We start from the raw sequence: 112,732 nt of genomic DNA, 5'->3' as shown, positions 1-112,732 counted from the left end.
CCACCACCTGATCCTCGACCTGCCGGCCGAGGCGCGCGGGTGTGAGCTGAGTGCGGACGAGCTGGAACGCTTCGGGGCGCGGTTGGTGAGGTTTCACTGTGAGGCGGTTCGATCGGGGGATGCAGGATAACGGTGAAGTGTCCTGCCTCCTTCAGGCGAGCGTGTGAGGGTACGGCCAGCCCAACCCGCTGGCGCCGGTCAGCGGCGCCACTGGCGAGAACAGCACGGGCCGCTCCCCGATGGCACGCAAGTTCCGCATGCCCGGTTTCAAGTTGAGCGACCCGGCTGGGCCAGATCTTCAAGCAGAATGCTGGCAACGGCTTCCTCGGCGATTGCGAGGCCGTGGGCGATCATCGTCGCACGCAGTTCTCCGTCCCATAGTGCTTCTACCCCGACGGGATCCAGGTCGCACGGTCGCTCAGGCGCTGTTGCAACCGCCTCGAGGTAGTCGCCATGCCCGAATCGCCAAGGAGTCGCCTTCCAGGTGCGTATGACATGGTTGCCGATGGCGATTCCTGGCCAATCGTAGTCGCCGTGATAGTGCAGGCGTGCGCCGGCAGCGGTCAGTTGGTCGAGCAGAACTCGCTGGGCGGCTGCGGGCATGCCGTCGGTGCAGACCAGCGGGGCACTGTCGGCGCCCAAGCGGTCGGCGACTATGGCGACGACGTTCGGGTTCTCGCAAACATAGACATGGCGACCGGCGACCTGCCAGGTATACGGCTGGCGCAGCAGTTGACGCAGCGAGAGGTAGCCAGGCTCGCCAGGCAGCCAGGTGCGAGTGGCATCCGTTGTCGATGGCAGGTTGAGGAACAGCGCGGGGCGGGCCAGCTCGTTGACGAGAACGCCTGCGCTCGACCAGACCTCGCGCAGGCGCTCTTCGGCGCCGCCACTGGTTTCATCTGTCGCTGCGTCTGCAGAGGACGTCCCGGAGCGCTTATGCAGGCGCCACGCCGACAGTACCAGGGCCGCCACAGGGCGGCCGGCATCCAGCGCATGGGCATCGCCGAGGGTCTCGGCGGCCAGTTGCGAGCGAGGCACTCCCTGCGCAGGCAGGCGGCGGAGCACGCGGTCAGCCGCGGTTAGTAACTGTGTGGCGCGAGCAGGATGGCCTCCCAGACGCTTGAGCAGAGGGCTGGACGTAGTGGTGTCTTGCAGCCAGGCGCGTAGAAGAGGGCTGCCTTCGGCTGCAGCCGATGCCGTCAGCGCCGACCATTGCGTCGAAAGTGTCTTGCGCAGACTGGCTTTCGCGACGATGGTGCCGTCCAGTCGTTCCAGCGCGTCCTTCAGCGATCTGGCAAGCCCGGCGGCGCGCAGACGCCCATTGAGGTCGGCTATGTCCAGCGTCATCGAGCGCGCGATGCGCGAGGACCGGCCGGTCAGTTGGCACAGTGCCGAGTACTCTCCCGGCTCAAGGTTGCTCAAGTGAATCGCGGACGGCTCCGCCCCTGTCTCGGCCAGTTCGTAACGGCGCCGCAGGCGCTGACGCAAGGCCGCCAGTCCTGGCCCGCCGAGCAGCCGTTGCAGGCGTGGGTCGGCTGTGATCGTCATGCCAGGGGGAACCTGCGCTCAGGGTCTTCTCCAAGTCGCCTGGAGCGGCCATCCCAGGTCCAGCGTGAGACGAACACCGCGTCGATGCCTTCGCGGCGCTGCAGTTGGCAGATCGATACGCCAGGCAGCTCCGCGTAGCAGGCCCATTCCCGTTCGCTGGTGATGACGAAGTCCAGGTCGAACTCCCGAACCAGCCCCATGCAGTGGGCTCGGGCGGTATCGTCGATGCCGGCGAAGGCTTCGTCGAGTAACATCAGGCGTGGCGCCAGTGGGCTGCCACCGTGGCCGTAGAAACTGGCGATGGCGGCGAACAGTGGTACGGTAAGACCCAGTGCGCGTTCGCCACTGGAGGCCGGGCCGGACAGCTTGCGCCACTGGCCGTCCTGCTGGCGCTGGATGCGGAAGCGGTGCCAGTAGCGGTAGTCCAGCGCGTTGGCGAGCTGGTCGAGCAGGCTTCTGCCGGCGCTATCGGCATCGGCCTGGGCGCGTTCGGCGGCGATCTGCTGCTGCAGCATCATGCCTACCGTGCGCCGGTCCTCGGTCGACCACAGGTCGGCGCTGGTATTGAGCAGGCTCTGGCGAGCGGCCGCCAGGCCGGCCGGGGCGCCTTCCTCGGTGGATAGCGGCTCCCATAGCAGGCGGTAGCGGACACCCGTGGTGGTCGGGCGTTTGTGCAGTTCGTGGTTTATCGCCTTGACGCGGTCGTCGGCAGCCCGCATCAGGCGCTGGAGTTCGGCGGCGATTTCCGCCTGGAGGTGGTTTTCCAGCACTTCGCGCTCGCGCGCCGTCAGCAGTTCGCTGCGCTGGGCGATGTCCTCGGTCAGCAGCAGCGCAAGCGTATCGGGGCGCTCGGCGCGGTTCTGGTACTGGATGGTGACGGTGATGCCCCAATCGTTGGGTTCCGCGATGGCCTGATGGTTCAGGGCGCTCAGCCCGCGCTGCAGTTCGCTCAGGTCTTCGGCGATCTGTTTCTGGACCCGGCCCCAGGTGGTCTCGTCATCGCTGATGTGAGTCAGAGCCTGCTCGATGCGTCGGGCCAGGTTCAGTGCCGGGTCGATGCTCCAGTGTTCGGGCAGCTCCAGGTCGGGCAACGCCGCCGCCAGCAGGCCGCTGGCGCTAAAGTGGCGAAGTCGATCGACGGACGTGGCGCGCGCGTCGCTACGCTCGCCAAGGGCCTGCTCGGCCCGTTCGGCGTGCGCCTGGGCTACGGCCAGCCGGTTGTCTGCTTTGCCCAGCGCCTCGCGGCGCATCTCGACGTCCTGCTCGGCCTGCCTGCGTTCGGCGCGCGCGGCGGCCAGTTTGCCCTGCAATTCTTGCACCTGCTGGCCAACCGACTGGCGTAGCGTCTCGAAGCGGACCCGGGCCTGTTCGGCCTGCTCCTCGGCGAGCACCAGGGCTTCCTCGGCCTGCTCCAGCGCCAGGCGCGCCTCGTCTTCGCGTTGTTGCTGGAGGAGCTGATCGGGCCGGGCGCGCTGCCATTCGCGCGCCGCCTCCAGCAGGTGCGCCTGGGCCTTGTCGAAGAGATCCAGGGCCGCTTCGGTGGCCGGTAGCTGCTCGGCTTCGGACGGCAGACGCAGGTCGGCCGCGTCGCCCAGCAACTGCTCGTGCGCGGCTTGCAAGGCATCTTCGGCTTCCTGGCTGAGCCTCTTGGCCAGGAGCAGACGCTGTCGGGCCTGTTCGGCAGCACGGCCGGCCTGCAGGGCGGCGGCAATCGCCTCGTGCAACGGCCGCTCGGACGGTGCTGTCTGTCTTTCGCGTTCGGCCTGGTTGCGCTCGGCTGCCAGCGTCTCGTACTGCCGTGCGAGCTGTGCTTGGGTCACATCGAGCTCGGCCAGGAAGGTGGCGAGCGTCTCCAGCCGGCGCTGCCGGGCCAGCTCCCGTGCGCGGCGGCCGATGTAGTTCGCCTCGGGCTTTGTCCAGGCCCCGGCCAGCGGCCCCAGACGATAGCGGCCATCCGGCGATAGCCAGGCCTCGGCACCGGCTGGCTCCTCTGCACCATAAGCCACTGCCGCCAGCACTGCACTCAGGGTCGCATCCGTGATCGGGCAGGCCTCGGGCAGCGCGGGAACCAGCGCGTCGTTCAGGTTGGCAGCGTTCAACGGCCTGCGCTGGCACCAACTGGAATCCAGCAGGGGCGCGCCGTCCTTGTCGTTCAGTGCGCCATCCGGCGACAGCCAGGCATCGAGCAGGCCGCTGGCCTCCAGAGCGGCTTCCAGTCCGGCACGCTCTGCGCTGCTCAGCGACGGGTGAAAATCCACCAGGCGCCAGAGCGGTGCGCCCTGCCGCTGCAGGCGCACGGCGCCGGCCCGGGTGGGAGGCTCGGGAGGCAGCGCATCCTCGCCGGCGGTCAGGCGGGCGATCTCCTCCTCGATATCGCTGAGCTGTTGGAGCAAGGTCGCGGACCTGGCATCCAGCTCGGCCTGTCGTGCTGCGTATCGCCGCAGCGCCGTCTGCCAGGTGCTGTCCAGTGCCGTTTGTGCCGGGTTTTCGCCTTCCGGACGGGCCACCCACTCGGCCAGTCGGAGCAAGGGTTGCTCTGTCTCGAAGCGCAGTTGTGCGAGCTGAGCGCAGTGCGCGGACCAGGCCTCGAGCAATGCGCTGCCCTGCTGTTCGGCCTGTCGGTCGGCCTGCTCGCGTTGCGCCAGCGCGGCGTCCAGTTCGTCGCTGACGATCCGCAGGTTTTCCTGCTTGCTCGCCAGTACCGCTCGGCGCTGGCCGACCTCGGCATGGCGCCGCTGCAGATGGGCGATGTCCTGGCGTCGACGAGTCACCAGGCTGCGCAGAGCCTCCCCGGCTGCCCGATGCTCCTGCGGGTGGGCTGCCAGCGCCTCGACTTCAAGGTGGAGCAGAGGGTTGTTCGCAATGTCTGCGGCCAGGGCGATCGCCTCGGCGCTGTCCCGCGTGCGGGTACGCGCCCTTTCCAGCTCATCGCGAGCCTGGTTGGCCTGGGCGCTCCGTTGCCGTCCAAGTTCGGTTTCGTTGTTCAGCTTGCGCTGGGCTTCGTCGCGCTGGCGGGCCGCCGCGTGGGCCGCACGTAGCCGCTCGGTGGCATGTTCCTGTTCCTGGGCGAGACGGTTGGCGTCCTGGTTGGTGGGGTCGCTCTGCAGCGTATCCACCTTCTCATCCGCGGCCGAATACGCCAGCTTTGCAGCTTGATATGCCAGATTGGCGTCATGTTGATCGCCCTGCGCCTTGGTGAGCTCGTCCTGCGCCCGGTTGCGTGCCTCGCTGGCGTTGTCGAATGCGGTCTGGGCCTGGCGCAGTTCGCGTGCCTGGCGTCTTGCCAGCATGCCGGCGTAGGTGCGGTAGCGCTGTTCGAACTGGGTGACGGTCTGCTCCAGCCGGCGAGCCTCTTCGAGCTGGATGCGATCCTCTTCCAGCTGGTTGAGCGCCTCGGCCACATCGCCCAGCAGTTCGGCGGGCAGCGGAGGCAGTGACTCGCTCAATGCGTTGGACAGGCCGGTCTCGTCGGGTTTCTTCGACAGCTGCGGCTGGCGTAGCTGGATCAGCGTATCCATCAGTGCGTCATAACGCCGTGTGCCCAGCTGGAACAGGCGTTCGTCCACGGCGCGGCGATAGAGCTGATGGTTTTCGAACAGCTGCCCTCGCCCTGCAAGTGCATCGCGCAGGCGTTCGCGAGTGAGGACATGCCGTTCGGCGGTGGTCAGCCACAGGTCCTCGCCGATACGAGAGTCCGCCGTCGTGCCGTCGCCTTCGATGATGAAGAACCAGCCGTCCACCTGCGCTCGTCCATCGACTGCCGACAAGCCGACCCCCAGGGTCAGGTAGCGGGGGCGGCCATCACGGTCGCGCCGGCCGAACTCGATCCAGCTGTAGCCGATACGGCGGGGATAGGTGCCCAGCAGGAGGTTCCAGGCCATCTTCTTGCCGCTGTCGCCATCGGGCTCGACACGGGACGGACGCAGTTGCGCGTCCAGCAGCAGCGGCAAGGTCAGCGACAACACCTTGGACTTGCCGGTGCCGTTATTGCCGCGCAGCAGCAAATGGCCGTCGTGGAACCAGAATTCCTCACTGTCGTAGTGGAACAGTTCGACGAGTCCCAGCCGCAGGGGTTGCCAGCGTTCGCGCCGGGGCTCGGGCAGTGCGGGGCGGCAGGCGGTGCTGAAGAGATCGCTGGTCATGCATCAGGCTCGGCTAGAAACAGGGATTCGGCGCTCCGGGCGTTGCGCACCTCGGTCTGCCCGAGGGAAAAGCGGGCGATGGCGGGCAACGGGAGCACGCCGCGCTGGTCGCGCCGCATCAGGCCCAGACGGCACAGACGCGCGATGGCGATTGCCGCCAGCTCGTGTTCGGCACCGGATGCGCGCGCCGACTTGCGCCAGTAATGGCCATAACGTCCCGCGGCCCCGCGCAGGAACAGGGCGATGTCGCTTTCGGCCACATGCTGCGGGACGCGGGTTTCCCGCAGGCGCCGGGCCAGATGCTCGGCCACCAGCAAGGTCACATGGGCCTCGGTGCCTTCGGCGGGCATGGCCACGTCGGTCAGTTGTCCGCTCTCGTCGATCAGCGCCAGGCCTTCGGCGCGCTGTTCGGCGACCAGTCCGGTGGCTTCGCAGAGACGGCCGGCGAGAATGCCGCGCTGATTGACGAAATAGCTGCGCGCCTCCTCGTCCAGGGTGTCGGTGTAAAGCACCGGATCGTCGAGCAGTCGTCGCGCCAGATGGTGGCGTATGGCATCGCGCCGGCCTTGTTCGCTGTCCACCGTAAAGCCGGTCACCAGCGCATGCAGCCGTGCCTCGGTGCTTCCCGGTGCTTCCTCGCTGCTCCAGGTCGAAGGGCCGCGCACCGCCGCCAGCAGGCCGGCCAGCAGGCGGCGGTGAATGTCGTAGAGCGCGTCGGACTGCGGCCCGCTGCTGTCCTGGACGAAGCCTTCTTCCTCACCGGCGACCCGTTCGAGGATGCCTTGCTCCAGCAGTGTGCGGCACACCGCGACCAGCTCGCGCCGTTCGGCGGCACCGTGCAGGGTGAAGGCAAAGCCCAGGGCCTCCAGTATCGGGCCGGCGGCTTGCTGCACGATCCGCTCGCCGATCTGCCGGAGGGTGATCTGCGGATCGGCCCGTTCCAGCACCGCCGCTGCCAGGCACAGCAGTACGTAGCGGCGCCGGTCGTAGTCCGGCAGGCCGCGGGTCGGGTCGGACAGATCGGCCGGGCGCTTGAGCAGGCGTGCACCCTCGCGATCTACATGCAACGGCCAGCCGGTCTCGCGGGCGAACCACTCGCGCAGGCGTTCGGCCTGGCGCCGGACGGCAGGGAAGTCAGCGTGGTCCGCCGGCATGAGCGGGCGCATCAGCAGGCTGCGCAGCGCTCGGCGGAACTCGTCCTGTTGCTGGGCCTTCTGCGCTTCTCCGACATGTCGGGCGCCGCGGCGGGACGAGGGGCTGTTCATGACGTTTCCTCGCTGAGCCGGATCGTCAACAGATGATCCCGACCGGAGAACACTCCGGCCGGTGTGCAGATTCGGGCGCGACTGCCCTCGGCCAGGGGCTCCAGACGAATGTGCAGCAGACCGTCGCCGGTCTGGCGCTCGACCGGACTGTCCGGATCGTGCTGCTCGGCCAGTGCTTCGCCGAGCAGGCCCAGGAACAGGCCGAAGGCATGCGTGTCGAGTTCGCCCAGCTCCGACAGGCGAATCGGCCGACCGGTCGCCAGGCGGCGACGCGCGGCCTCGACCTGGCGCGACTCTTCCGCCAATTGCCGTGCCATCAGCGCACGATCCCGGCTGCGGTCCCGTACCTTCGCCAGCGTGCCGCGCGGTGCGGCTTCGCCGTACTCGCGCAGGCGGGGATTGATGACCAGCGGTGGTGCATCCAGCCAGGAGGCGCTCGCCGACACATCGTCCGCGTCAGCAACCTCCAGCGAGAAATGCCGCGCCGGCTGCAGCGCGAATGCCGCATGCGCGAGGCGGTGGGCATCGTCGTCGCTATCGCAGGCGGCGAACCACTGTGCCAGGACACGGAAATCGGCCGAGCGGTCGCTGCGCCCGCTGCGTCGCTCGTTGATCGCCGCGATGGCACCCAGCAGCTGCGGAATCGCCGAGCGCGCCCGGGCGCGCAGCAGCTCAGCCTGGGGCGGTTCGTTGCCGCTGGCCAGGAACCAGCCGCGTAATCCCCTCCAGCGCTCGCGCCAGACATCATGGCGACGCTGCGCTTCTTCCGTCGACTCGGCGCTGCCGTCGGGTGCGGCGTCACGCGCCTCACGTACGGCGACCTGGCGCAGGACCTGGTCGATAGAGGTGGACAATTCGTGCAGCGTGCGGGCGATGGCATCGGAGCGGCGGATCAGATCGCCCATGAAGCGCTCGAGATAGTCGATCAGCCGGCGCTTGTAGGCGACCAGCGTGGTCGCGTCGGCCTGTTGCAGTTCCAGGCTGCGTGCCACTCCAGCCATGAACGCCTGGGCATTGTCGGCAAGGCTCTCGAACACCCGTACCAGGTCGCGCAGGATCTCGTGTGCCTTGGCAGTATCCAGGTTGCCGCTGGATTTCGCCTCGCTCATCAGGCGCCGCAGGGCATGCAGACGGCTGTCGATATCCTCCAGCGCGACTGTCTGCAGTTCTGCGCGGTGGTGGAGGCTTTGCGCGAATGCCGCCAGGCCAGCCTCCACCGCTTCGCCACCGTGCGATAGCCGATAGAGGAAGCGTGCGCGGTAATAGTCGTTGAGCGTGGACACGCGCGTCATGTCCGGTTGCGATTCGAGATTGCCCCAGGCAGCCAGTTGCGCCAGCGCGGCGGCGACCTCCTCCTGCGCCGGCGGTGTTCGGCTCCCCCAGTTCGCTTCGGCCAATACTTCGTCGGGCCGCAGCTGCAGACGGTACTGGCGCTTGGCGGCGGCGAACACCGCCATGATGGTGCGATAGAAGGCCGCCTTGTCGGCAGTCGCGTGGCGGAACAGGTCAGCTGAGGCCGCCTGCCAGGACGAGTCGCACATCACCAAATCCTGCTCCAGTGACCTTCCCTGATCGATGGGGCATTCTCGAACTCTCTTCGGCATTTGCCAAGCGGTCATCCGGAATGGGACTGGCTGGATGGTGAATACCGCTTCCGCCCGCAGGGCAAGCTTGCCATGGGGCCGCCGCGATGGCGTTCCGGCCGGCCAACCGCACCAACCCGCTGGCCAGGCGGATGAACTGGAGCACCGTCCGCCTCAACCTGGCCGGTGGCGAGCCGCTGCTGCACGCCGACAAGCTGCCCGCCATCGTCAGCCAGGCCCGTGCCCTTGGCTTCGAGGTTTCGCTGATCAGCAATGGCAGTCACCTCGATCATGGGCTGCTGGACCGACTGGCTCCGCAGCTGAGCTGGCTGGGCATCAGCATCGACTCGGCCTGTCCGGCGACCAATCGCGCCATCGGCCGTGTCGACCGCCGCGACCGGCTGCTCGACTTGGCGACCGGCCTGGCCAATGCTCGCCAGACCAACCCCGGCCTGCGCCTCAAGCTCAACACCGTGGTCAACCGGCTCAACCATGGCGAGAACCTCGGTCCTCTGATCCGCCGCTTCGCACCAGACAAGTGGAAGGTCCTGCGCATGCTGCCGGTGGTGAGCCATGCAGAACTTCCGCCATGACCTGAACGGCGCTGCAAGGATGGCATCGCTGCTATGCGGCACCGATCAGGTCTATCAGGAAGCCAGACCTCCGATTGCCAGCAGGCCGCTCAGGCCTGGCTCAAGCGACGGGAGCCCGAACTGGCTCAGCCCAGGACCGGCCTGCCAGCGGAGGCCGGTCCGGTCAGTTCAGCTCATTTCTGTCTGAGCCTTCTCCACGGCAGGCGACGAAACGTCATCCCCATACATCTGCAGGCCAGCCACCAGTTGCTTCTGCAGCTCCTGGCGCAACCCCTGTGGTTCCTGTACGACGATCTTTCCGGTATGCGACAGCAGCCACCAGCGCAGTTGCCAGCTGTCCTGCAGGGTGGCGCTGAGCCGGTAGCCGTCGCCATCGGCTTCCAGATGCATGTCGTCGGTCAGCGGGGTTTCGCGCAGCTGGCGGGCGAGTTCCTCGCTGATCCAGGCGCGCAGCGCGATCATCCCCGCGCCCGGGCTGGTGAACTGCAGGGCGCCACCGGCGATGTACTCGTCCAGGTTGAAGCCGTCCGGTCGGCGGCAGGGGGCATCGAGCAGCTCGACCTGCTGGAAGCGATGCGCGGCGAACAGGCGCACGTCCTCGTAGGGGTCGACGATGGCGGCGAGGTAGGTGATGTTGCCGCGCTGGATCAGTGCCAGCGGGTTGAGCTGCAGTTCGCGGGTCTTGTTGCTGTGCGCGGCAAAGTAGCTGCAGCCCAGCCGGCGATCCTCGAGCAATCCTTGCTGGATGCGTTCGAGCAGTTCGCCGTTCATCTCGGGTGCCTGCAGCGCCAGCTCCGGCGGGACGCTGGCGATCTTGTCGATCCAGCGCGCAGCCGGCACCTGGTCGCCGAGCGCCTGCAGCTTGTGGTGGGCCTGGGCGAAGCGCGGTTCCAGGCTCTTCAGCAGGTAGGCGGGCAGCAGCGGGCGCAGGCTGTCCTCGACCAGGCGCAGGGTCAGCGCCTCGCTGAGGGTCAGGCCGGGCAGCTCGGCGGTGGCGCCCGGTGTCCAGTACCAGCCATAGGGCGTGCTCTTGTCGCTGCATTGCAGCGGGAACAGGCTGGACAGCTCGATCAGGTCGCGCTCGACGGTGCGCTTGCTGACCGTGAAACCGGCATCGTCGAGCAGGTCGACCAGTTCCTGCGCGGTGATGCCCGGCGGACGGGCCGGCAGGCTGCGCAGCAGCTCCCACTGGCGGCTGATGGTGTTGCGGGTGGCGGTGGCGGACATGGTTCTTCCTTGAGCTGAGGGTTCAGTTGCTGGTGCTGACCGGCAGATGCGGGCCGACGTAGGCGATCACCACCTGGCTGTCGATGATATCGAAATACACGCGCATGCCTTCAAGCCCGGTCTGGTTGCTGACCCGCAGATGGCGCACGAACAGCCGCTTCTCGCCCTGCCAGTTGAACTCGCGCAGGGCGCGCAGACGGGCGTCGCTGAGGGTGGTCTCCGACTCCTTGGCGCAGTAGGCCTTGCTGCCGAAGATGCCGCGCGCCTGGGTATCCGGGGTGCCGGCGTTGATCGCTTCCAGGTAGGGGAACAGCAGCTTGTCGAGCAGATCGAACAGCCGCTCGCTGGCCACGAACTGGCCCGGATACTCGGCTGCCGAGTCCCAGGCGCTGTCCAGCACCATCAGGCGCGAACCGGCGAGCTGGCTGAAATAGGCCAGTACCTCGCTGGGGCTGAGGCTGTCGCGGGCGCTGGCGACCCGGCGCAGCAGGGTGGTATCGACCGCAGGAGCCGCGACACGTGGGGGCAGGGCGCCGACCGCCTCGGCCATGCGCTGCAGACGGTGCTGTTCGCCGCGGGCATCCTTCAGTTCCACGCGCAGTTGTGCAGCCGCGTGGAGGGCGTCGTGCAGTTGCTGGCGCAGTTGCAGGATGACCGCGCTTTCGCTGCTGGCTGTCGGGGCCGGGAGGCTGGCCTGCGGCCCGGCACTCGGGCGCTCGCGCCGATCGCTGTTCCGCGCCCGCTGCAGCTTGTCGATGCCCTCGTAGAAGCCTTCCCAGAGCGCCACATAGGGGCGTGTCTCGGCCAGCGAGCGGGTGAACCAGTCGCGGTTGGCGAGGATTTCCTGGCGGGCGGCCTCGGCCAGCTCGGCGATCTTCAGCAGGCCGGAGACCGAGGGCGTCTGCCCCAGCGCCACGATCTGCGCGTGCATGGCCTGCAGACGGTCGAGACGCTGCTGGCTGGCGGCGAGCAGTCCGGGGATGTCGATGCACTCGGCTTCCTGCACGATCAGCGCACGCAGGCGCTGTTGCAGGGCCGCGTGGTCGGCGATGCGCTCGAACGGCAGTGGCCGGCCGATCAGCTGCGCCGGCAGCGCGCCGGCCTCCAGCTTGATCTCCAGGGCGGCGCTGTAGCGTACGAAGGCCTCGCGCAGCTGCGCGTAGCGCGGCCCGGCGTCCTCGTTGCAGAAGCGCTGGTAGAGGTTGGCGAAGGTGCGCGGCAGGCTGCCGTGCTGGACCAGACGGGCCTCCAGCTGGCGCACCTGATCCAGCGCCGTGCCCGGGTCCTCGCTCCGGTTGCTGGCGTCGGCGCACAGCAGGTAGGCCAGGGTGTCGCGGGCCACCTGCGCGTCCATCTGCTCCCAGGCCGGGCGTGCCGGGTCGAACGTCTCGCCGTTGAGGCCGAAGAAGTGGAAAGGCTGCGCACCGCACTCCCTGAACGGCGGGGCATGGATGGCCAGCAGGGCGGCCAGGCGCGGCGGCAGAGCATGCAGCAGCAAGCTGGCAGCGAGGAGGGCGCGCCCACGCTCGGCTCCCGACCAGGCGCCGGCCTGCAGACGCTCGCGCAGCAGCCCCAGCTGCAGCAGCGGCTCGACCAGATGGGGCAGATAGGCACCCTGCTCATGCAGCCAGGCCATGCACGGCCAGTGTGTCTCGATGCGCCCGGCCAGCCCGACAGCGGTGCCGTCGCGGCATTGGCGTGCCAGTTCCCCATGCGCCTCGCCGAGCAGGCTGCGCAACTGGCCGGCCAGACGGCGCGCCGGATCGGCCTGCTCCCGATCAGCGGGTGACAGCTGTCGCAGCAGACGCTCCCCCAGGCGGGGATTGCCGAGCAGCATCGACAGCACCACCGCCGGGCTGGAACGTTGGGCATTGCGGGCAAAGGCGGCGGTTTCCGGGGTGCGCACCTTGAGCAGCAGGTCCATCACCCGGGTGACCTGGCGCTGGCTGCCGTACCAGTGATTCCAGACGAGAGCCGCGCTGCCGGGATTGCGCAGGCACAGCGGCAGCTCCAGCAGGTCGCCGAAGCCGCAGCCGATGTTGCCGCTGGCGAGGTCGCTGGCGATCCACTGCGGCAGGGGCTTCCGGTTGGAGCCGGACATCGGTGGCGGACTGGTGCCATCCGGCAGCGCGGCGCTGTCCTGCAATGCCCCGGCAGGGGCGAGGTCGCTCAGGAACCTGTGCCAGCCGTGCGACTGCAGATCATCGTCCAGGGTGCTCGGGGGGAGTGCGGTCACTGCGTTGTTCATGGGGGACTCCTGTCTCAGGCCGTGGCAAAGGTGAGGACGCTGGCAGGGTATCGGGTGGCAGCGACAGCTTGTGTCGCGAGGCGTCGGGATGGGGCGGGCGCGACGCAGGCTGTCGCGTAGGGCGAGCATACTGATCATCCCCATCCTTCATGGAGAGATCAGTCATGCCCGGATCCGAAAGGACGCGCGCCTGCATGTCACCCCGCTCACCCGACGCCATCCTCGGCTGCCTGCTCGGCGGCGCAGTGGGCGATGCCCTCGGCGCCCCAGTCGAGTTCCTCGCCTGGGCGCAGATCCGCCAGCAGTTCGGCGAGTGCGGCATCGTCGATTTCGTGCCGGCCTACGGCCAGCTTGGCGCCATCACCGACGATACCCAGATGATGCTGTTCACCGCCGAGGGCCTGCTGCGTGCCCAAGTGCGTGGTGTGGCGCGAGGGATCTGCCATCCGCCGGGCGTGATCCACCACGCGCTGCTGCGCTGGCTGCTGACTCAGGGCGAGCGCGCCGCCACCGAGGTGGGACAGGATGGCTGGCTGTTTGCCGAGCGGCGCCTGTGGTCGCGTCGCGCGCCCGGCAATACCTGCCTGTCCGCTCTGCGCGCCAGCCGCCACTTCGGCGAACTGGCCGACAACGACAGCAAGGGCTGCGGCGGCGTGATGCGCGTGGCGCCCTGCGCCTTCTTCCCCGATGCCTTCGCCAATGCCGCCGAATCCGCGCACCTGACCCACGGCAACCCCACCGGCTACCAGGCCGCCGGTCTGTTCGCCGACATCCTGGCGCGGATCTGGGAGGAAGGCCTGCCCCTGACCGAAGCCACCCGCGCCAGCCTGACTGCCCACGGCGACCAGCCCGGTATGGAGGAAACCCGCCAGATCGTCGAGCAGGTGCTCAGGCTGCACGAAGAAGGCCTGCAGCCAACACCGCGGCGCATCGAACAGCTCGGTGGCGGTTGGGTGGCCGAGGAGGCCTTGGCCATCGGCCTGTGGTGCGCGCTGGCGGCGGGCAGTCTGGAGCAGGGCGTGGTCTGGGCGGTCAACCACAGCGGCGACAGCGACAGCACCGGTCTGATCGCCGGGCACTTCCTGGGACTGATTCATGGCCCCGACGCCGTACCCGTCCGCTGGCTGGACAAGCTGGAATTACGCGAGGTGATCGAGCAGGTGGCGCGGGATATCGGCGCGGTGCCCGAGCAGTATCAGGGCGGTGGGAGTGACCTGGAGCGGGCGATCTGGGGGCGTTATCCGGGATGGTAAGTCGCGCAGGTGGATAATAGGAGTCGGCTGGGGCTGTAGTGGTGCTGCTTATGAGCAAGTCTGAGATGTTCTGCAGTCAAGAGTCAGAAGCAGCATTCAGCACAGAAAGGCGTTCATTTTACAGGAGTCGGCGCTTTCACATGCATTCACCATTCTGATGTGGATTGTCAGTCTGGCGGCGGATGAGGATGGCTGGCTACTGACGCCAGTAGCCAGCCGGATAGGGCATCAGAAGCTCTTGCTGACGCTGGCCACGGCGGTGGCCTCGCAGAGGTCGTCGTAACCCAGGAAGTTGTCGCATTCGGCCTTGCTCATGTCCGTGTCGACATAGGCGATTCCCCAGGTCGCGCCGAGCAGGTCCTTGGTCAGTTTCACCTCCCATTCGTTGTAGGTCGAACGGGTATTGCCGGAGCTGGAAACCAGTACCTCATCCTTGTAGTCGACCAGGCCATAGCGCAGTGCCAGGCCGATGTCAGCCGGCAGGCTGGTTTCGTAGCCGAGGTATGACCAGCTGTAGGCCTGGTCGCCGGCATAGTCGCTGGCGTACTGGTGGCCGAGTTGCACGCCGTAGGCGCTGAGGATGGCGTAGCTCTCCGCGTAGTTGAGCTGTCCTTCCTTGGAGTAGGCGTACTTGACGTAGCCGAGATCGAGGCTGACCTCGTCGTGGATCTGCCAGAAGTAGCCGGCGTAGTAGTCGACTTCCAGGCGGGTCTTCAGGTCGTTGCCGAAGTCGACGTTGGAGGCCCAGGCGCCCAGGTAGAGGCCACTGTCGTGGGTGAGCGTGGCGGAGGCCTGCAGGGCTGGATCGCCGAGGGTCTGCGACTGGCCGCGCGAGCGGTAGTCGCTGACCGCTTCGGCGGTCAGGGTCAGCTCCAGGCTGTCGCTGAGCGGAATGGCCTGAGCGGGAATGCTGGTGGCGAGCAGGCTGGCCAGACCGGCCAATGCGAGTCTTTTCATCGATGCGATGCCTCGGGATGTCGAAGAAGGAGAGTCCGCGGCGCCGGCGAGGGCGCGCCGCAGGCGTGCGGGATCAGGCCGCGGAGGGTGCCGGGGAGGCGATGCTGGCCTGCTGGCGCACGGCAGCCAGCGGCACCAGCACGGTCAGCGCGGTCAGCAGCACCACGGCGGTGATGCCCCAACCGACCAGGGTGAAGCCGCCGCTCTCGGCGAGCAGGCCGGTGAAGGCCGGACCGACGGCGATGCCGAGGGTCAGGAAGGCGCCGGAGGCGGCGGCGATGCGACCCTCCTGATCCAGCGAGGCAGCCAGGGCGGTCAGGTAGGCCAGCGCATAGAAGTAGGTGGTGGAGATCATCATCACCGCGATGGTGTACATCTCCTTCGAGCTTTCGCCGAGCACGTAGCCGAGGCTGACTGCGCCGGTGCTGAATATGCCGAACAGTACCGGGGTGCTCATGCCGAAGCGCTTGCCGATCATCGCCGCGGCCAGCGGACCGAGCAAACCGATCACCGACTGCAGGGAGAACAGATTGCCGAGCTCCTCGCCGTTGTAGCCGACGCTGATGCCCACCTGTTCGACGAACGCCCAGCCCATGGTGTCGCGCATCGAGAAGAAGAACATCGCCGCCATCATGCACACCGCGGTCACCGAGAACAGGTTGCGGTGCTCGCGTCCGTGCTGGAAGCCGGGGGCATTGGCGTGGAGGATGGCGCGCTGCGGCATGAAGGCGATCAGCACCAGCATCAGTGCGTTGGTCCCGGCGATGGCGTAGTAGAGGCCGGCTAGACCGTGCTTAGCCATGGCGTCGGCGAACACGATCATCACGATGGCCATCAGCGCCACGAACAGGATGTTCATGTGCCCGGCAGCCTGGTCGGGGTCCTTGGCGCTCGCCACCGAGGCGTTGCCGCAGGCCAGGCACAGGCCGGCGCCGATGCCGGCCAGGCAGCGTACCGCGGCCAGCCAGTAGACGTCCTGGATCGAGGCCGAGACGATGTTGGCGCCGATCACCAGCACGGCGCCGCCCAGCGCCAAGGTGCGTCGCGGCGCACGGCCCATGGCCGGCGCGACCACCAGCGAGGCGAGCATGGTGAACACGAACTCGGCGGACATCAGGAAGCCGGACTGGGCGGCATCCAGCTTGAGGTCGTTCATGATCGCGCTGATCAGGAAGGGCAACGCCAGCAATGGCAGCAGACCGACACCATATGCCGCAGCAAAGGCCGAGAACACCAGCCCCCAGTTATCCGGAAGGAATTGACGCAGGTTCTTCATGTTGAGTGCTCCAGTTCTTGTCGGCAGTTTTCAAGCACAGTGAATGCCTGCGCGGTGGCCGCGCAGGTGGTCCGTCTCAGCGGCTCAGCGGTTTTTCCGGATGTGCGGCGTCGACCGGCAGGCCGTCGTCGTACTGCGCCAGCCAGGCCACGGCGGCATCGCGATAGCGGGTGAAGCCCTTGTAGTCGACCAGCTCCTGGTCGAGGGTCTTCAGCACGCGGTGCATGCGCTTGGCCCACTGCGGGGCGAAGGTGCCCAGCTCCTGCAGGCTGACCAGGTAGGTGCGCACCGGGAACAGCACGGCGTTGCTGCGCGGCAGGCGGTGCAGCGGCTGCAGCTCGATGCGCAGGTTGACCAGTTCGCCGGCGTTCTCGGCGGTGACTATGGTGCGGTCCGGCGCCCAGTCCGGCAGGGTCTCGGCCGAGGTTTCCATGCGCGGGTGCACGGTCAGCGACCAGTTGGTGCGGCGCACCGGATGGCCGGGGCGCAGGCGCAGGAGGAACTTCAGCGCGCGCTCGAGGATGCCCATCTCGTGCAGCTTGGGGACCGGGCCGTGGAACTCCATGAAGCTCATGCCGAGGTTGAAACGCAGCGAGTAGTCGGCCCGCTGGGTGGCCATGCCGGCGCCGATCACCAGGGTGTTGTCGCGCTCCTCCAGCAGGATGAACTCGCCCTGGGCCTGGCGGGTGATGTACTCCATCGGCTCCATCGGCAGGGTCGAGGTGTCGCCGAAGGTGAAGGTCTGGTCGATGCCCAGCGGGCGGTTGATCCAGTGCCACTGGCTGCCGTTCTTCGCGAGGCTGAAGTGCTCGGGGAAGTCGCGGGAGTACGACTCCATGATCAGCTCCAGCAAGTCCCACTGCGCCTCGAGCATGTGCGGCAGGCTGACGTAGTGCGCGCCCGGCTGGGCTTCCAGCGCCAGGGCCCGTTCCCGGCACTCGGTGACGTAGTGCTCGTCGATGTCCAGCGCCGCCTTGAGCGCGCCCTCGCCGAAGGGCACGTGCGGCTCCACGTTCATGGAGTACATGTACTGGTCTTCCGGGTAGGGGAAGGGCAGGCGCAGTACGCAGTCGCGGCTGTTGGCGTAGCTGTAGTCGTCGCGGTAGGTTTCGTGTTGCTTGAAGATGGCGTTCATTGACTTTCCCCGTTCAGAGGTCGATGACCAGGCGCTTGCCGCAGGCACGGGACACGCAGGGCATGATCTTGGTGTTGCTGCGCTTGTCGTCGTCGGACAGCCAGTCGTCCTTGTGCTGGATCTCGCCGTCGAGTTCGAGCACGGCGGTCTCGCAGTAGCCGCAGGCGCCGCCACGGCACAGGTAGGGCGGCGTGTAGCCGGCTTCCTCCATGGCTTCGAGCATCGACTGCTCGGCGGCGACCTCGATGGTCGCGCCCTGGCGGGCCAGGGTGACGCTGAACGGCTGGCCGCTGGAGCCCTGCTCGACGAAGCGTTCGTAGTGGATGTGGCTGTCGGTCCAGCCCAGGCGGCGGGCGCTGTCGATGGTGTCGTCGATCATGCTGCCGGGGCCGCAGACATAGACGTGGCTGCCCAGCGGCCGCTCGGCCAGCACCGCGGCGATGTTCAGCTGCGGGCCTGCGCCGTCGACGTACAGGTGGATGGCATCGCCGTAGCGGACCTGCAGCTCGCGGCCGAGTCCGGCATGTTCCGGGCCGCGCACGGCGTAGTGCACCTCGAAGGGCAGGTTCTTCAGGCGCAGCTCTTCCAGTTGCGAGAACACCGGGGTGATGCCCACGCCGCCGGCGATGAACAGCTGCAGGCGGGCATGCTTGGCGAGCGGGAAGAGATTGACCGGGGCGACGATCTGCAGCTTGTCACCTTCCTTGAGCTGCTCGTGGATCAGCTTCGAGCCGCCGCGACCGTTGTCGACCTTGCGCACGGCGATCTGGTAGGAGCTGGAGTCGTAGGGCGAGCCCATCAGCGAATAGGCGTTGCGGATGGTCTGCTCGCCATTGGGCAGCACGACGACGATGTTGCTGCCGCCGGAGAAGGGCGGCAGGTGTTGCCCGTCCGGGGAGACCAGGGTCAGGCGGCGGATGTCCGGGGTGACATCCTCGGTGCGCGCTATGCGTACGCGCAGGGTTCCGTGGTTGGACATCATGTGTCGAGTTCCTCTGCAGGGGGCAGTTCGCCGGGGACTTCGCCGTCGGCCTTGACGCCCTGGAAGGCGGCCAGGCGCCGCGAATAGTGGTCGCGCACGATCAGGTCCAGGCCGCAGCCGGGGCAGCGGAAGACGCGCTGGGTGACGTTCTCGGTGTAGGTGTCGCAGTGCACGCACCAGACGCGGCGCACCAGGGTGCCGCTGTGCTCGCGCAGCACCTCGTCGCGATTCATGTCGTAGGCGCCGGCGACCTGCATGGCCGTGCCGATGAAGCTTTCCGAGCCGGCCAGGTACAGGCGGGTGCCCATGTGGGCCTGGCCCAGCAGCTCGCGCAGGGCGTCGAGCAGGGCCTGGTTGCTGGAGAACTCGCGCAGATCGGCGAGGGCGCAGTCGCGCAGGGCGGCCAGGTGGTTGTGGCCGGAGAAGGTTTCGGTGGAGTAGAGCAGTGTGGTGGCCTGGCGCTGGGCCTCGCTCATTTCGCCGAGCAGGCGCAGCAGCGCGGCGCCTCCGCTGCCCTGTGCGGCCAATACGTGCCGCAGGCCACCGCTCATGGGTTTGAGCTGGTCGTAGACCGGCCGGCTCTTGATTCCTGTGATCAGCATTGCGCGAACCTCCGGTGTGTTCTGCTCGGCAGCAGGCTGGGGGTGACCGTCTGTGGTGCCGCGTTTCGTTCGGTTTTTGTCTTTTGATTTGTCATATGTTTTTAAATGTATTTAGACGGAAAGTCTACTCCCTTGATATGACCCGGGGACCGGCGGTGGCTGCACCCCGCCGGTGGCCCCGGCCGCTCCATGACGGAGCGGGGCCCCTTCAGTGCTTGACCATCACATGGCGGATGGCGGTGTAGTCCTCGAGGCCGTACATCGACATGTCCTTGCCGTAGCCGGAGAGCTTCATGCCGCCGTGCGGCATCTCGCTGACCAGCATGAAGTGGGTGTTCACCCAGGTGCAGCCGTACTGCAGGCGGGCGGCCATGCGGTGCGCGCGGCCGATGTCGGCGGTCCATACCGAGGAGGCCAGGCCGTAGTCGGAGTCGTTGGCGAAGGCCAGCGCCTGGGCCTCGTCGTCGAAGGCGGTGACCGAGACGACCGGGCCGAACACTTCGCGGCGGACGATCTCGTCGTCCTGGCGGGCGCCGGCGAGCACCGTGGGCTCGAAGAAGAAGCCGGGGCCTTCGACCTTGTTGCCGCCGGTGACCACGCGGATGTGCGGCTGGGCCTTGGCGCGCTCGACGAAGCCGGCGACGCGTTCGAGATGGGCCGCGGTGATCACCGGGCCGAGTTCGGTATCTTCCTCGTCCTGCAGGCCGTACCTGATGCTGCTGACCGCCTCGCCCAGGCGGGCGACGAACTTCTCGTAGATGCCCTGCTGGGCGTAGATGCGGCAGGCCGCGGTGCAGTCCTGGCCGGCGTTGTAGAAGCCGAAGGTGCGGATGCCCTCCACCGCGGCGTCGATGTCGGCATCGTCGAAGATGATCACCGGAGCCTTGCCGCCCAGCTCCATGTGCATGCGCTTCACGCTGTCGGCGGTGCTGGAGATGATGTTCACCCCGGTGGCGATCGAGCCGGTCAGCGACACCATGCGCACCTTCGGATGATTGGTCAGCGGCGCGCCGACGCTCGGGCCGCGGCCGAACACCAGGTTGACCACTCCGGCCGGGAAGATCCCGGCGATCAGCTCGGCCAGGCGCAGCGCGGTCAGCGGAGTCTGCTCGGATGGCTTGAGCACCACGCAGTTGCCGGCGGCCAGGGCCGGCGCGAGCTTCCAGGCGACCATCATCAGCGGGTAGTTCCACGGCGCGATGGAGGCGACCACGCCGACCGGGTCGCGGCGGATCATCGAGGTATGCCCCGGCAGGTACTCGCCGGCCGCCGAACCCTGCAGGCAGCGCACGGCACCAGCGAAGAAGCGGAACACGTCGGCGATGGCCGGCAGCTCGTCGTTGAGCGCGGCCGCGTAGGGCTTGCCGCAGTTGCGCGACTCCAGGCGGGCCAGTTCCTCGGCGTGGGCGTCGATGACCTCGGCGACCTGCAGCAGCGCTGCCGCGCGTTCCTTCGGCGGGGTCTGCGACCAGGCCGGGAAGGCCGCCTCGGCAGCGTTCACCGCGGCATCCACCTGCTCGGCGGTGGCTTCGGGGATCTCGGCGATCGGGCTGCCGAGCGCCGGGTCGAGGACGGTCTGGATGGGGCCGTGGCCGGCGACCAGTTGGCCGTTGATCAGCAGTTTGGTTTGCATCGTGGTCATCTCTCTCTGTGAGTCTTGCTTGCCCTGAGGCGTGGGTCCGTCGTGACTCAGGCCAGCTCGTCGAAGCACTCGGCGAGGATGGCCAGGCCCTGCTCCAGCTGGGCGTCCGGGATGGTGATCGGCATCAGAAAGCGGATCACGTTGTAGTAGGTGCCGCAGGACAGCAGGATCAGGCCCTTGTCGCGGGTGCGGGCGACGATCCTGCCGACCAGCTCGGCGGCTGGCTTGTGCACGTCGCCGTCCTCGAACAGCTCGATGGCGACCATCGAACCCAGGCCGCGCACGTCGCCGATGACCTTGTGCTTGGCCTGGATCTCGCGCAGGCCGGCCTTCAGGCGCTCGCCGACGGCCTGGGAGCGCTCCAGCAGGTTCTCCTCGTCGAACACCTCGAGCACGGCCAGGGCGGCAGCGCAGGCGATCGGGCTGCCGGCGTAGGTGCCGCCCAGGCCGCCGGGGGCGACGGCGTCCATGATTTCCGCCTTGCCGCACACACCGGCGATCGGGAAGCCACCGCCCACCGACTTGGCGAAGGTGGTCAGGTCCGGGACGATGCCCAGCTGCTCGGTGGCGAAGAAGGTGCCGGTGCGGCCGGCGCCGGTCTGTACCTCGTCGGCGATCAGCAGGATGCCGTGCTGGTCGCACAGGGCGCGCAGGCGCTGCATGAAGGCCTTGGAGTTGACGTAGAAGCCGCCCTCGCCCTGCACCGGCTCGATGATGATCGCGGCGATGTCCTGCGGCTGGGCGTCGTTCTTGAAGATGCGCTCGATGCTGGCGATGGCGTCATCCTCGCTGATGCCGTGCAGCTCGCAGGGCGCCAGGGCGCGGTAGACGCCGCCCGGCATCAGGCCCATGCCGGCCGAGTAGGGCACCACCTTGCCGGTCAGCGACAGGGTCATCATGGTGCGGCCGTGGTAGGCGCCGGTGAAGGCGATCACCCCGGCGCGGCCGGTGGCGGCGCGGGCGATCTTCACGGCGTTCTCGACGGCCTCGGAGCCGGAGGTGACCAGCAGGGTCTTCTTGGCGAAATCGCCCGGCACGCGCTTGGCGATTTCCTCGCACAGGGCGATGTAGGGCTCGTAGGCCAGCACCTGGAAGCAGGTGTGCGACAGCTTGGTCAGCTGCTCCTGGACGGCGGCCACCACCTTCGGATGCAGGTGGCCGGTGTTGAGCACGGCGATGCCGCCGGCGAAGTCGATGTACTCGCGGCCTTCGACGTCCCACACGGTGGCGTTCTCGGCGCGCTCGGCGACGATCGGGTGGATCTGGCTGACGCCGCGGGCGACGGCGGCCTGGCGGCGTTGCAGCAGGGAAGCGTTGGTCTGGCTCATGGTCTTTCTCGTTGCCGGTATTGAATGGAGGCGGACTGGCTCAGATGGCCAGGCACAGGTACTTGATCTCGAGGTAGTCCTCGATGCCGTACTTGGAGCCCTCGCGGCCGAGGCCGGAGGCCTTCATGCCGCCGAACGGCGCCACTTCGGTGGAGATGATTCCGGTGTTGATGCCGACGATGCCGTACTCCAGCGCCTCGGCGACGCGGAACACCCGGCCCAGGTCGCGGGCGTAGAAGTAGGCGGCCAGGCCGAATTCGGTGTCGTTGGACATGGCGATCACTTCGGCCTCGTCCTTGAAGCGGAACAGCGGCGCCAGGGGGCCGAAGGTTTCCTCGCGGGCCACCTTGGCCCCGGCGGGGACGTCGACCAGGATGGTCGGCTCAAAGAAGTTGCCGCCCAGGCTAGTGCCGCCGACGAGCAGGCGGGCGCCCTTGCCGAGGGCGTCGTCGATGTGCTCGCGGACCTTGGCCACCGCCTTGTCGTCGATCAGCGGGCCGGTGGTGACGCCTGCCTCCAGGCCGTTGCCGACCTTCAGGCGGGCCACGGCGGCGCGGAGCTTCTCGGCGAAGGCGTCGTAGACGCCGTCCTGCACGTACAGGCGGTTGGCGCACACGCAGGTCTGCCCGGCGTTGCGGTACTTGGAGGCCAGCGCCCCCTCGACGGCGGCGTCGAGGTCGCCATCGTCGAAGACGATGAAGGGCGCGTTGCCGCCCAGCTCCAGCGACACCTTCTTGATGTCCTTGGCGCACTCGGCCATCAGCTGGCGGCCGATCTCGGTCGAGCCGGTGAAGGTCAGCTTGCGCACCAGCGGGTTGCCGGTCAGCTCGGCGCCGACCTCTGCGGCCGAGCCGGTGACCACGCTGAACACCCCGGCGGGGATGCCGGCGCGGCTGGCCAGTTCGGCCAGGGCGAGAGCGGAGAAGGGCGTCTGCGAGGCCGGCTTGAGCACCATGGTGCAACCGGCGGCCAGCGCCGGGCCGGCCTTGCGGGTGATCATCGCGCTGGGGAAGTTCCACGGAGTGATCGCCGCGGTGACGCCGATCGGCTGCTTCAGTACCAGCAGGCGCTTGTCAGGCTGGTGACCAGGGATGCTGTCGCCGTAAACGCGCTTGGCTTCCTCGGCGAACCATTCGAGGAAAGACGCGGCATAGAGGATCTCGCCGCGCGCCTCGGCCAGCGGCTTGCCCTGTTCGAGGGTCATCAGCCGGGCCAGGTCCTCCTGGTTCTCGAGCATCAGTTCATACCAGCGACGCAGCTTGCCGGCGCGCTCCTTGGCGGTCAGGGCGCGCCAGGCGGGCAGAGCGCGGTCGGCAGCCTCGATGGCGCGCCGCGTTTCGCTGGCACCCATGCGCGGGACCTGGCCGAGACGTTCACCATCGGCCGGATTGTCGACCGCGATGGTGCGGCCGTCGTCCGCGTCCAGCCACTGGCCATCGATGAACGCCTGCTGGCGGAAGAGGACTGGGTCGTTCAGGTGCATGGCGGACTCCTGGCGGGATGAAGGCGGTGAGGAAAACGCTAAATGTTATGAAACCATATCTTATGTTTTTGTGGATGCCAATACCCATGGCGAAAGCGGCTGGATCGGCCCTTGTGGGGCTGCCCATGGCGTGATGCCGGCGGGCGATTCAGTCGGCGCCGGCAAATAAATTCGCTGCGCAGGGCAAAAAGGGCATTGAAAGATATGAAACCATATTTTAAATTCAAGCCGTCCCAACCCGATGCCACAGCGGCGAACCGCGCGGCCGGGCGCTGCGGGCGCTGCCAGGAGACGGCGACTCGTGACCGCAGCCAACTTCAATCCCCATCGGAGGTGCGCATGACTGCCAGCGTTAGCAACCTGTTCGAATCGGCTCCCTATCTCGACGTCACTGACCCGGCGTTCTCCATCCGCTCGCGGGCCGTCATGGAGGCGCGCGAGAAGAGCTGGTTCGCCCGCACCCCCTACGGCATCGCCATCCTGCGCTACGACGAGGTCAACAACCTGATCCGCGACCAGCGCCTGCGCCAGGGCAGCTACGCCTGGCCGGCGCACAACAAGGCCACCGGCAGCTTCGCCGAGTGGTGGGTGCGCATGCTGCTGAGCCGCGAGGGCGCCGATCATTCGCGCCTGCGCCGGCTGGCCAACCCGGCCTTCGCGCCCAAGCTGGTGCGCAAGCTGACCCCGGACTTCCAGAACATGGCCAGCGCGCTGATCGACGGCTTCATCAAAGACGGCCAATGCGATTTCGTCAGCCAGTTCGCCGAGCCCTACGCCACCCAGGTGATCTGCAGCCTGCTCGGCCTGCCGACCAGCGAGTGGCGCGCGCTGGCCGAGCTGGCCTCCGACATGGGCCTGGCCCTGGGCGTGACCTTCAAGCAGGACGAGGCGCGCATCAATGCGGCGACCGACAAGCTGGTCGCCTATGCGGTACAGGCGGTGGAGAAGGTCAAGCAGCAGGGGCTGGGCGACGACTTCCTCAGTGCACTGGTCAAGGCCAACGCCGAGGACAAGTCGGCGCTGAGCGACCAGGAGCTGTACGACATGATCGTGCTGGCGATCTTCGGCGGCATCGATACCACCCGCAACCAGATCTCCCTGGCGATGGACACTTTCCTGCAGCATCCGGAACAGTGGAAGCTGCTCGGCGAGCAACCGGAGCTGGCGCGCGCGGCGGTGGAGGAGGTGATGCGCGTGCGTCCGACCGTGACCTGGGTGACCCGCGAGGCGCTGGAGGACTTCACCTTCCAGGGGCTGGATATCGCCAGGGGCACCACCGTGCACCTGTTCAGCCAGGCCGCCGGCACCGACCCGCGGGTGTTCGACAACCCCGGGTTCGACATCACCGCCAAGCGCCAGCCGCACTTCGGCTTCGGTGCCGGCGCCCACCACTGCATCGGCCACTTCATCGCCCGCGGCGACATGACCGAGGCGCTGGCCCTGCTCGCCCAGCGGGTCAGGAATCCGGCCTACAACGGCGAGCCGAACTGGCTGCCGGACAGCGGCAACACCGGGCCGCTGAGCCTGCCGATCAAGTTCGATCCGGAGGCCTGAGCCATGGCCAGTCCTACCGTCGCGATAGTCGGCTCCGGCCCTTCGGGCTGCTACCTGGCGCAGGCGCTGCGCAAGGCCTGGCCGGATGCCGAGATCAGCGTCCTCGACCGCCTGCCGGTGCCCTACGGGCTGGTGCGCTACGGCGTGGCGCCCGACCATCCGGGCACCAAGGCGGTCACCCGGCAGTTCGACCGGCTGTTCGAGCGCGAGAACATCCGCTTCGTCGGCAACCTGGAGATCGGCCGTGATATCGCCCTCGATGAGCTGCGTGGCGCCTGCGATGTCGTGGTGCTGGCCACCGGCCTGTACGGGGACCGTCGTCTGGGCGTGCCCGGCGACGATCTCGAGCGCGTGCATGGCGCCGGGCGGCTGACCCGCTTCTTCAACGACCATCCCGACGAGGTCGGGCTGGCGCCGCGCTTCGGCCGGCGCACGGCGATAGTCGGCAACGGCAACGTGGCCATCGACCTGCTGCGCCTGCTGGCCAAGTCGGCGGACGAGTTCGCCGGCTCGGACATCTCCGAGACGGTGCTGGCCCATCTGGCCGGCGAGCGGCCGCAGACCATCCACATCGTCGGCCGCTCGCCGGCGATGCTGGCCAAGTTCGACACCGTGATGCTGCGCGAGCTGGGCAAGCTGCAGGACGTGACCTTCGCCCTGGGCGAGGGCTCACTGCTGCACGCGGAGGAGGGGGATGCCGCCAAGCTGGGCGCCCTGCAGGAGCTGCTCGAGCGCCCGGCAACCGGGGCGCGCCAGGTACTGTTCCACTTCGGCTGGGAGCCCGAACGGGTGCACGGCGCCAGCGGCGTCGAGGGCATCTCCTTCGTCCGGCAGGGCGGCGAGCGCCTGGAACTGGCGGTCGACAGCGTGCTGACCGCCATCGGCTTTGCCGAGGATGCTGGCGGCGCGCTGCGTCGCGACAGCCTGTCCGGCGCCGTCGCCGAACTCGACGCCGGCTGCCTCGACCACGGCCTGTACTGCGCCGGCTGGTATCGCCGCGGCCCGCGTGGAACCATCCCGGAGAACCGCGCCGATGCCCGCGGGGTGGCCGACGCCATCATCCAGGCGGTGAGCGACGGCAGCCTGACCCTGGGCAAGCCGGGCTTCGCCAGCCTGGGGGCGGCATTCGCCGGGCCGCGGGTGGCCTACGAAGGCTGGAAGCGCATCGACGCATTCGAGCTCGAACAGGCGCCGGCGGACCGCCAGCGCCGCAAGATCCGCACGATTTCCGACATGCTGCGCATCGCGCAGCCCTGAATGCAATGGAGTTCCCGAGATGAAAACCACCATCCTGTTCGGTACCGAGACCGGCAATGCGGAAATGGTCGCCGAGGACCTCGGCGAGGCGCTCCAGGGCGAGCTGGACGTGGTCGTGCGCGACATGTCCGGCTTCACCGTCGACGAGTTCGCGGCGGACACCTTCTATCTGGTGGTCTGCTCGACCTATGGCGACGGCGAGCTGCCCGGTTCGGCGCAGCCGCTGTTCGACGCCCTGGACGGCGAGCGCCCGGACCTGTCCGGCGTGCGTTTCGCCGCCTTCGGCCTGGGCGACAGCTTCTATGCCACCTTCAACAACGGCAGCCAGATCATCGCCGACAAGCTGATCGAGCTGGGCGCCAGCCAGGTCGGCGAGCGCGGCCAGCACGATGCCTCCAGCGGCGAGCTGCCCGGCGACGTGGCGCTGGCCTGGGTGAAGACGGTGCTGGCCCAGCTCTGAAACCATGGCTCCGACCCGGCGTCGCCGCCAGCGACGCCTGCCCCACGAACAAGGAACCCTTCCATGACCGACCAGCCCCTGAATCTGTGCATCATCGAGAACGGCCTCACGCCGCCCGATCTGCAAGAGACCTTCGGCAGCTATCCGCAGATGATCGAGCGCTGGCTGGCGCCGCAGCTGCCCGGCGCCCGTTTCACCTATGTCTCGCCGGTGAGCGGCGGGCCGCTGCCCGCCCCGGAGGCGTTCGACGGCTATCTGTTGTCCGGCTCCAAGCACAGCTGCTACGAGGGCCTGCCCTGGATGCAGGCGCTGATCGGTTTCCTCGGCCAGCTGCGCGAGCTGGAGCGACCGGTATTCGGTATCTGCTTCGGCCACCAGATCATGGCCGATGCCTTCGGCGGGCGCACCGTGCGTGCCGAGAACGGCTGGGGCGTGGGCGCGCAGCTGTACCGCTACGCAGCGGAGCAGGCTCCCTCGGCGGGCGCCGCGCTGATCTTCCATCAGGACCAGGTTCGCGAGCTGCCGCCCGAGGCGCGCTGCATCGGCGGCTCCGAGCACTGCCCGCACGGTGTGCTGGCCTACCGTTTCCCGGCATTGTCGGTGCAGTTCCATCCGGAGTTCACCCCGGCCTACATCCGCGCCCTGACCGAGAAGTACCGCGGCAGCCTGCTGCCCGAGGCGATCGCCAGCCAGGCGCTGGCCAGCCTGCAACAGCACGAGGTCGACAGCGTGCGCATCGCCCGCTGGGTCGCCGAGTTCTTCCGCGCCAACGTGCGCACCGCCGTGCCGGCCTGATTTCCGGTCGTCCCTTTGGCGCGCGATCCCTTGCGGGTTGCGCGCCTTTTTTCGTCTGCAGGTGGGGTGGGGCAGGTGGGAGCCGGGCAAGCAGGCGCCCCCGCAACCAGGCGGGGGCGCCGGGGATCACAGCCTGATCCAGGTGGCCTTGATCTCGGTGTACTTGTCGAAGGCGTGCAGCGACTTGTCGCGGCCGTTGCCGGACTGCTTGAAGCCGCCGAACGGCGCGGTCATGTCGCCGCCGTTGTACTGGTTGATCCACACGCTGCCGGCGCGCAGCGCCCGCGCGGCCTGGTGCGCCCTGGACAGGCTGGCGGTCCAGATCGCCGCGGCCAGGCCATAGGGGCTGTCGTTGGCGATGCGGATGGCCTCGTCGAGATCGTCGAAGGCGATCACCGACAGCACCGGGCCGAAGATCTCCTCGCGGGCGATGCGCATGGCGTTGCTCACCCCGTCGAACAGGGTCGGCTCGACGTAGGTGCCGCCGGTTTCCTCCAGCACCTGGCGGCCGCCGCAGCGCAACTGTGCGCCCTCGGCGCTGCCGGCGGCGATGTAGCCAAGCACGGTGTCGAGCTGCTGGCGGTCGACCACGGCGCCGACGCGGGTGTCCGGGTCCAGCGGATGGCCGGGGCGCCAGGCGGCGAGCGCCTCGACCACCATGGGCACGAAGCGCTCCTGGATCGAGCGCTCGACCAGCAGGCGCGAGCCGGCGACGCACACCTCGCCCTGGTTGAAGGCGATGGCCGCGGCGGCAGCCTCGGCGGCGGCACGCAGGTCGGGGGCGTCGGCGCAGACGATGTTCGGGCTCTTGCCGCCGGCCTCCAGCCAGACGCGCTTCATGTTCGACTCGCCGGCATACACCATCAGTTGCTTGGCGATGCGGGTGGAGCCGGTGAACACCAGGCAGTCGACGTCCATGTGCAGGGCCAGCGCCTTGCCGACGGTGTGGCCGTAGCCGGGCAGCACGTTGAGCACTCCGGCGGGAATGCCGGCGTCGACCGCCAGCTGGGCGATGCGGATGGCGGAGAGCGGCGACTTCTCCGAAGGCTTGAGGATCACCGAGTTGCCGGTGGCCAGCGCCGGCCCCAGCTTCCAGCAGGCCATCATCAGCGGGAAGTTCCACGGCACGATGGCGGCGACCACGCCGATCGGCTCGCGGGTGACCAGGCCGAGTTCGTCGTGCCCGGTGGGCGCCACCTCGTCGTACACCTTGTCGATGGCCTCGCCGCTCCAGCGGATGGCGCGTGCCGCGCCGGGCACGTCGACCGCCAGGGCATCGCCGATCGGCTTGCCCATGTCGAGCGTCTCGAGCAGGGCCAGTTCCTCGGCATGTGCTTCGAGCAGATCGGCGAAACGCAGCATCGCGGTCTTGCGGCGGGTCGGCGCCAGGCGGGACCAGACGCCTGCCTCGAAGACGGCACGGGCGGCCTGTACGGCGAGGTCGGCATCGGCGGCGTCGCAGCTGGCCACCTCGGCCAGCTGTCGGCCGTCGATGGGGCTGAGGCAGGCGAAGGTGCGGCCGTCGGCGGCGGGCTGGTAGCGGCCGGCGATGTAGGCGCGCGACTCGATGGCGAGCCGGCTGGCGCGCTGTTCCCAGTCGGCGCGGGTGAGCTTGGTCATGGGGTGTCCTCGGTGTGGGCGGGTAGGGGGAGTCAGAGACTGTCGAGGTATTCACGCAGCAGCAGGCTGCAGCGCGCGCGGTTGGCCGGTTCGCGCTCGGCGATCTCGGCGCGCATGCGCTCGGGCAGGTCGCCGGCGGTGGCGAGGAAGCGCTGGCCTTCCTCGCTGCACTGCCAGTAGTCGATCCAGGTGTCGAACATTTCCGGGGTGATTTCCGGGTGGAACTGCACCCCCATGGCCTTGCCCTGGCGATAGGCCTGCGCCGCCAGGTCGGTGCGGCCGAGCAGGGTGGCGCCCGGCGGCGGGGTGAAGGCGTCGAAGTGGAAGTTCAGCCAGGGTCCTTCGTGGGCGCCGCTACGCTCCACGGCCTGCACCGGCGTCCAGCCGATCTCTGGCTGGCTGTTGCGGTACACCTCGCCACCGAGGGCGCGGGCCAGCAACTGGCTGCCGAAGCAGATGCCGAGTGTCGGGCAGCCGCGCTGCTGGACTGCCCTCAGCCAGGCCAGCTCTTCTGGCAGCCAGGGCAGGCGGTGGTCGTAGGCGGACTCCGGGCTGCCCATTACCACCAGCAGGTCGAGTTGCTGCGGATCGGGCAGGCCGCGGGTGATGGGAACGACCTCCAGGTTAAGGCCATGGCTGGCGAACAGCTCCGGCAGGCTGCCGGCCGAGTCGGTCTCGGCATGGATGATGGCGACGGCACGGGTGGACTGCATGGGGATGCTACCTCTGGGTCAGACATTAAACATGTGAAACCATATCTCATATTTATTTTTCTGCCAATCGGAGTGCCTGCCTGGGCCGGACAAGGCTGTTGCTGATCCTCCAAGGCATCAGCGTTTGCCTGAAATGGCAGGCTTGCGGGACGCAGAGAGATTTTTCGTTGTCCTCTTGAAAGATATGAAACCATATCTTAAATTGATTTCGACGCTGCGGCATGACCAGTCGCCGCAGCCCAGCCAGTCCCCTCTTTGCTTCGCCGGCACGCAGAGTGCCTCGGGAGAGCCAGATGACAGCGTTAGACCTGCACCGCGAACTGAACACCAGCTCCAGCGCCGCCGCGGACCTTGCCGCGAAAATCCGTGAGTCGGGTGTCGAGTACATCTATTACCAGGTGGTCACCCTGTCCGGCCGCGTGCTGGCCAAGGTGGTGCCGGCCAAGCACCTGCTGCGCAACCTGGAGAAGGGCGTGCAGTTCCACCGCACCGCACTCACGGACCTGCAGACCACTCGCTCTGGCGTGCTGCTCGGTGGCGGCGCCCAGGCTGCCGAGTTCACCGCGATCCCGGATATCGCCAGCTTCAACGTGCTGCCGTGGGATCGCTCGATCGGCGCCTTCTTCTGCCGCCTGTACGAGCCGGACCACCGTCCCGAGATCGGCGGCATGCCGCTGGCTAGCGACGCCCGGGGCAATCTGTATCGCGCCCACGACGAGTTCACCCGCGATACCGGCCTGCGCCTGAAGTCCGGTTGCGAGCCGGAGATGTCCTGGCTCGGCGAGAAGCTGGAAGTGCAGGTGCGCACCGGCGCCAGCCCCGCCTATCACCTGGGCAACCTCGAGCTGATGCGGCCGATCTTCAAGAAGGTCATGGAGTACTCCATCGCCATGGGCCTGGACATGATCGAGGGCGACTACGAGGATCCGGGCCAGCTCGAGCTGAACTGGATGTTCGACTCCTGCGAACTGACCGCCGACCGCCTGCTCACCTACCGCATGATCTGCCGCCAGGTCGCCCGCGAGTTCGGGGTGATCGCCAGCTTCATGCCCAAGCCGAGCACCGGTTCGATGGGCAACGGCTGCCACCACAACGTCAGCCTGTGGCGCGGCGAGCAGAACGTCTTCGCCGAGCCCGGCCGCCGCGAGCTGCACCTCACCGACATCGGCCTGCACGCCCTGGGCGGCATGCTCCACCACGCGCCGGCCTCGATGATGGTGATGGCTTCCACCGTCAACTCCTACAAGCGCTTCTGGGACACCGGGCTGTTCGCGCCGACCCGCATCAACTGGGGCATGGACAACAAGACCTGCACCGTACGCCTGTCGGCCAACGGTCGCCTGGAGTACAAGCTGCCCGATGCCAGCGTGAACCCCTACCTGTCCCACGCCCTGCTGCTTGCCGCCATGCGCGACGGTCTGCAGAACCGCATCGATCCGGGGCCCTCCGAGAGCCAGGACAGCTATGCCGGTGGTGGGGCGGCGGTGCGCCTGCCGCTGACCCTCGGCGAGGCGGTGAACGCCTTCGACCAGAGCGAGGTGATGCGCGCGGCCCTGCCGGAGGAGATGAGCCAGCTGTACCGCGACCTGAAGGCCGATGAATGGGCCCGTGCCTGCGGTGCGGTCACCGACTGGGAACGCAAGATGTATCTGGAGTACCTGCCGTGAGCGACGCAATGAACGAACTGAGGGTGATCTGCGCCGACCTGCCGGCACCGCCGTTGTTCTGGCGCGACGGGCTGGGCGAGCGGCACGGTTACGAGGCCGACGTGGCGCGCCTGCTGGCGCAGGTCATGGGGCTGCGGGTGCGCTGGGAATATCGCAACTGGGGGGACTTCTATCCCGTCCTGCAGGCCGGGGAAGGCGACATAGTCCTCTGCGGTCAGGGAATTTCCGAGTACCGCAAGACCCTGGCCGACTTCAGCGCGCCCTATGCGGTGTTCGACGAGTCGATCATGGTGCTGCGCGGCAGCCCGGTGCGTTCGCCCGCCGACCTGCGCGGCAAGCGGGTCGGCGCCATCGCCAACAGCCTCAACATGGCCCTGGCGGAAACCTTCGAAGGGGCGATCTGCGTGCCGTTCGGCGGCGACAGCGACGACGTGATGGGCGACATGGTCAAGGCGCTGCGCGCCGGCAGCATCGACGCGATGGTCGACGACGACGTGGCGCTGGTGCCGCTGGCCGAGGAGGAGGATCTGGCCATTGCTTTCACCGTGGCGACGCGCAATCGCTGGGGCATCGCCGTGGCCAAGGAGCGGCCGGAGTTCCGTGCCCGGGTCGACGCTGCGCTCGCCGAGGTGATCGCCGACGGCAGGCTCGAACAGGTATGGCGCAAGTGGATGCCCACCCTGGCGTACCCCTTCGCCTGAGCATCGTCGACAACGAGACCATGACAGCACCGCCCCGGCCTTGCCGGGGCGGTGCTGTCATTGATGAAAAAATCTGATGTTACAGGTATGAATGCCCGGCAAGCTGCCAACTTTGGTAAATTAGCGCCATTGCGTATGGAGCGCCCGCTGTCCGTCCGGTCAGCGGGAGTTCCTGCGACGTCTTGGAACAGGTGATCTATGAGTGCAGTCAGCAAGGCCCATGCTGCTGGTTTCATCCGTCTGCGTCAGGAAGGGCGCACCGAGGAAGTGGTACGCCGGCTGATCGAAGTGATCGATCTGGGCTTGCTTGCCGAAGGCGAGCAGCTCCCCAGCGAGAGTGAGCTGGCCATGCAGCTTGGCGTGGCCACCGTGACCCTGCGCGAAGCGCTGGCGGTGCTGCGTCAGCGCGGCCTGATCGAGACCCGCCGCGGACGCAATGGCGGCAGCTTCATCTGTGCACCGGTCGAGATGCCAGAGGACTTCCTGCTGCAGCGCCTGGAGGAGATGAGTGCGCTGGAGTTGCGCGATCTCGGCGACGAGATGATGGCCATCTCCGGCATGGCGGCACGCCTGGCGGCGCAGCGCTCCGCTGCGGAGCACCATGAGCGGCTGCTGCACTATGTAGAGGCGCTGGGTGTCGCGAGCAGCCGTCTCGAGCGTCGGCGCGCCGACGCCCGCTTCCATATCGAGATCGCGGTGGCAGCCCAGTCGGTCCGTCTCACCCATGCGGAAATGCAGCTGCAGGCCGAACTGGGCGAGTTGCTTTGGATCCAGGCGGACGGCGTCGCCGATACCGCGGCCATCCAGCAGGAGCACCGTACCATCCTCGACGCCCTGGTGGCAGGCGATGCCAATCTGGCTGGGGCGCTGGCCGAGGCGCACGTCGCCCGCGGTATCAAGCGGCTCGCCAACCTGCGGCTGGCATTGCTGGCTGCTGGCGACGAGAACGAGTGATGGCATGCGACTTGCGTAAACTCCGGAAAGGCTGCCTGCCGTGTAGGTGTGAGTAGAAATTTCACGCTATCCCCGCCGGCGGCACTCTTCGGAATAACAACAAGAAGAAACAAAGACCTTAGTGTGAGGTGCATCGTGTCGATCCAGCCCAATCTCCATCCTCTGCAGGCCTGTGCGCAGCGGATCAATGCTTCGATTGGTAACGTTTTTGCTCAGCTGAACCAGCTCATCGATGAGGTCCGTGCGTTGTGGGAAGCTGCCGAGGCGGCGGGGCGACAGCCATGCTCTCGCGACCTCGAGGTTCTGCGCCCGAAGATCGATGCCCACCTCCTGGAGTCCCGTTCCTGCGCCTATGGTGCCGGAGTTGTGCTCGAGCCCGGGGTACTGGCCGACCAGGAAATGTATCTCGAGTGGCGCCGCCTCGTCGGCCAGCAGAAAACTGTGCCGTTGCGCCTCAACTTCAACCAGCGCAGCGAGAACTTCTACAACTATCTGGGCATGCCCTGGTTCCGCGTGCCGCGCGAGACCGGCCGTAGCACGGTCGCCAGTCCCTACGTGGATCTTTACGGCTCCGACATGTACGTGATGACCTTCACCACGCCGATCATGGTCGGTGATCGCTTCATCGGCGTGGCGGGCGCCGACGTTCCGCTGCACAGCTTCGAGCGGGTGCTGGCGCGCAGTCTGGTGCGTCTCGAGCAGGATGCGCTGGTGCTCTCCGCAGATGGGCGAGTGATAGCCTCCAGTACCGCCGACTGGAGTGTCGGCGAGCTGGCCAGCCATTTCCTGGCCAACGCAAATGACGGTTGCTCGGTGCTGAAGCTGAGCGAGATGGCCACCTGGTCACTGGTCTGCCTGCCGAGCTGCCGACGCATGGCAGCAGCCTGAGTCACCGCCCTTCATGCCGGCGCCCCGTGGGGCGCCGGTTGCCTCGTCTTCAGCTGCTGCAGGCATGCCATCGCTGGAGGGGAGCTGCAGCCCAGGTGCAGGCTCTCATCCAAATGACGGCCGGACGCCCATCATCAACTATCGATGCGAGACCTGATGCGCCCGATGAACCGGAGCGCTTGAGGTGGTGTTTGCCGGGGCGTGGTGCGTCCCGGCGCTGGAGGGATCAGTGGCTCGTACCAAAGTCTGCGAGCAGTTGCAGTATCCACTGCGGAGCTAGACGGTAAAAGCTGGGGCAGGTGCTCGGCAGAATGATTGTCATGGCAACCTCCACTCGGTAAGGGGCTGGAATGCGCGTCGAGTGCGCAGTCCCAGGCTTTATGGATATAAAATATGAAAGTATATTTTATGTCAAGCAAGCCTATATCCCGCATGTTGCCGAAGAGCTGTCCAGCGAAGGCGTGTCGCTGTGCCACTTGTTCGCCCCTTCAGCCGCTGGGGGCTGGCCGCTGCGACAGGGCGGTCAGTACTTCGCGCACAAGCCGGAAGCCCAGCTGGCGGAGCTGGACATCGTCGAGTGTATGGACGTCCGATGGCGTGACGTTGAATGCGCGCATCGGTTGCGCCTCGCAACGGAAGGCGACCTGACTCCACCGAGGCATCGCTGGCTTGAGGCAGCCGGCTGCCTGAGCCCGCCTCGGCAACGATCTACGCCCAGGCAAGCCCAGCGGCAGCGGGCGAGCCGATTCCCAGGTTCGAGGCGGTCATGTGCTCGGTGTCGTTCGCCATGGCCTCGGTCCTGAAGTTGGCGACCAGTTGCCTCATCTGGCTCGCCTGGTCTTCCAGGGTGGCGACGGCGGCCCGGGATTGTTCGGTCAGGGTGGCGTTCTGCTGGGTGGTGCTGTCCAGCTGGTTGATCGCGGTATTGATCTGGCCGATGCCGGCGCTCTGTTCGCGGGTGGCGCTGGCGATCTCCTGCATCAGCGTCGAGAGCTGGCCGATCGAGACGACGGTTTCACGGATGGTCTGGCCGCTGTGCTCGGCCTGGTGCACGCCATGGCCGATCTTGGTGGAGATCGTCTCGATCAGCTGGCGAATCTCGCTGGCCGAGGCGGCGCTGCGGCTGGCCAGGCTGCGTACCTCGGCGGCCACCACGGCGAAGCCGCGGCCCTGTTCGCCGGCCCGGGCGGCCTCGACCGAGGCGTTGAGGGCGAGGATGTTGGTCTGGAAGGCGATGGAGTCGATGACCTGGATGATGTCGTTGATCTTCTGCGAGCTGGAGGCCAGTTCCTGCATGAGACGGATGCTCTGCTCGACGTCCCGGCCGCCGCTTTGTGCCGTGGCGGCGGCCGCCGCGGCCAGGCGGCTGGCCTGCTCGGTGGACTCGCTGTTCTGCTGCACCAGGGCGGTGATCTGCTCCATGCTCGAGGCCGTCTGCTGCAGGGCGGCCACCTGCTCGTCGGTGCGCGCGGCCAACTCCTGGCTGCCGAGGAGGACCTCGTGGGCGCTGGCGAACACCTGGTCGCTGTTGTCATGCAGCGAGGCGACCAGATCCGAGAGTTTGCGGTTGGTTTCGCCCATGGCTTCGAGCAGCTGGCCGGTCTCGTCGTGGGTGTTGCCGTGGATGGCCTGGGTCAGGTCGCCCTCGGCGACCCGGCGGGTGGCCTCCAGGGCGCTGCGCAGCGGGGCGATGATGCCGTGGCTGATGCGCACGGCCATGATCCCGGCGATCAGCACGGCGAGGGCGGCAAACGCCAGCAGGCCGGCCAGGGCATTGCGGTGCTGCTGTTCGATCCTGTCGTCGGCGCTGGCCGCCAGCCGTTGCGCGGCCTGGGCGATGGCGATGGCCTGCTGGTCCAGCTGCTGGATCTCGTCGTTGAACTGGCCGAAGACCATGTCGGCGATGGCCGGATCGCTGATCTCACCGGCGGCGATCCGCTCATAGACGCCGCTGAAGCCGAAGTGATAGGCGTCCAGCAGGGTGGCCGACTGGCTGTACAACTTGCCCAGACTGCTGTCGGGCGCCAGGCCGACGCCCTGCTGCAAGGTCGCGGTCAGCTCCTGGTGGGTGGCGTCCCACTGCTGCTTGTAGTTCTGCACCGCCTGCGGGTTGCTGACGTTGAGGAACAGGCTCTTCTCGATGCGGCGTCCCTCGAGGGTCAGCCGGCGCACTTCGGCGGCGTTCTGCAGGAGCGCCATGTCGACATGCAGCAGTTCGTTGGCGGTGCGCTTCTGGGTGGCCAGCCCCTGTACGCCAACGACGGTGGCGGCGACCAGCAGGAGGACGATGCCGCCGAATGCCAGGTGCAGGCGGGCGGCGATGTTGAGACGGGAGAGCATGCAAGTTACCGGATCACAAGTGATGCCGGATTGATATCACTTGAATGTTGCGCTTCTGTGACTGCGCTGGTCCGGAATCTGCTGGGGGTGGCGCGGTGGTGTGATTCAGGCGCGGGAGGCGAGGGCGCCGTGCCGCCCATGGCGGGACTGGCCGTCCGGGCCGTAGAGTCCGCTGCCGCCAGCCTCGCGAAGGAAGTTGAGCATGCGCTGGTTCTGCTCCAGGCGCGCGCGGATGCCGTCGCCATTGCGACGGTTGAGCTGCTGTGCCCGGCTGGCCTGGACGAGCAGCTGCTGCCAGCTGTCGAGGCAGCCGGCGTCGGCGGCGGCACGTGCCGCTCCCTGGCGATCGTCGCCATAGCCGAGGCGGAGCTGGGCGTGCCGGCGTTGCGCCTCCAGCTGTTCGAGCGTGTCCAGCAGCGCCTGTTTGCTGGCGGCCAGTTCGCTCAGGCGCTGGCCGTCCACCTGGCCCTGGGCCAGGGCGCGCTGCTCGTCTTCGAGCAGGAGGATGAACTGCGCCAGGGTGGCGGATTGGCGGGCGAGATGCTTGGCCAGGCTCATGCGGGCTCCGGAATACGGGTCAGTTCTGCTCGAGCTGTTCGCGCACGCTGGCGATCAGGCCATCGGCGATGCGCTCGGCATCGATTTCCAGGCGACCCTCGCGGATGGCCTGGCGCAGTTCGGCGACGCGCGCCAGGTCGATATCCTCGCTGCCCGAGCGGTTGTCGGACGTGCTGAGGTGGGTCACCGTGGACGGTGACTGGTCCGCTGACGCCGCCTGGGCGCGCTGGGCGTGGGTTGCCGGCTCCTTGCCCGAGGTGGCAAGCGGGCGAGCCGGTGGCTGTGAGCTGTCGATCTTCACGGGAAACCTCCCTTGCGTGGTGCCTGTCTTCACTATCGGCCCGCGGCGGGCCGACTTGAGTGCCCGGTTCGCGGGAAAGTGCGCTCCGTGTCGCAGATTATGCGCCTGGAGCAAGCGGGTTAGAAATCGACCGTCAGCAGATTGCGGCTGTGCACGCGGGCGCGCAGGACGGCGCCGGTCTCGGTGCGGATGCGGATCTCGTCGCCCTGGCCGCCGCTGTCCAGGGCGGTGCCCTCGCGGCTGGCCACGAAACCGCCGGCGCGCGCCTCGACCCGGACGCGGGCGCCGCGCTCGACCAGCGGCACGCTGCGCAGGGCGTTGACCGGCAGCGGGCTGCCCTTGCCCAGCGCCCGGGTCAGCTCGCGGCCGATGACCTGCTCGGCGTCCAGCGCGGCATGCCGCGGCAGGCGGCCGAGGTCGCCCTGCTGCAGTTCGAGCAGCTCGGCGGTGACCACTTCGCCGGCCGCCAGCGCCCGGCGGGCGACGGGGTAGGCGGCGTGGATCGTGATCGTCGCCTGCCGGTAGCGGGTGGCGCCGTCGCCGCAGCGTACGCCGACGGCGACGCGGCCCAGCAGGCGCTGGGTGGGCTGGGGCAGGAAGGGTTGCGGCTGGGCGCAGGGCGGCAGGTGCGCGGCGACGGACGCCACCGCCACGGTCACCTGGCGATCCGGACGGGCGGCTTCGCGGCGGAGGAAGTCATGGATCGCGACAGCCACCGGGTCGCTTTCCGCGGCTGACGGCGCACCGGCCAGCAGCAGGGCGAGCAGCCCGGCGAGGCCGGTCAGGCCGCGCGAAAGGTGGAAGGGACGCGGCATGGCGGCGCCTCGAGGCAAGCGGGAGGGCCAGATTCTAGGCAGGCCGGCCGGCAGCCAAGACGGAAATTGAACGGTAAATACCGGCCTGTTCGCACCTTTGCGCTGACGGCCGCCCCCCTATTCTGTGTCCTGAACAACTTTCCCTTGTGCGCCGAGTGGCGCGGAGGACGTCCGCATGATCGACAAGCTCGACGGTGCGCTGCGCATGCACCAGCTGGCGCTGGGCTTGCGTGCCGAGCGTCAGCAGGTGCTGGCCAACAACATCGCCAATGCCGATACGCCCAACTTCAAGGCGCGGGACTTCGATTTTGCCGCGGAGCTGGCCAGGGCCGCCCAGGCGCAGCCGGCTGCCGGCCCCCAGGCGCTGAGAACCACCGATGCCCGTCACCTGAGCGGCCGCCTCGGCGGTCTGGCCAGCGAGCGCGAGCTGCTCTACCGCATTCCCGGCCAGCCCAGCATGGACGGCAACACGGTGGACATGGATCTGGAGCGCGGCGAGTTCGCCGACAACGCGATGCGCTACCAGGTCAGCCTGACCCTGATGAACAGCCGCATCCAGGGGCTGAAGACCGCCCTGCAGCCCGAGTAAGCCGCCATGACCATGTTCAACATCTTCAGCATTTCCAGTTCCGCGCTCAGCGCGCAGTCCCAGCGCATGAACGTCACCGCCAGCAACCTGGCCAATGCCGACAGCGTCAGCGGGCCGGACGGCCAGGCCTACCGCGCCAAGCAGGTGATCTTCGAGGCGCAGGGGGGCGACAGCCAGGGCGTCGGCGGAGTGAAGGTGGCGCAGGTGATCGAGGACGATGCGCCGATGCGCATGGAATACCGCCCGGGGCACCCGCTGGCGGACGAGCGGGGCTACGTGACCCTGCCGAACGTCGAGCCGGTCAACGAGATGGTCAACATGATCTCCGCCTCGCGCTCCTACCAGGCCAACGTCGAGGTGATGAGCACCAGCAAGCAGCTGATGCTCAAGACCCTGACCCTGGGCGACAGCTGAGGAGCGCCGGCATGAGCAACACCATCGACAGTTCGGTCATCAGCTCGATCAACGGCGGCGGCAGTTCGGCCGGCGTCAGCGAGCAGAAGAAGGCCGACGATCTGCGCTCGAACTTCATGACCCTGCTGGTCACCCAGCTGCAGAACCAGGATCCGCTCAAGCCGATGGAGAACGCGGAGATGACCTCGCAGCTGGCGCAGGTCAACACCCTGAGCGGCATCGAGGAACTCAACGAGACCCTCAAGGGCATCACCGGGCAGATCGACGCCGGGCAGACCCTGCAGGCCTCGGCGCTGATCGGCCGCGGCGTGCTGGTGCCGGGCGACCGCGTGCTGGTCGGCAGCGGCGAGACCACCCCGTTCGGTGTCGAACTCGGCCGCGCAGCCGATCAGGTCAAGGTCAGCATCTACGACGGCGCCGGCCAGCTGGTGCGCCAGTTCGACCTCGGTGCCCTGCCGGCGGGGGTCGAGTCGTTCGTCTGGGACGGCACCCTCAATGACGGCAGCGTGGCGCCGGATGGCGCCTACCGGGTGGCCGTCGAGGCCCTCGCCGACGAGCAGGCCCAGCCGGCCACCGTGCTCACCTATGCCCGGGTCGGTGGCGTGAGCAGCGGCGCCAGCGGTCCGCAGATCGACCTCGGCGCCACCCTGGGGCGGGTCGGTCTGCAGGACATCCGCCAGATCCTCTAACCACCTTTTCATCGTTGCATTCGCGCAGCTGGCGGTCAGCCACTGCGCCAGGGAGTCAAGCAATGGGCTTTTCGCAGGCACTCAGCGGTCTCAACGCGGCATCCAAGAACCTCGACGTGATGGGCAACAACATCGCCAACTCGCAGACCATCGGCTACAAGAGCGCGAGCATGCAGTTCGCCGATGTGTACGCCGGGGCCAAGGTCGGTCTGGGCGTCAGCGTCGCCGGGGTGCAGCAGAACTTCAAGGACGGCAACCTGGAAGCCACCGGGCGCAACCTCGACCTGGCGATCAGTGGCGGCGGCTTCCTGCGCTTCGACATGGGCGAGCAGATCGTCTATGCGCGCAACGGCCAGTTGACCATGACTCCGGATGGCTACCTGGAGAACGCCCAGGGCGGCCGCCTGACCGGCTACCCGGGGGCGGCCGGCAACGGCGGCCAGCTGCAGCAGCTGAACATCTCCGCGTCCGGCCTGCCGGCCAAGGCGACCAGCGAGATCAAGGCCACCCTGAATCTGGACGCCACCCTGCCGAGTCTGGATCCGGCGGCCTTCGACCCGCTCAAGTCCAGCACCTATTCCTACGCCAACGGCGCCACAGTGTTCGACTCCCAGGGCACGCCGCAGACGCTGACCCTGTACTTCATCAAGACTGGGGTCAATACCTGGGACGTGAAGACCGCGCGCGCCACCCCGGCGGGGCAGGAGTTTTCCTCCGACTCCACCCGGTTGACCTTCGACAGCAACGGCCTGCTGGCCAGCAGCACGGCGATCCATACCGCGCCGGACGGCACCGTCACCAGCGGGCCGCTGCAGGCGCCCTATGACGCGACTCCGATCAGCTTCGCGTTGACCAATGGTGCCAACGACATGAGCTTCAAGCTCAACGTCGCCGGCAGCACCCAGTTCGCCAACGAGTTCGAGCTGGGCAGCCTCAACCAGGATGGCTACACCTCCGGCAGCCTGGTGGGCATCAGCGTCGACAAGAAGGGCCAGGTCATCGGCAACTACTCCAACGAGCGGACCCAGGTGCTAGGCACCATCGGCATGGCCAACTTCCGCAACCCGGAGGGCCTGACTCCGGTCGGTGGCGGCTGGGTGGAGACCAGCGATTCCGGCCAGGCGCTGATCGGCGAGGCCGGTACCGGCCTGTTCGGCGACATCGAGGCCGGCGTGGTGGAGTCCTCCAACGTCGATCTGACCAAGGAGCTGGTGGCGCTGATCATTGCCCAGCGCAACTTCCAGGCCAACGCCCAGACCATCAAGCTGCAGGACGAAGTGCTGCAGCAGGCAGTCAACCTGCGCTGACCGGACTGAGCCATGGATCGCATCCTCTATACCGCGATGAGCGCGGCGCGCTTCACCCTCGAGCAGCAGGCGGCGGTCAGCCACAACCTGGCCAACGCCGCCACTCCGGGCTTCCGCGGCGAGCTGATGGCCATGCAGGCGGTGCCCGTGGAGGGCGCCGGCCTGGCCACCCGCACGCTGACCGTGGCCAGCACGCCGGCCGCCGACTTCAGCGCGGGGCCGGTATCCGGCACCGGACGCGAACTGGATGTCGCCCTGCGCGGCGACGCCTGGCTGGCCGTGCAGGCGCCCGATGGCAGCGAGGCCTACACCCGGCGCGGCGATCTGCAGATGGATGCCACCGGCATGGTCACCATCCTCGGCCGCCCGGTGATCGGCGAGGGCGGCCCGCTGATCGTGCCGCTGGGCAGCACCCTGAGCATGGGCGTCGACGGCACCATCAGCGCGATCGGCGAAGGCCAGGGGCCGGAGAGCATCGCCGAGGTCGGTCGCCTCAAGCTGGTTGCCGCCGCCCCGGGCAGCCTGGTGCGTGGCGAGGACGGCCTGTTCCGCAGCCAGCCGGACGCCAACGGCGTCGGCGCCACGCTGCCGGCCGACGACAACCAGCGGCTGACCCCCGGCGCCCTGGAGGGCAGCAACGTCAGCCCCACCGAGGCGATGGTGGCGATGATCGACAACGCCCGCCGCTACGACATGCAGATGAAGGTGATCGGCAGCGCCGACGAGAACGCCCAGCGCGCCAACAGCCTGCTGTCGCTGCAGGGCTGAGGCCCTGGCGACCCACCCAATCCCGAGGAATTCCGATGATCAGATCGCTGTGGACGGCCAAGACCGGCCTGGAATCGCAACAGGTCCAGCTGGACGTGATCGCCAACAACCTGGCCAACGTCAGCACCAATGGCTTCAAGCGCTCGCGCGCGGTGTTCGAGGACCTGCTGTACCAGAACCTGCGCCAGCCCGGCGCCAGCAGCACCGCGCAGACCAGTCTGCCGTCCGGCCTGCAGATCGGCACCGGCGTGCGCCCGGTGGCCACCGAGCGCATCCACAGCCAGGGCAGCCTGCAGAACACCGAGAACTCGCGGGATCTGGCGATCAACGGCAACGGCTTCTTCCAGGTGCTGCGCAGCGACGGCACCACCGCCTATACCCGCGACGGCAGCTTCCAGATCGACCGCGACGGCCAACTGGTCACCGCCAGCGGCTACCCGCTGCAGCCGAGCATCACCATCCCCGACAACGCCCTGTCGGTGACGGTGGCCCAGGACGGCATCGTCTCGATCACCGAGCCGGGCAGCACCCAGAGTCGCCAGGTGGGCCAGCTGACTCTGGCTACCTTCATCAACCCGCCGGGGCTGCAGAGCATCGGCGAGAACCTCTACCTGGAAACCGACAGCTCCGGGGCGCCCAACGAGAACGTGCCCGGCCTGAACGGCACCGGTGTGCTCTACCAGGGCTACGTGGAGACCTCCAACGTCAACGTGGTGGAGGAGATGGTCAGCATGATCCAGACCCAGCGCGCCTACGAGATCAACAGCAAGGCCGTGGAGACCTCCGACGAGATGCTGGCGCGGCTGGCCCAGCTGTGATGCGTACCTCCCGCGCGACCGCTGCCGTCCTGCTGGCCGCGCTGCTGGCCAGCGGCTGCGCCCAGCTGCCGCGGCCTTCGGTGGTCGGCGAGCAGGAGCGGGTGCAGATTCCCGAGCGCCCGCTGCCGCAGGCCAATGGTTCGATCTACCAGTCGCGCCAGGGCTTCCAGCCGCTGTTCGAGGACCGCCGCCCGCGCATGGTCGGCGACATCCTCACTGTGGTGCTCAACGAGCAGGTCAGCGCCAGCAAGAATGCCGCCGCCAACGCCAGTCGCAACGGTTCGGCCAGCCTGACCCCGATCACCGTGCCCGACAAGCTCAGCAAGCTGTCCGAGTGGGCGACGGAGCTCGAGGGGGAAAACGTGTTCGCCGGCAGTGGCGGCGCCAAGGCCAACAACTCCTTCAACGGCACCATCACCGTGTCGGTGCTGGAGGTGATGGCCAACGGCAACCTGCGCGTGCGCGGCGAGAAGCAGATCGCCATCAACCAGGGCACCGAGTTCATCCGCTTCTCCGGGGTGGTCAATCCGCGCGCCATCACCGTGCAGAACACCGTGCCCTCGACCCAGGTGGCCGATGCGCGCATCGAGTACGTCGGCGACGGCTACATCAACGAGGCCCAGACCATGGGCTGGCTGCAGCGCTTCTTCCTCAACATCTCGCCGTTCTGATGGGGCCGCGACCGCCATGCGACTGAATATCCCGCTTCCCGCCCGCCTGCTGATGCTGCTGCTCGTGCTCTGCGCCGCCGGCAGCGCCCGCGCCGAGCGGCTGCGCGACCTGGCCGAATTCTCCGGGGTGCGCAGCAACGCCCTGGTCGGCTACGGCCTGGTGGTGGGCCTGGACGGCTCGGGCGACCAGACCATGCAGGCGCCGTTCACCGGACAGAGCCTGACCAACATGCTGTCGCAGCTGGGCATCACCGTGCCGCCGGGCACCAACATGCAGCTGCGCAACATCGCTGCGGTGATGGTCACCGCCGACCTGCCGGCCTTCGCCCGGCCCGGCCAGCACCTCGACGTGGTGGTGTCCTCGGTGGGCAATGCGCGCAGCCTGCGCGGCGGCACCCTGCTGATGACCCCGCTCAAGGGCATCGACGGCGAGGTCTACGCCCTGGCCCAGGGCAACCTGCTGGTCGGCGGCGCCGGTGCCGAATCCGGCGGCAGCAGCGTGCAGATCAACCAGCAGGCCGGCGGACGGATCGCCCGCGGCGCCACCGTCGAACGCCAGGTACCGCTGCAGCTGGGCAACGAGCGCGGCCTGCTCGAGCTGCAGCTCAAGCAGCCCGACTTCGGCACCGCCCAGCGCCTGGTCAGCACCATCAACGCCAGCTTCGGGCGCACCGTGGCCAGCGCGCAGGATGCCGGACTGATCCTCCTCGACGCTCCGCGCGACCCCAACGGCCGGGTCAACTTCATGGCCCGTCTGGAGGGCCTCGACATCCTGCCGGTCGAGGCGCCGGCCAGGGTCATCATCAACTCGCGCAGCGGCGCCGTGGTGCTCAACGGCAGCGTCACCCTGCACAACGCCGCGGTGGCTCACGGCAACCTGTCGGTGGTGATCGAGAACCAGCCCAGGGTCAGTCAGCCGGCGCCGTTCAGCGAAGGCGAGACCGTGGTGGTGCCGGACTCGAAGATCACCGTCGAGCAGCAGGGCACCGGGCTGCGCATGGTGGCGCCGAGCACCAACCTGCTCGATGTGGTCAAGGCGCTGAATGCCCTGGGCGCCACTCCGCAGGACCTGATGTCGATTCTCGAGGCGCTCAAGGCGGCCGGTGCGCTGCGCGCCGAACTGGAGATCATCTGATGAGCGTCAACGATCTGAGCGGCCAGTTCGCCCTCGACCTGCAGGGCCTGCAGCGCCTCAAGCAGAGCGCCCGCCAGGACCCGGCCGCGGGCCTCGGCGAGGCCAGCCGCCAGTTCGAGGCGGTGCTCCTGCAGATGATGCTGAAGAGCATGCGCGAGGCCGGCCCGCAGTCCGGTCTGCTCGACAGCCAGCAGAGCCGCCTGTACACGGAAATGCTCGACCAGCAGTGGGCGCAGACCCTCGCCGGCCAGGGTCTCGGCCTGGCCGAGCAGATCGAAGGCCAGCTGCGCAGCCAGGCGGGCATCGCCGCACCGGCGCACGATGCCGGACTGATCGCCGGCATACCCCGCGGCACGCCGCGGCCGCTGTACGGTGCGCTGCAGCTGGAGCCGGCCGCCGCCGCGCCGGCGGGGACGGCGGCGGCCGAGCGGCCGCTGGCGCGGCTCGAAACCGTCTCCCGCCCGTCGCCGGTGGCGCAGCGCAGTCTCGCGGCTGCCGAGATCGGGCAGCCGGAACAGGCCCGCGGCGAAGGCGGCGGGCATGTCGCGACCTTCGTCGCCCGCCTGCACGAGCCGGCACGCGCGGCCAGCCGCGCCAGTGGCGTGCCGGCCGAGCTGATCCTCGCCCAGGCGGCGCTGGAGACCGGCTGGGGTCGCCACGAGATCGCCACGGCCAGCGGCGGCAACAGCCACAACCTGTTCGGCATCAAGGCCGGCGGCAACTGGCAGGGGCCGACCACCGAAGTGCGTACCACCGAGTACGTCGACGGCCGGCCGGTGAGCCGCATCGAGCGTTTCCGCGTCTACGAGTCCTTCGAGGCGGCCTTCACCGACTACGCCCGGCTGATCGGCGACAACCCGCGTTACGCCGGGGTGGTCGAGGCGCCCGACGCGGCCCAGGCGGCGCGTGCACTGCAGCGTGGCGGCTACGCCACCGACCCGGCCTACGCCGACAAGCTGATCGCGGTGATGGCGACCATCGCACCCTTCGATCCGGCCCGCCAGGTGGCGCAGCTCTGACCGGCGGGCGCCCTCGTGGCAGAAACTTGGCAAGGCGACTCAAGATCAGCGCGGCGCGGCCGATATCCCGAGCAAGGTTCAACAGGAACGGCTTCATGAGCATCTTTTCCATCGGCGTCAGCGGCCTGCAGACCGCGCAGACGGTGCTGGCCACCACCAGCAACAACATCAGCAACGTCTACACCCCGGGCTACAACCGCCAGCTGGCCCAGGTCGGCGAGCACTTCGCCGGAGGCGGCGTCGAGGTGGTGAACGTCGAGCGCCAGTTCAACCAGTTCGTCGCCAACCAGCTCAACCGCAGCAACGGCGTGGCCGGTGCGCTGAGCAGCTACCACTCGCAGGTCAGCCAGATCGACACCCTGCTGGCCGACCGCGAGGCCGGCCTGGCGCCGCTGATGAGCAGCTTCTTCTCCGCCCTGGAGGACGTGGTGGCCTCGCCGGCCGATCCGGCCGCCCGTCAGGGCGTGCTGGGCGCCGCGCAGACCCTGACCGGGCAGTTCCGCGCGTTCGAGGGCTACCTGAGCGACATGCAGACCAGCATCAACGGCCAGCTCAAGGACCAGGTCACCCAGATCAACAACACCGCCGGCCAGGTCGCCAACCTCAACCGCGAGATCGCCCTGGCCAGGGCCAAGACCGGCGAGGTGCCCAACGGCCTGCTCAACATGCGCGACCAACTGGTCGCCGAGCTGAGCCAGCGCATCGACGCCCGGCTGACCGTCCAGGATGGCGGCAGCTACAACCTGACCCTCGGCAACGGCCTGAGCCTGGTCAGCGGCACCAACAGCTTCAAGCTCGAGGCCATGCGCTCCTCCGAGGATGCCAGCCGCTTCGTGGTCGGCTACCGCGACCCGGGCGGCAACCTGGTGGAGTTTCCCGACACCACCTTCCAGGACGGCGAGCTGGGCGGCCTGATGACCTTCCGCCGCGAGACCCTCGACCGCACCCAGGGCCAGCTCGGCCAGCTGGCGGTATCCCTGGCGGTGGCCTTCAACCAGCAGCATGCCCAGGGCGTCGATCTCTACGGCGCGGCCGGCGGCGACTTCTTCACCATCGGTGCGCCGGTCAGCTTCAGCAACACCGGCAACCGCGGCGACGCCGTGCTCAGCGCCAGCTACGATCCGGCCGCGCTGGGCAGCCTCACCGCCAGCGACTACGACGTCAGCTGGAGCACGGCCGGCGGCTACAGCGTGGTGCGCCGCGACATCGGCACGGCGGTCGAGGCCAACTTCGACAGCGCCAACGGCACCCTGAGCTTCGGCGGCATGAGCGTGCAGATCAGCGGCACTCCGGCCGAGGGCGACCGCTTCCTGATCCAGCCGACCCGCGCCGCGGCGGCGCGCCTGGGCAACAACCTGACCGATCCGGCGCGCATCGCCGCCGGCCAGCCGGCAGGCGGCAGCGGCTCCGGCGACAACCGCAACGCCCTGCAGCTGCAGGCGCTGCAGACGCGCAGCGTGGTGGGCGGCCAGGCCACCCTGAGCCAGGGCTACGCGGCCATCGTCAGCGACATCGGCAACCGCACCAGCATCGCTGCGGCCAACCTCGACGCCCAGCAGGGCCTCAGCGAGCAGCTCAGCGCCCTGCAGCAGGCCGACTCGGGGGTCAACCTCGACGAGGAGGCCGCCAACCTGATCCGCTACCAGCAGTACTACCAGGCCAACGCCAAGGTCATCGAGATCGGCGCGACCGTTCTCGACACCCTGCTCGGCATCCGGGCCTGACCGACGGAGTAACGCGCGATGCGCATCAGCACCACCACCATGTACGAGCAGAGCCTCTCTGCGCTCAACCGCCAGCAGGGCGAGTTCCTCAAGACCGGCCTGCAGCTGTCCAGCGGCCGCCGTGTGGTCAACCCCTCCGACGATCCGCAGGCCGCCTCGCTGGCGGTGGGCGTCGAGCAGGCCAAGGCGGTCGACGAGCAGTACGCCAACGCCCGGGTCAGCGCGCGCAACAGCCTGTCCCAGGAGGAGAGCGTGCTCAGCAGCACCGCCGACTTCATCGTCCGTGCGCGCACCCTGCTGGTCCAGGCCGGCAACGGCACCCTCGGCGATGCCGACCGCAACGCCATCGCCCAGGAACTCAACGGCATCTACCAGGGGCTGGTCGGCCAGGCCAACTCCCGGGACGGCAACGGTCGCTACCTGTTCGGCGGCCATCAGGACGGCACTCCGCCGTTCGTGCAGGATGCCGACGGGCGGGTCAGCTACGTCGGCGACGAGGGCGTCAAGGCCCAGCACGTCGACTCGGCACGGATGATGCCCAGCACCGACAACGGCCGCGCGATCTTCGCCAGCGCCGAGGATGCCGACCTGTTCGGTGCGCTCAAGGACATGATCGACGTACTGTCCACCCCGGTGCAGGACGACGCCGGCCGCGCCAGCCTGCAGACGACCCTGGCCAAGGCCGGCGCCGCGCTGGACAAGGGTTTCGACAACGTGCTGTCGGTGCGCTCCACGGTGGGCGCCCGCCTCAACGAGCTGGACGTGCTCGACGTGGTCGGCAGCAACCGCATGCTCAACTACGAGCAGGTGCTCTCCGACCGTCTCGACCTCGACTACAACAAGGCGATTTCCGAGTACACCCTGCGCCAGGTCGGCCTGCAGGCAGCGCAGAAGGCCTTCGTCGACGTGCAGAAGCTGTCGCTGTTCCAGCAGATCTGATGGCCGGCGCTGGCGGGCCGGTTCAGTTCGCCAGCACCAGACTCGCCACCAGCTGGCGCAGGAACAGCAGGGCGTCGCCGAACAGCATCTCGAGGAAGCGCCCCAGGTCGTTCATCAGCACCATCAGCAGCACCAGGCCCACCAGCATGGTCAGCGGGAAGCCGATCGAGAACACGGTCAGCTGCGGCGAGGCGCGGTTGAGGATGCCCATCGCCAGGTTGATGGTCAGCAGTGCCGCCACCAGCGGCAGGGCCAGCAGCAGCCCGGAGGCGAAGATCACCCCGGCATGGCGGACGAGAATCTCGCCGGCGGCGAGATCCAGCGCCTGGCCGATCGGCAGGCTGGTGAAGCTGCCGGCGAGGATTTCCAGCACCAGCAGATGACCGTCCAGCGCCAGGAACATCAGCAGGCTGAGCATGTACAGCAGCCGCGAGAGGATCATGGTGTTGGTGCCGGTGTCCGGGGCGAAGAAGCTGGCGAAGCCCAGGCCCATCTGCAGGCCGATGATCTCGCCGGCGGCCTGCACCACGGCGAAGGTCACCCGCATGGTCAGGCCGATGGCGATGCCGATCAGCGTCTGCTCGAGAACGATGCCCAGGCTCGCCCAGGACACCAGCGGCACCGCCGGCAGCGGCGGCAGGGTCGGCCCGAGCAGCACCGCGAGCAGCACGGCCAGGCCGATCTTCGCCCGCATCGGGATGCTGGAATGGCCCCACAGCGGCGAGGCGGCGAGGAAGGCGCTCAGGCGCACGAACGGCCAGAAGAAGGCGGTCAGCCACTGCTGCAGCTGGGCGAAGTCGACCTCGACCATCTCAGCCGAGCATCAGCGGGATGTTGCCGAACAGCTCGCGGGTGAAGTCGACGATCAGCTTGATCATCCAGGGGCCGGCCAGCACCAGCACGGTGAACACCGCGAGGATCTTGGGGATGAACGACAGGGTCATCTCGTTGATCTGGGTGGCGGCCTGGAACAGGCTGATCAACAGGCCCACCAGCAGCGCGGTGAGCAGCAGCGGGCCGGCCATGAACAGGGTGACGCGCATGCCCTGGTAGGCGAGGTCCATGACCGATTCGGGTGTCATCGCGGTGCCTCCGTGGGCGGATCAGGTATAGAAGCTCTGCGCCAGCGAGCCGATCAACAGCTGCCAGCCGTCCACCAGCACGAACAGCATCAGCTTGAACGGCAGCGAAATGGTCGCCGGCGGCACCATCATCATGCCGAGGGCCATCAGCACGCTGGCCACCACGAGGTCGATGATCAGGAACGGGATGAAGATGGTGAAGCCGATCTGGAAGGCGGTCTTCAGCTCGCTGGTGACGAACGCCGGCAGCAGCACGCGCATCGGCACCTGCTCCGGCCCCTGGATGTCGCCGACCTGGGCCAGGCGGGCGAACAGTGCCAGGTCGGTCTCGCGGGTCTGGCCGAGCATGAACTCGCGAAACGGCTGGCTGCCGGTGGCGATGAACTGCTCGAAGTTGATCTCGTCGCGGGAGAACGGCTGCCAGGCCTGTTCGTGCACCTTGGTCAGCACCGGCGACATGACGAAGAAGGTGAGGAACAGCGCCAGGCCGACCAGCACCTGGTTGGGCGGCGTCGACGGCGTGCCGAGCGCGGTGCGCAGCAGGCCGAGGACGATGATGATGCGGGTGAAGCCGGTCATCATCAGCAGCATGGCCGGCAGGAAGGCCATCGAGCTGAGCAGCAGCAGGCTCTGCAGGCTCAGCGACCACTGCTGGCTGCCGTCGGCCAGCGGCTTGCTGATCACCCCGGGCAGGCCGGTTTCGGCCAGGGCCAGGCCCGGCAGCAGGAGCAGCGCCAGCAGGGCCGGCAGGTGGCGACGCAGCGGACGGATCATGGCTGGCGCGACGCTGCGCCGCCCAGGTTGTGCTTGAGCGCCTGGGCCAGGCGCGCGGCGAAGCTGCCGGCGGGCACGGCCGCGCCGGGCTGCGCGCTGGCGGCTGGCGGTGCCGGCAGCTCGTGCAGCTTGCTGATCTGCCCGGGGGTGACGCCGAGCACCAGCCAGGTGCCTTCGACCTCGACGATCACCACCCGCTCGCGCTGGCCCAGCGCGGTGCTGCCGCGCACCCTGAGCGGCTGGCCGGGCAGCTGCTGGCCGGCGCTGAGGCGCCGCAGCAGCCAGCTGCACAGCAGGATCAGGCCGATCACCAGCAGCAGGGCGAGGCCGGTCTTGCCCAGTGCGGCCATGCCGAGCAGGGCGTCGCCGCTGCCGGCGGCCTGCTCGGCGGGAGCGAGGCTGCTCATCGGTTGAGCTTCTGCACGCGTTCGGACGGGGTGATGATCTCGGTGATGCGGATGCCGTACTTGTCCTCCACCACCACCACCTCGCCCTGGGCGATCAGGTAGCCGTTGATCAGGATGTCCATCGGCTCGCCGGCCAGGCCGTCCAGCTCGATCACCGAGCCCTGGGCCAGTTCGAGCAGCTGCTTGATGGTGATGCGCGTGCGGCCGAGCTCGACGCTGAGCTTGACCGGGATGTCCATGATCATCTCCAGGTCGCGCATGCCGGTGCTGCCGGGCCCCTTGTCCAGCGGCTTGAACACGCTTTCCCCGGCGCTCTTCACGCTGGCGGCCGGCGGCGTGGCGGCGGCCTGTTCGGCGAAGGCGGCGGCCCAGGGATCGTCCTCGATGGCCGGCGCGGCGGTGGTCTGCTCGGCCATGGCGCTGGCCCAGTCGGCGTCGAGGCCGGATTGCTCGGGGGAGTTCGGATCAGTCATGGTTGGATTCCTTGGCCGCAGGCACGGCGCCCTTGGCGAACAGATCGGCGGAAGCCTTGGCTGAGGGCGGCGTGTGGTCGACCAGGCGGGTGACCCGCAGGGCACGCAGGCCGTTCTGGCTGCCGTATTCGCAGTGCATCACCGGCACGCCGTCGACCCGGGCGCTGACCTGCTCGGGCAGCTCGATGGGCAGCACGTCGCCGATCTTCAGCGCCATGATCCGCGCGATGCTGGTGGGGATCTCGACGAAGTCGGCGATCAGTTCCACCTGCGACTGGCGGATCTCGCCGGCAATGCGCTGGCTCCACTGGCGATCCTCGGCGGGATTGCTGTCGGTCAGCGGCCCGTTGAGCAGGTCGCGCAGCGGCTCGATCATCGAGTAGGGGATGCAGATGTTGAAGTCGCTGGCCAGGTTGCCGACTTCCAGATGGAAGGTGGTGTTCACCACGATCTCGTTGGGCGAGCTGGTGATGTTGGCGAACTTGACCTGCATCTCCGAGCGCAGGAAGTCGATTTCCAGCGGATAGACCGCGCGCCAGGCGTCGGTGTAGGCCTCCAGCGCCAGCCCCAGCAGACGGCGGATGATGCGCTGCTCGGTGTTGGTGAACTCGCGGCCCTCGTTCTTGGTGAGGAAGCGGCCATCGCCGCCGAACAGGTTGTCGACCACCATGAACACCAGGCTCGGCGGGAACACCACCAGCGCGGTGCCGCGCAGCGGCTTCATGGCGATCAGGTTGAGGTTGGTCGGCACCGGCACGTTGCGGGCGAACTCGCTGTAGCTCTGGTAGCGCACGCTGTCCACGGTGATGTCGGCGCTGCGCCGGATCAGGTTGAACAGCGCCATGCGGAAGCGCCGGGCGAAGCGCTCGTTGATGATCTCCAGGGCCGGCAGGCGGCCGCGGATCACCCGCCGCTGGGTGGCCGGATCGTAGGGGCGCACGCGCAGCTGGACGGCGCTCTCGCTGTCCTGGGACTCGTCCTCGCCGGTGACGCCCTTGAGCAGGGCGTCGATCTCTTCCTGCGAGAGCAGATCGTTCTGGGCCATGGCGCTACTGCACGATGAAGTCGGAGAACAGCACGCCGTCGATCGCCAGCGGCGGCTGCGGGCTGGTCAGCGGGGTGCCGAACAGGGCGAGGATCTGCGCGGTCAGGGCGTCCTTGCCGGCCGGGGTGACCAGCTCGGCGGCCTTCTGGCTGGCCATCAGCATCAGCAGGCGGCTGCGTACCTCGGGCATGTGCTCCTTGAGCAGGGCCTCGGTGGCCTTGTCGCCGACCTTCAGCGACAGGCCGATGTACAGCAGGCGCTGCTCGCCCGGCTCGGCCTGCAGGTTGACGGTGAACGGGCTGATCGGCACGAACAGCGGCGTCGGCGACTTGACCGGTGCGCTCGGCTCCGCCTCGGCGCCGCCCGTCAGGCTGCTCAGCTTGCCGCTGCCCATCAGGAAGTAGATGCCTGCCGCACTGCCGCCCGAGCAGAGCAGGATCAGCAGGACGATCACCAGCCAGGGAGTGGATTTGCCGGTGGATTCGGGGTTGGCCATTGGGTGTGCGCTCGAGGGACGGATTACAGGGTGACGAGTATGGCGGCGGCGGACGGGGCTCGATGGGCCGAAAAAGCCAGCCAATCGAGCCTATCTTCAGGCTTTGCCGTCAGCCGGCTCAGGCGTACAGGTCGACCTGGCCGAGCAGGGCTCGCTGCGCTGCCTGCACGCGCGGCTCGTCGCCGCCGTCGGCCACGGCGGCAGTGCCGGCGCTCTGGCGATTGCCCGCGCCGCTGCCGGCCTGCTGGTCGCCCTGCGGCTGGTGCTGCGCGCCCACCGAGGTTTCGCCCAGGCTGATGCCCTGGGCCGCCAGGGCCTCGCGCAGCTGCGGGATGGCCTGTTCTACGGCGGCGCGCACCTGCGGATGGGCGGAGAGGAACTGCGCCTGGGCGCCCAGCTCGCCGAGCCTGAGGCTGACCGACAGCGGTCCCAGCTCGCTGGGGTGCAGGTGCAGCTCGATCTGCTGTTCGCCACGCTGGTGCAGGCCGATCAGCTGCAGGCCGAGATCCTGCTGCCATTCGCGGCTGGCCAGCGGGGCGCCGAGGGTGACCGGCGCAGCGGCGCCCGACGCGGCGGCGCCCGACGCAGCGGCGCCCGGCGCTGCCGATGGAGTGGGCTGTGCCTGGGCTGCGCCGGGCGCCGTCAGGCCGAACAGCTGGCCGTCGCTTGCCGGGGCATCGCCGGTGGCGGCCAGGCTGGCGAAGGCTTCGGGTTGGGCTTGCTCGCTGCCGGCGGCCGCGGTGCTCGCGGTCGTGGCGGCTGGCGGCGCCGACTGCGGCAGCGGGTCCCCGCCGCTTGCGCTGGCCCGGGCGGGGCGGTCGAGCAGGCTGGGCACGCTCTCGCCGGCGGTGGCCGCGGCCGGGCTGCCTGCCGGCGCCGGCCCGGTTCCGGCCAGTGGCCAGCCGGCCTGGGCCGGCTGGGGGGCGAAGGCCGCCGCCGTCTCGGTCGGCAGCTGGCCGGCCTGCTCGATCAGCGCCAGGCGCCGACGGATCTCGTCGAGGGCATCGACAGCCTGCTCCGTGCGGGCGGCCAGCTCCGCCGTGGCGACATCCGGTGTAGCCGCCGCCAGCGGCTGGCCGGCGGGCAGGGGGAGCAGGGCGCTGTTGTCCGGCAGGGGAGCGGGTTGCAGCGGGTCTGTCGCCGGGCTGGCGGCCGCTGCCCGGGGCGGTGCTGCCTCGGTGGGCGACCGCTCTGCGCCAGCACCGCTGGCCGGATCCGCCGCGCTGGCGCCGGGGGCGGCCGGAGCGCTGCCCGCCGCCTGCTGCAGATGGCGGGCGAAGCTGTCCTCGCTGGCGGCCGGGTTCTGGCCGCTGCGTGTCCGGGCGGCGGCGAGGTTGCCGGCGCCGATGATGCTGATGTCCATGGGGCTGCTCACCGGCCGCTGCCGGAAGTGGAGGTGAAGGCGCTGCCGCGCAGGCGCAGCTGGGCGCTCAGCTCGTCGGTGATGCGCTGCTGGCTGCGGCTGTCGCGCAACTGCTCGGCCTGGGCGCGCCGGTCGACCAGGGTGTGGTAGGAGTTCAGCTTGCGCTGCTGCTCCAGCCACTGCTGCTGGCGCTGGCTGACCTGACGCTGCTGCTCGTTCAGGCTCAGGCGGGCGCGGTCGATGGCATTGTCCAGGGTGCCGAGGAAGGCCTGGTAGTTGAGCAGGCTGGCCGGCTCCATGCCTTCCTGCATGGCCTGCTGCAGGCCGCGGGCGTATTCCTGGCGGTAGTGCTGCAGGGTGTCCAGCTGCCCCTGCGCCTGCTGCTGGCTGCGCCGCGCGCCGGCCAGCTGGCGGCCGGCGTTGTCGACGGCCTCGCGGGTCAGCTCGATCAGGGTGTCGAGTGCGGATGAGCGGGACATGCCGGATCACCTCTCCATCAGGTCAGGCCCCGGGGACCAGGGCGGAAAGTTGCTGCAGGGTTTCCGCGATGCCGGCGCGTTCGTCGATGCGCTGCTGGAGGAAGCGCTCCAGACGCGGATACAGGTTGACCGCGTGATCGAGCTGCGGGTCGTGGCCGGCCACGTAGGCGCCGACGCTGATCAGGTCGCGGTTGCGCTGGTAGCGCGACAGCGCCTGCTTGAACTGCTGGGCGCGGCGGCGCTGGCCGTCGTCGACGATGGCGGTCATCGCCCGGCTGATCGACGCCTCGATGTCGATGGCCGGATAGTGGCCGCTCTCGGCCAGCTGGCGCGACAGTACCACGTGGCCGTCGAGGATCGCTCGCGCCGAGTCGGCGATCGGGTCCTGCTGGTCGTCGCCTTCGCTGAGCACGGTATAGAAGGCGGTGATCGAGCCGCCGCCGCGCGGGCCGTTGCCGGTCTTCTCCACCAGCCGGGGCAGCTTGGCGAACACCGAGGGCGGGTAGCCCTTGGTCGCCGGCGGCTCGCCGATGGCCAGGGCGATCTCGCGCTGGGCCATGGCGTAGCGGGTCAGCGAGTCCATGATCAGCAGCACGTCGCGGCCCTGATCGCGGAAGTCCTCGGCCAGGCGGGTGGCGTAGGCGGCGCCCTGCAGGCGCTTGAGCGGCGAGGTGTCGGCGGGCGCAGCGACCACCACGGCGCGGCGGCGGCCTTCCGGACCGAGGATGTTGTCGATGAAGTCCTGCACCTCGCGGCCGCGTTCGCCGATCAGGCCGACCACGATCACGTCGGCGCGGGTGAAGCGCGCCATCATGCCGAGCAGCACCGACTTGCCGACGCCGGAGCCGGCGAACAGGCCCATGCGCTGGCCGCGGCCGACGCTGAGCAGGCCGTTGATGGCGCGGATGCCGACGTCGATCTGCTCCTCGATGGGCGCGCGGTTGAGCGGGTTGATCGGTTCGGTGGCCAGCGGCGCGTAGTGGCAGTCCTCCGGCAGCGGCAGTCCGTCCAGCGGCTGGCCGCCGCCGTCGAGCACCCGGCCGAGCAGCGCGCTGCCCAGCGGGAAGCGCCGCGCGCTCTCGCGCTCGCCGGCGCTGTCGGCGAGGGGGAACACCCGTGCGCCGGGCAGCAGGCCGCTGATCTCCTCCAGCGGCATGAGGAACAGCTTCTCGCCGGCGAAGCCGACCACCTCAGCCTCGGCGCAGCTGGGCTGCTGCCGGGCAGCGCCGCGCGGCGACAGCTCGATGCGGCACACGCCGCCCAGCGGCACCTGCAGGCCGGTGGCTTCCAGCACCATGCCGGTGGCGCGGATCACCCGGCCGCTGGCGCTGTGGCGCGGCGTCGCGGCGATGCGCCGGCTGACGCTGGCCAGGGTCTGCTGCCAGTGATGCTGATGCGGATTGGCCTGCATGGGCTCAGACTCCCATGTCTGCGACGTGGCTGGCGTCGTCCGCCTGCTGGCGGTGGCGGATCTGCGCCACCAGGGCTTCCCAGCGCCGCTCGCGGGTGGCGTCCAGTTCGCCGCTGCCGGCGCTGGCGCGGCAGCCGCCGCGCGACAGTTCGCTGTCCGGCTGCAGGCGCCAGCCGGCGGCCTCCAGCTCGTCGCCGAGCTGGGCCTTGACCAGCACGAGGTCGGCCGGATGCAGCCACAGGCGCGGCTGGCCGCTCAGTGCCGGTTCGCTGTGCAGCAGTTCGCGGACGATCTCGAGGATCTGTTCGGGGTGCGCCGCCAGGGCCTCGCCGGCCAGTTGGCGGCCAGTGACCAGGGCCAGGTCGACCAGTTGCGCGGCGATCCGTTCGTCGAGCTGGGCGAGGGCGGCGCCGAACTGCGCGGCCAAGCCCTGCAGCGGCTGCAGGGTCTGCTGCAGCTGCTGCTGCAGCTCGGCCTCGCCGGCGCGCCGGCCTTCCTCGAGGCCGGCCGCGTAGCCGGCTTCGCGGCCCTCGGCGAAGCCGTCGCGGTAGCCCTGCTCGCGGGCCTGCTGCTGGGCCTGCTCGCGCAGCGCCTGCAGTTCGGCGTTGCGCCTGAAGGCCGCCTGGCGCAGGGCTTCCTGGCGCTGCGCTTCGCGCTGCTGGCGCGTGGCCTCGCCGGCGCTGCCCAGTTCGTCCATCTGCCAGGGGCGCCACTGCTCCCCGACGTGCGGCGGCCGGCGGTCAGACATAGGAGTCGTCCCCGCCGCCAAGCACGATCTCGCCGCTGTCGGCCAGGCGGCGGACTATCTGCAGGATCGCCTTCTGCTCGGCCTCGACCTGCGATACGCGGATCGGGCCGCGCGCCTCGAGGTCCTCGCGGAACAGTTGGGCGGCGCGCTGCGACATGTTGCGCAGGAACTTGTCGAGCAGCGCAGGCTCGGCGCCCTTGAGCGCCACCACCAGCGAGTTGGTGTCGACTTCCTTGAGGATGAGCTGGATGCCGCGGTCGTCGACGTCCAGCAGGTTCTCGAACAGGAACATCTCGTCGAGGATCTTCTGCGCCAGGTCCTCGTTGTGGGCGCGCAGGGTCTCGATGGCCGACTCCTCCTGGTTGGAGTTGAGCAGGTTGAGGAGTTCCGCCGCGGTGCGCACGCCGCCCATCTTGCTGCGCTTGAGGTTCTGGCCGTCGAGCATGCCGCCGAGCACCTCGGTGAGTTCCTGCAGCGCGGCCGGCTGCACGCCGTTGAAGGTGGCCACGCGCAGGATGATGTCGTTGCGCAGGCGGTCGTCGAACAGCTGCAGGATGTCGGCCGCCTGGCCGCGCTCCAGATGGACGAGGATGGTGGCGATGATCTGCGGGTGTTCGTCGCGGATCAGCTCGGCGACCATGCCCGGTTCCATCAGGTTGAGCTTGTCGATGCCGGAGCTGGTGCCGCTGGCGTCGAGGATGTCCTCGATCAGGGTCTCGGCGCGTTCGCTGCCGAGGGCCTTGGTCAGCACCGCGCGGATGTGGTCGCTGGACAGCAGGTTGATCGCCGCGTACTGCTCGGTCTCGTCGAAGAACCCGTCGAGCACCTGGCGCATCTCCTCGTGGGAGACCTGCTGCAGGCGCGCCATCTCCAGGCTGACCGCCTCGATGTCCTGGGTCGACAGGTACTTGAACACTTCCGCGGCGCTATCCTCGTCCAGGCTGAGGAGGAGGATGGCGCTGCGGCGGACGCCGGTCATCTCAGTCATTCTTCTTCATCCAGCCGCTGACGATCATGGCGATCAGTCGTGGGTCGTCCTGGGCCATCTCGCGCAGGGTGGCCAGGTTGTGTTCGTAGACGGCCGAGCGGCGGCGCTGGCGGCGCTGCAGCTCGCCGGTGGCGGCCGCGGTCGCCTCTACCGGGTCGACCGGCTCGGCGCCGCCGGCGCTGCTGGCCGGGCCGACGTTCGCGGCGTCGACAGTTTCCGCCCCGGTACCACCGGCGGCGGCCGGCGACGGTGCGTGGCGGCGCATCAGCGGGCGCAACAGCAGCAGCCAGAGCAGCAGGGCGGCGATGCCCACCATCAGGTAGCGGGCGATCGAGGTGGCCATCACGAAGAATTCCGGGGTCTGCCACCAGGGGCTGGCGGCAACGCTCGGCGAGGCCTCGGTGAACGGGCTGTTGACCACTTCCAGCTGGTCGCCGCGGTTCTCCGAGTAGCCCATGGCCTGGCGCACCAGGCGGTTGATCTGCTCCAGCTCGGCAGCGCTCAGCGCCTCGCGGGTCGGGTTGCCGTCGGCGTCGACGCCGTTGCGGTAGTTGAGCACCACGGCCGCGGTCATGCGCTTGATGCTGCCGCGGCGCAGCTGGACGTGCTCGACGCTGCGGTCGACCTCGTAGTTGGTCAGGCTGTCGCGCTGCGCCGAGCCCTGGGTGCTCCTGGCTGCGGCGGTCGCCGGATCGGCCGCTGGCGCTGCGTTCTGGGCGGGCTGGCCCCTGGTCTGTCCCTGCGGCGGGGCGGGCGGGGTCGGTGCCGATGGTGCAGGGGGCGTGTTGGACAGGGCGCCCGGCACGCCGCGAGCAGGCGCGGTGTCGCCGCTGAGGCTCTCGCTGGACTGCTGGCTGCGGATCGCCGCCTCGCCGGGATTCTGGTTGGGGGTGAAGCGCTCGGCGGTCTGCTCGCGATTGGCGAAGTCGATCTCCACTGCGACCTGGGCGCGCACGTTCTCGGCGCCGAGCAGCGGGCTGAGGATGCGCTCGATGCGGCGCTGGTAGGAGCTTTCCACCTCGTCGATGTAGCTCAGCTGGCTGCCGTCGAGATCGCGCCCCTCGCCGCCGGGTACCGACAGCAGGCGGCCGTTCTGGTCGACCACGGTGACCGCCTCGGCGGTCAGCTCCGGCACGCTGGAGCTGACCATGTGCACGATGGCGTCGACCTGGCCTTCGCCGAGGCTGCGCCCCGGGTGCAGGGTCAGCACCACCGAGGCGCTGGCCGGCTGGCGGTCGCGGACGAAGATCGACTGCTTGGCCATGGCCAGGTGCACGCGCGCCTTGGCCACCGGGCCGAGCGATTCGATCGAGCGGGCCAGTTCGCCCTCCAGGCCGCGCTGGAAGTTGAGGTGCTCGGCGAACTGGCTGACGCCGAAGGCCTGCTTGTCCATCAGCTCGAAGCCGACGTTGCCGGCCTGCGGCAGGCCCTGCTCGGCCAGTTGCAGGCGCAGCGCGTGCATCTGCTCGGCCGGCACCAGCAGGGTGCTGCCGCCTTCGCTCAGGCGATAGGGCACGCCGCGCTTGTCCAGTTCGGCGATGATGCGTCCGCCGTCGGCTTCGCTGAAGTTGGAGAAGAGCACCCGGTAGTCCGGCGCCTGGGCCCACAGCAGCAGGGCGACCAGCACCGCGATGGACGCGGCGCCGGCGATCAGTACGGGCAGCAGCGGGGTGCTGCGCACCCTGGCCAGCAGGCGCTCTAGCCCGCTGCCTGTGTTGCTGCTGGCGGCGGCGCTGCCGGGGATGCCGGCGGCGGCTGGCGTGGCGTTGCTCATGCGCAGTTCCGGGGGCCGGTCAGGATTGTTTCGAAGGGCATTGCGGGTTCCGCTTGCAGGGTCGGTCGCGAGGCTCCGCCGGGCGCGGGCGGAGCTGTGATGGCGTCATTATGCGTCTGGACCGCCATGCTAAAGGCCTGAAAAGCCACGGCTTTTGCTGTCAATTGGGGGCATGGGCGGCGGTCGCTGCCCGGTAGGCTTGCCAGCATCCCCAATCCCTGCCTGTCCGGAATGTGTCGATGAGTGCTCCAGCCATCCAGTCTGCCCTGCAACAGCTCCATACCCTGGCCGCCCAGGCGGCGGGGCAGTCCGCCCAGGGCGCGACGGCCGCCCAGGCGGTCGGCCAGGGCGGCTTCGCTGCCGAGCTGCGCGCCTCGATCCAGCGCATCAACGAGCTGCAGCAGACTGCCAGCAGCAAGGCGATGGCGCTGCAGTCCGGCGCTCCCGGCGTGGAGCTGAGCGACGTCATGGTCGACATGCAGAAGGCCAGCATCGCCATGCAGATGGGCGTGCAGGTGCGCAACCGGCTGATCACCGCCTACAAGGACGTGATGAACATGCAGGTCTGATCCGGCAGCTACGCCCGGTCGGGCGCGACCCGGTCAGGCGCGACCCGGTCAGGCGCGACCCGGTCGCCGGCGAGGCTCCCGCGATTCTGCCTAAAGTCTCCCGGCGGCCAGCCGATAAGGTTTTCAACGGCGCCTTGCCATCTCGCTGCAGGGCCTAACTGATAAGGACGCGCGCCAGGCCCGGTTGCCGGGTGCGCCTGGTTTGCAAGGGGAATTCCATGGCCTCCATTTCCTCGCTGGGCGTCGGTTCCGGTCTCGATCTCAGCGGTCTGCTCGACCAGCTGGACAGCGCCGAGCGCCTGAAGCTGCAGCCGGTCACCAAGCAGAAGAAGGCCCAGCAGGCCAAGCTGTCAGCCTACGGCCGGCTGGAAAGCGCGCTGACCAAGGTGCAGGACGCCGCCAAGAAGCTCGGCGACAGCAAGACCTTCCAGGCGGTCACCAGCAGCATCACCGGCACCGGCGTGACTGCCGCGGCCAAGAGCGATGCGGTGGCGGGACGTTACGAGGTCGCGGTCACCAATCTGGCCCAGGCGCAGAGCCTGGCGAGCGTCGGCCTGGCCGACCGCACGACCGATCTGGGGGCCGGCACCCTGACGATCACCCAGGGTAGTGGCGCGACGCAGAAGACCCTGACGGTGACCCTGGATGCCAATGCCAGCTCGCTGGAGGACTTGCGCGACGCCATCAACAAGCAGAATGGCGGGGTCAGCGCCAGCATCGTCAATGACGGCAGCGCCACTCCCCATCGCCTGGTGCTGACCGCCAAGGACACCGGTACCGACGCGCGGATGACCGTCACCGGCGATTATGGCGGCGTGCTGAATCTTTCCGAAAAGGTGGAGGCGCGCAATGCCGCGCTGAAGGTCAACGGCATCGACATCGCCAGCCAGTCCAACATGGTCGAGGGCGCGGTGCAGGGTGTCAGCCTGTCGCTCAGCGAGGCGGGTGGCAGTCATGTGCTGACTGTCGCGCGCGACAGCGCGGCAATCAAGTCGGCGGTCACCGGTTTCGTCGATGCATGGAATTCGCTGCAGGGTACCGTTTCCAGCCTGACCGCCTACAACGCGGATACCCAGGTGGCCGGCGACCTGCTCGGCGACGCCACCCTGCGTGGCGTGCATAGCCAGTTGCGCAACGTGCTCACTGCCAGTCTCGGCGAGGGCGCGCTGACCCGGCTGGCCGATGTCGGCATCGAGCTGGAGCTCAAGGGCACCCTGAAGCTCGACGGCAGCAAGCTCGACGGCCTGATCTCCGGCGACCTGATGTCGGTCAGCGGCTTCTTCGCCGGTGTCGGCACCGCCGATGGTCTGGCCGACAAGCTGAGCAGCACGCTGGAGACGGTCCTCAAGGACGGCGGTGCCCTCGATACGGTCAGCAAGGGCGTCGAGGGGCGGATCAAGTCGCTCGACGAGCGCTACGCGCGGATGGAGGAAAGCATCAGCGCCACCGTCGAGCGCTACCGCAAGCAGTTCACCCAGCTGGATCTGATGCTGTCGGAGATGAATGCCACGACCAGCTACCTGACCCAGCAGTTCGATGCGCTGAACGCCCAGCTCAACGGCTGATAACCACTCACTCGCAGAGAGAGAACCAAGAAGATGGTCACCAGTACCATGCGCGGCGCGGCTGCCTATGCCCGGGTGGGTGTGGAGAGCAGCGTGATGGCCGCGACCCCCCATCGGCTGATCGTCATGCTGTTCGACGGTGCCCAGGCCTCGATCCGCGCGGCGCGCCTGCACATGCAGAACGGTGCCGTCGCCGAGAAGGGCAAGGCGATTTCCAAGGCCATCGACATCGTCAATCTCGGCCTGATCGCTGCTCTCGACCCGCAGCAGGGCGGGGAACTGGCGCAGCGCCTCGAACAGCTCTATGACTATGTAGTGCGCCTGCTGCTGCAGGCCAATCTGCACAACGACGAGCAGTGCCTCGACGAGGCCGAGCGCCTGCTCGAGGACATCGGCTCGGCCTGGCGCGAAATCGGGCCGCAAGTGGACGGTTACTGAGCATGGCCAGTCAATCGCAGGTCATCGACTCCTACCAGCATCTGCTCCGCCAGTCGCAGCGGATGCTCGAGTTCGCCCGCCAGGGCGACTGGTCGAGCCTGGTGCTCGAGAAGTCGCGCTATCTGGTCGAGCTGGAGAACGTCACCCAGTGCGAGCGGCGCCTCGGTGTCGAGGGCGGCGACCGGGCGCGGCGCGCCTGCCTGCTCGAGCAGATCCTCGAGCTGGAGGCGGAGATCCGTTCCTGCCTGCTGGCGCGTCGCGACGAGCTGGGGCGGCTGATCGGCGTGTCGCGGCGCCAGCTCGAGCTGGGGCGCGCCTATCGCTCCGACGTGCCCGTCGGCCCGGACGGGGGCGGCATGTGAGCGGGATCACGCCGCTTCTGGACACCTTGCTGCATCAGGTGCTGGGGCGGCGTGTGGATATTCCCTTGCCCAGGGATCTGAATGCGGCGGTTGCGGCCGCCGCACCGGCGCAGGGCGCGCGGCCTCTGCACAGCGATTCGCGTCTGGATCCGCGCGAATCGGCGCCGGTGGCGCAGGCCGCGGCCGCGGTGCGCAGCCAGGCGGCGCATGCCTCGACAGCGCGCCAGCCGGGTGCCGCCGAGGTCGCGCCGCCCGCCCAGCCGCAGCCCTCGACCACCACCTCGTTCAGCGCCGCGGCGCGGCTGATCGGCGACCTGCTGCAGCGTTTTCCGGCACCGCCGGCGGTCATCGCGCCCGCCGGCCCGCTGCTGGCCGCGGCGCCGGCCGGGTCGCAGCCCGCCGCGCTGGTCGCCGGGCAGTTGCAGCAGAGCATCCAGTCCAGCGGGCTGTTCTACGAGGCGCATGTGGCGCGCTGGTCGCGCGGCGAGCTGCCGCTCGAGGCGTTGCGCCAGGAGCCGCAGATGCGGGTGGTCCCGGTGTCTGCTTCGCCGGCTGCGGTGCAGGCGGCGCCATTGGCGCAGGAGTCGCCCGGCGAGCCGGTGCCTGCGGCGTCCGCCGAGCGTCTGTCGTCGGTCGAGCCGGGATCGCCCGCTGCAGATGAAAGGCTGGCGAACGCCAGGCATGACGGCGGGGATGCCGGCGAGGCGCAGCTGCCGCTGCTGCGCCAGCAGCTGGAGATGCTGGCGCAGCCGCAGGTGCGCTGGGAGGGCAATGTCTGGGCTGGCGTATTCATGGCGCTGAGCATCCAGCCGCCGCCGGCGGAGGCGCAGGCGGAGAGTGGCGGCGAAGGCGAGGGTGAAACTTCAGCCGGGCAGGGCGCATGGCAGGTGCGCCTGGCCCTGCGCCTGGAAGGGCATGGCGAGCTGGAGGTGGCGATCAGCCTGCAGGGCGAGCGGCTGGCGCTGACCCTGCAGACCGAGTCGGCCAGCCTGCGCGGCTATTTCGCGCAGACTCGCGGAGTGCTGGAGGAGCGCCTGGCCGGCCATGGTTTCAGCGAGGTGCGCTTGCACCTGATCGAGCGTGAGGCGGAGGTGGGCGATGGCGGATGAGCGTTCCCATGTGCGGCGGCGCCAGGCGCTGGCGCTGGCCTACCGTGACGGCGAGGAGGCGCCGCGGCTGGTGGCCAAGGGCTATGGCGAGGTGGCCGAGCGGATCATCGCCGAGGCGCGCCGGCATGGCGTGCCGATCCACGATTCGCCCGAGCTGGTCGGCCTGCTGATGCAGGTGGACCTCGATGCGCGGATTCCGCCGCAGCTGTATCAGGTGGTCGGTGAGCTGCTGGCCTGGGCGGGCGGGCTGCAGGCGCTGCAAGAATAGCGCCATATCGTTGATTCAGGTCAAGGGTGTGTGGGGTCGGCGCCGGCCTTTAACAACTGTATAGGTTTTATGCAAGTGTTTTTTTGGCGCCAATTTGCCATTTTTGGGGCGTTTTGCCCGATCTTGTGAGAAGTGCTCTCAGTCGTAGTCCTCATGTTTCCTTTAGTGGTGCTATCAGGTTCACATTTTTGCGTGGTAGCATGCCGGCGTCGGCGGAACTTGGGCGTCAGGCAAGTGTCGCCGATCCTTCATCCATGCACAGCCGGAGTCCAATGCCAAGAGTGGCGCCAAAAGCGCTGTCACGGTTGTGTACAACTATTAGCTTGAGTCGCTAGGCGGCGTGCAGCCTTGATGACGTATGAAATTCAAGGGATTTCCATGAGTGTCGATAGCCTGCTGGATGATATCCAGGAGCTGAATCTTTCCTATCTGTTGCTGGCGCAGAAGCTGCTGCGGGAGGATCCGGTCACGGCGCAGTTTCGTCTTAAGCTCAGCCCCCAGACTGCCGAACTGATCGGCGGACTTTCGGCCAAGCAGCTCATGCAGCTGTCCCGCACCCGTCAGCTGCTGTGCCGCATGGTGCTGGACGATGCCGACCAGTTGGCGCAGTTGACCCAGAGCCAGCGCGAGCAGGATCTGGGGCGGATTCATGCCGCCCTGCTGATGGCTTCGGTGGCGCCAGCGGTTGCATCTGCAGGCTGAGTGAGTCCGTCATGAGCGAAAAGAGTCTGCTCAACGAGATGCAGCAGGTGCAGCTGGCGATCGATCTGATCGAGCTGGGGGCACGGCTGCAGGTGCTCGAAACGGAGACGGACCTCAGCCGTGGGCGGCTGATTCGCCTGTACAAGGAAGTGCGCGGCGTTTCGCCGCCGAAAGGCATGTTGCCGTTCTCTACCGACTGGTTCGTGACCTGGTTGCCGAACATCCATTCCTCGCTGTTCTACAACATCTACGAGAGCCTGGTGCTCAGCCATGGCTGCGAGCGCATGGAGGCCTTCGTCAAGGCCTATCGCCTGTATCTCGAGCATGTCGAGCTGGCCGAGGACAGCGAGGTGGTGCTCGGGCTGACCCGGGCCTGGACCCTCGTGCGTTTCTTCGAAAGCGAGATGCTCGAACTGGTGCGCTGTACCAGTTGCAGCGGTCGCTTCGTGGCCCATGCCCATGCGCCCAAGCGTGGTTATGTCTGCGGGATCTGCCAGCCTCCTTCGCGCGCCGGCAAGACGCGCAAGCACCGCGAGGCCAGTCTGGAAGCCTCCGCCAATGCCGGTGACGCCGGCTTCGGCGATGCGCCGCTGGCGGTCGCCGGCGGCTGATGCCCTCTCCGGGGCGCCCGTTCGTGGCGCCCCGGCTGGTCTGCCCATCCTCGCGTTGTCGTACCTGCGCCGTTCGGCGCTCCGCGCATTGCCGCCCTCAAGTTTCGCCCGCGACTGCCGATAGCACTCAGGTCATCTCCTGATCTGACCCAAGGAAGTGTTGTCGTGCTGATCGTGATCGGATTCGCCGTGGTACTCATCTCCGTGTTCGGTGGCTATGTGTTGTCAGGCGGCAGTCTCGGCCCGCTGTATCAGCCCACCGAAGTGCTGATCATCTGCGGCGCGGCGCTGGGCGCCTTCCTCGCTGCCAACCACGGCAAGGCGATCAAGAGCACCTTCAAGGCCGCCTCCACCCTCAAGCGCAGCCTCAAGTACGACAAGGCGATGTACATGGAGGTGCTGGCCCTGCAGTACAAGCTGCTGGCCAAGGCCCGCCGCGACGGCATGCTGTCGATTGAGCGCGACATCGACAGTCCGGCCGAAAGTGCGCTGTTCGCCGAGCATCCGCAGCTGCTCGAGGACACCATGATCATGCACTTCCTCACCGACTACCTGCGCCTGATGGTCAGCGGCAACATGAGCGCCCACGAGATCGACGAGCTGATGCTCCACGAGATCGAGTCGTTCGAGCACGAGGCGCACCTGCCGGCCGACGCGCTGACCAAGGTCAGCGACGGCCTGCCGGCCTTCGGCATCGTCGCCGCGGTGATGGGTGTGGTGAAGACCCTGAGTTCCGCCGCCGGCGCGCCGCCGGACGAGATGGGCATGATGATCGCCCACGCCCTGGTCGGCACCTTCCTCGGCATCCTGCTGGCCTACGGCTTCGTCGCCCCGCTGGCCAGCCGCATCGGCCGCCAGGTGTCCGAGGCGGTGAAGATGCTGCAGTGCCTGCGCGTGACCCTGCTGGCCAGCATCAACGGCTACCCGCCGCAGATCGCCGTGGAGTTCGGCCGCAAGGCGCTGGATACCGTCGAGCGGCCGACCGCCGCCGAGCTGGAGGAGCACGTGCGCAACCACAAGCCGGCGGCCGCGGCAGGTAGCGCATGAGCGACCACGACCGCCCGATCATCATCGTCCGCCGCAAGAAGGTCAGCCATGGCCATCACGGCGGCGCCTGGAAGATCGCCTTCGCCGACTTCATGACCGCCATGATGGCGTTCTTCCTGGTCATGTGGATCCTCGCCTCTTCGGATGAGAAGACCCGCCAGGCGGTCGCCGAGTACTTCAGCACGCCGCTGCTGGTGGCCATGGCCGGCGGCGACAAGCCCACCGCCAGCGACAGCGCGATTCCCGGCGGCGGCCCCGACCCGACCCATGCCGAAGGCGAGCAGATGCGTATCGACCTGCGCGAGAGGACGCGCAGCAGCGATGAGCAGGCGCGCCTGCAGGACCTCAAGCAGCGCATCGAGAAGGTGATCGAGAGCGATGCGGCGCTGCGCGAGCTGCGCGAGCAGATCCGCCTCGAGCTGACTCCCGAGGGGCTGCGCATCCAGCTGGTGGATACCGAGTCGCGACCGATGTTCGAGGTCGGCAGCGCGCGGGTCGCCCCCTACCTGCGCAGCCTGCTGCGGACCATCGCGCCGATGCTCAACGAGCTGCCCAACAGCATCCAGATCACCGGCCATACCGACAGCCGGCCCTATCCGGGCGGCGAGGCCGGCTACGGCAACTGGGAGCTGTCCAGCGAGCGGGCCAACGCCTCGCGGCGCGAGCTGGTGGCTGGCGGCCTGGCCCTCGACAAGCTGCTGCGGGTGGCCGGCATGGCCGACCGCGTGCCCTTCGCCGGTGCTGCCCCGCAGGATCCGATGAACCGGCGCATCGCGGTGATCGTCCTCGACTCGCGCACCGCCGCGGCGATCCTGGAGCAGAGTTCCTTTACCCCGGAAACCGTGCCGACGCCTGATGTCGCGCCCGCTTCCGGCACCACCCCCACGCCCGAGTGAGAGCCTGCATGGATATCACCGAATTCTACGCCACCTTCTTCGAAGAGGCCGCGGAGCTGCTGGACGACATGGAGCGCCATCTGCTGGAGCTGGATATCGACGATCCGGACCCCGAGCAGCTCAACGCCATCTTCCGCGCGGCGCACTCGATCAAGGGCGGCGCCGGCACCTTCGGCTTCGATGTGCTGCAGAAGACCACCCACATCTTCGAAAACCTGCTCGACCACCTGCGCCGCGGCGAGCTGAAGCTGCGCCGCGACATCGTCGACCTGTTCCTGGAAACCAAGGACATGCTGCACGACCAGCTGGACGCCTACCGACACAACGCCGAGCCGGATGCCGAGGCCTTCGCGCGCATCTGCCAGACCCTGCAGCAGCTGGCGCTCGAGGAGATCGGCCACGCCCCGGCCGCTGCCGCGGCCATCCCAGCGTCTGCCCCAGCGCCTGCTCCGGCGCCGGTGATCGAGCCGGAGCCGGTCGCGCCGGTCGTCGCGCCCCAGGCCGACGCCGCGGAGGGCGGTCAGGCGCGTCTGTGCGTGGCGCTGCTGGGCGTCAAGGACAAGGATCGCCAACTGCTGGTCGACGAGCTCAAGCAGTTCGGCACCATCGTCTGCCAGGGGGGCGACCAGCAGCGCTACGAGGTGGAGCTGCTGTCCGAGGAGGATCCCGGCGACATCGAGGCGGTGATGTGCTTCATCGTCGAGCCCGAGCAACTGGAGATCTGCGTGCTCGGCATCGGTGATGAGCCGGCGTCCAGTGCCGGGCTGGAGCCGATCGCCCAACTGGTGGCGGCCTTCGCGCCCGAGGCCGCTGTCGCGGCGGCAGCCCGGACGCCCGAGCCTGCACCCGTCGCCGTCAAGACCCCGGCGCCGGCAGCTCCGGCGGCACCTGCACCTGCTCCTGCACCGGCCGTGCAACCGCCCGCGGCGGTCGCCCCGCAGCCCGCGGCGCCTGCCGCCGCGCCTGCCGCCGCGCCGGCCAGTCCCGCTCCGGCCGCCGCTGCGCGCCCGGCGGCCCCGGCCAGCGCCGAATCCAGCAGCCTGCGGGTGCCGGTGGACAAGGTCGACCAGATCATCAACCTGGTCGGCGAGCTGGTGATCACCCAGTCGATGCTCGAGCAGACCGCCGGCCAGCTCGACGGCGCCCTGCACAGCGAGCTGCTCAACGGCATGGGCCTGCTCAAGCGCAATGCGCGCGACCTGCAGGAAGCGGTGATGTCGATCCGCATGGTGCCGATGGACTACGTGTTCAGCCGCTTCCCGCGCCAGGTGCGCGACCTGGCCGCCAAGCTGGGCAAGGAGATCGAGCTGGTCACCGAGGGCAAGTCCACCGAGCTGGACAAGAGCCTGGTCGAGCGCATCATCGATCCGCTCACCCACCTGGTGCGCAACAGCCTCGACCATGGCATCGAGTCGCCGGACCAGCGCGAGGCTGCCGGCAAGTCGCGCACCGGCCGGCTGACCCTGTCCGCCCGCCATCAGGGCGGCAACATCCTCATCGAGGTGCGCGACGACGGCGCCGGCCTCAACCGCGACAAACTGCTGGCCAAGGCGCGCAGCCAGGGCCTGGCGGTGAACGACGGCATGCCCGACGACGAAGTCTGGCAACTGATCTTCGCTCCCGGCTTCTCCACGGCCGAACAGGTCAGCGACGTGTCGGGGCGCGGGGTGGGCATGGACGTCGTGCGCCGCAACATCCAGTCGATGGGCGGCCATGTGCAGATCCTCTCGCGCGCCGGGCAGGGCACCACCATCCGCATCGTCCTGCCGCTGACCCTGGCGATCCTCGACGGCATGTCGGTGCGTGTGGGCAAGGAGGTCTTCATCCTGCCGCTCAGCGCAGTGCTCGAATCGCTGCAGCCGCGCGCCGAGGACCTCTACTCGATGGCCGGCACCGACCTGCTGCTCAAGGTGCGCGACGAGTATCTGCCGGTTGTGGCGTTGCATCAGGTCATGGATGTTGCCGATGCGCGTACCGCACCGACCGAGTCGATCACCGTGATCGTGCAGGGCGAGGGCCGCCGTTATGCCCTGCAGGTGGACGATTTGATCGGCCAGCAGCAGGTGGTGGTGAAGAACCTGGAAACCAACTACCGCCGGGTGCCGGGGATTTCCGCCGCCACCATCCTCGGCGATGGCAGTGTCGCGCTGATCCTCGATGTCGGCGACCTGCAGCGCCTCAACCGTAGCCAATCCGCCCTGCGCGACCCGCGCAGCACCGCAGCTCCCCTCCAGGAGGTTATCTGATGTCCTTCCAAACGACCGACAACGCCGCCGCAGAGGCGCGTCCGCGCGAGTTCCTGGTGTTCTCCCTGGGCAACGAGGAGTACGCCATCGACATCCTCAAGGCCCAGGAGATCCGCGGCTACGAGAACGTCACCCGGATCGCCAGCGCGCCGCCGTTCATCAAGGGTGTCACCAACCTGCGCGGGGTGATCGTGCCGATCGTCGACCTGCGCATCAAGTTCAACCTCGACCGCGTCGAGTACGACAGCCAGACCGTGGTGATCGTGGTGAACGTCTCCGGCCGGGTGGTCGGCGTGGTGGTCGACGGCGTTTCCGACGTGCTGAGCCTGACTCCCGAACAGATCAAGCCGGCACCGGAGTTCGGCCTGTCGCTGTCCTCCGACTACCTCAGCGGGCTGGCCAGCCTGGAGGACCGCATGCTGGTGCTGGTCGACATCGACCGCATGCTGACCAGCGAGGAAATGGCGCTGGTGGAGAAGACCGCGGTCTGAGCGGCCGGCTCGAAAGTTCTTCCCCGGATTGCCGATAGACAGAAAGGCCGCAAGAGCCGCGCGAGACCGGTCAATCGGCAAGCCATAAGTTAAAAGAAAAGACCTCGGGGGTATGGGATGCGCAATCTGACTACGAGCCAGAAGCTGTGGGGCACACTGATCGCCGCCTGGCTGGCCATGCTGGTGCTGATGTTCTGGAGTGCCTGGGTAACGCGCAGCGTGATGTTCGACGAGCGCAAGGCCAAGGTGGAGAGCCAGGTGGAAATCGCCCGCTCGGTGATCAGCGACGTGGCCGCGCAGGTCCAGCGCGGCGGCATGAGCCTGGACGCGGGCCAGCTGTATGCGAGCGAGCTGATCAAGAGCATGCGCTACGATGACGGGCGCGGCTATTTCTTCATCTTCGACGACAGCATGGTCGTCGCCCACCCGACCATCCCGGCCAGCACCTCGGTCGAGGACTTCAAGGATGCCGATGGCCGCCACCTGTTCGCCGAAATGGCCCAGGCGGTGAAGCAGTCCGGCGAGTCCGCCTTCATCGACTACCGCTGGAAGCACGCCAGCAGCGAGGAGCTGGAGAACAAGCGCTCCTACGTGCGCAGCTTCGAGCCCTGGGGCTGGTACATCGGTACCGGCACCTACATCGCCGACATCAACGACATGTTCATACAGAAGCTGATCCAGTCAGCCCTTGGCCTGCTGCTGGTCGGCATCCCGCTGTCGCTGCTGATGGGCTGGGTGATCCGTGACCTGCTGCAGCGTCTGGGGGGTGATCCGCGTTATGCCGTGGTGGTGGCCCGGCAGATCGCCGAAGGCGACCTCAGCCAGGCGCCGCAGCTGCGCGCCGGCGATAGCCAGAGCCTGCTGGCGGACATGAACCGCATGCGCGAGTCGCTCAGCCGCACCATCGGCGACATCAGCCACAGCGCCCACGAGGTTCAGGAGGAGGCCGAGGCGATCAGCTACGGCAACGCCGAACTGGCGGCGCGTACCGAGCAGCAGGCCGCCGCCCTGGCGGAAACCGCCTCGACCATGGAGCAGCTCACCTCCACCGTGCGGCAGAACGCCGAGAACGCCGACCAGGCGCGGCGTCTGGCGGCCAACTGCGCCGACAACGCGCACAAGGGCGGCAGCGCCATGGAGCAGGTGGTCGACGCCATGAGCGCGATCCAGGCCAGCGCCAGCCAGATGTCCAGCATCGTCGACACCATCGACGCGATCGCCTTCCAGACCAACATCCTCGCCCTCAATGCCTCGGTGGAAGCGGCGCGCGCCGGCGAGCAGGGCCGCGGCTTCGCCGTGGTGGCCGGCGAGGTGCGCAAGCTGGCCAGTCGCTCGGCCGAGGCGGCCCACGAGATCAAGGGGCTGATCGACAGCGCCGGGGGCCAGGTGCGCACCGGCAACGAGCGGGTACGCCAGACCGGCGAGGTCATCCGCAACATGGTCGCCGACATCGGCCGGCTGAACATCCTGATCAGCGAGATTTCCTCGGCCTCTGCGGAGCAGAGCAGTGGCATCGAGCAGGTCAACGTGGCGGTGGCGCAGATGGACCAGATGACCCAGCGCAACGCCGGCATGGTGCAGGACAGTGCGCTGGCCGCGCAGCGCCTGAGCAAGCAGAGCGCGCGGCTGAGCGAGCATGTGGTGCGCTTCGTCATCGGCGGTGGCGACGCCGCATCGCGCTCGCGGGTGAACGAGTCTGCCGCTGGCGAGCCGTTCGAGCTGCAGCCGGCAACGGCGCGCGGCGAAACCGCCTGGGCCTGAAGCATCGAGAGCGCGGCCCGTCGCCGGTGGCGGGTCGCTGCACAAGGAGAGCAAGGTGAAGCTACTGAACAACATGACCGTGCGGTTGAGCTGGAACCTGGTCCTGGGCCTGTTCGCCACGCTGGTCTGCGCCCTCAGCGCGCTCGGCTGGTACAGCCTGGGATTCGCCGAACAGAGCATCGCCGCCGTGCCGCAGGCCGGCGCGCAGCAGCAGGCCTTCGCCGAGTTCGCCGGCGCCGTCCGCTGGCTGATCGTCCTGGTCCTGCTGCTCTCGGTGGCCAGCATCTTCGCCGTGGTGTGGGGCGTCGGCCGCAACGTGATCCGCCCGCTGCAGCGGGTGGTCGGCCACTGCGAGCAGATCGCCGCCGGCAATCTGGCCGAGCCGATCGAGGCGGGCAGCAGCAACGAGATCGGCCAGCTGTTCGCCTCGCTGGCGCATATCCAGCAGCGTCTGACCGCCACCGTGGGCACCGTGCGCCACAGCAGCCAGCTGATCCACGAGGGCGCCCAGGACATCGCCGAGGGCAACCGCAACCTGTCCTCGCGGACCATCGATCAGGCCGCCTCGCTGGAGAATACCGCCTCCAGCATGGAGCAACTGACCGCCACCGTCGGCCAGAACGCCGACAACGCGCGCCAGGCCAGCCAGCTGGCGGCCACCGCCGCGCAGGCCGCGCAGCGCGGCGGCGAGGTGGTCGAGGAGGTGGTCAGCACCATGGGGCAGATCAGCAGCAGCTCGCACCGGGTCGCCGAGATCATCAAGCTGATCGACTCGATCGCCTTCCAGACCAACATCCTCGCGCTGAACGCCTCGGTGGAAGCGGCGCGCGCCGGCGAGCAGGGCCGCGGCTTCGCCGTGGTGGCCGGCGAGGTGCGCAGCCTGGCCAGCCGCAGCGCCGACGCGGCCAAGGACATCCGCACCCTGATCGGCGAGTCGGTGGCGCGGGTCGAGACCGGCAGCAACCTGGTCAGCCAGGCCGGCAACGCCATGCAGGAGATCGTCGAGGCGGTGCAGAAGGTCGCCGACATCATGGACGAGATCGCCGCCGCCTCCGCCGAGCAGAGCAACGGCATCGGCCTGGTCAACCAGGCGGTGACCCAGATGGACCAGGTGACCCAGCAGAACGCCGGCCTGGTGCAGGACTCGGCGCGTGCCGCCAGCGATCTGGTCGGCGAAGCCCAGCGCCTGCGCGAGGCGGTGGAGGTGTTCCGCATCGTCGAGACGCAGGCGTCGTCGCGCCCGCCGGCCCGGTCGTGGGCCCGGCAGCAGTACGAGAGCGCCGAGCGCGAGGTGGCTGAACTGGCCCGCACCGCTGACAGCCGTCCCGCGGCCAGGTCGGCGGACGAGGACGACTGGCAGACCTTCTGAACCGCCGCAGAGCGGTCGCAACGCCCCGAAGCCACTCACATCCATGGAGAGTCAGCATGCGCAACAACCAGCCGGTCACCCAGCGCGAATTCGAGTTGGCGGATGACACCTTCCTGATCTCGCGTACCGACCTCAAGGGGCGGATCACCTATGCCAACCCGACCTTCATCCGGGTCAGCGGCTATAGCTGGGAGGAGCTCAACGGCGCCGATCACAACCTGGTGCGCCATCCGGACATGCCACCGGCGGCCTTCGCCAACCTGTGGACGACCATCCAGGAAGGGCATTCCTGGAACGGCCTGGTGAAGAACCGTCGCAAGAACGGCGACCACTACTGGGTGCGCGCCAACGTCACGCCGACCGTCGAGGACGGCCGGGTGGTGGGCTACACCTCGATCCGCCGCAAGGCGAGCCGCGAGGAGGTCGACTCGGTCGTCGACGCCTACCGGCAGATCCGCGACGGCGGCGGCCGCCAGTTCATGCTCGATCGCGGCCGCCTGCTGCGCCGTGGCCCGGCCGGCTGGCTGGCACGTCTGCAGCCGTCCTCGCTGCGTTTCCGGCTGTGGCTGATCCGCCTGATCGCGGTGCTGATGGTGATCGGCAACAGCGTCTCCGGGGTGACCAAGTTCCTCGACGGCGCGGCGGGACCGGAGATGCTTGCCGAGGGTGTGATGGCGCTGCTCGGGGTGCTGCTGCTGACCATGACCCTGAGTACCGGGCGGGCGCTGCTGCGTGGCCTGGAGTTCGCCTCCGACTACATGGCGCAACTGGCCGCCGGCAACCTCGAGGTGCGCCTGCGCAGCAGCCGGCTCGACGAGCTGGCCCAGCTGATGCGCTTCCAGGACGCCCTGCGCAAGAGCATGCGCGGCATCTCGCTCGACGTCAGCGGCAGCGTCAATGCCTTGTCGACTGCGGTCGAACAGATCGCCGGTGGCAACGAGGAGCTGTCCGCGCGCACCGAGCAGCAGGCCGCCTCGCTGCAGCAGACCGCGGCGAGCATGGAGGAGCTGACCGCCACCGTGCAGCAGAACGCCGGCAACGCCCGTCACGCCAGCCAGTTGGCCAGCGACGCCGCCACCACCGTGCGCGAGAGCGGCGAGGTGATGGGCCAGGTGGTCGGCACCATGGGGCAGATCACCAGCACTTCGCGGAAGATGACCGAGATCATCAACGTGATCGACTCGATCGCCTTCCAGACCAACATCCTCGCGCTGAACGCCTCGGTGGAAGCGGCGCGCGCCGGCGAGCAGGGCCGCGGCTTCGCCGTGGTGGCCAGCGAGGTACGCAACCTGGCCAGCCGCTCGGCGGAGGCCTCGCGGGAGATCCGCGGGCTGATCGTCAGCTCCTCGCAGCAGATCGACGAGGGCGCCCAGTTGGTACAGCGCGCCGAGCAGAGCATCGAGGGGGTGGTGGATGCGGTGACCAAGGTCAACGACATCATGGGCGAGATCGCCGCCGCTTCGGCCGAGCAGAGCAGCGGCATCGGCCTGGTCAACCAGGCGGTGGCGCAGATGGACGACGTCACCCAGCGCAACGCCGGCCTGGTGCAGCGCGCCGCGCAGGCCGCGGTCGAGCTGGAGGTGCACCTGACCGACGCCCTGCGCACCATCGGCGTGTTCCGCCTGGATGGCCAGTCGCCTGCCGCGCCGCGCCAGCCTGCCAGCGGAGCGCGCCGGCCTGTGACCCCGGTCGCTGCCCCGGCGGCCAGCAGCCAGCCGGCGCGGCGCAAGAGCGCCGAGCCGGTCGAGGAGTGGAGCGAATTCTGAAGGGTTCGACCGACACACGGAGGTTGTCGCATGGAACGTCTGCTGACGCGATTTACCGCAGAGCGCTGTGGCCTTTCGCCACCGCGCCCTGCCTGCCAATGAATACGCCGGCCCCGTGCCGGCCTGCCACAGCCGTGGAGCAAGTCTGTTATGCGTAACAACCAGCCGGTCACCCAGCGCGAGTACGAGCTGCGGGATGAGCACTTCCTGATTTCCCGTACCGATCTGCAGGGCCGGATCACCTATGCCAACCCGAGCTTCATCGAGGTCAGCGGCTATTCCTGGGAGGAGCTGCACGGCGCCAACCACAACCTGGTACGTCACCCGGACATGCCGCCGGAGGCCTTCGCCAACCTGTGGTCGACCATCCAGGAAGGGCACTCCTGGAACGGTCTGGTGAAGAACCGCCGCAAGAACGGCGACCACTACTGGGTACGCGCCAACGTCACGCCGACCGTCGAGGACGGCCGGGTGGTGGGCTACACCTCGGTGCGCTCGAAGCCGAGTCCCGGCGAGGTTGATGCGGCGGGCCAGGCCTACCGGCAGATCCGCGAAGGGCGCGGCAGGCATCTGCGCCTCGACCGCGGGCGCCTGGTGCATCGCGGGCCGCGCGGCTGGCTGGTGCACCTGCGCCAGCCGTCCCTGCGCGCCCGCCTGTGGAGCATCATGGCCGCCGCCCTGGTGCTGGTGGTCGACAGCGGCTTCGACCTGGTGCAGGCGCTGATCAGTGGCGCGGGGGCTGCCGATCTGGCCGAGGAGGCGGGCATGGCGCTGGTCGGCCTGTTCCTGCTCGTCCGCATGGTGCGCACCGGTCGCACGGTGCACCGAGCCCTGCAGGGCTCGGTCGACTACATGGCGCAGCTGGCCGCCGGCAATCTCGAGGCGCGCCTGGGCGACTGCCAGATCGCCGAGATGGCCGAGCTGATCCGCTTCCAGGGCGCGGTGCGCAACAGCGTGGCCCGCATTGCCCGCGACGTGAACCGCAGCGTCGATTCGCTGGCCGAGGCGGTGGACGACATCGCCCATGGCAACGAGGAGCTGTCCTCGCGCACCGAGCAGCAGGCCGCCTCGCTGCAGCAGACCGCGGCGAGCATGGAGGAGCTGACCGCCACCGTGCAGCAGAACGCCGGCAACGCCCGCCACGCCAGCCAGCTGGCCAGCGACGCCGCCGCCACGGTGCGCGACAGCGGCGAGGTGATGGGCCAGGTGGTCGGCACCATGGACCAGATCACCGCCACCTCGCGCAAGATGACCGAGATCATCAACGTCATCGACTCGATCGCCTTCCAGACCAACATCCTCGCGCTGAACGCCTCGGTGGAGGCGGCGCGCGCCGGCGAGCAGGGCCGCGGCTTCGCCGTGGTGGCCAGCGAAGTGCGCAACCTGGCCAGCCGCTCGGCCGATGCCTCCAAGGAGATCCGCGGGCTGATCGTCAGCTCCTCGCAGCAGATCGACGCGGGTGCCCAGCTGGTGCAGCGCGCCGAGCAGAGCATCGAGGGGGTGGTGGATGCGGTGACCAAGGTCAACGACATCATGGGCGAGATCGCCGCCGCCTCCGACGAGCAGAGCAGCGGCATCGCCCAGGTCAACCAGGCGGTGGCGCAGATGGATGACGTGACCCAGCGCAACGCCGGCCTGGTGCAGACAGCGGCGCAGGCGTCGGTCGAACTCAAGAGCCATCTCGAGGACGCCCTGCGCACCATGGGCGTGTTCCGCCTGCGCGAGCGCCAGGAGCGTGCGGCGGGAGGCGCTCCGCGCCGTCCGGCGCCGAAGGCCTCGCCTGCCGCCGCGGCGGTCCAGCCCGGTGCGCCGGCAGCCACGCCGCCAGCGCGCCGCGAGGCGCCTGCGGTCGAGGAATGGAGCGAATTTTGATTACCAGCAGGAAATAGCTCTTGAGCAGTCCTATGAATGTCGAAGTGCCCGCCGTCAGCGGTTTTGGCCGCGATCTGGTCATGACCGATGCGGATTTCCGCCGCATCAGCCAGCTGATCTACGATCGCGCCGGCATCGTGCTGGCCGACAACAAGCGCGAGATGGTCTACAGCCGCCTGGCCAAGCGCCTGCGCCTGCACGGCATGAGCCATTTCGGCGAATACCTCGATCGCCTCGCGCGCCAGCCGGGCGCGCGGGAGTGGGAGGCCTTCACCAATGCGCTGACCACCAACCTGACGGCATTCTTCCGCGAGGCGCACCACTTCCCGCTGCTGGCCGCCCATGTGGCCGGGCGCCGGGAGCCGGTGCGCATCTGGTGCGCGGCGGCCTCCACCGGCGAGGAGCCGTATTCGATCGCCATGACCCTGATCGAGGCGCTCGGACCGCAGATGGCCAGCCAGTCACGGGTGATCGCCACCGACATCGATACCGAAGCCCTGGCCAAGGCGCGTACCGGTGTCTATCCGCTCAAGCAGGTGCTGGAGATGGGCGAGGAGCGGGCGCACCGCTTCTTCCTGCGTGGCAGCGGCGAGCGCATCGGCCTGGCGCGGGTGCGCCAGGAGCTGATGAACATGGTCGAGTTCAGCCAGCTCAACCTGCATGACGCGCAGTGGAAGATCGGCGGGCCGTTCGATGCGATCTTCTGCCGCAACATCATGATCTACTTCGACAAGACCAGTCAGGCCAAGATCCTCAAGCACTTCGTGCCTTACCTGAAGCCGGATGGCCTGCTGATCACCGGCCATTCGGAAAACTTCTCCTACATCAGCGACGACTTCGTGCTGCGCGGGCAGACGGTTTACACCCTGCGTGACGCCGCCGGGCCTAAAGGCTGAGCGGCATCTGCCGATAAGCTCTGATAATGAGCGTGAACCCCCCGGGTCCGTCCTTGCTGCGGGCAGGCCCGGGCGAAAAATCGCGACACGCGAAGGAGAGCAGTTTGAGTGTCCCCAAGATCAAGGTTCTGTGTGTCGATGACTCGGCGCTGATACGTGACCTGCTGCGCGAGATCATCAACTCGCAGCCGGACATGGAAGTGGTGGCGGTGGCCGCCGATCCGCTGGTGGCGCGTGACCTGATCAAGCAACACAACCCCGACGTGCTGACCCTGGACGTGGAAATGCCGCGCATGGACGGTCTGGACTTCCTCGACCGCCTGATGCGTCTGCGGCCGATGCCGGTGCTGATGGTGTCCTCGCTGACCCAGGCCGGTTCCGAGGTGACCCTGCGTGCCCTCGAACTGGGGGCGCTGGACTTCATTGCCAAGCCGCAGATGGGCATCCGCCACGGCATGCTCGAATACAGCGAGCTGATCGCCGACAAGATCCGCGCCGCCGCCCGTTCGCGGCCGCGCCAGACCGCGTCCGGCGCCCCGCGCCCGGCGGTGCTCAAGGCCCCGCTGATCTCCAGCGAGAAGCTGGTGATCATCGGCGCCTCCACCGGCGGCACCGAGGCGATCCGCGCGGTGCTCGAACCGCTGCCGGCCAACAGCCCGGCGATCCTGATCGCCCAGCACATGCCCGGTGGCTTCACCAAATCGTTCGCCGAGCGCCTCAACCGCCTGTGCAGCATCGTGGTCAAGGAGGCCGAGGACGGCGAGCGCATCCTGCCCGGGCATGCCTACATCGCCCCCGGTACCGCGCACCTCAAGCTGGTGCGCAGCGGCGCCAACTACGTCGCCCGCCTCGATGACGGCCTGCCGGTGAACCGTCACCGTCCCTCGGTGGACGTGCTGTTCCGCTCCGCGGCGGAAAGTGCCGGGCGCAACGCCATCGGCGTGCTGCTCACCGGCATGGGCCGTGATGGTGCGCGTGGCCTGCTGGAGATGCGCCAGGCCGGGGCCTTCACCTTCGCCCAGGACGAGGCCAGTTGCGTGGTGTTCGGCATGCCGCGCGAGGGCATCGCCCTGGGCGGTGCCTGCGAGGTGGTTTCGCTCGATCACATGGCCGAGCGGATTCTCAGTCAGGTCGCTGCTTCCGGGCGGGCGCAGCGCGTTTGACGCATTTTTATAATAATAAGGTGCATCTGCCATGGGGAAATTGATCGGTCGCCTGAGTATCAAGAGCGCTCTCACCGCCACACTGGTGCTCTTCGCCGTACTTCTGTTCGTAATGGGCGCGCTGGGCTACCTCGGGGGTGAGAAAGGGCTGAGCTCCGTGCTGGAGATCGATCGGGTGGCGGTGCGTCAGGTCGACCTGGTCAACCAAGCGAATATCGAGCGCCTGAAGATAATCGTCAACGCCGATGCCTACCGCGAGGCCCTGCGGGGCAATCGCTTCACCAGCGAAGGCGATAAGGGCGTCAAGCTGCAGTCCATGCGTGTCAGTTCGGGCAGTGCGCGTGAAATGTACGAGGCTTACCGCGAGGTGCCCGAGGGGATGCCGGAGAAGCCGCTGGTCGACGCGCTGGCAGCCGCTTTCACGCCGTTGCTGGATGTCCTCGATCAGCAGATCCAGGCGCTCGAGGCTGGCGATCTCGACGCCTATGCCAAGCTCGGCGAGCAGCAGCTGCCCTTGGTCAGCGCGTACGAAGATGCCTTGCGGCTCTATCTCAACCACAGTGCCGAGAAGATGGACCGCCTGCTCGCGGACTACCAGAGCATGCACCGGTTGTTCAGCATGATCGCGCTGGCCCTGCTCGGCGTCGCCCTGGCAACCCTGGCCGCCGTGCGCTTCGGTCTGCAGCGGGTGATCGTCCAGCCGCTGGCCGAGGCCGTAGACCATCTGCAGCGTCTGGCCAAGGCGGACCTGTCGCGGCCGATCAAGGTCACCTCGACGAACGAGGTGGGTCAGCTGCTGGCCGCCATGCGCGAGATGCAGGACAGCCTGTCGCGGATCGTCGCCAGCGTGCGCGACGGCAGCGGCTCCATCCTGGTCGGTGCCCAGCAGATCGCCGGCGGCAACGCCGACCTGTCCTCGCGCACCGAGCAGCAGGCCGCTTCGCTGGAGGAAACCGCCGCGAGCATGGAGCAGCTGACCGCCACGGTGAAGCAGAACGCCGACAATGCCCGTCAAGCCAGCAGCCTGGCCAGCGATGCCTCGAGTGCCGCCGGCGAGGGGCGCGAAGTGGTCGGCCGGGTGGTCTCGACCATGCAGGAAATCAACGAAAGCTCGCGGCAGATCTCCAACATCATCGGCGTGATCGACTCCATCGCCTTCCAGACCAACATCCTCGCACTGAACGCCTCGGTGGAGGCGGCGCGCGCCGGCGAGCAGGGCCGCGGCTTTGCCGTGGTGGCCGGCGAGGTGCGCAACCTGGCGGGGCGCTGCGCCGACGCCGCGCGCGAGATCAAGGCGCTCATCGAAGACTCCTCGCGCCGCGTGCGCGACGGTTCGGTGCTGGTCGACCAGGCTGGCAAGACCATCGGCGATGTGGTCAATGCGGTACGCCGCGTCACCGACATCATCGACGAGATTTCCGCTGCCTCCCAGGAGCAGAGCTCGGGCATTGCCCAGATCAACACCGCCATCTCGCAGATGGACGAGGTGACCCAGCAGAACGCCGCGCTGGTGCAGGAGGCGTCCGCCGCCTCCGAGTCGCTGGCGGACCAGGCGCACGCGCTGGAGCGCGCGGTGGAAGTGTTCCGCCTGTCGGGCGAGCAGGCTCGCCAGACGGCCGCGCCGCGCGACCTGCCAGGCCGGCAGGCGGCTCCGGTCGCGACCGAGCCCGCGAGCAAGCGCGCCGTCGCTGGTACCGAGGAGCAATGGGAGTCGTTCTGAGACGGGATGCCGGCTACCCGGTCGACAACCAGGGCGTCAGGTGCCCGCAGTGGCAGCTCTCGGCTGCCGATCATTCACCAGCCATCAAGATCGAGAGGATACAAATGGCCGACAAGAACATGAGCATGCTGGTAGTGGACGATTTCCCGACCATGCGCCGGATCGTGCGCAGTCTGCTCAAGGAGCTGGGCTTCAACAATGTGGAAGAAGCCGAGGACGGCCAGGATGCCCTCAACAAGCTGCGCTCGGGCAAGTTCGAGTTCGTGGTTTCCGACTGGAACATGCCCAACCTCGATGGTCTGGACATGCTCAAGCAGATCCGCGCCGACGAGAACCTCAAGCACCTTCCGGTGCTGATGGTCACCGCCGAGGCGAAGAAGGAAAACATCATCGCGGCCGCTCAGGCCGGTGCCAACGGCTATGTGGTCAAGCCGTTCACCGCCGCGATCCTTGAAGAGAAGCTCAACAAGATTTTCGAGAAACTGGGCAAATAACCGGCCCGGAGGAGACGGCTCATGAGCGTTGATGAACAGCACGCAGCTGGCAACTGGGACGTGGCGCCCGATGACCTGATCCAGCGCATCGGTCAACTGACCCGCATGCTGCGCGACAGCATGCGCGAGCTGGGCCTGGACAAGGAGATCGAGAAGGCCGCCGAGGCGATTCCCGATGCCCGCGATCGCCTGACCTACGTGGCGTCTATGACCGAGCAAGCCGCCGAGCGCGCGCTCAATGCCATCGATCGCGCCCAACCGCTGCAGGGCGAGCTGGCCAAGGGCGCTGGCGCCCTGGAGCAGCGCTGGGATGCCTGGTTCGCCAATCCGGTCGAGCTGGAGGAGGCCCGCGAGCTGGTCAGGGACACCCGTGCCTACCTGGCCGACGTGCCGCGCCAGACCCAGGCGACCCAGCGCGAACTGATGGAGATCCTCATGGCGCAGGATTTCCAGGATCTCACCGGACAGGTCATCAAGAAGATGAACGAGGTGATCCGCGAGATCGAGCACCAGTTGATCCAGGTGCTGATCGAGAGCGTGCCGGACGGCAGCGAGGCGATCATCCTCAAGCGCCTGGCCGAGAGCGAATGGGAGCCGGAAAAGAAGAAGAACCTGCTCAATGGTCCGCAGATCAAGCCGACCGCTGGCGATGCGGTGGTCAACCAGGATCAGGTCGACGACCTGCTCGACCAGCTGGGCTTCTGACAACTTCGATAGCGCGCAGGCGACTGCAGGGATACGGTGATGATATTCGCCAGCCGGAAACAGGCCGCCGAGCGTGAAGCGGCGGAGCAACAGGCCAGGAAACTGCTGGACGAGCTGCAGCAGCTGGAGCAGCAGCTGCAGGCCGCCGATCAGGCCAAGGATGGCCTGAGCCATGTGTATGCCAGCCACCTGAGGGGCAACGGCATGCTCGAGGTGGTGCGCCAGAGCATCGCCGAGCGCGCCGAGGCCCTGGTCGAGGAGCGCAGGGAGCTGGAGCTGCTGGACGACGTTTTCAGCGATGCGCGCACTGCGGTCGGCGCCCTGGACAGCCGTTCCCGGCGCATCAGCGAACATGCCGACAGCAGTGCCCGCAGCGCCGAGGTACTCGACCAGGCGGCCGGGGGCATCAAGGGGCTGGTGGAGAACATCCAGAAGATCACCGACCAGACCAATCTGCTGGCGCTCAATGCCGCCATCGAGGCGGCGCGGGCCGGCGAGGCCGGACGCGGCTTCGCCGTGGTGGCGGGCGAGGTGCGCCAGCTGGCGCAGCGCGCCGCCGTGGCCAGCGCGCAGATCGACGAGCTGGTGCAGGAGATCGTCGGCGAGATCGCCAGCATCCGCGCCGCTGTGCTGCTGACCCAGGACAGCGCCACCGAAGTGTCCGCCTCCTCGGTGCAGATCAACGAGGTTGTCGGCACGATGATCGAGCGTTCCGAGCATCTGCAGGGCATCATCCGCCAGACCACCACCACGTCCTTCCTCAATGCCACCAAGCTCGACCATGCGGTGTGGAAGAACCAGGTCTACCGGCACATCCACAATGCCGAGTTCGCTGCCCACCTGACCTGCCATAGCGAATGCCGCCTGGGCAAATGGTACTTCCAGGGCTATGGCGCCAGGCACTACGCCCAGCTGCACAGCTTCCAGGCGCTCGATGCGCCGCACCGCGAAGTGCACGAGGCCGGGCTGCGGGCCCTGCAGGCCGGCCAGGCGGGCGACACGGTGGCGATGCGCGAGGCGCTGGAGCGGATGGAGGATGCCAGCATGCAGGTGGTCGACTGCATCGACCAGCTGATGCGCCAGCTGTAGCGGCCAGGCGCCGCCCGGCCGCACCGGGGCCCGCCAGGGCATCCGGTGCCTGCCTGCGCCTGCCGCGCCGGATAAGCCGGGAAATTTCCGCTCTGTTTCGCCGATTGCCGCGGCACCCGCGGCCGCACAATGTCCCTTTGCCCGTATTGAGTCGCCGCAGGCGCGCACAAGGCCATGGCTGACGACAGCGATCAGGACGACAAGACAGAAGCGGCGACACCCCGGCGCCTGGAGAAGGCGCGCGAAGAGGGGCAGGTCGCCCGTTCCCGCGAACTGAGCACCTTCCTGCTGCTGGCCGGCGGGGTGGGTGGCCTGTGGGCGATGGGCAGCACGCTGTACGCCCAGCTCGGCCTGGTGGTGGAGCAGTCGTTCCTGTTCGAGCGCAGCGTCGCCTTCGACCCGGCGGTGATGGTCGCCCACTTCTGGAGCCTGGCCCAGCGCAGCCTGCTGGCGCTGCTGCCGCTGCTGATCCTGCTGCTGCTGATCGCCCTGGTGGCGCCGATGCTGCTCGGCGGCTGGCTGCTGTCGGCCAAGTCGCTGGCCCCACAGTTCTCCCGCCTCAACCCGCTCAAGGGCCTCAAGCGGCTGTTTTCCACCCACGCCCTGGCCGAGCTGGGCAAGGCGATCGCCAAGTCGCTGCTGGTCGGCGCGGTGGCGGTGCAGTTCATCTCCAGCCATGTCGGCGAGATGATGGCGCTGATGACCCAGCCGCTGCCGCAGGCGCTGGCCAATGCCCTGCAGCTGGCGGCCTGGGCCTGCGCGGTGATCGTGCTGACCCTGATCGTGGTGATCGGCATCGACGTGCCCTACCAGCTGTGGAGCCATGCGAAGAAGCTGCGCATGAGCAAGGAAGACCTGCGTCAGGAGCACAAGGAGTCGGAGGGCGACCCGCACGTCAAGGGCCGCATCCGTGCCCAGCAGCAGGCGGTGGCGCGGCGCAGGATGATGAGCAAGGTGCCGACCGCCGACGTGATCGTCACCAACCCGACCCACTATGCGGTGGCCCTGGCCTACCAGGAGGGCAGCATGGGCGCGCCCAGGGTGGTGGCCAAGGGCACCGAGCTGGTCGCCGCGCGCATCCGCGAGCTGGGCGCCGAGCATGGCGTGCCGCTGCTCGAAGCGCCGCCGCTGGCGCGCGCGCTGTACCGCCACGTGGATCTCGACAAGGAGATCCCCGCCGAACTCTACACCGCGGTGGCCGAGGTCCTGGCCTGGGCCTACCGCCTCAAGCGCGTGCGCGAGGAGGGCGGCGAGCTGCCCCAGACCCCGCACGACCTGCCGGTACCGGCCGAGCTGGCCGACCCGCCGCCGCGCGCCGCCAATGACGAGGAATCCCGATGAATGCACTGAGCGCCATGCTGGGGCGCGCCGGCCTGTCCGGCAAGGCCGACATGAAGCTGTTCGCCGGCCCGCTGCTGATCATCCTCATCCTGTCGATGATGATCCTGCCGCTGCCGCCGTTCGCCCTCGACCTGTTCTTCACCTTCAACATCGCCCTGTCGATCATGGTGCTGCTGGTCAGCATGTTCACCCAGAAGCCGCTGGACTTCGCCGCCTTCCCGGCGATCCTGCTGTTCACCACGCTGCTGCGCCTGTCGCTCAACGTCGCCTCGACCCGGGTGGTGCTGATGCACGGCCACGAGGGCGGCGACGCGGCGGGCAAGGTGATCGAGGCGTTCGGCCACTTCCTGGTCGGCGGCAACTTCGCCGTGGGCCTCGCCGTGTTCCTGATCCTGGTGATCATCAACTTCATGGTCATCACCAAGGGCGCCGGGCGCATCGCCGAGGTCGGCGCGCGCTTCACCCTCGACTCGATGCCCGGCAAGCAGATGGCCATCGACGCCGACCTCAACGCCGGCCTGATCGGCGAGGAGGAGGCGCGCCAGCGCCGCCGCGAGGTGTCGCAGGAAGCCGACTTCTACGGCTCGATGGACGGCGCCAGCAAGTTCGTGCGCGGCGACGCAGTGGCCGGCCTGGTGATCATGGCGGTCAACGTCATCGGCGGCCTGCTGATCGGCATGCTGCAGCACGACCTGCCGTTCGCCCAGGCGGCGGAAACCTACACCCTGCTGACCATCGGCGACGGCCTGGTGGCGCAGATCCCGGCGCTGGTGATCTCCACCGCCGCCGGTGTCACCGTATCGCGGGTCAACACCGACCAGGACGTCGGCCAGCAGATGCTCGGCCAGCTGTTCGCCAATCCCAAGGTACTGTGGCTGGCTGCCGGGGTGATGGGCCTGCTCGGCCTGGTGCCGGGCATGCCCAACCTGGTGTTCCTGCTGTTCACCGCGCTGCTCGGCGGCCTGGCCTGGTGGCTGGGCCGCCGCGAGGAGGAGCAGCAGCTGGAGAAGGTGATGAACCCCGAGCTGCCGCCGCCGGCCGAAACCCCGGAAGCCAGCTGGGACGACGTGCAACTGGTCGACACCCTGGGCCTCGAGGTCGGCCACCGGCTGATCCCGCTGGTCGACCACCGCCAGCAGGGCGAGCTGCTCGGCCGCATCAAGGGCGTGCGCAAGAAGTTCGCCCAGGAGGTCGGTTTCCTGCCGCCGGTGGTGCACATCCGCGACAACCTGGAGCTGGGCCCGAACACCTACGTGATCCGCCTCAAGGGCGTGGAGATCGGCCGCGCCGAGCTGCAGCCCGGCAAGTGGCTGGCCATCGATCCCGGCCAGGTCTCCGGCAAGCTGGAAGGCCAGGCTACCACCGACCCGGCCTTCGGCCTGCCGGCGGTGTGGATCGACCTGTCCCAGCGCGAGCTGGCGCAGGTCTACGGCTACACCGTGGTCGACGCCAGTACCGTGGCCGCCACCCATCTCAACCACCTGCTGCATCGCCACGCCAGCGACCTGCTCGGCCGCCAGGAGGTCCAGCTGCTGCTCGACCGCCTCGGCGAGGACAACAAGGCGCTGGTCGAGGAGGTGGTGCCCAAGGCGCTCAGCCTCACCACCCTGCAGCGCATCCTGCAGAGCCTGCTGGAAGAGGAGGTGTCGATCCGCGACCTGCGCACTATCCTCGACACCCTGGCCGAGCATGCCGGCGCGCAGGGCGATGCCCAGGATCTGGTCGCCGTGGTGCGCGTGGCCCTCGGCCGGGCGATCACCCAGCAGTGGTTCGGCGGCCAGGGCGAGCTGCGCGTGATCGGCCTCGACGCCGGTCTCGAGCAGGTGCTGGCCCAGGCCCTGAACAACGGCGGCGCGCTGGAGCCGGGCCTGGCCGGCAACCTGATGCAGCTGGCCGAGAACGCCCTCAACCGCCAGGAAGCCAACGGCGACGCGCCGGTGCTGGTGGTCCAGCACCGCCTGCGCGCGCTGCTGGCGCGCTTCCTGCGCCGCCGCCTGCGCCACCTGGTGGTGATGTCGCTGGCCGAGATTCCCGATGACCGCATGCTGCGCGTGACCAGCCTGATCGGAGGCAACAACTGATGAGTGTCAGACGTTTTGTCGGAGCCAACAGCCGCGAGGCGATGCGCCAGGTGCGCGCAGCCCTCGGCGAGGATGCCCTGATCCTGTCCAACCGCACCACCGCCGAGGGCGTGGAGATCCTCGCCATGGCCGACGACGAGCACCAGCGCCTGGTGCCCGAGCCGGGCGCCGTCGCGTCGGCCGCTGCGCCGGGGGCCGCCGCGCCGCGTCCGGCGCCGGCCGTCCAGCCGCCGGCCGTGGCGCCCGCGCCAGTCCCGCAGGCCGTGGCCGCCGAGGCGCGCCAGCCGGCACCGAGCTTCGCCGCCCAGCGCGCCGCCGCCTACCAGCGCACCCAGCAGGACAGCGCCGCGCCCGCACCGAGCGCGCCGCCCGCCGCCGCGCTGGACTTCGCCGCGCTCGGCGCGCGCCTGCTCGACGAGATGGCCGACATGCGCGCGCTGCTGGATCGCCGCACGGCGCCGGTCGCAGCGCCCGACAGCACCGCCGGGCGCCTGCGTCAGCGCCTGCTGCTGGCCGGCTTCGGCGCCCAGCTGGGCGACGAGATCCTCGCCGCGCTGCCCGCCGAACTCAACGACTGCGGCGCCGACGCCCCGGCCGTGCGCGCCTGGCTGGAGCGCCAACTGGCCGCGCGCCTGCCGGTGCCGGCCGACGAGAACGACCTGCTCGACACGGGCGGCGTGCTGGCGCTGGTCGGCCCCACCGGGGTCGGCAAGACCACCACCACCGCCAAGCTGGCGGCGCGCTACGTGATGCGCCACGGCAGCGGCCAGGTCGCCCTGCTCAGCACCGACAGCTACCGGATCGGCGCCCACGAGCAGCTGCGCATCTACGGCCGCCTGCTCGGCGTCGAGGTGCAGGCGCTGCCCGCCGAGGCGGCGCTGGACGCGGTGCTGGCCCAGCTGGCCGACAAGCGCCTGGTGATCATCGACACCATCGGCATGAGCCAGCGCGACCAGCGCCTGATCGGCCAGATCGCCCAGCTCGGCGGCGCCGGCCATGCGGTGCGCCTGATGCTGCTGCTCAATGCCGCCAGCCACGGCGACACCCTCGAGGAAGTGGTCTCCACCTACCAGCGCGCCGCCTGCGCCGCCGGTTCGCGCCTCGACGACTGCATCGTCACCAAGAGCGACGAGGCCGCGCGCCTCGGGCCGGTGCTGGACATCCTGATCCGCCACAACCTGCGCCTGCACTACCTGTCCTGCGGCCAGCAGGTGCCCGAGGACCTGCACCCGGCCGAGGCCGTGGCGCTGGTCCGTCAGGCGCTGGCGGCCAGCCAGGATTCGCCGTTCGTGGCGCCGACCACCCCGGCGGCGGCGCCCGCGCAGCGTCTGGAAGCGCTGTCGCGCGGCCTGCTCGGCCATGGCCGGGCGATGGCCGCGGCGCTCGACGGCCTGCGCCGCGAGGTGGAGGGCTTCGGCCTGCTCGAAGCGGCCTGGCAGCTCGCCGCGCTGCCGCGCAGCCTGCAGGGCGAGCGCCTCGCCGAGCTGCTCGCCGCCTGCCCGGTGGCGGACGCCGGCCTGCTGCTGTGGGGCCGCGCCGGCGCGCTGCCCGGGCAGACCTGGCAGATGCCGCTGCTGACCTTCTCCGCAGCCGGTCGCCTGCAGGCCCGGCCGTGGCTGGCCCACCAGCTGCCGGCCGGCGCCAGCGCACGCCTGGAGTGGGCCGCGCAGCAGTGGCCGCAGGCCGACCACCTGCTGGCCGGCGCCCCCGACGCTGTCACCCTGCGCGCCCTGGCCGCGCAGGGCAGCACCTGGCTGGCCGCCGCCAAGGGCAACAGCCGGGTCGACTATCTGGGCGAGCGCTATGCCCTGCAGACCCTGGCCGAGATCGCCATGCCGCAGGCCGGCCTCAGCTGCCGCCATCGCGGCCACGCCATGCAGCTCGACCTGGCGCTGCTCGACGTCGGTCTCGACGCCGGCCGCGAGCGTGGCCAGCACAGCGGCGCCTGGCCGCTGCAGGCCTGGTTCGGTCAGCTGCACGATCCCGACGGCGCGCGTCCGCCGCTGCAGCGCTTCTGGCTGGCCAGCAGCGCCCAGCCCGGCGAGCAGGGCCTGCGGCAACAGCAGCAGCTGCTGCTGCGCCAGCTGCAGTGCGACGACCTGCCGAGCCTGACCGGCCGCGCCTGGCTCAGCCTGGACAGCCTGTCCGGCAGCCTGCAGGCCGAGCTGCGCCTGTTCCTCGCCGCCGGCCTGGCCGCCACGGCCAGCCACTTGGAGCAGGCCGAGGGCGACTGGGCGATGGACGTGCGCGCCCAACTGCTCAGCCTCACCGGCGGCCGCCGCCAGCGCAGCACCCAGCAGCAGCTGGATGCCCTGCTGCACCTGCTGGCCGCGCGTGACACGCTGCGCCAGGTGGCCGGCAGCGCCGGCGTGCACGGATGACGGCAGGGGACCAGGCCGCCGGCCTGCGCCGCTGGGCCGAGCAGTTCGGCCGCGCCGAGGCGCCGTCCGCCGCGGCTCCCGCGCCCGCGCCGCAGGCGCCACCACGGCCCGAGGCCGAGCCGGCCACCCTGCTGGTGATCGGTCTGCCCGGTCCGCGCAGTGCACAGGGTCGCCGCGTGCTGGAGTGCCTGACGCGCTGGCAGGTCAACGGCCACCGCTGGGTCGGCGATCCGGCGCGCTGGAAGGTGGTGGCGCTGGAGGCGGACAGTCCGCATCTCGACGTGCTGGCCAGCCAGCAGCCGCGCTGGGCACTGTGGGTCGAGGACGACGCCGACGGCTTCCGGCGCTCCTTTCGCACCCTGCGGCGCCTGCGCGAACAGGGCGGGCCGCAGCGCCTGCTGGTCCTGCATGGCGGCATCGCCAGCCACGCCGGCCTGCTGCGCAACCTGCAGCAGGCTGCGGCGGCCTATCTCGACATGCAATTGCTGCTGCTGCCCGAGCAGGCGGGGGACGCGTGCTGAGGCGCGCCCTGGCGTTCGCCCTGCTGTTCGGGGCGGGCCTGGCGAGCGCCGATGGCGCTCCCGGCAGCTGGCAGGGCAGGGCGCCGGCCCTGCTGGTGGCGCGCAGCGACCAGCGGGTCTGTTCGCAGCCGATGCCGCCGCCGGCCCTGGCGGCCGGGCGGCGCCTGGCCAGCCTGGGCTGGCAGTTCGGCGTGGCGGCCGGCGCGCCGCTGCGCGCCTGGCTGTGTCACCCGCAGCAGTGCCTGGCGCTGCCCGGCAGCCGCGGCCGCAGCCGCGCCCTGAGCGGACTCGACGCCGGCCAGCCGCTGCAGCTGTGCTTCCGTCTCGACGAGGGTGGCCGGCCGCAGCGCATCGGCGACCTGCAACTGCTGGTGGAGTACCGCTGAGCCCGGCGTCGGCTCAGAAGGCTTCCCAGGCCTCCTCGGCTTCCACCGCACGCTGGCGTTGCGGTCGCGGCGGATTGCCGACGGCCGCCGGCGCCCTGGCGGGCGGGGCGGCATCCGGCTGCAGGCGTTCGCGCTGGCCGATCTGCAGGATGGAGATCGCCTGCGCCAGCCCGCGCACCTGCTCGTTGAGGTCGTGCGACACATGCCGGGCGTGCTGGACCATGCCGGCGTTCTTCTGGGTCACGCCGTCGAGCTGGACGATGGCCTGACCGATCTGGGCAATCCCCGCGCTCTGCTCGGCCGAGGCGCTGGAAATCTCCGCCATGATGTCGCTGACCCGGGTCACCGACTCGATGACCTCGTCGATCGCCTGCTCGCTGGCCCTGACCAGGCCGACGCCATCGTCGATCTCCTGGCTCGAATTGGCGATCAGCTCATGGATCTCCTTGGCCGCCGCGGCCGTGCGGCCGGCCAGCAGACGCACCTCGCTGGCCACCACGGCGAAGCCGCGGCCCTGCTCGCCGGCTCGCGCCGCCTCCACCGAGGCGTTCAGGGCGAGGATGTTGGTCTGGAAGGCGATGGCGTCGATCAGCGCGATGATCTCGCTCATCTGCCGCGAAGTGGCGGCGATCGACTCCATCTTGCTGACCATCCGGTGCATCACCTCGCCGCTCTCGCGCACCGAGCCGGAGGCCTGCTCGGCGAGCTGGTTGGCGTGGCGGGCGTTGCCGGCGTTCTGCTCCACGGTGGCGGTGATCTGCTCCATGCTCGCCGCGGTCTCCTGCAGCGAGGCGGCCTGCTCCTCGGTGCGCGCAGCCAGGGCGTGGTTGCTCTGGGCGATGTTCGCCGCGTCCTCGGCGACGCTGTGCATGCTGCGGTTCACGTCGAGGGCGATGCTCGACAGGCTCTTGCGCATGATGTCCATCAGCGGCCCCAGCTGGGCCAGCTCGCCGCGGCCGAGATCGGGCAGGCAGGCGCTGAGGTTGCCGGCGGCGATCTGCGAGTTGAAGCGCTTGGCTGCCTCCAGCGGCGCCAGGCTGGCGCGCACCGTGCGCCGGCCGAGCAGGCAGGGCAGTGCGGTGCCGCCGGCGAGCAGCGCCAGGTCGAGGCCCGGCACGGGGACATCCGTCATGCCGCTGCTCCGCCCCAGCCAGTAGCAGGCCGGCAGCAGCACGGCTACCAGAGCGCTGGTCGCCGCGCTGCCGAAGCCCAGGGAGGCCGGATTGATCCGCCCGAGCAGACCGGCCAGGCCGCTGCGGCGCAGCTCGCCGTCGACCAGCCGGTAGCCGTGTGCGCGGCCGCTGGCGAGCGCCTCGTACACGCGGTTGGCCAGGGCGATGGCCTGCGGCTCGGCGCGGGTGCGCACCGAGGCATAGCCGACCAGCTGGCCTGCCTCGAAATAGGGGGTGACGTGCGCCTGTACCCAGTAGAACTCGCCGTTCTTGCGGCGGTTCTTCACCAGCCCGTTCCAGGCGCGGCCGGCCTTGACCGTCGACCACAGGTTGTCGAATGCCTCGCGTGGCATGTCCGGGTGCCTGACGATGTTGTGCGGGGCGCCATGCAGCTCGTCCCAGGCAAACCCGCTGACTTCGATGAACGCCGGGTTGGCGTAGGTGATCTTGCCGGTCAGATCGGTCCTCGAAATCAGGAAGTCGTCCGGGCTGAGGGTGTATTCGCGGGAGCTGGAAGTGCGGATGTTCATGTACTCGATCACGGTGGCTGACACAGCCCGATTATGTGACGCGCGTCACATTGCTGGCGCTGACGCCGGTCAATTTTCTGTCGCCGGCAAATCGTGGAATAGTCGCGCTGGAGATCGACTATTCCGCGATTGGCCCGGCCCGCGCTGCGGTAACAATGGAACGTGGATTGTCGGAGCCGCTCGTGGGGAGCGCCGGCACGTCATCGGCAGTCGTCCGCCGCGCGGTGCGGACCACCGGCCGAATCGCTCGGACTGGCGCAGAGGCAGACGGATGTACAACGCACAAGGCAAGATCAGGCAGCGTGACCTCTTCGACGAGCATCTGCCGCTGGTGCGCCGGCAGGCGCTCAGCCTGCAGGTGCGCCTGCCGGCCAGCGTCGAGCTGGACGACCTGATCCAGGCCGGGATGATCGGTCTGCTCGATGCGGTGAATCGCTTCGATGCCGGCCAGGGCGCCAGCTTTGCCACCTTCGCCAGCCAGCGCATCCGCGGTGCGATGCTCGACGAGCTGCGCAGCCGCGACTGGGTGCCGCGCAGCGTGCGGCGCAATGCGCGGCTGCTCGACGAGACCATTCGCCGCCTCGAGCAGCAGCTCGGTCGCCCGCCCGAGGATCGCGAGATCGCCGCCGCCCTTGATGTCACTCTCGAGGAGTTCCACCACCTGCTGATGGACGCCAACGGCAGTCAGCTGGTCGCTCTCGACGAGCTGTCGGAAGAAGAGGGCGACAGCCTCTCGGCGGGGGCGCATGCCACGCCCCTGGCCGAATTGCTCGAGGGGCGCCGCCGCGCGGATCTGGTCAAGGCGATCGAGCGCCTGCCCGAGCGGGAGAAGCTGCTGCTCACCCTCTATTACCAGGAAGACCTCAACCTCAAGGAAATCGGCGCGGTGCTCGGTGTCAGCGAGTCGCGGGTCTGCCAGCTGCACAGCCAGGCCGTGGCCCGCCTGAGGGCCGCGCTGGCGGCCTGAGCCGCGCTACGGCTCAGCTGCGGGGCGTCGGGCTGGCTGCCTCGGCGGTCAGCGCATCGCCGAGCAGGATGCCGCCGCCGCTGCGCTTGGCCGCATACATCAGCTGATCGGCTCGGTGGATCAGCTCCAGGGCGTCCAGCCAGTGCTCCGGGCCGTTCTGCACGATGCCGATGCTCAGGTGGGGCGCATGGGCGCTGTCTGCCAGCCGTCGCAGCAGCCGCTCGGCGAAGCGGCTGGCGCCCTGCACGGTGCAGTCGGGCAGCACCACGCAGAATTCGTCGCCACCGTAACGGCAGCAGATGTCGTAGGTGCGGCTTTCCTCGAGCAGGATCGTGCCGATGGTGCACAGGACCGCATCGCCGGCCAGGTGGCCGGCACTGTCGTTGATCTGCTTGAAGTTGTCGACGTCGAAGTACAGCAGCGACAGCGGCTTGCCCGCGCGCTGCGCGCGTGGCAGCTCGTTGCCCAGGCTCTCCATGAGGAACCGCTGGTTGTACAGGCCGGTCAGCGAGTCCTGGCGGGACAGTTCCTCCAGCTCGCGGGTGCGCTCGGCGATCTGCTCCTCCAGCGACAGCGCGTGGCGAATGGCCTCGTTCCTGGCCGCCTCGACCTCGGCCAGCAGGCTGTGGATGTAGGTGTCGAAGACCAGGCCGGTATCGAAGTGGAACAGCTTGTCCAGCGCCTGCCGGGTGGCCTCGCGCAGGGGGCCGGCGCCCAGGTGGGTGTCGAGGACCTCGAGCAGCAGATGCTTGAGCAGGTGCATCGCCGCCAGAAAGTGCTTGGGCTCGATCGCCAGGCGCTTGTGGATCATGCCGATGTGCAGGCGGTCGTTGACGTACGCCGCGCCGTAGTCGCCGGAGAACAGGTCGCTGACGTAGCGGCTCAGTTCGCCGCGCAGGCGCCTGAGGGTGTCGGCATCGCCGATGATCTCGGCGACCTCCGCGATCTCGGTCTGCAGGCGGAAGAAGCGCCCCACCAGCTCGTCGGTCCGCGCGGCGATGCAGGGCCGGCAGGCGGCCAGCAGTTCGGCGTCCCTGGCGGTGAAGCCGAACAGTTCCTTGCGCCGGGCGATTTCCAGGTCATTGATGTGCATCCGCTGCGCCGGGCTGTAGTGCGTCGGATTCATGCGCTTACCTCGGCTGACAAGGATCGGGTGCGAGCAGGCGGCTTCCCATGCCGGGGGCCGCGCCGGCAATCGGCCGGCCTGGGGACGGATTGGGCGGCGGGCTGTTTCATGGGGCGGCCCTGCCGAGCGGCGGATGCGCGGGCGCAGCCTGCTCCCGGTCCGTCAGGCGTTCGAGGTAGAAGCGTTGCAGTTCCTCGGCGGGCATCGGCTTGCCGACCAGATAGCCCTGGATCTGGCTGATGCCGATGGCATCCAGGTAGTCCTGCTGGCGCTGGGTTTCGATGCCCTCGGCGATGGTGGTCAGGCCCATGCTCTGCGCCATGACGGTGACCGCGCGGACGATCGCCCGGTCGCTGGGCGACTCGACGATGTCCTTGATGAAGGCGCGGTCGACCTTGATCGCGTCCAGCGGAAAGCGCAGCAGATACTCCAGCGAGGAGTAGCCGATGCCGAAGTCGTCGATGGCGATCTGGAAGCCGCGCTCGCGCCACTGGCGCAGCTGCTCGACGGTAGCCTGCGGATCCTGCATGGCGGTGCTCTCGGTGATCTCCAGCTTGAGGTCGCGAGGACGGATGCCGGCCTCGTCCACGCACTGTTCGAGGATGGCCGACAGGTTGCTGTCCTGGAACTGGCGCGGCGACAGGTTGATGCTCATCTGCAGGCGGATGCCGGCGTCCTGCCAGCGGCGCAGCTGCCGGCAGGCGGTGCGCAGGATCCACTCGCCCAGCAGGTTGATCAGCCCCAGCTCCTCGAGTATCGGGATGAAGCGCGGGGGCGCCACCGGGCCGAGCTCGGGATGAGTCCAGCGCACCAGTGCTTCGACACCGACGATGCGGTTGTCGTTCAGGCGCAGTTGCGGCTGGTAGACCAGATGGAACTGCGCGAAGTGGTCCTCCAGGGCCGCGCGCAGGGCGAACTCCAGCTTCAGCTCGACGGCCTTGTTGGCGCTCACCGGTCTGGCGATGGCCAGCGGCTTGCCCTGCAGGCGGGCGTGCTGGCGGGCATCCTGGGCGGCCTGGATCATTTCCTCGGCGCTGCCGGCATGTTCGGGGAACAGGGCGATGCCGGCGGTCATCGAGACGAACAGGGTTTCCTCGCCGATGGTGATCGGCTGGCCGGTGCGGCTGAGGACCGCCTCGGTCTTGAGGCGCACCCGGCTCAGGTCGTTGTGCTGCACGAGCAGGGCGAACTCGTCGCCGTCCAGCCGGGCGATGCTGGTTTCCAGTGGCAGCACCTGGCGCAGGCTGTTGGCGATGCGCGCCAGCAGCTGGTCGCCGGCCTGCATCCCCAGGGCGTCGTTGATGCGGCCCAGGCGATTGATGTCGAACAGCACCATGGTCACGCCATGGCCCTGATGGCGGGCGCGCTCGATGGCAGCCTCGAGCTGGCGCAGGAACAGCTTGCGGTTGGGCAGGCCGGTGAGGCTGTCGTGCAGGGCCAGGTGCTGGACCAGCTGTTCGGTCTCGCGTACCTGGGTGAGATCCTGGAAGGCGCCCTCGAAGAGTTCGGGGTTGCCCGGGGAGGGGTGATGGGCGGCCACCAGGTGCACCACGCGCACGGTGTCCTGCGCTGCCAGCAGGCGGATCTCCTGATCGAGCCGGCTGCGCGCATCCCGGGCCACCTCCAGCGCCAGGGTCAGGCGCTTGCGGTCATCCGGGTGAGTGCAGGCGAGCAGGGCCTGGCGGTTGCCGAGCTGCCCGCCGTCCAGCCCGGTCAGCTCGGTCAGGTCCGCCGACCATTCCAGGCTGTCGTCCTCGGCATCCCAGGCCCAGAAGCCCATGCGGGCGATCTTCTGCGCATGTTCCTGGCGCAGACGGGTGCGCAGCAGCTCGCGATTGGTGCGACGGGCGCGCAGTGCGTGGCGTATCCGGGCGATCAGCAGCGGCCAGCTGATCGGCTTGCTGATGAAGTCGCTGGCGCCGGCCTCGAAGGCGTGCTCGACATCGACGCCCGCGTCCGCGGCGGTGAGCATGATGATCGGCGTGCCCTGTTCCGCTTCGAGCTGGCGCAGGGCGCGACAGGCGGCGAAGCCGTCGAGCCGCGGCATCATCACGTCCATCAGCACCAGGTCGGGGCTTTCCCGCTGGAACGCTTCGACGCCCTCCTGCCCGTCGGCGACCTCCAGGATGCGGAAGCCCTGGCGGACGAGGACCGACCGGATCAGTCGCCGTGTCGTGCTGTCGTCGTCGACGATGAGGATGGTTTCCAGCGTAGTCATGCGTTGCGCGTCACTCCGTGTCGAGGGAAGAAGGGCGAGCAGGCTCCCCGGCTGCTGGCAGGGGCTGCGCCAGGTAGCGCTCGGCCAGTGCCGAGCGCGTGGCGGCAGCCAGCGCCGCGAGGGAAGGAGCGTCGGCGGCCGGGATCGCCTGGTGCTGGCGGGCCTGCCACTCGATCCGCCGCGCCAGGTCCGTCAGCGCCAGGGCGCCCATGCTGCCGGCGCTGCCCTTGAGGCTGTGCGCCTGGTGGCGGATCGACTCATGATCGCCGCTGCGCAGGCTGAGCAGCAGGGTGGCGACCATGCCGGGCAGCTTGCCGCAGAACAGGGCGACCACCTCCTGCAGCTCCTCGCCCAGGATCGCGTCGAGGGTGTCGAGCAGGCTGTCGTCCAGCAGCGGCTGGTCGTCGGGCAGCGCACGGAGCGTGTGGCTGATGCTGGCGAGGGGGGTGTCTTTCATTCAACGTCGGCCTGGCGAGCTGGCTGATGCAGCCTGATATGTGACCTTCTTCACATATTATCGGTCGTTCGCAAGCGAACTTGAACCACCTGCGAAGCGCCGCCGCCGAGCAGATCCCCTGCAGGTGCCTGGGAGGGCTCCGGGAAGAGTCGTCGTTTCCATCCGCGCGGGAATCCCGGCTCCTGCCGTCGCGGCAGCGAGGGCAAGGGCCTTTCCGCGAAGTCCCTAAAGAAATCCTGCCGGTGGGCCGATACAGAGCGGTTGGGAAGTATTGCGCCGTTGACCAGTAGAGGCCTTGTGATGGAAGAGCAAATCGACACGCCCACCCGGATCGAACACCCCGGTGAGTGTCTGTCCCTGCTTGAAGGGCTCTGTCAGCCGGGTGGCGCCGCACTGCTGTTCGCGGCCCAGCCGGGACAGCCGCATCCGGTGGTGCTGATGGAGCTGGATCCGGAGGAAGGGCTGGTGATCGACATCAGCGCCACTCCGGAGCTGGCCGGGCGGATCGAGCGCAACGACCCCTTCCATCTGTGCGGCCAGGTCGACGGCGCCATGCTGCGCACCCCCAGCCTGAACGTGCTGGGGCGGTGCGAGGCAGCGGGGCGCGTGCAGTTCCTGTGCGCCTATCCGCAGTGGCTGGACCTGCTGCACCGGCGCAGTTCCTATCGTGCCGAACTGCACAGCGACATGCTGGTGGTGGTCGAGCTGCACCTTCATGGCGGCGAGCAGGTCCTGCGCGGCCGCCTGGTCAACCTGTCGCTGGGCGGCTGCCTGGTCGAGTTGCCGGCCAGGGAGGCGGTGCGCCTCGAGGGGCCGCAGGTGCTCGACCGGCTGGTGCTCGGCTTTCCCGGTGGCCAGCGTCTCGAAGTGCCCGCGCGGGTCTGTCACATGCACGGCGAGCTGGACTGGCAGAGCATGCGTTTCGGCTGCCAGTTCCTCGGCATCAGCGGCGACCAGGAACGGCGCCTGTGGTTGTACGTGCGCGAGATCGAGCGGGAGAAGGCCCGCGCCAGCCATAACGGCAACCGGGCCCTGCAGCCCTCGGCCCTGTTCATCCAGCGCGCGCCGCTGACGCAGGCGCTGCCGGCAGGCGGCAACCCGCTGCCAGGCAGCAGCATCGGCCGACGCCTGGGGCGGGTGGCGGCCTATCTGGACACCCAACTGATCAAGCTGCGCCACGGTGCGGCGGTCGACTCCAGGCAGCTGTCGCGCCACAGCGATCTGCTGCTCGAGCTGCTGGCGACCGACCGCGATTCCCTGCTGTTCGCCGTGCTGCACCAGCCCGGCGAGCCGCTGCTGGTGCAGCACGGCATCGCCCTGGCGGTGCGCATGGCGGACATGGCCCAGGCGCGCAACCTGCCGCGTCAGGCGACCAAGGCGATCGTCGCTGCCGCCCTGGTGCATGACCTGGGCAAGGCGCTGCTGCCGGTCGAACTGCGCCTGGCCAGGCATCTGGATGCCGGCCAGCGCCTGGCCTTCGGCAGCCATGTGGGCCTGCTGCGCGAGCGTCTGGACAGCTGCAAGTGGCTGGCCGGACCGGTGCTGGATGCCGTGGTGGGAGCGATCAACGAGCGCCTCGATGGCAGCGGCTACCCGCAGGCGGCTCCAGCCGAGCGTCTGGGCGAGCTGGCGCGCATGGCCACGGTGATCGATGTGGTCGACGCCATGAGCCGTCCGCGTGCCGATCGCCCGCCCCAGCCGATCGACGCCATCTACCGTCACCTGCTCGCCAGCACCGGCCAGTTCGACCCGCAGTGGAGCCAGCGCTACATCCGCCATTTCGGGCTGATCCCGGTCGGCAGCCTGGTGCGCTTCGGCAGCGGCCAGCTGGCCTGGGTGCGCCGCCTGGATCGCGAGGGGCAGGTGGGCCAGGTGCAGCTGACGGCCAGCCCGGCGCTCGATCCGCGGGGCAGCGGGCCGCTGCTCAGTGATGCCGAACTGAGCGGGCTGGGGCCGATCGAGAGTATCGTGCTGCCAGAGCTCGAATGATGGCCGGTGCCTGGCCGGGCGACCCACTGATTCTCATGGTGCTGGGCATCCTGGCGCTGGGGGCTCTGGCCGTGTTGCTGGACGGGTTGCGTATCGGGCGTCGGAACCCGGAGGGGCGCGACATGGAAGGCGCGTTCGCCGCCCCGGCTCATGCCAGCGACCCGGTCAGCCAGATGGCGGCCATCCACCGGGTCATGGCGGTGATCGAGTTCGACCTGCAGGGCCGCATACTCACCGCCAACCAGAACTTTCTCGATCTGTTCGGCTGCCGCCTAGAGGAGATCCGCGGGCAGCCGCACAGCATCTTCTGCCCGCCGGGAGTGGCGCACAGCCAGGACTATCAGGAGCTGTGGGAGCGCCTGCGGCGTGGCGAGCACGAAACCGGCGAATACCGCCGGCTGGCCCTCGACGGTCGCGAGCTGTGGGTCCAGGCCTCCTACCACCCGATCTTTCCGCCCGCTGGCGGGCCGGGCAAGGTGGTCAAGTTCGCCAGCGACATCAGCTTCCACCGCGAGATGGAGGCGGAGCTGCTCGAAGCCAAGGAGCGCGCCGAGCGGGCGGCGGCCGCCAGGAGCGCCTTCCTGGCCAACATGAGCCACGAGATCCGCACGCCGATGAACGCCATCATCGGCTTCACCGAGCTGCTGCTCGGCAGCCGGCTGGACGACACGCAGCGCCGCCACCTGCAGACCGTGCAGCACTCGGCCCGCTCCCTGCTGGCTCTGCTCAACGACATCCTCGATACCGCCAAGCTCGAACGCGGGGTGGTCGAGCTGGAGGCGGTCGACTTCTCGCTGCGCGAGCTGGTCGAGCGGATCTGCGCCCTGCTGCGCCCCAATGCGACGGCCAAGGGCCTGACGCTGTCGCTGCACTACGCGGCGGAGCTGGGCGAGGGCTTTCGCGGCGATCCGCTGCGCATCCAGCAGGTGCTGCTGAACCTGCTCGGCAACGCGATCAAGTTCACCCCGCAGGGCGAGGTGAGCCTGCATGTGCAGGCCGAGGGCGAGCAGGTGTGCCTGGCCGTGCGCGATACCGGTATCGGCATCGCGGCCGACCGCCTGCAGAAGATCTTCGAGCCGTTCGCCCAGGCTGACGCCTCGATGAGCCGCCGCTTCGGCGGCACCGGCCTCGGCACCACCATCGCCCGCCAGCTGGTGGAGCTGATGGGCGGCCGCATCGAGGTGCACAGCCGGCCCGGTGAGGGCAGCACCTTCCGCATCACCCTGCCGCTGCCCGCGGCGCAGGCGCTGCCGCGGCAAGCGGTGCCGAGCCTGCCGCACCTGCCGCCGCTGCACATCCTGGTGGTCGACGACGTTGAGCAGAACGTCGAGCTGCTGGCGCTCGGCCTGGGCCGCCTCGGCCATCGCATCGGCACCGCCCGCGACGGCGCGCAGGCCCTGGCGGCGCTGGCCGGCGGGCGCTTCGACCTGGTGCTTATGGACGTGCAGATGCCCGGCGTCGACGGCCTTGCCGCCAGCCGCCAGTGGCGCGCCCACGAGCAGGCCCATGGCCTGCCACGCACCCCGCTGATCGCCTTGACCGCCAGCGTGCTGGAGAGCGACCGCCTGGCCGCCCGCGAGGCGGGCATGGACGGTTTCGCCGCCAAGCCGGTGGAACTGGAGCGGCTGCTGGACGAGATCGTCCGCGTCACCGGGATTGCCCCCGCCCAGGCCGGCGTGGAGCCGGGTGCTGCGTCCATGGCCGTTGCCGCCTGTCCGCTGGCAGACAGCTGCCGGGCGACGGCCTGCACGTCTGCCAGTTGTCCGCTGGTCGAGGTGCCGGTGCTGCTCGAGCGCCTGGCGCGCGTCTGGCGCCGCGGCGAACTGGACGACTTGGCGTTGCGCCAGCTGCTCGCCAGGCTCGACCCGCAGGGCAACTCGGCCAGCCTGGCCGCCCTGGTGGGTGCAGTAGACGAATTCGAATTCGACCGGGCCCTGCAGCTGCTGGAAGTGCTGCGGAGCCGGCTGGAGACATTGCCCGAGGGCCAGCCAGCATGACCACCGACATCGCCGAACGACGCCAGAAACTCCTCCTCGTCGATGACGAGCCGAGCAACCTGCAGGTCCTGCGGCATATCCTGCAGGACAGCTACCGCCTGCTGTTCGCCCGCGACGGCGACAAGGCCATCGAGCTGGCCGGCCGCGAGCAGCCCGACCTGATCCTGCTCGACGTGATGATGCCGGGCATGACCGGCTACCAGGTGTGCCGGGCGCTCAAGCGCGATCCGGCGACCCGCGCGATCCCGGTGATCTTCGTCACCGCCCTGACCGATACCGACGACGAGGCCGAGGGCTTCGAGGCCGGCGCGGTGGACTACATCACCAAGCCGGTCAGCCCGCTGATCGTCAAGGCGCGGATCCGCACCCACCTGTCACTGGTACGCGTCGACGAGCTGCGCGAGACCCGCCTGCAGATCGTCCAGCGCCTGGGCATGGCCGCCGAGTACAAGGACAACGAGACCGGCCTGCACGTGATCCGCATGAGCCACTATTCGCGCCTGCTGGCGCTGGCCGCCGGTCTCGGCGAGGCCGAGGCCGAGGACCTGCTGCACGCCGCGCCGATGCACGATGTCGGCAAGATCGGCATCCCCGACGCCATCCTGCGCAAGCCCGGCAAGCTGGATGCGGACGAGTGGAGCGTGATGCGCGAGCACTCGCGCATCGGCGCGAAGATCATCGGCGAACACCCCGGTGGGCTGCTCAGGATGGCGCACAACATCGCCCTCTGCCATCACGAGAAGTGGGACGGCAGCGGCTATCCCCATGGTCTGCGCGGCGAGGCGATTCCGCTGGAGGCGCGCATCGTGGCGATCGCCGACGTGTTCGACGCGCTGACCAGCGAGCGCCCGTACAAGAAGGCGTGGAGCGTGGAGGAGGCGGTGGCGCTGATCCGCAGCGAGGCGGGCCGTCACTTCGAGCCGCGGCTGGTGGAGCTGTTCATCGACCGCTGCCTGCCGCAGGTGCTGGAGGTCAGGGAGCTGTGGAAGGAGCTCGAGGTCAGCTGCGCATCAGCCTGAGCATCTCCGCCTCGGCCTTCCACAGCTTGTCGTACAGCGTGGCGGCGGCCTTGCTGGCGGCCGGCGGCACTTCGCTGGTGATCTTGAAGCGATGCTCGCGGGTCAGGCCGATGGCTTCGCCGAGCAGCGCCATCACCTCCAGCGGCAGCACCGCGCCATGGCGGGCCAGGTATTCGCCGAGCGCGGTGTCGATCTTGGCGAAGTCGTAGGCGATCTCGTTGCATGCCGCCTCCCACGCCATGCCGGGGAAATGGAAGGTCGGCAGGAACTGGCGCAGCAGCGCCACCAGCGCCGAGGTGGCCTCGAGTTCCTTGTCCAGCAGCAGCGCCGCCTTGCGCGCCTGCAGTTCCAGCCCGCGGTCCTGTTCGCGGCGTACCCGCTCGGCCCATCGGCGACCGATCCAGCCGGCGAGCAGCAGGGTCAGCAGGCTGCCGGCGACGATGGCGGCGAAAAGGACGATGGCGATTTCCGTGGTGGCGCGCAGTTCCATGATGGGGCTCGAAACAGGGGAAGGGAGCGGTACGTGCAGGCGAATTCCTGCGGTGTCAAAAAGTTATCGTCAGAGAGGTGACGAACTTTAGGGCATTGTTCGGGAATGTGGCAGGTCCTTGAGATCGCTCACTGGTACGGCCCAATCGACAGTTTCTGCTGGGCTGGTGCGGTGGGCAGTGCATGTGCCTGACGCTGCAGAAGAGCCTTGGCCTGCAGTTCGTGCAAGGCCAGGTAGTCCTCTTTCATCTGTGCCTGCAGGCCGTAGTCCTCGAAGCGCTGCAGCAGGTGGGCGATATCGGCGAGCAGTCGGTCGAGTTCGTCGATCACTCGCTGCTGGTCGGCGGCGCTCAGCTCGGCCGGTGTCGCGACCGCTGCCGGGGTGTTCACGCGAAAGTGTTGATCTGCGTGCCTAGAGCGCCCTCGGTGGCCAGCTCGACAGCCGGCCTGGTCGATTGCAGCAGCTGCTGCACCGAGGCGGCTTCGGCCTGCACGGCCTTCTTGAAAAGCAGCGCCTGCTTTTCCTGTTCGCCTTGCACCTGTTGCATCTGCAGGGCGCTGTTGACGGTGGCGTTGACGGAAATATCCATGGCTGGGGCTCCTTGCGGTGCAGTTCAGAAAGAAAAAGGCGCCAAGAAGGCGCCTTTTCCATGGGCTGGAGCTGGCGGGGAAGCGCGGCGCGCCACGCTTTCCCATCCAACCATCAGCGCAGCAGGGACAGCACGCCCTGCGGCAGCTGGTTGGCCTGAGCCAGAACCGAGGTGCCGGCCTGCTGCAGGATCTGCGCGCGGGTCATGTTGCCCACTTCCACAGCGTAGTCGGCGTCCTGGATGCGCGAGCGAGCGGCGGTGATGTTGGTCTCGTTGGTGCTCAGGTTGGTAATGGCCGACTCGAAGCGGTTCTGCACGGCACCCAGGTCAGAGCGCAGGGCGTCGACCATTTTCAAGGCCTCGTCCAAGGTTTCCAGCGGGTCTTCGGTCTTGGTGCCGGCGGTAGTGGCATCAAGAGTGAACTCATCGTCGGTATTTTTGTAGACCAAAGCGCCATCGGTTGCAGTTACCTTGCCGTTGGCCTGCAGCACATAGGTTTCAGTCGTGTTAGTGGTCACGCCGCCGGTGGTAGTGGTTGCGTTGTTGCTGAGTGAGCCGCCCTCTACGTACACTGCGCCGCCGCCGTCAGTAACGGCGCCGCCTGTCGCTGCGGTGCCGGCTGCTACGGTATAGCCTGTGCTGGTCGTATAGCCGGCAACATTTGCGAGGGTGGTTAGTTGAGCTGCGCCAATCTTGCCGGCAACATCGAATACGTTACCGGTTGCGGTGTCTGCGGTCAGGACGGTGTCGCCCGACTGGATGGTGCCGCCGGTACCGGTGGCGTTGTTACTCATGCTGCTGGTGAGGTTGGTCAGTGTGGCGGCGGGCGGGGCGCCTGCAGTGTTCTTGGTCAGGTTGCCACTGGTGTCGAGGTAGAGCGTGGCGCCGTCGTCGGCGGCGGTGATGTTGCCATCGCTATCGATGAGGATGTCCTGACTGGTGCCGCCGATGGTGACGGTGGCTGCCTTGATGTCACCGGCTGCGGGTTTCAAGTTGTTAATGACATCGGTATTGCCAACATCTGCCAGGGCGAAACCGAAGGAGCCGCTGCCGTCGCTGGTAAATGCGGCGGTCTTGTTCGTCGAGCCGAAACCAACGTTGACGGTGCTGGCGGTGGTGACGGTATCGCCAGTGGTAAGGCTGGCAATCACGTCAGCGGAAGTGGCTGCCGCGTTGTTGGTTGTCACGACAGGGGTGGTGACGGAGGTGGTCTTGGTGTAAGTCTGAGCGCCGCCAGCAGGGTCAAGTGTGCTGAAGCCTGCCAGTACCAGGTCATCCTTAGTGGCTGCGGCGTTGGCAATCTCGGCCTTGCCATCTACGTTGAAATTGCTTAGGCCCAGGCTTTCGGCATTGATTTTGCCCAGGTTGATTTTGATGGTCTGACCGTCATTGGCACCGACCTGAATGCTGACCTCTTGGTCTTGCGCCAGCACTTTGACGCCGTTGAAGCTGGTTTCTTCAGAGATGCGGTTGATCTCGTTCAGGCGCTGGCCGATCTCGTTCTGGATCGAGCCCAGGTCTTCGTCGGAGTTAGTGCCGTTCTGAGCCTGCACGGCCAGTTCGCGCACGCGCTGCAGGTTGTCGTTGATCTGGTTCAGTGCGCCTTCGGCGGTCTGGGCGACGGAGATGCCGTCGTTGGCGTTGCGCTGGGCCTGGGCCAGGCCGCGAACCTGGGCGGTCATGCGGTTGGTGATCGCCTGGCCGGCGGCGTCGTCCTTGGCGCTGTTGATGCGCAGGCCGGAGGACAGACGCTCCATGGCGGTGGTCAGGGAGCTCTTGGAGCTGGTCAGGTTCTTCTGCGCGATGACAGAAGTGATGTTGGTGTTGATCACGGACATGGAGTGACTCCTTGCTGTTCAAGTTGGTGCCAGTGGCGAGCTGTGCTGCGCGCGTGCTGCGCCTGGCGACAACGGCGCCGTTGGCCGTTACCTCAGATATCGACGGGGAGCGGGGAAGCTTTAGGGCTGGCGACGATTTTTTGTGAGTGGATCGGCATTTTTTGATCTGCCTCAATCCTGCGAATTGCCGGCAGGCCGGCCATGCGCCGGTCGACAGGTCGGGTCAGTCCGCAGGCCGGCGCTCGACTGAGCGGGCTGGCGGCTTGCGTGCCAGCTTGCGCGGAGCCGACCCGGCCTGCGTTCAGGCCATTTCCAACTTGCGTGCCGCGCAGAACTCGATGAACTGCTCCACCTTGAGCGGCGGCGAGTACCAGTAGCCCTGGGCCAGTTCGCAGCCCATGCCCCTGAGCATTTCCGCCTGTTCGGGCTTCTCCACGCCTTCGGCGACGGTGATGCAGCCGAAGTTGCGCGCCATGTCGATCACGGTCTCGGCCAGGCGGCGGTCCTGGGGTTCGGTGTCCATGTTGCTGACGAAGGCGCGGTCGATCTTCAGCACCGAGACCGGCAGGGTCTTCAGGTAGGCCAGCGAGGAGTGGCCGGTGCCGAAGTCGTCGATGGCCACCGGGACGCTGTGGCGGGCGAGCAGGCGCAGCTGTTCGCGGGCCAGCTCGACGTTCTCCATCAGTCCCGATTCGGTGACCTCGACCTCCAGCGCGCCGGCCGGCAGGCGGCTGCGCAGCAGGCGGTTGAGCAGGTTGCGGGCGAAGTCCGGGCGGGTCAGCTGCTGCACCGAGACGTTGACCGCCAGGCGGAAGTCGGGGGAGACCTGTCTGGCGGTCAGCCATTCCTCGAGCTGGCGGATGGCGTGCTCGATCACCCATTCGCCGATGCGCAGGATCTCGCCGCTGTCCTCGGCCATGGGGATGAAGTCGGCCGGGGAGACGAAGCCCAGGGTCGGGTGCACCCAGCGCAGCAGGGCTTCGGCGCCGACGACCCGGCCGCTGGGCAGTTCGATCTTCGGCTGGTAGACGAGGAAGAACTCCTGGTTGTCCAGGGCGACGCGCAGCGCCTCGTGCAGGCGGATGCGCTTCTGCAGGGTGTCCTCGATGCTCGACTGGTACAGCCGCCACTCCGCGGCGGTGTCCGGCAGGGCGAGGGCGGCCAGGCGCAGCAGGTGGTCGGCGGACTGGTGGGGCATCGCGGTGTGGCTGATGCCGATGCGGGCGTCGAGGCGGACCTGGACCTGGTCGATGCTGAAGGGCTGGGCGATGCAGTGCAGGATCGCCCGCGCCTGGTTGCTCAGTTCGCCCCTGGCCAGCGGCTGTTGGGTGATCATCAGCCACTTGTTGGTGTTCCAGACGCCCACGGTGGCCTGGGGGGCGAAGTGCTCGAGCAGGCGGTCGCGCAGGTGCAGGCTGAGGGCCTCGCTGGTCGCATAGCCATGCAGGCGGGCGATGTCGTCCACGCCTTCCAGGGCGATGAAGTACAGCGCCGCCGGCGCCTTCTCCCGCAGGCGGCCTTCCAGCTGGGCGAGCAGGGCGCGGCGGTTGGGCAGGGCGGTGACCGGGTCCTCGAGGGACAGACGGGCGATGGCGGCGGTGCGTTCCTCCACCAGGTTCTGCAGGAGGATGGCGCGGTCGTTGCGCTCCTTGAGCAGGAAGTGCACCTGCAGGGCATTGCGGATGCGCTGCATCACCTCTTGCTGGTCGAACGGCTTGGTGAGGAAGTCGCGCGCGCCGAGGTCGAGGGCCTGCATGCGGGTGTCCCGGCTGGTCTGCGCGGTCAGCACGATGACCGGCGGCGCCTGCTCGCCCCAGCGGGTCTTGAGCCAGGCGAGGATGTCATGCCCGCTCAGGTGCGGCATGTTGATGTCCAGCAGTATCAGGTCGGGCAGTTGCTCCTCGAGCATGGGCTCGACCCAGCGCGGGTCGTTGATGCCCTGGCAGTTGCGGTAGCCGTAGTGCTCCAGCAGCGCCAGCAGCAGCTTGACGTTCACCGGGCTGTCATCGACCACCAGGATGTTGGCGTCGGTGTGGAGCGGTGCGGTTGACTGCACCGGACCCTCTGGCGGACAGCTTTGGGCGACGGGCGCGGCTGCCAGGTCGGGGCCTGCGAGAGTGCCGTGATTGCTGGTGATCATCGTGGTCCCTGTGGGGCGGCGTGGTTCCTCAACGGAATAACGGCCCGGGCAGCGAAAACTTTATGACGTTTTGTCGGTGGCGCTGCTCGACGGGTGCGGTTTTGTGCGGTGCTGCACGCCGAGGGCTTCAGAAATGCCCGCGGCTGCCGATAGTTGCGCAGAGGCCCGCCCGGGAGGCGTGCCGTCCCGTCCCCGGTATGCATACGGAGTCCGCATGAATCCCTCCACGCTTATCGGCATCCTCTCCAGCGTCGTGCTGCTGGCGGTGGTGCTGGTCTTTTCCGCCGAGGATCCGTCCCTGTTCCTCGACCTGCCGAGCCTGGGCATCGTGCTGGTGGGCACGCTGGCGGCGACCTTCATCAGCTATCCGCTGGGCGAGGTGCTGCGGGTGTTCGGGCTGTTCGCCACGGTGATGCGCAACGAAAAGCTGTACACCCGCGACGACATGGAGGAGCTGGTGAACATCTCGCGGCTGTGGATGTCCGGCAACCTGCGCCAGGTGGAGGAGGCGCTGCAGCACGTGCGCAACCCGTTCCTGCGCACCGGGGTGCAGCTGGTGGTCGACAACACCCCCGAGGAGGACATCATCGAGCTGCTGCAGTGGCGCATTTCCCGTCTGCGCGCCCGCGAGCATGCCGAGGCGCAGCTGTTCCGGGTGATGGCCAGCTTCGCGCCGGCGTTCGGCATGGTCGGCACCCTGGTCGGCCTGGTGAACCTGATGTTCCTGCTCGGCGATGGCGACATGACCGCCATCGGCCGGCAGATGGCGATCGCGCTGATCACCACCTTCTACGGCGTGCTGCTGGCCAACCTGGTGTTCAAGCCGGTGGCGGTGAAGCTGGAGCGGCGCACCGAGCAGCGCGTGGTGGTGATGAACATGGTGGTGCAGGGCATCTCCATGATGTGCAACAAGCGCAGTCCGGGGCTGATGCGCGAGACGCTGAAGTCGTTCATGGCCCAGTACCAGGACGAGATCAACGATGGCGGCGCCGGGGCACGCGGCCTCAATGGCGGCCGGGCCTGAGGAGCGCCGAGCGATGAGCGAACAGGCAGCCGAGGGCGCCGCGAGCGACGCCGGCACGACCACGGCGATTCCCGCCAGGCAGGCGTTGCTGATGCGCCAGCGCGAGCTGGAGGCCGAGCTGGCGCACGCGCGCCAGGTGGCGGGGCGGGCCAAGCGCAAGATGGGGGAGGGCGAGCCGCTGGCGACCGAGCCCGAGGAAGAGTCCTGGCTGATGACCTACCTGGACATGATGACCCTGATGCTGGTGCTGCTGGTGGTCATGCTGGCCTTCGCCGGCAAGGGCGCGCTGGAAGGGCTGCGCCAGGCGGCCAGCAACCTGCGGCCGGCCCATGAGGGCGTGCTGCCGGCCACTGACGGCCTGCTGCCGCAGTCCGCCCTGCAGGTGCCGACGCCCCTGCCGTCCAAGGCGCCCGTCGATCCGCTCAAGGGCCTGCCGCTGGACCAACTGGGCGACGACATCGACGTGGTTGTCAACGAGAGCACGGTGAGCTTCCGCATCAGCAGCGAGATCCTGTTCAGCTCCGGCCAGGCCGATCTCAGTCTGGCCGGCCTCTCGGTGCTCAAGCGCCTGGTGCCGGTGCTCAACAGCACCAGTCACCGCATCGCGGTGGAGGGCCACACCGACTCGGTGCCGGTGCGCAGCGGCCGCTATCCGTCCAACTGGGAGCTGTCCGGCGCGCGGGCGGGGGGCGTGGTGCGCTATCTGGAAGCCAACGGCGTGGCCAGCGGGCGCCTGCGCGCGGTCGGCTACGCCGATACCCGGCCGCTGGGCGACAACGCCAGCGCCGAGGGGCGGGCGAGCAACCGGCGCGTCGAGCTGATCATGGAAGCGCCGGGTTCATGATGGTGCACTGAGCTGCTCCGTTGTGGTGCGCGAGCCCGCCAGAGGTGCGCGGCGGTTTCCCCGTGCCTGCAATATGACGCCATTTTGATGGCATGCTTCTTGCTGTGACGCAGTCATCACTTTTGTTGCACGGAAGAACCCCGATGTCGTCACAGCAAAGCAAGCGCATGGACCTGTCGTCGGCCGAACGCCGCTGGCTGCCCTGGCTGGGCAGGACCGGCAAGCTGGCCATGGGCTGGTCGTGCTGGCTGAACCGCGATACCTGCGCCGAGGTGGAGAAGGTCTTCGAGGGCATCGCGCAGACCCGCAGCCACCTGCTGCACAACTGGGCGCTGACCCAGTGGGCCTGGCTGGCGGAGCTGGCCGATGGCCTGGCGCGCGACTTCACCTGGCTGGACAACCGCCTGCTGCAGGAGCGGCTCGCCCAGTCCGCCGACTGCTCCGAGCTGTTCGTGGTGTCGCCGCAGGGCGTGGTGCTGGCATCGAGCTGGCCCGGGCACTGCAACGCCCGCGATCTCGACCCCGCGGCCCTGGCGGCCGGCCTGCGCCAGCCGTTCCTGCACGGCCCCTATGTCGACCCGCTGACCTTCGACATCGGCCCGTCCAGCTCGCGCTTCCACGACGAGGTGACGCTGATGTTCTATCAGCCGATCCGCCGCGACGACCAGTTGCTCGGCTGCCTGTGCGCGCGGGTGCCCAACGACGTGCTGGGCGACCTGATCCAGCGCGAGGCCGGGCACGTGTACGCCGAATCCGGCGACAACTACCTGTTCATGGTCGAATCGCGCTTCGATCCGCGCATCCGGGCGGGCACCGCGCTGTCGCGCTCGCGCTTCGAGGACAACACCTTCAGCCACGGCGAAAACCTCAAGACCGGCGTGCACACCCGCTGGGGCACAGTACGGGTCCGCCGCCACACCGAGCTGGAGCTGCGCTTCGTCGACCCGGCCACCGGCGAGCTGCACCCGGGCGTGCGCGAGACCATCCGCAAGGGCGCCAACCTGTTCGTCACCTATCCCGGCTATTCCGACTACCGGCACGTGCCGGTGGTCGGCAAGGGCGTGACCTTCCAGTTGCCCGGCTCGCCGGATCGCTGGGGGATGATGTGCGAGGCCGACCTCGAGGAGGTCTACCGGCGCCGCTCGCTGACCTTCGGGCTGATGCGGACCTTCCTCTTGGTGATGGGCGGCTGGTACGCCGCCAGCACCGGCCTGCAGCACTACAGCGGCCTGCCGCAGAGCGTGCTCGACCTGCTCGACCTCGGCCTGCTGGGGCTGTGCGGGCTGCTGTTCGCCGCCCTGGGGCCGCGGCGGCTGGCCAGCCGCATGGGCGAGATGACCGCGGTGATCCGCACCATCGCCGAGGGCGGCGGCAATCTGAGCCAGCGCCTGGATCGCGGGCGCATGGCCAACGACGAAAGCGGCGACATGGCGCGCTGGATCAACAGCTTCATCGACAACCTCGACGGCATCGTCGGCGAGGTGATCCGCGCCTCGCACAGCGTCGGGCAGACCAACGCGCAGATGCTGGCGCACAACAACGCAGCCTGCAGCACCTCGTCGGCGGTGGCCGAGTCCATGGGCAGCATGCTGGCGCTGGTGGAGGCGCAGCTGACCGAGATCCAGCAGGCCTCACTGACCGCCGAGGAGATGAAGAGCGCCATGGAGGCGGTGATCGGCAGCGCCCGCGAGAGCACCCAGGCGATCCGCAACGTGGTGGACCGCTCGGCGCGCAGCGTGCAGTCGCTGGACAGCCGCATGGGGCAGATCGGCAACATCGTCGAGCTGATCAGCGAGATCACCATCCAGACCAACCTGCTGGCGCTCAACGCCGCCATCGAGGCGGCGCGGGCCGGCAGCCACGGTCGCGGCTTCGCCGTGGTGGCCGGGGAGATCCGCACCCTGGCCTCGCGCACCGCCAGCGCCGCCGACGAGATCCGCCACGTGATCGAGGGACTGCAGGAGGAGACCCGCGACGCGGTGGCCTTCATGACCCATGGCGTGTCGAACGTCGATGCCAGCCTGCGTCAGGCCGAGCAGGGTTCCAGCGAGAACCTGCGCCTGCAGCAGGCGGTGCAGCGCATGTTCGAGCTGATCAAGCAGCTCGACCAGCGCAGCCAGCACTACGGGGACACGATCCGCGGCGTCGACCAGGTATCCCAGAACATGCAGCAGACCCTGCGCACGCTGCAGGGCAGCACCTCCCGGGTGCGGCACACCACCAGCAAGCTGCAGCAGCTGGTGGGGCAGTTCGCCGTCACCCAGGGCTGAGCAGGTCTCAGGCCGACATGGCCGCGACGAGGGAGGCGGCGAGTTCGCTGTCCTCCGCGCTGTCGACCTCGCAATCGAGGCCGAGCTTGGCGAAGGCGGCTACCTGGCCCCAGTCGACACCGGCCAGCAGGTGGTCGGTGTCGAGATAGCTCTGCAGCACGGCGACCTGGACGACATCGGCATAGTCGACATCGTTCGTGTCGCGGCTGAAGTTGAGATGCTGGGAGGGGATCGAGGCGATCGACTCGGGGAAGTTCCACTGGTGCAGGATGCGGTCGCCGATCACCGGGTGGACCTCGTCGATGATGAAGGTCAGGCTCTGCGGGTCCTGCAGCAGCTCCGGGTGGTTCTCGGCATAGGTCAGGATCGGCAGCGCGCCGATCTGGTGGACCAGCCCGGCGAGGGCCGCCTGCTCCGGAACCAGGGTCGTGTAGTTGCGGCTCAGCACATAGCTGATGCTCGACACCTCGAGGCTCTTGCTCCAGATCTCGTGCATCTTGCGCTCGATGATGGGCGACTTGGCGCGGAACATCTGCTCCAGCGCCAGGCCGATGGCCAGGGTGCTGGTGTAGTTGATGCCGAGGCGGCTGATTGCCATCTGCAGATCGGTGATTTCCGTGCGCGCCCGCAGCAGCGGGCTGTTGGCCACCCGGATCAGGCGGGCGGTCAGCGCGGTGTCGCTGCCGACTTCCCGGGCCAGTTCGGCGATGCCGATGTCGGGCTGCTGCACGGTCTGGCGAATCCGCAGCGCCGCCTCGGGCAGGGTGGGGAGGACCAGATGGTCATTGCGAATGGCCTGTAGCAGTTCCCGGCTGACCGTCTCTGCAAGTCGGCTCATGGCTTGGTGTTCCTTGTCGATTCTGGGTGTGACACTGGCGGAGCGCAGGGCTTGCGCCTGGAGGCGGCAGTATTGCCGATCTGGCAGGCAAGAGCGAGCCGGCCGCCTGTCCCGGGCAATGGACAGCGCCTGCCGGCGCCCCTCCATCGGGTATTGCCGCAGGGGCTCGACGCCGAAGGCGTGGCCGATGCGCAACCCGGCCAGTTTGCCGTCCGCGCCCTCGCTGTGCACGCGGAAGCCGCCATCGCGGTGCTGGAAACGTGACCTGATCCCGTTGTGCCGGGCTGCCACAGGGCTAGAGCCGGCGAGACGGGCAGTCAGGCCCGCCGCTGCCCTGGCCGGCGCGTCTCGTCCGTCAGAGCAGCATGACCGGCCAGCCGTGGAGGTAGGGCATGACGCAGCCATGGAGAGGCAGCGCTGCCGGGCACCCATCGGCCGGCTGGCTGCTCGTGCTGCCTTCGTAGTTGCCGCCGAAAACCATCACCAGGCTGACGACCAGTGCGCCGGCCAGCCAGACATAGCCATCAATGCTCATGACACGACTCCTCTGTCTGCTCTTGTTGTTGGCGGAGGCTGTGCGGTCCGTGCGCTTGCAGGAAGGCGCCATTGGCTGGGTGCCGGAGTCCTGCAGGGGCTTGCCACACGGTTCCTGTCGAGGCTCAGCTTAGCCCGCACCCGATGGTCGCTGCATTCAGGAAAACCGAATGATCCGTTCGGTTTAACCGGATCGTGGCGGGCCATGCCGCCGGTTATCTGCGCCAGTCTCCCGGAACCCATGACGGGAGTCCGGCAAGGAAGGCGGCACTCACCATCTTGCAACTTAACTGAACAACCCCTTCGCCCCGGCTGCCTGTCATCCCCGCCGTCCCCTGCAAATAATCCGGCCCAACAGGTCAGCGGATTCGAGGAAGGGGACCATGCAGGATTTCGACGTCATAGTGATCGGCGGGGGCAATGCGGGGCTGTGCGCCGCGCTGTCGGCCCGCGAGCAGGGCGCGCGGGTGGCGCTGCTGGAGCGCGCCCCCGAGGAGCTGCGCGGCGGCAACTCGGCGCATACCGGCGGCGCGTTCCGCGTCGCCTACCGCGGCGTCGACGACCTGCGCCAGCTGATGCCCGACCTGCTCGACAGCGAGATCGAGAGCAGCGACTTCGGCAGCTACACCCAGGACGACTTCTACGGCGAGCTGGCCGCGCAGAGCCAGTACCGCGCCGATCCGGAAGTGCTCGACACCGTGGTCAGCCAGAGTCTCGACACCCTGGGCTGGATGACCCGCCAGGGCGTGCGCTTCATGCCGATCTACGGTCGCCAGGCGTTCAAGGTCGACGGCAAGTACAGGTTCTGGGGCGGTCTGACCGTCGAGGTGTCCGGCGGCGGCCTGGGCCTGGTCGAGGCGCTGATGCGCCGCGCCGAACGCAGCGGCGTCGAGCTGCACTACGCCTGCCGCGCGCAGAAGATCGGCCGCGTCGACGGCCGCTGGCAGGTCGAGTGCGCCGATGGCCGGCGCTTCTCCGCCGCCGGGCTGGTCCTCGCCACCGGCGGCTTCCACGCCAACCTCGAATGGCGCGCCAAGTACCTGGGGCCGGGCTGGGACCTGGCCAAGGTGCGCGGCTCGCGCTTCAACACCGGCGACGGCATCCGCATGGCCATGGACGTCGGCGCGGTGGCCCACGGCAACTGGTCGGGCTGCCACGCGGTGTTCTACGACGTCAACGCCCCCGAGCTGGGCGACCTCGACCTGCTCAACATGCAGAAGAACTACTTCCACCTCGGCGTGGTGGTCAATGCCGACGGCAAGCGCTTCGTCGACGAGGGCCTGGATTTCCGCAACTACACCTACTCGGGCATGGGCGCCAAGGTGCTGCAGCAGCCGGGCGGCGTCGCCTGGCAGCTGTTCGACCAGCACAGCGAACACCTGCTGCCCGATGAGTACCGCGTGCGCCACGCCACCCGCATCCAGGCCGACAGCCTCGAGGAGCTGGCCGGCAAGCTCGAAGGCGTCAACGTCAACGCGCTGCTCGACACCCTCAGGGAATACAACGCCGCGGTGCGCCGCGAGGTGCCGTTCAACCCGGCGATCCGCGACGGCCGCTCGACCCAGGGCCTGGCGATTCCCAAGTCGAACTGGGCCAACCCGCTGGAGCGCGGCCCCTTCGTCGCCTACGCGGTGACCTGCGGCATCACCTTCACCTTCGGCGGCCTCAAGGTGAACAGCGGGGCCCAGGTGATCGACGAGGACGGCCAGCCGATCCCCGGCCTGTACGCCGCCGGCGAGCTGGTCGGCAACCTCTACTACGTCAAGTACGCCGGCGGCGCCGGCCTCACCTCGGGTTCGGTGCTCGGCTGCATCGCCGGCGCGGCTGCAGCCAGCCAACAA

General features: G+C 68.6%; 102 protein-coding genes and 2 pseudogenes (2 of these 104 only partly in view). 60 read left to right on the top strand and 44 right to left on the bottom strand.

The features are described from left to right. Nucleotides 1-130, top strand: partial view of a CRISPR-associated protein Csx16 gene (gene csx16, locus SK095_RS05835; protein ID WP_320548207.1) — the 3' portion only. Its footprint begins 182 nt before the window's first position; only the last 130 of its 312 coding nucleotides appear in the window; the start codon falls outside the window, past its left edge; it ends in the stop codon at nt 128-130. Nucleotides 131-267: 137 nt separating this feature from the next. Here the strand turns inward: csx16 and SK095_RS05830 are convergent, their stop codons facing one another. Genes SK095_RS05830 through SK095_RS05815 form a run of 4 tightly spaced genes read right to left on the bottom strand, consistent with a single transcriptional unit; the run spans nt 268 to nt 8,496 of the window. Beyond that, a complete protein-coding gene (locus SK095_RS05830) occupies nt 268-1,548 on the bottom strand; it encodes a TIGR02679 family protein (protein WP_320548206.1) in 1,281 nt (426 codons plus the stop codon). Beyond that, nucleotides 1,545-5,690, bottom strand: coding sequence for a TIGR02680 family protein (locus SK095_RS05825; protein ID WP_320548205.1), 4,146 nt, complete (start codon nt 5,688-5,690; stop codon nt 1,545-1,547). The genes SK095_RS05830 and SK095_RS05825 overlap by 4 nt, the downstream gene beginning before the upstream one ends. Beyond that, nucleotides 5,687-6,955, bottom strand: coding sequence for a TIGR02678 family protein (locus SK095_RS05820; protein ID WP_320548204.1), 1,269 nt, complete (start codon nt 6,953-6,955; stop codon nt 5,687-5,689). The genes SK095_RS05825 and SK095_RS05820 overlap by 4 nt, the downstream gene beginning before the upstream one ends. After that, a complete protein-coding gene (locus tag SK095_RS05815; protein WP_320548203.1) occupies nt 6,952-8,496 on the bottom strand; it encodes a TIGR02677 family protein in 1,545 nt (514 codons plus the stop codon). The genes SK095_RS05820 and SK095_RS05815 overlap by 4 nt, the downstream gene beginning before the upstream one ends. A gap of 149 nt (nt 8,497-8,645) precedes the next feature. Here SK095_RS05815 and SK095_RS05810 point away from each other — a divergent pair, with 149 nt between their 5' ends. Next, entirely contained in the window at nt 8,646-9,131 is a 486-nt protein-coding gene (locus tag SK095_RS05810) for a radical SAM protein (protein ID WP_320548202.1), read from the top strand. A 168-nt stretch (nt 9,132-9,299) separates the two neighbouring features. Here SK095_RS05810 and SK095_RS05805 read toward each other — a convergent pair whose 3' ends face one another. Further along, nucleotides 9,300-10,358, bottom strand: coding sequence for a helix-turn-helix transcriptional regulator (locus tag SK095_RS05805; protein WP_320548201.1), 1,059 nt, complete (start codon nt 10,356-10,358; stop codon nt 9,300-9,302). A 22-nt stretch (nt 10,359-10,380) separates the two neighbouring features. Continuing rightward, on the bottom strand, nt 10,381-12,606 hold the full coding sequence (locus tag SK095_RS05800; RefSeq protein WP_320548200.1) for a hypothetical protein: 2,226 nt from the start codon (nt 12,604-12,606) through the stop codon (nt 10,381-10,383). A 194-nt stretch (nt 12,607-12,800) separates the two neighbouring features. On the opposite strand from SK095_RS05800, the gene SK095_RS05795 reads away from it, so the two are divergent. Next, entirely contained in the window at nt 12,801-13,859 is a 1,059-nt protein-coding gene (locus tag SK095_RS05795; protein WP_320548199.1) for an ADP-ribosylglycohydrolase family protein, read from the top strand. A gap of 228 nt (nt 13,860-14,087) precedes the next feature. Here the strand turns inward: SK095_RS05795 and SK095_RS05790 are convergent, their stop codons facing one another. The 8 genes from SK095_RS05790 to gabD form a co-directional block, all read right to left on the bottom strand. Further along, nucleotides 14,088-14,816, bottom strand: a complete 729-nt coding sequence (locus SK095_RS05790; protein WP_136491512.1) for a TorF family putative porin — start codon at nt 14,814-14,816, stop codon at nt 14,088-14,090. 73 nt (nt 14,817-14,889) lie between these two features. Then, nucleotides 14,890-16,092 carry an MFS transporter gene (locus SK095_RS05785; RefSeq protein ID WP_320548198.1) on the bottom strand — a complete coding sequence of 401 codons (1,203 nt, stop codon included), beginning with the start codon at nt 16,090-16,092 and terminating at the stop codon, nt 14,890-14,892. Between the two features lie 76 nt (nt 16,093-16,168). After that, the gene (locus SK095_RS05780) at nt 16,169-17,227 is read right to left on the bottom strand and encodes a heme-dependent oxidative N-demethylase family protein (protein ID WP_136491514.1); all 1,059 of its coding nucleotides are present in this window, start codon (nt 17,225-17,227) and stop codon (nt 16,169-16,171) included. Between the two features lie 13 nt (nt 17,228-17,240). Continuing rightward, entirely contained in the window at nt 17,241-18,209 is a 969-nt protein-coding gene (locus tag SK095_RS05775) for a PDR/VanB family oxidoreductase (RefSeq protein WP_136491515.1), read from the bottom strand. Beyond that, nucleotides 18,206-18,811, bottom strand: coding sequence for a dimethylamine monooxygenase subunit DmmA family protein (locus SK095_RS05770; RefSeq protein WP_320548197.1), 606 nt, complete (start codon nt 18,809-18,811; stop codon nt 18,206-18,208). Before SK095_RS05770 ends, SK095_RS05775 begins: the two co-directional genes overlap by 4 nt. Before the next feature lie 208 nt (nt 18,812-19,019). Continuing rightward, nucleotides 19,020-20,444: a gamma-aminobutyraldehyde dehydrogenase gene (locus SK095_RS05765; protein ID WP_320548196.1), complete on the bottom strand. Its 1,425-nt coding sequence runs from the start codon at nt 20,442-20,444 to the stop codon at nt 19,020-19,022. A gap of 56 nt (nt 20,445-20,500) precedes the next feature. Continuing rightward, a complete protein-coding gene (gabT, locus tag SK095_RS05760) occupies nt 20,501-21,781 on the bottom strand; it encodes a 4-aminobutyrate--2-oxoglutarate transaminase (protein WP_320548195.1) in 1,281 nt (426 codons plus the stop codon). A gap of 40 nt (nt 21,782-21,821) precedes the next feature. Continuing rightward, nucleotides 21,822-23,264 (bottom strand): NADP-dependent succinate-semialdehyde dehydrogenase, encoded by a 1,443-nt coding sequence (gene gabD, locus SK095_RS05755; protein ID WP_320548194.1) that lies wholly within the window; start codon nt 23,262-23,264, stop codon nt 21,822-21,824. A 339-nt stretch (nt 23,265-23,603) separates the two neighbouring features. Between gabD and SK095_RS05750 the strand changes: the two genes are divergently transcribed. The 4 genes from SK095_RS05750 (at nt 23,604) to SK095_RS05735 (ending at nt 27,330) form a co-directional block, all read left to right on the top strand. Further along, nucleotides 23,604-24,818 (top strand): cytochrome P450, encoded by a 1,215-nt coding sequence (locus tag SK095_RS05750; protein ID WP_320548193.1) that lies wholly within the window; start codon nt 23,604-23,606, stop codon nt 24,816-24,818. 3 nt (nt 24,819-24,821) lie between these two features. After that, nucleotides 24,822-26,075 (top strand): FAD-dependent oxidoreductase, encoded by a 1,254-nt coding sequence (locus SK095_RS05745; protein WP_320548192.1) that lies wholly within the window; start codon nt 24,822-24,824, stop codon nt 26,073-26,075. 19 nt (nt 26,076-26,094) lie between these two features. Continuing rightward, nucleotides 26,095-26,535 (top strand): flavodoxin domain-containing protein, encoded by a 441-nt coding sequence (locus tag SK095_RS05740; RefSeq protein ID WP_320548191.1) that lies wholly within the window; start codon nt 26,095-26,097, stop codon nt 26,533-26,535. Nucleotides 26,536-26,598: 63 nt separating this feature from the next. Further along, a complete protein-coding gene (locus SK095_RS05735; protein WP_320548190.1) occupies nt 26,599-27,330 on the top strand; it encodes a glutamine amidotransferase-related protein in 732 nt (243 codons plus the stop codon). Between the two features lie 126 nt (nt 27,331-27,456). Here SK095_RS05735 and SK095_RS05730 read toward each other — a convergent pair whose 3' ends face one another. Next, nucleotides 27,457-28,950, bottom strand: coding sequence for an aldehyde dehydrogenase (locus SK095_RS05730; RefSeq protein ID WP_320548189.1), 1,494 nt, complete (start codon nt 28,948-28,950; stop codon nt 27,457-27,459). A 32-nt stretch (nt 28,951-28,982) separates the two neighbouring features. Next, on the bottom strand, nt 28,983-29,663 hold the full coding sequence (locus tag SK095_RS05725) for a type 1 glutamine amidotransferase (RefSeq protein ID WP_090347712.1): 681 nt from the start codon (nt 29,661-29,663) through the stop codon (nt 28,983-28,985). A 293-nt stretch (nt 29,664-29,956) separates the two neighbouring features. Here SK095_RS05725 and SK095_RS05720 point away from each other — a divergent pair, with 293 nt between their 5' ends. The 4 genes from SK095_RS05720 to SK095_RS05705 all read left to right on the top strand — a co-directional run bounded on the left by SK095_RS05720 (nt 29,957) and on the right by SK095_RS05705 (nt 33,873). Next, nucleotides 29,957-31,330 (top strand): glutamine synthetase, encoded by a 1,374-nt coding sequence (locus tag SK095_RS05720; RefSeq protein ID WP_320548188.1) that lies wholly within the window; start codon nt 29,957-29,959, stop codon nt 31,328-31,330. Then, nucleotides 31,327-32,031, top strand: a complete 705-nt coding sequence (locus SK095_RS05715) for an ABC transporter substrate-binding protein (RefSeq protein ID WP_320548187.1) — start codon at nt 31,327-31,329, stop codon at nt 32,029-32,031. The genes SK095_RS05720 and SK095_RS05715 overlap by 4 nt, the downstream gene beginning before the upstream one ends. A gap of 198 nt (nt 32,032-32,229) precedes the next feature. After that, entirely contained in the window at nt 32,230-32,985 is a 756-nt protein-coding gene (locus SK095_RS05710; RefSeq protein ID WP_320548186.1) for a FadR/GntR family transcriptional regulator, read from the top strand. A gap of 135 nt (nt 32,986-33,120) precedes the next feature. Then, nucleotides 33,121-33,873, top strand: a complete 753-nt coding sequence (locus SK095_RS05705) for a cache domain-containing protein (RefSeq protein WP_320548185.1) — start codon at nt 33,121-33,123, stop codon at nt 33,871-33,873. 708 nt (nt 33,874-34,581) lie between these two features. Here the strand turns inward: SK095_RS05705 and SK095_RS05700 are convergent. The 4 genes from SK095_RS05700 to flgA all read right to left on the bottom strand — a co-directional run bounded on the left by SK095_RS05700 (nt 34,582) and on the right by flgA (nt 37,887). Then, nucleotides 34,582-36,213 carry a methyl-accepting chemotaxis protein gene (locus SK095_RS05700; protein ID WP_320548184.1) on the bottom strand — a complete coding sequence of 544 codons (1,632 nt, stop codon included), beginning with the start codon at nt 36,211-36,213 and terminating at the stop codon, nt 34,582-34,584. Between the two features lie 105 nt (nt 36,214-36,318). After that, nucleotides 36,319-36,771, bottom strand: coding sequence for a flagellar protein FlgN (locus SK095_RS05695; RefSeq protein ID WP_320548183.1), 453 nt, complete (start codon nt 36,769-36,771; stop codon nt 36,319-36,321). Between the two features lie 19 nt (nt 36,772-36,790). Next, nucleotides 36,791-37,072, bottom strand: a complete 282-nt coding sequence (gene flgM / locus SK095_RS05690) for a flagellar biosynthesis anti-sigma factor FlgM (protein WP_136490884.1) — start codon at nt 37,070-37,072, stop codon at nt 36,791-36,793. A gap of 119 nt (nt 37,073-37,191) precedes the next feature. After that, entirely contained in the window at nt 37,192-37,887 is a 696-nt protein-coding gene (flgA, locus tag SK095_RS05685) for a flagellar basal body P-ring formation chaperone FlgA (RefSeq protein ID WP_320548182.1), read from the bottom strand. Nucleotides 37,888-38,062: 175 nt separating this feature from the next. Here flgA and flgB point away from each other — a divergent pair, with 175 nt between their 5' ends. The 11 genes from flgB to flgL all read left to right on the top strand — a co-directional run bounded on the left by flgB (nt 38,063) and on the right by flgL (nt 47,960). Next, nucleotides 38,063-38,476, top strand: coding sequence for a flagellar basal body rod protein FlgB (flgB, locus tag SK095_RS05680; protein WP_136490882.1), 414 nt, complete (start codon nt 38,063-38,065; stop codon nt 38,474-38,476). A 6-nt stretch (nt 38,477-38,482) separates the two neighbouring features. After that, the gene (gene flgC / locus SK095_RS05675; protein WP_201487592.1) at nt 38,483-38,890 is read left to right on the top strand and encodes a flagellar basal body rod protein FlgC; all 408 of its coding nucleotides are present in this window, start codon (nt 38,483-38,485) and stop codon (nt 38,888-38,890) included. Between the two features lie 11 nt (nt 38,891-38,901). After that, the gene (gene flgD / locus SK095_RS05670; RefSeq protein WP_320548181.1) at nt 38,902-39,579 is read left to right on the top strand and encodes a flagellar hook assembly protein FlgD; all 678 of its coding nucleotides are present in this window, start codon (nt 38,902-38,904) and stop codon (nt 39,577-39,579) included. 62 nt (nt 39,580-39,641) lie between these two features. After that, a complete protein-coding gene (gene flgE, locus SK095_RS05665) occupies nt 39,642-40,886 on the top strand; it encodes a flagellar hook protein FlgE (protein WP_320548180.1) in 1,245 nt (414 codons plus the stop codon). A gap of 12 nt (nt 40,887-40,898) precedes the next feature. Then, nucleotides 40,899-41,654, top strand: coding sequence for a flagellar basal body rod protein FlgF (locus SK095_RS05660; RefSeq protein ID WP_320548179.1), 756 nt, complete (start codon nt 40,899-40,901; stop codon nt 41,652-41,654). A 35-nt stretch (nt 41,655-41,689) separates the two neighbouring features. After that, entirely contained in the window at nt 41,690-42,472 is a 783-nt protein-coding gene (flgG, locus tag SK095_RS05655; RefSeq protein WP_136490877.1) for a flagellar basal-body rod protein FlgG, read from the top strand. Beyond that, nucleotides 42,472-43,143, top strand: a complete 672-nt coding sequence (locus SK095_RS05650; RefSeq protein ID WP_320548178.1) for a flagellar basal body L-ring protein FlgH — start codon at nt 42,472-42,474, stop codon at nt 43,141-43,143. Before flgG ends, SK095_RS05650 begins: the two co-directional genes overlap by 1 nt. Before the next feature lie 16 nt (nt 43,144-43,159). Further along, on the top strand, nt 43,160-44,278 hold the full coding sequence (locus tag SK095_RS05645) for a flagellar basal body P-ring protein FlgI (RefSeq protein WP_136490875.1): 1,119 nt from the start codon (nt 43,160-43,162) through the stop codon (nt 44,276-44,278). Continuing rightward, nucleotides 44,278-45,297 carry a flagellar assembly peptidoglycan hydrolase FlgJ gene (gene flgJ / locus SK095_RS05640; protein WP_320548177.1) on the top strand — a complete coding sequence of 340 codons (1,020 nt, stop codon included), beginning with the start codon at nt 44,278-44,280 and terminating at the stop codon, nt 45,295-45,297. Before SK095_RS05645 ends, flgJ begins: the two co-directional genes overlap by 1 nt. A 95-nt stretch (nt 45,298-45,392) precedes the next feature. Next, nucleotides 45,393-47,021: a flagellar hook-associated protein FlgK gene (flgK, locus tag SK095_RS05635; RefSeq protein WP_136491560.1), complete on the top strand. Its 1,629-nt coding sequence runs from the start codon at nt 45,393-45,395 to the stop codon at nt 47,019-47,021. Between the two features lie 18 nt (nt 47,022-47,039). Beyond that, complete coding sequence (gene flgL, locus SK095_RS05630) at nt 47,040-47,960, top strand: flagellar hook-associated protein FlgL (protein ID WP_136491561.1); 921 nt, start codon at nt 47,040-47,042, stop codon at nt 47,958-47,960. Nucleotides 47,961-47,982: 22 nt separating this feature from the next. Here the strand turns inward: flgL and fliR are convergent, their stop codons facing one another. The 13 genes from fliR to fliF form a co-directional block, all read right to left on the bottom strand. Continuing rightward, nucleotides 47,983-48,771, bottom strand: coding sequence for a flagellar biosynthetic protein FliR (gene fliR / locus SK095_RS05625; RefSeq protein WP_320548176.1), 789 nt, complete (start codon nt 48,769-48,771; stop codon nt 47,983-47,985). Between the two features lies 1 nt (nt 48,772). Then, on the bottom strand, nt 48,773-49,042 hold the full coding sequence (gene fliQ / locus SK095_RS05620; RefSeq protein WP_090347761.1) for a flagellar biosynthesis protein FliQ: 270 nt from the start codon (nt 49,040-49,042) through the stop codon (nt 48,773-48,775). Between the two features lie 21 nt (nt 49,043-49,063). Beyond that, nucleotides 49,064-49,816 carry a flagellar type III secretion system pore protein FliP gene (gene fliP, locus SK095_RS05615; RefSeq protein ID WP_136491563.1) on the bottom strand — a complete coding sequence of 251 codons (753 nt, stop codon included), beginning with the start codon at nt 49,814-49,816 and terminating at the stop codon, nt 49,064-49,066. After that, on the bottom strand, nt 49,813-50,223 hold the full coding sequence (gene fliO, locus SK095_RS05610; protein WP_320548175.1) for a flagellar biosynthetic protein FliO: 411 nt from the start codon (nt 50,221-50,223) through the stop codon (nt 49,813-49,815). Before fliO ends, fliP begins: the two co-directional genes overlap by 4 nt. Beyond that, a complete protein-coding gene (gene fliN, locus SK095_RS05605) occupies nt 50,220-50,696 on the bottom strand; it encodes a flagellar motor switch protein FliN (RefSeq protein WP_136491565.1) in 477 nt (158 codons plus the stop codon). Before fliN ends, fliO begins: the two co-directional genes overlap by 4 nt. Further along, nucleotides 50,689-51,741 carry a flagellar motor switch protein FliM gene (gene fliM / locus SK095_RS05600; RefSeq protein ID WP_136491566.1) on the bottom strand — a complete coding sequence of 351 codons (1,053 nt, stop codon included), beginning with the start codon at nt 51,739-51,741 and terminating at the stop codon, nt 50,689-50,691. The genes fliN and fliM overlap by 8 nt, the downstream gene beginning before the upstream one ends. A 4-nt stretch (nt 51,742-51,745) precedes the next feature. Next, nucleotides 51,746-52,237 carry a flagellar basal body-associated protein FliL gene (gene fliL, locus SK095_RS05595; protein ID WP_320548174.1) on the bottom strand — a complete coding sequence of 164 codons (492 nt, stop codon included), beginning with the start codon at nt 52,235-52,237 and terminating at the stop codon, nt 51,746-51,748. Between the two features lie 118 nt (nt 52,238-52,355). Then, entirely contained in the window at nt 52,356-53,600 is a 1,245-nt protein-coding gene (locus SK095_RS05590) for a flagellar hook-length control protein FliK (protein ID WP_320548173.1), read from the bottom strand. A gap of 8 nt (nt 53,601-53,608) precedes the next feature. Then, nucleotides 53,609-54,079: a flagellar export protein FliJ gene (gene fliJ, locus SK095_RS05585; protein WP_136491495.1), complete on the bottom strand. Its 471-nt coding sequence runs from the start codon at nt 54,077-54,079 to the stop codon at nt 53,609-53,611. A 22-nt stretch (nt 54,080-54,101) separates the two neighbouring features. Beyond that, on the bottom strand, nt 54,102-55,490 hold the full coding sequence (fliI, locus tag SK095_RS05580; protein ID WP_320548172.1) for a flagellar protein export ATPase FliI: 1,389 nt from the start codon (nt 55,488-55,490) through the stop codon (nt 54,102-54,104). Nucleotides 55,491-55,494: 4 nt separating this feature from the next. Beyond that, nucleotides 55,495-56,238, bottom strand: coding sequence for a flagellar assembly protein FliH (gene fliH, locus SK095_RS05575; protein ID WP_136491497.1), 744 nt, complete (start codon nt 56,236-56,238; stop codon nt 55,495-55,497). Beyond that, a complete protein-coding gene (fliG, locus tag SK095_RS05570; RefSeq protein ID WP_136491498.1) occupies nt 56,231-57,226 on the bottom strand; it encodes a flagellar motor switch protein FliG in 996 nt (331 codons plus the stop codon). Before fliG ends, fliH begins: the two co-directional genes overlap by 8 nt. Continuing rightward, on the bottom strand, nt 57,219-59,000 hold the full coding sequence (gene fliF / locus SK095_RS05565; RefSeq protein WP_320548171.1) for a flagellar basal-body MS-ring/collar protein FliF: 1,782 nt from the start codon (nt 58,998-59,000) through the stop codon (nt 57,219-57,221). Before fliF ends, fliG begins: the two co-directional genes overlap by 8 nt. A 239-nt stretch (nt 59,001-59,239) precedes the next feature. Here fliF and fliE point away from each other — a divergent pair, with 239 nt between their 5' ends. The 29 genes and pseudogenes from fliE (at nt 59,240) to SK095_RS05430 (ending at nt 88,849) form a co-directional block, all read left to right on the top strand. Continuing rightward, the gene (gene fliE / locus SK095_RS05560) at nt 59,240-59,569 is read left to right on the top strand and encodes a flagellar hook-basal body complex protein FliE (protein WP_136491500.1); all 330 of its coding nucleotides are present in this window, start codon (nt 59,240-59,242) and stop codon (nt 59,567-59,569) included. A gap of 218 nt (nt 59,570-59,787) precedes the next feature. After that, a complete protein-coding gene (gene fliD / locus SK095_RS05555; protein WP_136491501.1) occupies nt 59,788-61,134 on the top strand; it encodes a flagellar filament capping protein FliD in 1,347 nt (448 codons plus the stop codon). 33 nt (nt 61,135-61,167) lie between these two features. Beyond that, entirely contained in the window at nt 61,168-61,572 is a 405-nt protein-coding gene (gene fliS, locus SK095_RS05550; RefSeq protein ID WP_236574804.1) for a flagellar export chaperone FliS, read from the top strand. 2 nt (nt 61,573-61,574) lie between these two features. Next, entirely contained in the window at nt 61,575-61,934 is a 360-nt protein-coding gene (locus tag SK095_RS05545; protein ID WP_136491502.1) for a flagellar protein FliT, read from the top strand. 65 nt (nt 61,935-61,999) lie between these two features. After that, a complete protein-coding gene (locus tag SK095_RS05540; protein ID WP_320548170.1) occupies nt 62,000-63,043 on the top strand; it encodes a flagellar hook-length control protein FliK in 1,044 nt (347 codons plus the stop codon). Beyond that, nucleotides 63,033-63,311 (top strand): EscU/YscU/HrcU family type III secretion system export apparatus switch protein, encoded by a 279-nt coding sequence (locus tag SK095_RS05535; RefSeq protein ID WP_136491707.1) that lies wholly within the window; start codon nt 63,033-63,035, stop codon nt 63,309-63,311. The genes SK095_RS05540 and SK095_RS05535 overlap by 11 nt, the downstream gene beginning before the upstream one ends. A gap of 378 nt (nt 63,312-63,689) precedes the next feature. Beyond that, nucleotides 63,690-64,013 (top strand): flagellar transcriptional regulator FlhD, encoded by a 324-nt coding sequence (gene flhD / locus SK095_RS05530; protein WP_136491706.1) that lies wholly within the window; start codon nt 63,690-63,692, stop codon nt 64,011-64,013. A gap of 11 nt (nt 64,014-64,024) precedes the next feature. Next, entirely contained in the window at nt 64,025-64,624 is a 600-nt protein-coding gene (gene flhC / locus SK095_RS05525) for a flagellar transcriptional regulator FlhC (RefSeq protein ID WP_136491705.1), read from the top strand. A gap of 165 nt (nt 64,625-64,789) precedes the next feature. Then, entirely contained in the window at nt 64,790-65,671 is an 882-nt protein-coding gene (gene motA / locus SK095_RS05520; protein ID WP_136491704.1) for a flagellar motor stator protein MotA, read from the top strand. Beyond that, nucleotides 65,668-66,567 carry a flagellar motor protein MotB gene (gene motB / locus SK095_RS05515; protein WP_320548169.1) on the top strand — a complete coding sequence of 300 codons (900 nt, stop codon included), beginning with the start codon at nt 65,668-65,670 and terminating at the stop codon, nt 66,565-66,567. Before motA ends, motB begins: the two co-directional genes overlap by 4 nt. A gap of 8 nt (nt 66,568-66,575) precedes the next feature. Then, entirely contained in the window at nt 66,576-68,813 is a 2,238-nt protein-coding gene (gene cheA / locus SK095_RS05510; RefSeq protein WP_320548168.1) for a chemotaxis protein CheA, read from the top strand. Continuing rightward, the gene (locus SK095_RS05505; protein WP_320548167.1) at nt 68,813-69,304 is read left to right on the top strand and encodes a chemotaxis protein CheW; all 492 of its coding nucleotides are present in this window, start codon (nt 68,813-68,815) and stop codon (nt 69,302-69,304) included. Before cheA ends, SK095_RS05505 begins: the two co-directional genes overlap by 1 nt. Nucleotides 69,305-69,421: 117 nt before the next feature. After that, nucleotides 69,422-71,065: a methyl-accepting chemotaxis protein gene (locus SK095_RS05500; RefSeq protein WP_320548166.1), complete on the top strand. Its 1,644-nt coding sequence runs from the start codon at nt 69,422-69,424 to the stop codon at nt 71,063-71,065. Between the two features lie 73 nt (nt 71,066-71,138). Then, a complete protein-coding gene (locus tag SK095_RS05495; protein ID WP_136491533.1) occupies nt 71,139-72,434 on the top strand; it encodes a methyl-accepting chemotaxis protein in 1,296 nt (431 codons plus the stop codon). 56 nt (nt 72,435-72,490) lie between these two features. Beyond that, nucleotides 72,491-74,200 carry a methyl-accepting chemotaxis protein gene (locus tag SK095_RS05490; protein WP_320548165.1) on the top strand — a complete coding sequence of 570 codons (1,710 nt, stop codon included), beginning with the start codon at nt 72,491-72,493 and terminating at the stop codon, nt 74,198-74,200. Nucleotides 74,201-74,350: 150 nt separating this feature from the next. Continuing rightward, the gene (locus SK095_RS05485; RefSeq protein ID WP_320548164.1) at nt 74,351-76,072 is read left to right on the top strand and encodes a methyl-accepting chemotaxis protein; all 1,722 of its coding nucleotides are present in this window, start codon (nt 74,351-74,353) and stop codon (nt 76,070-76,072) included. Nucleotides 76,073-76,104: 32 nt separating this feature from the next. Further along, nucleotides 76,105-76,968 carry a CheR family methyltransferase gene (locus SK095_RS05480; protein WP_320548869.1) on the top strand — a complete coding sequence of 288 codons (864 nt, stop codon included), beginning with the start codon at nt 76,105-76,107 and terminating at the stop codon, nt 76,966-76,968. Between the two features lie 104 nt (nt 76,969-77,072). After that, the gene (locus SK095_RS05475; protein WP_201487575.1) at nt 77,073-78,131 is read left to right on the top strand and encodes a protein-glutamate methylesterase/protein-glutamine glutaminase; all 1,059 of its coding nucleotides are present in this window, start codon (nt 77,073-77,075) and stop codon (nt 78,129-78,131) included. Nucleotides 78,132-78,162: 31 nt separating this feature from the next. Next, a pseudogene (locus SK095_RS21715) lies at nt 78,163-78,633 on the top strand (Tar ligand binding domain-containing protein); the annotation flags it as partial. Nucleotides 78,634-78,702: 69 nt separating this feature from the next. Continuing rightward, nucleotides 78,703-79,851 (top strand): methyl-accepting chemotaxis protein, encoded by a 1,149-nt coding sequence (locus SK095_RS05470; RefSeq protein WP_414153883.1) that lies wholly within the window; start codon nt 78,703-78,705, stop codon nt 79,849-79,851. Nucleotides 79,852-79,955: 104 nt separating this feature from the next. Further along, a complete protein-coding gene (cheY, locus tag SK095_RS05465; protein WP_320548162.1) occupies nt 79,956-80,345 on the top strand; it encodes a chemotaxis response regulator CheY in 390 nt (129 codons plus the stop codon). A 21-nt stretch (nt 80,346-80,366) separates the two neighbouring features. Then, nucleotides 80,367-81,050, top strand: coding sequence for a protein phosphatase CheZ (gene cheZ, locus SK095_RS05460; protein ID WP_320548161.1), 684 nt, complete (start codon nt 80,367-80,369; stop codon nt 81,048-81,050). Nucleotides 81,051-81,089: 39 nt separating this feature from the next. Then, nucleotides 81,090-81,725, top strand: a pseudogene (locus SK095_RS21710) (methyl-accepting chemotaxis protein); the annotation flags it as partial. Between the two features lie 24 nt (nt 81,726-81,749). Further along, nucleotides 81,750-82,139: a CZB domain-containing protein gene (locus tag SK095_RS21705; RefSeq protein ID WP_236574805.1), complete on the top strand. Its 390-nt coding sequence runs from the start codon at nt 81,750-81,752 to the stop codon at nt 82,137-82,139. Nucleotides 82,140-82,313: 174 nt separating this feature from the next. Then, on the top strand, nt 82,314-83,480 hold the full coding sequence (gene flhB / locus SK095_RS05450) for a flagellar biosynthesis protein FlhB (protein WP_320548160.1): 1,167 nt from the start codon (nt 82,314-82,316) through the stop codon (nt 83,478-83,480). A gap of 50 nt (nt 83,481-83,530) precedes the next feature. Beyond that, nucleotides 83,531-85,561 carry a flagellar biosynthesis protein FlhA gene (flhA, locus tag SK095_RS05445; RefSeq protein WP_414153882.1) on the top strand — a complete coding sequence of 677 codons (2,031 nt, stop codon included), beginning with the start codon at nt 83,531-83,533 and terminating at the stop codon, nt 85,559-85,561. Then, a complete protein-coding gene (flhF, locus tag SK095_RS05440; RefSeq protein WP_320548159.1) occupies nt 85,561-87,942 on the top strand; it encodes a flagellar biosynthesis protein FlhF in 2,382 nt (793 codons plus the stop codon). The genes flhA and flhF overlap by 1 nt, the downstream gene beginning before the upstream one ends. Then, a complete protein-coding gene (locus tag SK095_RS05435) occupies nt 87,939-88,463 on the top strand; it encodes a hypothetical protein (protein WP_320548158.1) in 525 nt (174 codons plus the stop codon). The genes flhF and SK095_RS05435 overlap by 4 nt, the downstream gene beginning before the upstream one ends. Then, nucleotides 88,457-88,849, top strand: coding sequence for a flagellar protein FlhE (locus tag SK095_RS05430; protein WP_320548157.1), 393 nt, complete (start codon nt 88,457-88,459; stop codon nt 88,847-88,849). Before SK095_RS05435 ends, SK095_RS05430 begins: the two co-directional genes overlap by 7 nt. A gap of 13 nt (nt 88,850-88,862) precedes the next feature. Here SK095_RS05430 and SK095_RS05425 read toward each other — a convergent pair whose 3' ends face one another. Then, a complete protein-coding gene (locus tag SK095_RS05425) occupies nt 88,863-90,551 on the bottom strand; it encodes a methyl-accepting chemotaxis protein (RefSeq protein ID WP_320548156.1) in 1,689 nt (562 codons plus the stop codon). Nucleotides 90,552-90,822: 271 nt separating this feature from the next. Here SK095_RS05425 and SK095_RS05420 point away from each other — a divergent pair, with 271 nt between their 5' ends. Beyond that, on the top strand, nt 90,823-91,518 hold the full coding sequence (locus tag SK095_RS05420; protein WP_320548155.1) for an RNA polymerase sigma factor FliA: 696 nt from the start codon (nt 90,823-90,825) through the stop codon (nt 91,516-91,518). Between the two features lie 13 nt (nt 91,519-91,531). Here the strand turns inward: SK095_RS05420 and SK095_RS05415 are convergent, their stop codons facing one another. The 3 genes from SK095_RS05415 to SK095_RS05405 all read right to left on the bottom strand — a co-directional run bounded on the left by SK095_RS05415 (nt 91,532) and on the right by SK095_RS05405 (nt 95,319). Then, complete coding sequence (locus SK095_RS05415; RefSeq protein ID WP_320548154.1) at nt 91,532-92,644, bottom strand: GGDEF domain-containing protein; 1,113 nt, start codon at nt 92,642-92,644, stop codon at nt 91,532-91,534. Between the two features lie 106 nt (nt 92,645-92,750). After that, nucleotides 92,751-94,862, bottom strand: coding sequence for a putative bifunctional diguanylate cyclase/phosphodiesterase (locus SK095_RS05410; RefSeq protein ID WP_320548153.1), 2,112 nt, complete (start codon nt 94,860-94,862; stop codon nt 92,751-92,753). A gap of 10 nt (nt 94,863-94,872) precedes the next feature. Then, nucleotides 94,873-95,319, bottom strand: a complete 447-nt coding sequence (locus SK095_RS05405; RefSeq protein ID WP_320548152.1) for an Hpt domain-containing protein — start codon at nt 95,317-95,319, stop codon at nt 94,873-94,875. 300 nt (nt 95,320-95,619) lie between these two features. On the opposite strand from SK095_RS05405, the gene SK095_RS05400 reads away from it, so the two are divergent. The 3 genes from SK095_RS05400 to SK095_RS05390 are packed head-to-tail and all read left to right on the top strand — an operon-like array spanning nt 95,620 to nt 100,324. Next, nucleotides 95,620-97,308 (top strand): PilZ domain-containing protein, encoded by a 1,689-nt coding sequence (locus SK095_RS05400; RefSeq protein ID WP_320548151.1) that lies wholly within the window; start codon nt 95,620-95,622, stop codon nt 97,306-97,308. After that, the gene (locus tag SK095_RS05395; protein ID WP_320548150.1) at nt 97,305-99,305 is read left to right on the top strand and encodes a PAS domain-containing hybrid sensor histidine kinase/response regulator; all 2,001 of its coding nucleotides are present in this window, start codon (nt 97,305-97,307) and stop codon (nt 99,303-99,305) included. Before SK095_RS05400 ends, SK095_RS05395 begins: the two co-directional genes overlap by 4 nt. Beyond that, nucleotides 99,302-100,324 (top strand): two-component system response regulator, encoded by a 1,023-nt coding sequence (locus SK095_RS05390; protein ID WP_320548149.1) that lies wholly within the window; start codon nt 99,302-99,304, stop codon nt 100,322-100,324. The genes SK095_RS05395 and SK095_RS05390 overlap by 4 nt, the downstream gene beginning before the upstream one ends. Here SK095_RS05390 and SK095_RS05385 read toward each other — a convergent pair. From SK095_RS05385 to SK095_RS05365, 5 genes are all read right to left on the bottom strand, one after another. Beyond that, nucleotides 100,305-100,814: a hypothetical protein gene (locus SK095_RS05385; protein WP_136490530.1), complete on the bottom strand. Its 510-nt coding sequence runs from the start codon at nt 100,812-100,814 to the stop codon at nt 100,305-100,307. The two genes, SK095_RS05390 and SK095_RS05385, sit on opposite strands and share 20 nt — an antisense overlap. 128 nt (nt 100,815-100,942) lie before the next feature. Beyond that, nucleotides 100,943-101,203: a hypothetical protein gene (locus SK095_RS05380; protein ID WP_320548148.1), complete on the bottom strand. Its 261-nt coding sequence runs from the start codon at nt 101,201-101,203 to the stop codon at nt 100,943-100,945. After that, nucleotides 101,200-101,403, bottom strand: a complete 204-nt coding sequence (locus SK095_RS05375; RefSeq protein ID WP_320548147.1) for a hypothetical protein — start codon at nt 101,401-101,403, stop codon at nt 101,200-101,202. Before SK095_RS05375 ends, SK095_RS05380 begins: the two co-directional genes overlap by 4 nt. A 113-nt stretch (nt 101,404-101,516) precedes the next feature. Next, nucleotides 101,517-103,241, bottom strand: coding sequence for a flagellin (locus tag SK095_RS05370; protein WP_320548146.1), 1,725 nt, complete (start codon nt 103,239-103,241; stop codon nt 101,517-101,519). Nucleotides 103,242-103,542: 301 nt separating this feature from the next. Further along, nucleotides 103,543-105,297: an EAL domain-containing protein gene (locus SK095_RS05365; protein ID WP_320548145.1), complete on the bottom strand. Its 1,755-nt coding sequence runs from the start codon at nt 105,295-105,297 to the stop codon at nt 103,543-103,545. A gap of 298 nt (nt 105,298-105,595) precedes the next feature. Here SK095_RS05365 and SK095_RS05360 point away from each other — a divergent pair, with 298 nt between their 5' ends. From SK095_RS05360 to SK095_RS05350, 3 genes are all read left to right on the top strand, one after another. Beyond that, entirely contained in the window at nt 105,596-106,405 is an 810-nt protein-coding gene (locus SK095_RS05360; protein ID WP_136490535.1) for a motility protein A, read from the top strand. A gap of 13 nt (nt 106,406-106,418) precedes the next feature. Further along, nucleotides 106,419-107,249 (top strand): flagellar motor protein MotB, encoded by an 831-nt coding sequence (locus SK095_RS05355; protein ID WP_136490536.1) that lies wholly within the window; start codon nt 106,419-106,421, stop codon nt 107,247-107,249. A gap of 143 nt (nt 107,250-107,392) precedes the next feature. After that, nucleotides 107,393-109,519, top strand: coding sequence for a methyl-accepting chemotaxis protein (locus SK095_RS05350; RefSeq protein ID WP_320548144.1), 2,127 nt, complete (start codon nt 107,393-107,395; stop codon nt 109,517-109,519). A 7-nt stretch (nt 109,520-109,526) separates the two neighbouring features. On the opposite strand, the gene SK095_RS05345 is transcribed toward SK095_RS05350, so the two are convergent. Then, nucleotides 109,527-110,357: an HDOD domain-containing protein gene (locus SK095_RS05345; RefSeq protein ID WP_320548143.1), complete on the bottom strand. Its 831-nt coding sequence runs from the start codon at nt 110,355-110,357 to the stop codon at nt 109,527-109,529. Between the two features lie 51 nt (nt 110,358-110,408). On the opposite strand from SK095_RS05345, the gene SK095_RS05340 reads away from it, so the two are divergent. Next, a complete protein-coding gene (locus SK095_RS05340) occupies nt 110,409-110,621 on the top strand; it encodes a hypothetical protein (RefSeq protein ID WP_201487552.1) in 213 nt (70 codons plus the stop codon). Between the two features lie 91 nt (nt 110,622-110,712). Here the strand turns inward: SK095_RS05340 and SK095_RS05335 are convergent, their stop codons facing one another. Next, nucleotides 110,713-110,892, bottom strand: coding sequence for a hypothetical protein (locus SK095_RS05335; RefSeq protein ID WP_320548142.1), 180 nt, complete (start codon nt 110,890-110,892; stop codon nt 110,713-110,715). Nucleotides 110,893-111,274: 382 nt separating this feature from the next. Between SK095_RS05335 and tcuA the strand changes: the two genes are divergently transcribed. Further along, a protein-coding gene (tcuA, locus tag SK095_RS05330) for an FAD-dependent tricarballylate dehydrogenase TcuA (protein ID WP_320548141.1) crosses the window boundary here: on the top strand, nt 111,275-112,732 show its 5' portion. Its footprint extends 6 nt past the window's final position; only the first 1,458 of its 1,464 coding nucleotides appear in the window; its start codon is at nt 111,275-111,277; its stop codon lies beyond the right edge, outside the window.

It is taken from the genome of Pseudomonas sp. AN-1 (assembly GCF_034057115.1).
Taxonomy (GTDB): domain Bacteria; phylum Pseudomonadota; class Gammaproteobacteria; order Pseudomonadales; family Pseudomonadaceae; genus Geopseudomonas.
This window is presented reverse-complemented; position numbering and strand designations above follow the sequence as displayed.

Coding starts and splice junctions, on each gene's coding strand:
- SK095_RS05820 (WP_320548204.1), bottom strand. CDS start 6,955: ATGAACAGCCCCTCGTCCCGCCGCGGCGCCCGACATGTCGGAGAAGCG.
- cheA (WP_320548168.1), top strand. CDS start 66,576: ATGGATATCACCGAATTCTACGCCACCTTCTTCGAAGAGGCCGCGGAG.
- SK095_RS05770 (WP_320548197.1), bottom strand. CDS start 18,811: ATGCTGATCACAGGAATCAAGAGCCGGCCGGTCTACGACCAGCTCAAA.
- fliM (WP_136491566.1), bottom strand. CDS start 51,741: ATGGCCCAGAACGATCTGCTCTCGCAGGAAGAGATCGACGCCCTGCTC.
- SK095_RS05415 (WP_320548154.1), bottom strand. CDS start 92,644: ATGAATCCGACGCACTACAGCCCGGCGCAGCGGATGCACATCAATGAC.
- fliG (WP_136491498.1), bottom strand. CDS start 57,226: ATGACTGAGATGACCGGCGTCCGCCGCAGCGCCATCCTCCTCCTCAGC.
- fliS (WP_236574804.1), top strand. CDS start 61,168: ATGGTCACCAGTACCATGCGCGGCGCGGCTGCCTATGCCCGGGTGGGT.
- SK095_RS05435 (WP_320548158.1), top strand. CDS start 87,939: ATGACGGCAGGGGACCAGGCCGCCGGCCTGCGCCGCTGGGCCGAGCAG.
- SK095_RS05500 (WP_320548166.1), top strand. CDS start 69,422: ATGCGCAATCTGACTACGAGCCAGAAGCTGTGGGGCACACTGATCGCC.
- SK095_RS05385 (WP_136490530.1), bottom strand. CDS start 100,814: ATGGAACTGCGCGCCACCACGGAAATCGCCATCGTCCTTTTCGCCGCC.
- SK095_RS05750 (WP_320548193.1), top strand. CDS start 23,604: ATGACTGCCAGCGTTAGCAACCTGTTCGAATCGGCTCCCTATCTCGAC.
- SK095_RS05350 (WP_320548144.1), top strand. CDS start 107,393: ATGTCGTCACAGCAAAGCAAGCGCATGGACCTGTCGTCGGCCGAACGC.
- SK095_RS05360 (WP_136490535.1), top strand. CDS start 105,596: ATGAATCCCTCCACGCTTATCGGCATCCTCTCCAGCGTCGTGCTGCTG.
- SK095_RS05790 (WP_136491512.1), bottom strand. CDS start 14,816: ATGAAAAGACTCGCATTGGCCGGTCTGGCCAGCCTGCTCGCCACCAGC.
- flhC (WP_136491705.1), top strand. CDS start 64,025: ATGAGCGAAAAGAGTCTGCTCAACGAGATGCAGCAGGTGCAGCTGGCG.
- SK095_RS05735 (WP_320548190.1), top strand. CDS start 26,599: ATGACCGACCAGCCCCTGAATCTGTGCATCATCGAGAACGGCCTCACG.
- flgL (WP_136491561.1), top strand. CDS start 47,040: ATGCGCATCAGCACCACCACCATGTACGAGCAGAGCCTCTCTGCGCTC.
- SK095_RS05495 (WP_136491533.1), top strand. CDS start 71,139: ATGACCGTGCGGTTGAGCTGGAACCTGGTCCTGGGCCTGTTCGCCACG.
- SK095_RS05545 (WP_136491502.1), top strand. CDS start 61,575: ATGGCCAGTCAATCGCAGGTCATCGACTCCTACCAGCATCTGCTCCGC.
- flgB (WP_136490882.1), top strand. CDS start 38,063: ATGATCGACAAGCTCGACGGTGCGCTGCGCATGCACCAGCTGGCGCTG.
- SK095_RS05390 (WP_320548149.1), top strand. CDS start 99,302: ATGACCACCGACATCGCCGAACGACGCCAGAAACTCCTCCTCGTCGAT.
- SK095_RS05700 (WP_320548184.1), bottom strand. CDS start 36,213: ATGCTCTCCCGTCTCAACATCGCCGCCCGCCTGCACCTGGCATTCGGC.
- fliE (WP_136491500.1), top strand. CDS start 59,240: ATGAGTGCTCCAGCCATCCAGTCTGCCCTGCAACAGCTCCATACCCTG.
- SK095_RS05745 (WP_320548192.1), top strand. CDS start 24,822: ATGGCCAGTCCTACCGTCGCGATAGTCGGCTCCGGCCCTTCGGGCTGC.
- SK095_RS05405 (WP_320548152.1), bottom strand. CDS start 95,319: ATGAAAGACACCCCCCTCGCCAGCATCAGCCACACGCTCCGTGCGCTG.
- SK095_RS05590 (WP_320548173.1), bottom strand. CDS start 53,600: ATGGACATCAGCATCATCGGCGCCGGCAACCTCGCCGCCGCCCGGACA.
- fliD (WP_136491501.1), top strand. CDS start 59,788: ATGGCCTCCATTTCCTCGCTGGGCGTCGGTTCCGGTCTCGATCTCAGC.
- SK095_RS05815 (WP_320548203.1), bottom strand. CDS start 8,496: ATGTGCGACTCGTCCTGGCAGGCGGCCTCAGCTGACCTGTTCCGCCAC.
- SK095_RS05785 (WP_320548198.1), bottom strand. CDS start 16,092: ATGAAGAACCTGCGTCAATTCCTTCCGGATAACTGGGGGCTGGTGTTC.
- fliF (WP_320548171.1), bottom strand. CDS start 59,000: ATGAGCAACGCCACGCCAGCCGCCGCCGGCATCCCCGGCAGCGCCGCC.
- SK095_RS05395 (WP_320548150.1), top strand. CDS start 97,305: ATGATGGCCGGTGCCTGGCCGGGCGACCCACTGATTCTCATGGTGCTG.
- SK095_RS21705 (WP_236574805.1), top strand. CDS start 81,750: ATGATCGAGCGTTCCGAGCATCTGCAGGGCATCATCCGCCAGACCACC.
- SK095_RS05775 (WP_136491515.1), bottom strand. CDS start 18,209: ATGATGTCCAACCACGGAACCCTGCGCGTACGCATAGCGCGCACCGAG.
- flgG (WP_136490877.1), top strand. CDS start 41,690: ATGATCAGATCGCTGTGGACGGCCAAGACCGGCCTGGAATCGCAACAG.
- SK095_RS05740 (WP_320548191.1), top strand. CDS start 26,095: ATGAAAACCACCATCCTGTTCGGTACCGAGACCGGCAATGCGGAAATG.
- SK095_RS05795 (WP_320548199.1), top strand. CDS start 12,801: ATGTCACCCCGCTCACCCGACGCCATCCTCGGCTGCCTGCTCGGCGGC.
- fliQ (WP_090347761.1), bottom strand. CDS start 49,042: ATGACACCCGAATCGGTCATGGACCTCGCCTACCAGGGCATGCGCGTC.
- SK095_RS05505 (WP_320548167.1), top strand. CDS start 68,813: ATGTCCTTCCAAACGACCGACAACGCCGCCGCAGAGGCGCGTCCGCGC.
- SK095_RS05730 (WP_320548189.1), bottom strand. CDS start 28,950: ATGACCAAGCTCACCCGCGCCGACTGGGAACAGCGCGCCAGCCGGCTC.
- motB (WP_320548169.1), top strand. CDS start 65,668: ATGAGCGACCACGACCGCCCGATCATCATCGTCCGCCGCAAGAAGGTC.
- SK095_RS05695 (WP_320548183.1), bottom strand. CDS start 36,771: ATGAGCCTGGCCAAGCATCTCGCCCGCCAATCCGCCACCCTGGCGCAG.
- SK095_RS05710 (WP_320548186.1), top strand. CDS start 32,230: ATGAGTGCAGTCAGCAAGGCCCATGCTGCTGGTTTCATCCGTCTGCGT.
- SK095_RS05400 (WP_320548151.1), top strand. CDS start 95,620: ATGGAAGAGCAAATCGACACGCCCACCCGGATCGAACACCCCGGTGAG.
- cheZ (WP_320548161.1), top strand. CDS start 80,367: ATGAGCGTTGATGAACAGCACGCAGCTGGCAACTGGGACGTGGCGCCC.
- fliO (WP_320548175.1), bottom strand. CDS start 50,223: ATGAGCAGCCTCGCTCCCGCCGAGCAGGCCGCCGGCAGCGGCGACGCC.
- flhB (WP_320548160.1), top strand. CDS start 82,314: ATGGCTGACGACAGCGATCAGGACGACAAGACAGAAGCGGCGACACCC.
- flgA (WP_320548182.1), bottom strand. CDS start 37,887: ATGCCGCGTCCCTTCCACCTTTCGCGCGGCCTGACCGGCCTCGCCGGG.
- fliJ (WP_136491495.1), bottom strand. CDS start 54,079: ATGTCCCGCTCATCCGCACTCGACACCCTGATCGAGCTGACCCGCGAG.
- fliI (WP_320548172.1), bottom strand. CDS start 55,490: ATGCAGGCCAATCCGCATCAGCATCACTGGCAGCAGACCCTGGCCAGC.
- flhA (WP_414153882.1), top strand. CDS start 83,531: ATGAAGCTGTTCGCCGGCCCGCTGCTGATCATCCTCATCCTGTCGATG.
- fliH (WP_136491497.1), bottom strand. CDS start 56,238: ATGTCTGACCGCCGGCCGCCGCACGTCGGGGAGCAGTGGCGCCCCTGG.
- SK095_RS05480 (WP_320548869.1), top strand. CDS start 76,105: ATGAATGTCGAAGTGCCCGCCGTCAGCGGTTTTGGCCGCGATCTGGTC.
- SK095_RS05645 (WP_136490875.1), top strand. CDS start 43,160: ATGCGACTGAATATCCCGCTTCCCGCCCGCCTGCTGATGCTGCTGCTC.
- SK095_RS05370 (WP_320548146.1), bottom strand. CDS start 103,241: ATGTCCGTGATCAACACCAACATCACTTCTGTCATCGCGCAGAAGAAC.
- SK095_RS05410 (WP_320548153.1), bottom strand. CDS start 94,862: ATGACTACGCTGGAAACCATCCTCATCGTCGACGACGACAGCACGACA.
- SK095_RS05810 (WP_320548202.1), top strand. CDS start 8,646: ATGGCGTTCCGGCCGGCCAACCGCACCAACCCGCTGGCCAGGCGGATG.
- flgE (WP_320548180.1), top strand. CDS start 39,642: ATGGGCTTTTCGCAGGCACTCAGCGGTCTCAACGCGGCATCCAAGAAC.
- flgK (WP_136491560.1), top strand. CDS start 45,393: ATGAGCATCTTTTCCATCGGCGTCAGCGGCCTGCAGACCGCGCAGACG.
- SK095_RS05535 (WP_136491707.1), top strand. CDS start 63,033: ATGGCGGATGAGCGTTCCCATGTGCGGCGGCGCCAGGCGCTGGCGCTG.
- flhD (WP_136491706.1), top strand. CDS start 63,690: ATGAGTGTCGATAGCCTGCTGGATGATATCCAGGAGCTGAATCTTTCC.
- SK095_RS05375 (WP_320548147.1), bottom strand. CDS start 101,403: ATGGATATTTCCGTCAACGCCACCGTCAACAGCGCCCTGCAGATGCAA.
- SK095_RS05765 (WP_320548196.1), bottom strand. CDS start 20,444: ATGCAAACCAAACTGCTGATCAACGGCCAACTGGTCGCCGGCCACGGC.
- SK095_RS05425 (WP_320548156.1), bottom strand. CDS start 90,551: ATGAACATCCGCACTTCCAGCTCCCGCGAATACACCCTCAGCCCGGAC.
- SK095_RS05485 (WP_320548164.1), top strand. CDS start 74,351: ATGCGTAACAACCAGCCGGTCACCCAGCGCGAGTACGAGCTGCGGGAT.
- SK095_RS05420 (WP_320548155.1), top strand. CDS start 90,823: ATGTACAACGCACAAGGCAAGATCAGGCAGCGTGACCTCTTCGACGAG.
- flhF (WP_320548159.1), top strand. CDS start 85,561: ATGAGTGTCAGACGTTTTGTCGGAGCCAACAGCCGCGAGGCGATGCGC.
- SK095_RS05650 (WP_320548178.1), top strand. CDS start 42,472: ATGCGTACCTCCCGCGCGACCGCTGCCGTCCTGCTGGCCGCGCTGCTG.
- flgD (WP_320548181.1), top strand. CDS start 38,902: ATGAGCAACACCATCGACAGTTCGGTCATCAGCTCGATCAACGGCGGC.
- flgJ (WP_320548177.1), top strand. CDS start 44,278: ATGAGCGTCAACGATCTGAGCGGCCAGTTCGCCCTCGACCTGCAGGGC.
- SK095_RS05720 (WP_320548188.1), top strand. CDS start 29,957: ATGACAGCGTTAGACCTGCACCGCGAACTGAACACCAGCTCCAGCGCC.
- SK095_RS05355 (WP_136490536.1), top strand. CDS start 106,419: ATGAGCGAACAGGCAGCCGAGGGCGCCGCGAGCGACGCCGGCACGACC.
- SK095_RS05825 (WP_320548205.1), bottom strand. CDS start 5,690: ATGACCAGCGATCTCTTCAGCACCGCCTGCCGCCCCGCACTGCCCGAG.
- SK095_RS05660 (WP_320548179.1), top strand. CDS start 40,899: ATGGATCGCATCCTCTATACCGCGATGAGCGCGGCGCGCTTCACCCTC.
- SK095_RS05805 (WP_320548201.1), bottom strand. CDS start 10,358: ATGTCCGCCACCGCCACCCGCAACACCATCAGCCGCCAGTGGGAGCTG.
- SK095_RS05490 (WP_320548165.1), top strand. CDS start 72,491: ATGCGCAACAACCAGCCGGTCACCCAGCGCGAATTCGAGTTGGCGGAT.
- SK095_RS05800 (WP_320548200.1), bottom strand. CDS start 12,606: ATGAACAACGCAGTGACCGCACTCCCCCCGAGCACCCTGGACGATGAT.
- SK095_RS05830 (WP_320548206.1), bottom strand. CDS start 1,548: ATGACGATCACAGCCGACCCACGCCTGCAACGGCTGCTCGGCGGGCCA.
- fliP (WP_136491563.1), bottom strand. CDS start 49,816: ATGATCCGTCCGCTGCGTCGCCACCTGCCGGCCCTGCTGGCGCTGCTC.
- SK095_RS05780 (WP_136491514.1), bottom strand. CDS start 17,227: ATGAACGCCATCTTCAAGCAACACGAAACCTACCGCGACGACTACAGC.
- gabT (WP_320548195.1), bottom strand. CDS start 21,781: ATGAGCCAGACCAACGCTTCCCTGCTGCAACGCCGCCAGGCCGCCGTC.
- fliR (WP_320548176.1), bottom strand. CDS start 48,771: ATGGTCGAGGTCGACTTCGCCCAGCTGCAGCAGTGGCTGACCGCCTTC.
- fliL (WP_320548174.1), bottom strand. CDS start 52,237: ATGGCCAACCCCGAATCCACCGGCAAATCCACTCCCTGGCTGGTGATC.
- SK095_RS05470 (WP_414153883.1), top strand. CDS start 78,703: ATGGACCGCCTGCTCGCGGACTACCAGAGCATGCACCGGTTGTTCAGC.
- flgC (WP_201487592.1), top strand. CDS start 38,483: ATGACCATGTTCAACATCTTCAGCATTTCCAGTTCCGCGCTCAGCGCG.
- gabD (WP_320548194.1), bottom strand. CDS start 23,264: ATGCACCTGAACGACCCAGTCCTCTTCCGCCAGCAGGCGTTCATCGAT.
- SK095_RS05725 (WP_090347712.1), bottom strand. CDS start 29,663: ATGCAGTCCACCCGTGCCGTCGCCATCATCCATGCCGAGACCGACTCG.
- fliN (WP_136491565.1), bottom strand. CDS start 50,696: ATGACTGATCCGAACTCCCCCGAGCAATCCGGCCTCGACGCCGACTGG.
- SK095_RS05345 (WP_320548143.1), bottom strand. CDS start 110,357: ATGAGCCGACTTGCAGAGACGGTCAGCCGGGAACTGCTACAGGCCATT.
- SK095_RS05335 (WP_320548142.1), bottom strand. CDS start 110,892: ATGAGCATTGATGGCTATGTCTGGCTGGCCGGCGCACTGGTCGTCAGC.
- cheY (WP_320548162.1), top strand. CDS start 79,956: ATGGCCGACAAGAACATGAGCATGCTGGTAGTGGACGATTTCCCGACC.